This window comes from Streptomyces sp. YKOK-I1, from assembly GCF_054660435.1.
Map to the genome: position 1 here is coordinate 5649230 of NZ_BAAGDR010000001.1, position 112829 is coordinate 5762058.

Consider the following 112829-nt stretch of genomic DNA (forward strand, 5'->3'; position numbering starts at 1 on the left):
CGGGTCCAGGACCTCTACGACGAGTCGATCCTCACCCAGAAGGTGGAGGCTGCGCTCGACGCCAAGAACCAGCTCCTCACCAAGCTGTACAACCGCCGCGCGATCGCCGTCGACCAGGTCGTCGAGGAACTGCTGGGCTACGCGGAGAAGCTCGCCCCGTACGTCACCGACACGGTCCTGGTGCTGAACCAGGCCCTGGAGGAGAACAAGGTCGTCCTGTTCGAGGGCGGCCAGGGCACCCTCCTCGACATCGACCACGGCACGTACCCCTTCGTCACCTCCTCCAACCCGACCGCGGGCGGCGCCTGCACCGGCTCCGGCGTGGGCCCGACGAAGATCAGCCGGGTCATCGGCATCCTCAAGGCGTACACGACCCGCGTCGGCTCGGGCCCGTTCCCGACCGAGCTGTTCGACGAGGACGGCGAGGCGCTGCGCCGGATCGGCGGCGAGCGGGGCGTCACCACCGGCCGTGACCGGCGCTGCGGCTGGTTCGACGCGGTCATCGCCCGCTACGCGACCCGCGTGAACGGCCTGACCGACTTCTTCCTCACCAAGCTCGACGTCCTGACCGGCTGGGAGCAGATCCCGGTCTGCGTGGCGTACGAGATCGACGGCAGGCGCGTCGAGGAACTCCCGTACTCCCAGACGGACTTCCACCACGCGAAGCCCGTCTACGAGAGCCTCCCCGGCTGGTCCGAGGACATCACCAAGGCGAAGTCGTTCTCCGACCTCCCGAAGAACGCGCAGAACTACGTGAAGGCCCTGGAGGAGATGTCCGGCGCCCCGATCTCCGCGATCGGCGTGGGCCCGGGCCGCGACGAGACGATCGAGATCAACTCGTTCCTGTAAGTCGCCCCACCGCACGGTGACTTGGGCCGGTCTTGGACATCCTTGACCGGCCCGTGGGCTGTTCGGAGTTACGCCCGTAACTGGCGGAAGGCAAGCATCTACGCGGGTAGTTGTCTCTGCTTCCTCCCCCGTTCCAGGAGCCCCGAATGCCCGTCAGCCCCGTATCTCCCATGAACCGCCGTGAGTTCGTCCAGAAGTCGGCCGTGACCGGTGCGGCGGTGGCCGTCGCGGGAACGGCCGGCACCGACACCGCCGAGGCCGCCGAGCGCAGGCGTCCGAAGCCGCCGAAGGCCCCCCGCACCTGGACCTTCTCCATCCTCGGCACGACCGACCTGCACAGTCACGTCTTCGACTGGGACTACTACAAGGACGCCGCCTACAGCGACGGCAAGGGCAACTCCGTCGGTGTCGCCCGGGTCGCCACGCTCGTCAAGCAGCAGCGGGAGGCGAAGGGCGAGGACCATGTCCTCCTCGTCGACGCCGGCGACATCATCCAGGGCACGTCACTGGCGTACTACTTCGCGCGCGTCGACCCCATCACGGACGGCGCCAGGCACCCCATGGCCGTCGCCATGAACCATATGCGCTACGACGCCGCCGCCCTCGGCAACCACGAGTTCAACTACGGCATCGACGTGCTGCGCAAGTTCGAGAAGCAGTGCCGCTTCCCGCTGCTCGGCGCGAACGCGCTGGACGCGAAGACCCTGCGGCCGGCGTTCCCGCCGTACACCGTCAAGAAGATCCGTGTCCCGGGCGCGCCCGACATCAAGGTCGGCATCCTCGGCCTCACCAACCCCGGCATCGCGATCTGGGACAAGGACAACGTCAGCGGCAGGATGGTCTTCCCCGGGCTGGTCGAGCAGGCGAAGAAGTACGTGCCGAGACTGCGGGCGCTGGGCTGTGACGTGGTCTTCCTGACCGACCACTCCGGCCTGGACGGCTCCTCGTCGTACGGCGACGCGCTCCCGTACGTGGAGAACGCCTCCAACCTCGTCGCCGAACAGGTCCCCGGCATCGACGCGATCCTCGTCGGCCACACCCATGTCGAGGTCCCCTCGTACACCGTGAAGAACGCGGAGACGGGGGAGGAGGTGCTGCTGTCCGAGCCGTACTGCTGGGGCTACCGGCTCAGCGTCTTCGACTTCGAGGTCGAGCTGGAGCACGGCCGCTGGAAGGTCGTCAGCAAGACCGCGCAGACCCTCAACCCGAACACCGTCGACGAGGACCCGGAGATCAGGAAGCTCCTGGAGGCCGACCACGAGCTGGTCGTGAAGTACGTCAACACCGCCGTCGGCACCTGCACCGCCGACCTCTCGGCGGCGGAGTCCTGCTGGAAGGACGTCCCGATCATGGACTTCATCCACGAGGTGCAGATGCAGACGGTGAAGGCGGGTCTGTCGACGGCGGACGCGGCGCTGCCGCTCATCTCGGTCGCCGCGCCCTTCTCCCGCACGGCGGACATCCCGGCCGGGGACGTCACCATCAAGGACATCGCCGGGCTCTACATCTACGACAACACGCTCTACGGCAAGAAGCTCACCGGCGCCCAGCTCAGGGACTACCTGGAGTACGCGGCGAAGTACTACCACCAGGTCCCGGCGGGCACCGCCGTGGACACCGCCACCCTCACCAACGCGAACAACTTCTGGGACTACATGTACGACACCGCGGCGGGCGTCGACTACGAGATCGACATCGCCGCGGCCGAGGGCTCCCGGATCAGGAACCTGACCTATGCCGGCGCCGCGGTCACGGACGACCAGGTCTTCGTCGTCGCGGTCAACAACTACCGGGCCAACGGCGGCTCCGGCTACCCGCACATCGCCTCCGCCGCCATCGCCTACAGCTCGACCAACGAGATCCGCCAGCTGATGATCGACTACGTCACGGCCAAGGGCACCCTGGACCCGGCGGACTTCGCCGTCACCAACTGGAGGCTGACCCAGGGCGGCACACCGGTGTTCTAGCCGGCGGTCACGGGGCGGGTCCGGGTGAGTCCCTGGTACGCGGCGCCGAGCAGGGCCGCCTGGACCACCGCCCCGACCGGCACCCCGATCAGCGCGAACTGGCTGGGCACCACCAGGAACAGCAGCGAGGTCGGGGCCGTGGCGAAGAACAGCCACACCCCGGCGAAACTGGCGTCCGCGTGCGAGAGGAACAGCGTGTCCACCGCGATCCACGCCGCGAGCGCACCCACGAGGAGCAGATAGCCGAGGGCGGCCGGGGTGCGCAGGGCGGAGAGGAGCGAGCGGTAGCCCTTCATGGGGGTGCCTCCTGGAGATCGGGTGCCTCTGTGTGATCTCCAGATTGCCGCTCACCGGTCAACGACCGCCTGAGTAGCGCTACTTATCTCAGGGTCGCGTATACCTACGCGTTGCCCCATTGTTGTCGACAGATTGTCGATCATTGCTGCAACCAGCCGGTCAACTCCACCGTATTAGAGGGCAGCCCGTCATGTTGACGGGGTTAAGTGTCGACAGTGCAGCACGGAGGAACCACGCATGACGGACATGAGACGGCGGCATCGCCGACGGGCGGGACTGCTGGGGCTGGTCCTGTCCCTGGGGCTCGCGACGGGGTGCGCGAACCTCGGGGGGAGCCCCGGCGCGGACCCCTCGCCCGTGGACGAGGGGGCCAAGGAGTCCCTCTCCTCGGCCGTCACCGCCGCCTCGGTGGCCGGTCTCGAGTACGTCGCGATGGGCAGCTCCTTCGCCGCCGGTCCGAGCATCCCGACGGTGAAGGAGGGCAGTGTCGCCGCCGCGTGCATGCGGTCGAACAACAACTACGCGAGCATCGTGGCCCGTGACACGGGCGCCAAGCTGACCGACGTCACCTGCTCCGGCGCCACCACCGCCAACATCCTCGCCGCCAGCCAGGCCGGACAGCCGCCCCAGATCAACGCCGTGAAGAGCACGACCCGGCTGGTCACGGTCACCATCGGCGGCAACGACGTCAACTACCTGGGCAGCGTGGTCTCGTACTCCTGCCAGAACAAGGGCGAGGCCAACTGCGGGACCGTCAGCACGTCGGCGATCGACACGGCCCTCGGCGCGGTGAGCGGGCGGATCCAGAACGTCGTGAAGGCCGTCCACAAGATCTCCCCGCAGGCGCGGGTGCTCCTCGTCAACTACCTGTCCGTCCTGCCCGACGGCGCCGCCTGCACCGGCGTCCCGCTCACCGCGAGCCAGCTCGCCTACGAGCGCACCGTCGCCTCCCGGCTGGCCGACGCGACCGCCGCCGCGGCGACCGTCACCGGGGCGACCCTGGTCAATGTCGCCGCCGCGAGCAAGGGCCATGACGCGTGCGGGTCCACCCCGTGGGTGGAGAAGTACAAGCCCGCCTCCGGCCGGGCCACGTACCACCCCAACGAGGCCGGCATGAAGGCGGTGGCGTCCCTGGTGAAGTACATGATCGGCACCTCCGCGCCGCTCCCCGCCGGCTGGACGCGGTGCGCCAGCGAGGGCGGCACCTGCTCCTTCACCGGCACCCGCGCGGTCGCCTTCGGCTCCGGGGCGTACGCCTACAAGACGGCGACCGGCAGCACCCCCTGCACCAGCGCCTCCTTCGGCGGCGACCCGGCCGCCGACACCATCAAGACCTGCTACGTCGCCCTCGCGGGCGGCCCCTACGGGTACACCAAGTGCGCGGCCGAGGGCGGCACCTGCAAGGTCCCCGGCTACAACCGTGACGTCGTCTTCGGCACCAACGGCAACTTCAAGCACCTCGTCACCAGCGGCAGCGTCGCCTGCACCAGCGCCAAGTTCGGCGGCGACCCGGCGGCCAATGTCGTCAAGTCCTGCTACATCGCGCCCAACGGCGCCCCGGCCGGCTGGACCAAGTGCGCGGCCGAGGGCGGCACCTGCGCGGCCGTCGCCGGCCAGCCGGTGATGTACGGCGCGTACGGCGCCTTCAACACCGCGGTCGCCGCAGGCAACACCGCCTGCACGACCGCCTCCTTCGGCGGCGACCCGCTCAGCAACGAGACCAAGTCCTGCTACACGGCCCCCGCCGCCCCGGCCGGCTACAAGGCGACCGCCTGCGCCACCCAGGGCGGCACCTGCGCCTTCACCGGCAAGCGGACCGTCGCCTACGGCGCGCGGGGCCGGTACGTCTACAAGACCCTCTCCGGCGGCACCACCTGCAAGGCGGCGGTGTTCGGCGTCGACCCGCTCTACGGCGTGGTCAAGAGCTGTTACCTCACTTACTGAGCGCGGTACTCGTCCACGAAGGCGGCCCAGGACTCGGCGGAGACGCGGAGGACCGGGCCGCCGGGGTTCTTGGAGTCACGGATGTGGGTGACTTCGGGGGAGGGGGCGACTTCGAGGCACTGACCGCCGCTGTCGTTGCTGTAGCTCGACTTGAACCATCGCAAGGTGCTGGTCATGTCTGCTCTTCTCCCGCCAACTTCCGGATGAGGCTCAGTGAGTCGTCCGGGCTCAAAGCCTGTGATCGGATCTTCGCATACCGGTGTGTGAGGCCAGCGACCTTTACGGGATCGCTGACCAGCACACTCTCGTCCTCGATCTCCATGTAGACCACGTGGTGGTGCTCCTTGGTCACCACCAGGACCATGTCGCCCCGGGTGCCCGCGTGGCTTCCCCGCAGCCCTCGATCCAGCGGCATCACCTGGAGGCTCACGTTGTCCCGTTCGGCGTCCTCGGCGAGCGACCGCAGTTGGCCGCGCAGTACGTCCCAGCCCCCGATAGGCCGTTGCAGCGCCGACTCGTCCAGGATCAGTTCGATCATCGGCTGCGGGTCCGCACGGTCGAAGAGCGTCCGGCGAGCGATTCGGGCCTCGACCAGCTCCTCCACCTTCGACTCGGGCAGTTTGGGGAAGCCTCCGCCGATCAACGCCCGTGCGTACTCGGGCGTCTGGAACAGACCATCCACCACGAAGGTCTGGTACGACGACAACGTCACCGCCTCCGCCTCCATCAGCGCGAAGTTCTTGAACTGCGACGGGTACTTGTCCAGCAGGACGTACTTGCGGGCCTTCTCGAAGACCCCGAGTCCGCCCCCGATCGTCTCTTCCAGCTTGACGAGCATCTTGTCGCTCGCGGGCTGCGCGCAAGTCTCCATCGCGCTGATCGCCGAACCGGTGTATCCGATCCGGTTCCCCAACTCCTCCTGACTCAGCTCCTGTTGCTCGCGCAGAGCCTTCGCCAGCGCAGCGACAAGCTGTGCCGTGCCGCCCGCTTCCATCTTGTTCTCTGCCCGCGCCATTGCGGTCACCCCCGAACTCAACCGAACTCAACCGGTCATCACGCCTCAGCCTCGACTCCCAACCGTTGTGCATGGTCGACTCTGAGTTATGGAAGACGGTAGGTCGGACTCCGGAAACTGGCCCCGTGAATACGCAAAGTGACCTGGACTGGCTGCCCGAAACCGGCGTTCAAGTGCGCAAGGCGGGTGTGCGGTTCGACGCCGTACGGCTGGACGGCGAGTGGGGCCGGGAGGTGGCCGACCGGCTGGCGCGGATGACCGGGGGTGACCCGGGACCGGTGATCGAGACGGCGAGCGGGCGCCGGTGCGTGTACTTCCTGGTCCCGCCGGGCAGCACGGCCCACCTGGCCTGGCCCCCGGACGTCACCCGTCTGACCAGCGGCCCGGACAAGGAGTGGTTCATCCCGGTCCCGGCCCTGGACGACATGACTTGGCCGTTCTCCTGGCGCTACCGCCCCACGGCCCCGGACCGCTTCGTCCACACGCTGCTGCTCCGCACCGCACTTCACTCCGGCGAGTGAAAAGCGAGAACTCCCGCCCAGGAAAACCCACTTCCGGCTTGCGTTCGTCGCTCTGCGTGCCCATAGAGTCACGCCAACAGAAACACCCCCGCGGTGCGCCAACACCCGGGGGCTCGACAACAGGAGCGCCAGCTCCAACAGGAAAAGCGGAGCTCCCAATGCGCATTCATCGTACGACGCCCACCCGCGCCTTTTCCGTCTTCTCGAACGCTCTCCTCCGCGACCGGAGCCTCTCCTGGTGCGCGGTAGGCGTACTGACGTACCTCCTCAGCCTCCCGAACGGCGCCCGCGCCACGATCCGAACCCTCGCCGAGCAGCGCAAGGAGGGACGGGCGCGGATCGCATCCGCCCTGCATGAGCTGGAGGAATCCCGGTATCTGCGACGGGTGGTGCGACAGGATCCGCAGACGCGTCAGTTCTCCACGGTGTACGAGGTTTTCGATACTCCGTACGAGGACGAACCCCCGGCGGGTGAACCCGAAATGGTCCAGGACCGGGCCTCCGGCGAGTCGGGAGGCGCGACCGAGGGCGCTACCCCTTACGGGGAAATCACGGTGGAACAAGAACCTCCCTCCCCGCCGTCCGAGCCGGATCCGGAGCGGGAGGGGTCGGAGGGGCCGGAGCCGAGCGAGCGCACCGTGGCCGCCGCTCGTTTCCTCGGCTCCCTCGGCCGGACGCACCCCGGGCTCACCCTCGGTGCCGCCGAGGCGCTTCGGCTCGCGCCGCTCGTGGAGGCGTGGTGGGACGCGGGGGCGAACAGCGCCCAGGTGCGAGCCGCGTTGACCGATGGGCTCCCCACCCCGGTCCACTCCCCGCGGGCCCTCATCGAGGACCGCCTGCGCCGCAAGCGCCCGGCTCCGCCGTCGCCGACCCCCGCGACGACCGTCGAGATCGCGCTGCGCAAGCCCGGCGCGGAGGCGTTCCGCGACGCGGCTCGCAGGGGTGGGGCGACGGTCCGCGCGCTGCTGCGTGGACAGCCCGCGCTCGCGTAGCCGCACACAGACTCCCGGCCGGCAGTCGCCCGTCGGGTCACTCAACCGAAAGCAACGCGATGACCGCGTTGCTCGAAAGGCCGGAGGCGACGGTATACCGGCGGTATACTTGCGTCATGGCTGACACCACCGTCAAGGTCGACCCCGCTGTCCGTGACCGTCTCATGGTGCTCGCCCGCGAGCGTGGGATGACCATGCGCGATCTGATCGCGGAACTGGCCGGGGCCACGCCCACGCAGGAGGAGCTGCGCAAGCGGTACGAGGAGACCAAGGCGTACTGCGAGACGCACTTCGGCGTGACGCTCACGGACGAGGACCACGACCGGGCCGAGAAGGTCTGGCAGGACCTGGAGGCCGGTCGGCCGGTGGACAGTCTGTGAGCGGGGCAAGGGCCGGATCGACCGGTGTCGTCTTCGACGAGTCGGCCCTGCTGGCGCTCGGCTCGGGGAATTCGCTGGCCTCGCAGTTCGTGGCGAACACCGAGCACGGGCCCACCCGGCACGTCTATGTGCCCGCGCTCTGTCTGGCCGCCGCCGACGGCATGCGCAAGGGACTCGCGGAACACGTCGGCGCGCTGCCCGCCGTCGAGATCGTCGAGCTGGACTTCGCCGGTGCCTCCACCGTGGGCGCGCTGCTGCGTGACGGAGTGGAGTGGCGGCTCGGCCACGCGATCCATCTGTCGCGGCCGACGGTCGACTGGCCGGACGGGCGGCATGTGGTGACCGTGGATCCGGACGCGTACGCGGACATGCCCCTCGTGCGGACGATCAGGTTGCCGCACCAGAGGTGAACCGAGGGGCGTCCCCAGCCAGGGGCGCCCCCCTCCGCCCGGGCATATCCTGAAATGGCCACCCGCGCGCGTCCACCCCGGAACCAGAAGAAGGTGACCGCGATGCGCATGATGCTGAAGGCGTCCATGGACACGGAGAAGGCGAACGAGCTGATCCGGAACGGGACCCTCGGGAAGTTGATCGAGGAGTCCATGGAGCAGATCAAGCCGGAGGCGGCCTACTTCACCGCGGACGGCGGCCGACGTACCGCCTATCTGTTCTTCGACCTGGCGGACCCCTCCGACCTGCCCAGGATCAGCGAGCCGTTCTTCCTGGAACTCGGTGCGGAACTCACCTATACCCCCGCGATGAACAAGGACGACGTCCGGACAGGGCTCGCGAAGCTGGGTCACTGACCGTCAGCTGAACACGATCATCGACCCCTGCGCCAGACTCCGGGTCGCCGCCGCGTGCAGCCCCAGCCAGACGTGCCGCTCGCGGGCGAAGGGGCTGGGATCGTACGGCGCGGGCACTGCCGGTTCCTCCAACTCGGTGGGCGCGGTGGGTGCCTGGGGCGGTGACGGCGGGTTCCCCGGGTCGATGCCGATCGACGGGGCGACGAACTCCAGCTCCCGGAGAAGGGACTGGGCGGACCCCAGGGGGCCGCCTCCGGCGAGGAGGTCGTCGTTCGACAGCGGGTGCGGGAAGTCGACCGGGACGTACGCGCCCGCGTGGTCGTAGTGCCAGACCAGATGGGACTGCTGGGCGGTGGACTCGAACATCTCCAGGAGCTGTTCGTAGTCGCCGCCCAGTTCGTCGACCGGGGTCACCGGCAGCCCGCACACCTGGAGCAGATAGGCGCGGCGCAGGAAGTGCAGCGCGTCGTAGTCGAAGCCGGCCACCGGGGCGACCTCCCCGGACAGCCCCGGCATGTACTGGAACACCGGCACCGGCGGCAGCCCCGCCTCCGCCAGCACCTTGTTGTACTGCGCGAGTTCGTCGGCGAACGGGTTGTCGGGGGTGTGGCACAACACGTCGACGAGCGGTACCAGCCACAGGTCACAGGCCAAAGAAGGCTCCTCCAGTCGTCAGTCGTGCAGATCCCATACCCACACTCCGTCCACCCGCCTACCGGGTCGGCCCAACAACTTGTCCACGGTCTCACGCAGGACGCCCGCATGGTGCTGCGGGGCCAGCACGAGTGCGCCCGCCCGCCAGTACGCCAGGTCCTGCGCCGCCGCCTCCCGGGCCGCCGTGTCGATCACCGGGACGATCCCCGTGAACTGGGCCTCCTGGAGCAGACTCGCCGTGAAGCGGAGCGGGACGCCGTACACACCGGTGCGGTCGCCGTCGCCGTACGGCCCGTTGAAGTAGCCGCCCGGCATCCGGAAACCGAGCCCGGTGGCGGTCTGCCAGTGCAGGGCCTCGGCGGCGCCGGGCTCGGCGAGCGGCACGGGGACGAGCGTCTCGCCGTCGCGGACGTACGACTTCCAGGTCCCGTCCGTGAAGAAGGCCGGTACCTCGGCGCGCGGCTCCGAGCGCAGCGGGGCGGGGACGAGGGGGAGCAGGGCCAGGGCCACGGCGGCCAGTCCGGCCCCGCGCAGCACCGGCCGGGTTCCCTTCAGCTCCGTGATCGCGAGCGCGATCAGCATGCCCAGCGCCGGGCCGCAGATCATCGCCACCCGGCTCTCGATCACCGACTCGAAGAGGGGGAGCCCGTCGAGGAGGGCCCAGGGTCCCGGCGGGCCCATCGACAGGACGGCCGCCCCCAGGACCGTCGCCGCCAGGGCCCGGACGACCGGGCGCCGCCGCCACAGCAGCACGGTGATCGCCAGGGCCAGCAGGGCGAGCGGCCAGCCGTAGAAGGCGTTCTGCTCAGTGGCGTTGAGGGAGAGCGCCTTCGCGGTCCCGGCGTCGCCCGCGAGCAGGGAGCGTTCGGCGAAGGTCAGCAGGGCGCGCAGGGAGTTGGCGGTGCCGGGGGCCGTGCCGTGGTCGATGCCGTCGTAGGACTGCGGGCCGGAGAACTGCCAGGCCAGCGGGTAGACGAGGAGGGGGAGTGCGACGGCGGCGGCGATCGCCAGGCCGCGCAGCAGGGGGCGTACGGCCGCCGCCGCCTCCTTCGGGCGTACGGCCGGGTAGCCGAGCGCGAACAGGAACATGCCGATCGCCGCGAGCAGCAGCGCCTCCTCGCCCAGGAGGCACTGGTACGCCGCCATCAGACCGAGGGTCACGGCGTCCCGGCCGACCCGGGTGCCCGTGCACAGCCGCAGGGCGCGCTCGACGATCAGCGGGATCATGAAGAGGACGACGAAGTTGGGGTGTGCGTTGGCGTGGCTGACGAAGGGCGGCGCGAACGCGGCCAGGGCGGCTCCGGCGAAGGCGGCGCCCCGGTGCGGGGTGAGGCGCCGCGCGATCAGCCGGTACCAGGCGGCGGCGGTCGCGGCCAGGCCCAGCGTCATCACCAGGCTGAGGGTGACCGCCGGGCCGAGCAGGAGCGTCACGGGGGTCAGCGGCACGGAGAGACCCGGCATGGCGGTGTTGGCCATCAGGTTGACCCCGTCGGGGTAGCCCTGGAGGTCGCTGAAGAGCGGGTTGCGCAGATGGCTGACGTTGTCCGCCGTCACCGCGAAGAACCACTCCCACTGGTTCTGGTCCTGGAGCGAGTCCGTGAGATAGCGGTGCGCCGGGTCGAGGACGCGGCCCGAGTAGAGCGTGAGGGAGAAGGCGAGGAAGAGCAGGACCGCCAGGAGGTCGGCCCGGCGCAGGCGGGCCAGGTCGCGCAGGAAGCGGAGGTAGTCCGGCGGGCGGACCTTCGAGCCGGGCCGGTGCGACCAGTGCACCGGCACCTCGGCGACCGGCCAGTCGGAGCGCTGGAAGTGCCGCAGCACCTCCACGTCGATCGCCCAGCCGTCCACCCGTGAGGCGGCGAACGCGGCGCGTGCCTTGTCGCCGTCGAACAGCTTGAACCCGCACTGGGTGTCCCGGATGCCGCGCACGGCGGTGGCCCGTATGAGCCGGTTGCCGGCCTTGCCGAGAAGTTCGCGGGCCCGGTGCTGGCGGTCGCCCAGGGTGGCGCCCGGCACGGCGCGGGAGCCCACGGCGGCCGCATGGCCCTCGGTGAGCGCCTGCTCCAGCCGCGCCAGCTCGGCCACGGGGGTGGCGAGATCGGCGTCCGTGACGAGGACCCGGCGGCCCCGGCTGGCGGCCACCCCGAGCCGCAGCGCGTGCCCCTTGCCCCGGCCCTCACCGGTGACGGCCCGCACCCGCGGATCCCGGCGGGCGGCGACCAGGTCGCCGGTGGCGTCCGTGGACCCGTCGTCGACGACGACGATCTCCCAGGCGCCCGGCGACTGTTCGAGATGGTCCACCAGGGCGTCGAGGGTGGGCCCGAGCCGCCGCTCCTCGTCCCGGGCCGGGACGACCACGGACAGCGCGACGGTCGCTACGGTCTCCCGGTCGGTGGCGGTCGCCGTCATCCCTCGACCGGCCCCTCGACCGGCCCCTCGGCCAGCCGCTCGACCAGGGCGACGGAGTCGGCGTTGTACTCGGCGAGCATCCGGCGGGCCGTGGCGGTGTCGCGCCGGTACAGGGCGTCGACGAGATCTGTATGGCCTGACCACAGATGCCCGCGCAGATCGGTCATCCGCCGCAGGTGCTGGACCGCGCACACCCAGCTCTGCACCCGCAGCCGGTGCAGGAAGTCGGCGAGGTAGGGGTTGCCGAAGAAGTCGCTGAGCTCACGCCAGAAGCGCAGGTCGTAGCCGATGAGGACGGTGAGGTCACCAGCGGCGGCGGCCCGCTGGGCCTCCTCGCCGCGCCGGCGCACCCCGTTGATCGCGGCGGCGACCCGTTCCGGCGAGCCCGACTCACGGACGGACTGCCGGCCCTCCTCCAGCCGCAGGAACATGCCCTCGATGATCAGCGAGCGCGCCTCGATCATGCCCCGGTAGTCCTCCACGGAGTACTCGTGGACCCGGAACCCCCGGTGCTGGTCGGCCTCCAGCAGCCCCTGCGCGGAGAGATCCACCAGCGCCTCGCGGACCGGGGTCGCCGAGACGCCGTACTGCTCGGCGATCTCCTTGACCGTGAACTCCTGCCCGGCCGGCAGCCGCCCCGCCAGCACCTCGTCGCGGAGCGCGTCGGCGATCTGCTGCCGCAGGGTGCTGCGCGTCACGGCGCCGTTGCCGCTGCTGCCGGGCATCTTCGGGGCGTCTCCCTCGGGGCGTAGGGACGGAAAGGGGCGTGCTCGTCGATATGTACGAGCACGCCACCTTACGCGTTCGAAGATTTCAAGCCCCTACACGCGTAGCGTGCGTCCGCTGTCCCCGTCCTGTGCCTACCCGGTGTACTCGTCGGCGACCGAAAGGGCCTGGTCAAGGGCCGCGAGGCCCTCCTTCAGCTCGGATTCGGAGGCATTCAGCGGGGGCACGAAATGCGTCCGGTTCATGTTCACGAAAGGCCACACCCCGGCCTGCTTCGCGGCCGCGCCGAAGGCCGCCATCGCCGCGTTCGCCTCCCCGGCGGCGTTGTAGGGGACGAGCGGTTCCCGGGTCTCGCGGTCCTTCACCAGCTCCAGGGCCCAGAACATGCCCACCCCCCGTACCTCGCCGACACTGGGGTGCCGCTCGGCGAGCGCCCGCAGCCCCGGCCCGACGACGGACGCGCCCAGGTCGCGCGCGTTCTCCACGATCCCCTCCTCCGCCATCACCTCGAGGGTGGCGACGGCGGCGGCACAGGCCAGCGGGTGCCCGGAGTACGTCAGCCCGCCCGGGTACGCCCGCCGGGCGAACGTCTCCGCGATCGCGCCGGAGATCGCGACCCCGCCGAGCGGCACATAGCCGCTGTTCACGCCCTTGGCGAAGGTCATCAGGTCGGGGACGACCCCGAACAGGTCGGCGGCGAACCACTCACCGGTGCGTCCGAACCCGGCCATGACCTCGTCCAGGACGAGGACGATCCCGTACGTGTCGCAGATCTCCCGGACCCCGGCGAGATAGCCCGGCGGCGGCACCATGATCCCGGCGGTGCCGGGGACGGTCTCCAGGATGATCGCGGCGATGGTCGCGGGCCCCTCGAAGGCGATCGTCGTCTCCAGGTGCTCCAGCGCCCGCGCGCACTCCTGCTCCTCGGTCTCGGCGTAGAAGCGGGAGCGGTAGAGGAAGGGCGCCCAGAAGTGCACCACTCCGGCGGAGGCGCTGTCGGAGGCCCAGCGGCGCGGGTCGCCGGTGACGTTGATCGCCTGCTGGGTGCCGCCGTGGTAGGAGCGGTAGGCGGAGAGGACCTTCGGGCGGCCGGTGTGCAGCCGGGCCATGCGCAGGGCGTGCTCGACGGCGTCCGCGCCGCCGTTGGTGAAGAAGATCTTGTCCAGGTCGCCGGGGGTGCGCTCGGCGATCAGCCGGGCGGCCTCGGAACGGGCCTCGACGGCGAAGGCGGGCGCGAAGGTGGTCATCCGCGCGGCCTGCTCCTGGATCGCGGCGACGACCTTCGGGTGCTGGTAGCCGATGTTGGCGTAGACGAGCCCGCTGGTGAGGTCGAGGTACCGCTTGCCGTCGTAGTCCCAGAAGTACGACCCCTCCGCGCCGGCCACGGCGAGCGGGTCGATGAGCTCCTGCGCTGACCAGGAGTGGAAGACATGCGCACGGTCCACGGCCTTCACGGCGGCGCCCGCCCGGGGGTCGGTCTGAGGGGTCATGGCCGGTGAGCGTAGGAGGGGGGTGCCGCGTGGCGGTACCGGCGTTTTGTTCCGTCGGCGGGGGGATTCCGCGACAGGTTGTCGGGAGTCGGGGAGGCATCTCCCCCTGTTTGACAGCTTGCTGTCCAAATGACAGCCTGTTGTCATGACTCTTCTGCCCGTCCATCTCGCCGTGTACGACACGCTCGCCGACTGGGAGACCGGGTTCGCCACCGCCCACCTCGCCCGGGGCGGGTATCCGGTCCGCACCGTCGGCGCGACCGGCGCCGATCCGGTGGTCAGCATCGGGGGGCTGCGCGTCCTGCCCGACCTCGCCCTGGACGCCGTACGGCCCGAGGACAGCAGTCTGCTGATCCTGCCGGGCGCCGACCTCTGGGACACGTCCGACGACCTCGCGCCCTTCGCCCGCAAGGCCCGCGAGTTCCTCGCCGCCGGTACGCCCGTCGCCGCCATCTGCGGGGCCACCGCCGGACTCGCCCGCGAGGGCCTGCTCGACGACCGCGACCACACGAGCGCGGTCTCCTTCTATCTGGCCGCGACGGGCTACGGCGGAGGCGAGCGGTACGTCGACGCCGACGCCGTGACCGACGGCGCCCTGATCACCGCCGGACCGACCGAGCCCGTCGCCTTCGCCCGGGAGATCCTCCGTCTCCTCGGGGTGTACGAGGGGGAGGTGCTGGACGCCTGGTACCGGCTGTTCCACGACTCCGACGCCGCGGCCTACGCCGTGCTGGAGAAGGCGACGGCCAGGCGGTGAGCCGGCCGCGCCAGGAGCTGCTCAGCCGCAGCGCCCTCGGGGTGTTCCGGCTGAACGGGCAGTTCCTCGCGGTCGCCGAGGAACTCGCCCGGCCCGCCGGGATCAGCGCCGCCTGGTGGCAGGTGCTGGGGGCGGTACTGGGGGAGCCGCTGCCGGTGTCGGGCATCGCGCGGGTCATGGGCATCACGCGGCAGAGCGTGCAGCGCATCGCCGATCTGCTGGTCGGCAAGGGGCTGGCCGAGTACCGGCCCAATCCGGCGCACCGCCGCGCCAAGCTGCTCGCCCCCACCCCTGAGGGGCGCGCGGCGATCGCCCGTATCGACCCCGGGCACGCGGCCTTCGCCGACCGGCTGGTGGCGGCCTACGGGGAGACGGAGCTGGCGGAGGCGGTCGCGGTGCTGGAACGGCTGAGCGAGGTGCTGGACAGCCTGGAACCCCCCGTTACGGAACCGTAGACATCGCGCCACGCGACTCCCCGAACGGCCGGTTTATTCTCGGCTCGACCACACATGGGGAGGAAAGGCGGCGCTGCGATGGAGAAGCTGGGCCCCGAGGACCCGCAGCGTATCGGCGGCTACCGGCTGCTCGCACGGCTGGGCGCGGGCGGCATGGGGCAGGTCTACCTGGCCCGTTCCGACCGCGGGCGGACCGTCGCGGTGAAGCTGGTCAAGCCGGAGCTCGCCGCCCGCGAGGAGTTCCGGGCCCGGTTCCGGCAGGAGGTGCGCAACGCGCAGCGGGTCGGCGGCTTCTGGACCGCGCCCGTCCTCGACGCCGACACCGAGGCCGCCGTGCCCTGGGTCGCCACCGGCTATGTCGCCGGCCCCACCCTCCAGCAGGTCGTCGGCCACGACCACGGCCCGCTCCCCGAGCGCTCGGTGCGCATCCTCGCCGCCGGTCTCGCCCACGCGCTCACCAACATCCACGCCGCCGGGATCGTCCACCGCGACCTCAAGCCGTCCAACGTCATGGTCACCATCGAGGGCCCCCGCGTGATCGACTTCGGTGTCGCACGGGCCCTGGAGTCGGTGAGCGACAGCGGTCTCACCCGCACCGGCGCGGTCGTCGGCTCACCCGGTTTCATGGCCCCCGAGCAGGTGCGCGGCGAGCCGATCACCCCCGCCAGCGACGTCTTCTGCCTCGGCTCCGTCCTCGCCTACGCGGCCACCGGCGTCCTCCCCTTCGGCGGCGCCGAGGGCGGGGCGCACGCCCTGATGTTCCGCATCGCCGAGGAGGAACCCGACCTCGATGGCGTCCCCGAGGGCGTCGCCGACCTGGTCCGCGCCTGTCTGCGCAAGGACCCCGCCGCCCGCCCCTCGCTGCCCTGGATCCTGGAGCGCACCGGCACCGGGCACACCCTCGTCGACGGCCACTCCCGCGACCCCTGGCTGCCGAGCGCGCTGGTCGCCCAGCTCGGGCAGCACGCCGTACGGCTGCTGGAGACGGAGGACCCGGAGGGCGCCCCGGAGCACAGCGGCCGACAGGGCTACGCCGACGGGTCCGCGACGCCGGGCGCCCTGCCGCAAACCAGGGGCGCGGGCGGCGGCACCCCGGCGCCCCCCGCCCCGGCCGCCGTACCGCACCCGGCGTACGGCCACACCCAGCAGCACCCGCAGTCCGGTTACGGCCCCGCCGGGCAGGCGCCGCAGAACCCGTACACGGGTCAGGCCCCGGGCTACGGGAACACCGGCTACGGGAACACCGGCTACGGGAACACCGGGTACGGGAACACCGGCTATGGGAACGCCGACTACGGCAACACCGGTTACGGCACCTCGCCGTACGGGGGGCCGACCCCGCCTTCCTCCTATGGGCCGTCCCACGGCCCCGCCCACGAGCCCGCCCACGACGACGAGCCGGAGCCCTCGCGGCGCAAGGGACGCACGACCGTGCTGCTGGTGGCGGTCGCGCTGGTCGTCGCGCTCGCGGCCGGCGGGTCGGTGTACGGGCTGCTGGGCGGTGACGACTCCGCGGACGGGAAGGCGGGCCCGTCGCCGAGCCGTACGGCGGCCACCGGGTCGTCCGACCCCACCCCCTCGGGGAGCGCGTCCTCGTCCTCCCCGTCGCCGTCCGTCTCCGCGACGGGCGGCGGAGCGGTCCCGGCCGGTTACCTCGGCACCTGGACCACCACGATCGACAACGAGACCGGCAAGAACACCCGGCAGCTCACCATCAAGCAGGGCAAGGTCGGCGACGCCGTGCTCTCGCTCGTCGCCGACGGGGACGCCTACCACTGCGAGTTCACCGCCGAGCTGACCGAACGTCCCACCGGGAAGGGCCCGTTGGAGATCGGCCCGTCCACCGTCACCTCGGGGAAGCCCCGTTCCTCCTGCACCGCGGGCGCCGCCACCGAGGTCACCCTGCTCGCCGACGGCAGGCTGCAACGCGTCAACGCCGACACCGGGGAGAAGCTGACGTACAGCCGTCGGTGAACGTCCGGCGAACGTCCGCCGACCTGACCGGAATCCGCCCTCGGGCAGCCGTACGGTGAACTCACGAGCGACTGGCGGGAGTTGCGGGGGCACCCACAGTGGACTGGCTGAACGCGGAGAACGTCGTCGCCATCGGGACGGCGGTGCTCGGCATCGTCGCGTCCGGCGTCATGGTCTGGTACGAGCGCCGGGTACCGCGCCGCAAGAGGATCGGCTACCGGGTGCAGATGGACAACCCGATCGGCGACGACGTCCGATCCGGCCGCGCCAACCGCCGCCTCGGGCTGTTCGACGAGACCCCCGACATGGCCGACGCCACCCTCGTCCTGCTCCGCATCGAGAACGACGGCTCCCAGGGCATCGCCCGGGACGACTACACCGGGCCCGAACGCCACGGCCTCACCGCCGTCTTCACCGGCCGCACCATCCGCGGGGTGTCGGTCACCCAGCCGACCGACACCGACCACCTCATGGACCACTTCACCGCGGACCGCGGCTTCGGCTACGACGGCAACACCCTGCGCATCCCGCGCGTCCCGCTCAACCGCGGCGACCACTTCAAGCTGCTCGTGCTGCTCTCGGGCGGCGACGTCGGCCACGGCATCCGGCTCTACGGCGGGCTGCGCGACGGCGAGGTGCACCCCAACCGCAGCGCCACCCCGGACGACACCCCGCCGCTGTTCAGCCGCGCCGCCCGGCTGATTTCCCTCATGCTCACGCTGTCCGTGGTGACCCTCGCGACGATCGTCGTCGTCCGCGACGACAGCCCGCCCCCGATCGGCTGCGAGCGCGGCACGCTCACCGTGACCGGCTCGACCGCGTTCGCCCCCGTGGTCCGGGAGGTGGCCCGCGCCTACGCGGAGGACTGCGAGGGCGCCGCCGTCACGGTCGACGCGCACGGCTCCACGGCGGGCATCCGGGAGCTGACGGCCGAGGGCGCCGGGGCGAAGAAGGGCTCCCCGCCGCTGATCGCCCTCTCCGACGGCCCCAAACCGGCCGGCCTGGAGGAACTGCGCGAGAACCGGGTCGCCGTGTCGGTCTTCGCCCTCGTCGTCCACGACGGCATCCGGCTGAAGAACCTCTCCACGACCGCCGTACGCCGCCTCTACCGGGGCGAGATCACCAACTGGACGCAGCTCGGCGGCCCCGACCTCCCGGTCGTCCTCGTCAGCCGGGACGCCAACTCCGGGACCCGGCAGGTGTTCCAGCGGCGGGTGCTGGGGCGGGGCGAGATCGAGAACTCCTCCGCCGACTGCGCGCACAAGGACTATCCGTCGTCCCCCGTCGTGCGCTGCGAACTCGACTCCACCGAGCAGGTGCTGAGCACGGTGGCCGCCACGCCGGGCGCCGTCGGCTACAGCGAGCTCAACCTCGCCGACCGCGCGAAGGGGCTGCACCCCCTCGACCTCGACGGGGAGCCGCCCTCCGTGGACGCGATCGAACACGGCAGCAGCGACTACCCGTACCGCGAGATCGAATACGCCTACACCTACGGCCGCCCCCCGGCCGACTCCCTCGCCTCCAGCTTCCTCACCTATCTGACCCGGGGAAACGGCCAGGACGTCATCCGCACCCACGGCCACCTGCCGTGCTGGTCCCCGGAGGGCCTGAAGCTCTGTGCCGGCCAGGGGTAGCCGCAGGCCGTCACCGCGGCTCCGGCGGGCGCTGGCGAGGCATGTTCGGACGGGAGTTCGCCCCCGGGGGCATCGGAAAACGCGGTGTCCCCGAGTCCTGCCGCCCCCCGGACACCGCCGCCGACTGGATCCCCAGCGGCGCGGACCCGGTACGGAACTCCACCATCCAGTCCGCCGTCTCCGCCCGCACCAGCTCCATCACGTCCTCGGAGAACCGCCGCAGCACCGCCAGACACCGCTCCGCGGCCTCGCTCGCCGTCCCCTCCGCGGGACCCAGCACCTCCCGCACACTCTCGCTCGCCCAGTCGAACTGGAGCAGCTGAAGGCGCCGCTGCACCGCCTGCGCCGTCGCCACATCCCTTATCCACCCGGACGTCACCCCGAAGAACCGGTCCACCGCCACACAGGACACCGCGAGCAGCAGGGCCAGATAGCCCCACGGCGCCACCCCGCCGATCACCCCGGTGAGATCGAGCAGCGGCAGCCCCGCCCCGGCGACCGCCCCCGTCGCCGCCCCGCCGCGCAGCACCCGCGCCCCCCGCCGCTTCCACACCCGGTCCGTGAGGTACCAGGCCGCCGTCTGGAGCGCCCCCCGCTCCACCCACCGGTACAGCTCCTCCAGCCGCTCCGCCGGTTCGCCCCAGTCCCCGAGCGGAAACGCCCGCCCGGTCAGATCGCCCGGCCGCAGCCCGGCCGCACCCTCGCCCCACCCGTCCTGAGGCGGACCCTCGGGCTGCATCTCCGGCTGACCCACGGCACTCCCTTATGACTCAGTGACTCCGCGTAACGTCTGATGCTGATGTGCCGGACCCTTCCTACCTCCCAATGGGTGGCGAAGGGGACGCTTTGGTCGCTTTTCCGCCCGGAAGTGGGCCTTGATCAGGTATAGGCCGCTCCGCAGACTCACTCGAAAGAGTGGCGGGGCGATGCGCTCATCGAGCACGTAGGCTCGTGCCAGACAGGAAAACGCAGACAGGAGCTGATCGTGATTCCCGGTGGTGGCCAGCCCAATATGCAGCAGCTGCTCCAGCAGGCCCAGAAGATGCAGCAGGACCTGGCCCGTGCGCAGGAGGAGCTCGCGAGCACCGAGGTCGACGGGCAGGCGGGCGGCGGTCTGGTGAGGGCGACGGTGACGGGCTCCGGCGAGCTGCGCGCGCTGAAGATCGATCCCAAGGCCGTGGACCCCGAGACTGCATCCGTTGAAGAGACGTGCGAGACCCTCGCCGATCTGATCGTCGCGGCCGTGCAGGCGGCCAACCAGAACGCGCAGACGCTCCAGCAGCAGAAGCTCGGCCCGCTGGCCCAGGGCCTCGGCGGCGGCAGCGGCATTCCCGGCCTGCCTTTCTAAGACGGGCCCCGGCCAACTACCGTACGTACTGCAAGGAACCCAGGAAGGACGGCAGTCCGTTGTACGAAGGCGTGGTCCAGGACCTCATCGACGAGCTGGGGCGGCTGCCCGGCGTCGGTCCCAAGAGCGCGCAGCGGATCGCCTTCCACATCCTCCAGGCGGAACCGACGGACGTACGGCGCCTCGCGCAGGCCCTGATGGAGGTCAAGGCGAAGGTCCGCTTCTGCGCGACCTGCGGGAACGTGGCGCAGGAGGAACTGTGCGGCATCTGCCGCGATCCTCGCCGCGACGCATCCGTCATCTGTGTCGTGGAGGAACCCAAGGATGTGGTGGCGATCGAGCGGACCCGTGAGTTCCGCGGCCGGTACCACGTCCTGGGCGGAGCGATCAGCCCGATCGAGGGCGTCGGCCCCGACGACCTGCGCATCAGGGAGCTGCTGGCCCGTCTCGCGGACGGCACGGTCACGGAGCTGATCCTCGCGACCGACCCCAACCTGGAGGGCGAGGCCACGGCCACGTACCTCGCCCGCATGATCAAGCCCATGGGCCTGAAGGTCACCCGCCTGGCCAGCGGCCTCCCGGTGGGTGGCGACCTGGAATACGCGGACGAGGTCACCCTCGGCCGCGCCTTCGAGGGGAGACGACTCCTAGATGTCTGACGCCACGCTGCACGCGACCGACCAGAATCCGGACGACTTCGCGGTCCAGATCGCGGACCAGGTGGAGAGCTTCCTGGTGGCCGTCACGGAGGTGGCCAAGGGCGACGAGCCGGGCTCAGCCGTCCCCTTCCTCCTCCTGGAGGTCTCCCAGCTGCTCCTCGCGGGCGGCCGCCTCGGCGCGCACGAGGACATCGTCCCCGACGAGCGCTACGAGCCCGACACGGGCCCGGACGCCGACGTGGACGAACTCCGCGAGAACCTCGCCCGCCTTCTCGACCCGATCGACGTCTACTCCGAGGTCTTCGACCCCTACGAGCCCCGCAAGGCGCCCGTCCCGGCCCGGATCTCCGACGACCTCGCCGATGTCATCACCGATCTGCGCCACGGCATGGCCCACTACCGGGCCGGCCGCACCACCGAGGCCCTGTGGTGGTGGCAGTTCTCCTACTTCTCCAACTGGGGCTCCACCGCGTCGGCCACGCTGCGCGCCCTGCACTCCGTGCTCGCCCACATCCGCCTGGACCAGCCCCTCGAGGAGCTCGACGGCCTGGACACCGACCAGGGCATGGGGGACGACACCCTGGAGTTCGAGGCGGGCAAGGTGATGGAGGTCGAGATCGCCGACCAGCTCGGCGTGAGCCGCCCGGCCGGCTGAGCGAGGTGTAGCCGGCTACACCATCGGTTGGGGAGTGCGCCCCCTGCTTTGCGCAGGTCAGAGGCGGGATCGTTGTTTCTGCAAGCAGAAGCCTGCAAGCAGAAGCCAACGGTCACCGAATCTCCAAGGACTCCTGTCATGAAGTCGCTCCTGTCCTCCCGTCCCGTCCTGTGGTTCCTCTTCCTCTTCAACCTCGCCGTCGCCGCCGTCGCACCCTTCGTGGTGGACGGGTCGCAGGGTGTGCTGACCGCGGTGGGGATGGGGGTCGTGTCGCTGGGGGCCGGTGTCAGCCTGCTGCGCGGCAAGGGGGCCACCGGCTGAGAATTGGGGGCGCCCTGGACGTCCCCTGTACGACCGCTGCACGGGCCCTAACCGGCCGGACGCGAGTCTTGAGTCATCCCAACAGGCACCATCCGCACAGGAGTTGCGATGACTCGCAAGACCCGCATACGCGCCGCCCTCGTCACCGCCACCGCCCTCGTCACCGCCGCCACGGTGACGGCGGGCGTCAGTGCGGCCGGCCCCGAGAAGGCCCACCAGGCCCACAAGCCGAGCAAGAAGCGGATCGCGGCCCTCTTCGACGGCTGGAACGCCGCACTGCAGACGGGCGACCCGGAGAAGGTCGCGGACCGCTACGCCAAGGACGCAGTCCTGCTGCCCACCCTCTCCAACAAGGTCCGCACGGACCGCGCCGGCATCGTCGACTACATGGAGCACTTCCTCCAGAACAAGCCGGTCGGCAAGAAGATCGAGACGCACATCAACGTCCTGGACACCAACTCCGCCCTCGACTCCGGTGTCTACGAGTTCACGCTCACCGACCCGGCGACCGGCAAGAAGCGTGCCGTGGAGGCCCGTTACACCTACGAGTACGAGAAGCGCGGCGGGAAGTGGCTGATCGTCAACCACCACTCCTCCGCGATGCCCGAGGGCTGATCGGTCAGCCCGTCCGCGGTGCGGCCCGCAGCGTGATCCGCACGCACAGGCCCCCGCCCGGCGCGTCCGTCAGGGCCACCGTCCCGCCGTCGTCCGTCACCAGCTGTTTGACGACGGCGAGGCCGAGGCCGGAACCGGAGCGCCCGGTCAGGCCCTGACCGCGCCAGAAGCGGTCGAAGGCGCGGGACTTCTCCGCGTCCGACATGCCCGGTCCCCCGTCCGCGACGGAGAGGACCACCTCCCGCGCACCGGAGCCCGTCTCCAGCCGTACGGTGATCGTCCCGCCGTCCGGCGAGACCTCCAGCGCGTTCGAGAGCACGTTGTCCAGCACCTGGTCCAGATGACCGGGGCTGGCCAGCACAGACGGCCGGTCGTCGACACCACTCCCCCTGAGCGCGATGGTGACTCCGCGCTCGTCGGCGGCCGGTCTCCACACCGTCAGGCGTTCCGCCACGATGTCCGCGAGGGGCAGCGGCTCCGCGGCCGTGACCTTCGCCTCGGCCCGCGCCAGCACCAGCAGGCCGTTCACCAGCCGGCTCATCCGGACCACCTCGGCCGTCGCCTGCTCCACGTCCTCCCGTACGAACTCGTCGTCCACCCCGTCCGCGATGTTGTCCAGCGACAGCCGCAGGGCGGTGAGCGGGGTGCGGAGCTGGTGGGAGGCGTCCGCGACGAAGATGCGCTGCGAGGCGACCAGGGTGTCCAGACGCTCGGCGCCCTGGTTGAGGGTGCGGGCGAGGGTCTGGGTCTCGGGCGGGCCCGTCACGGGGGAGCGCGCGGTGAGGTCGCCGTCGCTGAACTTGCTGGCCATGGTGTTGAGTTCGCGCAGCGGAGCCGTGATGCGGCGGGCCGCGAAGGCGCCGATCGCGGCGGCTGCCGCGATGACCAGTACCGCGAGGGCGGCCCGGAAACCCCAGATGTTCCACAGCCGCTTGGTCATGTTCGCGGTCGAGTACACGATCCGTACGGCGGCGTCCTGGCCCTCGACGGGGACGGTGACCGTCAGCTGCTTGCCCCAGACGAACCTCGAACCCCAGTCGGTCGTCGAGGTGTTGTCCCGCACGGCCCGGGTCAGCGCCGCGTCCTGGGCCGGAGCCTTCAGCCGGGGGTCACAGGCCGCCGTGGGGGTCGCCTGGACGTCGCCGTAGGCCGTGGCCACCTCGTGCAGGGCCTGGCAGGAGCTGCTGGTGCCGTTGCCCAGCAGCAGCGCCATGGTGTTCGCCTCGCGCAGGACGGACTGCTCGGTGTCGTCCCGGAGCTGCTCGGTGAGCGTGAACGCCACCGGCACGGTGAACAGCAGGATCGCGACGGCCACCAACAGGATGTAGCTGCGGATCAGTTGGCGGTTCATGAGGGGGAGATCTCCAGGCGGAAGCCGACCCCCCGCACGGCCTCGATGGTGATCACGCCGGCGAGCTTGCGGCGCAGGGCCGCCACATGCACGTCCAGTGTCTTGGTCGGGCCGAACCAGTTCGCGTCCCAGACCGCTTCCATGATCTGCTCGCGCGACATCAGCGCGCCCGGCTCCTCGGTGAGGAAGGCCAGCAGGTCGTACTCCTTGGGGGCCAGGGCCACCTCCGCGCCGTCCAGGTGGACGCGTGCGGCCTTGCGGTCCACGGTCAGGCGCGTGCCGTAGCGGTCGGGGCCGGCGTCGGCCGGTGTGTGGGGCCGTACCCGCCGCATCACGGCCCGTATCCGCGCGATGACCTCCCGGACCCCGAAGGGTTTGGAGACGTAGTCGTCCGCGCCCAGCTCCAGGCCGACCACCCGGTCCGTCTCGTCGCTGCGGGCGCTGATCACGATGATCGGCACGTTCCCGCGCTCGCGCAGCGCCTTGCAGACGTCGAGGCCGTCGGTGTCGGGCAGCCCCAGGTCCAGCAGGACGACGTCGTAGGGATCGCGGTGGGCCAGGGCGGCGGCGCCCGTGGTGACCCAGTCGACCTCGAAGCCGTAGCGCCTCAGTCCGCGTCGCAGCGACTCGGCGACCGGCTCGTCGTCTTCCACCAGGAGTACGTGCACGCGACGCAGATTAGTCCTTGAAACTTAATTCACAGCCATCACTTGCGTATCAGTGGGCAGGAACCTCCCGAGCGGGTCGCCCGGCCACCGCCGGACATCTCACCATGCGGTACTCCAGAGGTGGATTTCGGGCGCTCGTTAGACTGAGCCGACAAAGACGAACTGAGCGAGGAGCGCACGTGGGCCTTGTCGTGCAGAAGTACGGAGGCTCCTCCGTAGCCGATGCCGAGGGCATCAAGCGCGTCGCCAAGCGGATCGTGGAAGCGAAGAAGAACGGCCACCAGGTGGTCGTCGTCGTTTCCGCGATGGGCGACACGACGGACGAGCTGATCGATCTCGCCGAGCAGGTGTCACCGATGCCTGCCGGGCGTGAGTTCGACATGCTGCTGACCGCCGGAGAGCGGATCTCCATGGCCCTGCTGGCGATGGCGATCAAAAACCTGGGGCACGAGGCCCAGAGCTTCACCGGCAGCCAGGCAGGCGTCATCACCGACTCGGTCCACAACAAAGCCCGGATCATCGACGTCACGCCGGGCCGCATCCGGGAGTCCCTCGACAAGGGCAACATCGCCATCGTCGCCGGGTTCCAGGGTGTCAGCCAGGACAAGAAGGACATCACGACCCTGGGTCGCGGTGGCTCCGACACGACCGCCGTCGCCCTCGCCGCCGCGCTCGACGCCGAGGTCTGCGAGATCTACACCGACGTCGACGGTGTGTTCACCGCGGACCCGCGGGTGGTGAAGAAGGCCCGGAAGATCGACTGGATCGCCTTCGAGGACATGCTGGAGCTCGCGGCCTCCGGCTCCAAGGTGCTGCTCCACCGCTGTGTGGAGTACGCCCGCCGTTACAACATCCCGATCCATGTGCGGTCCAGCTTCAGCGGACTTCAGGGCACCTGGGTCAGCAGTGAGCCGATTGGGGACCGCAAGGTGGAGCAGGCCATCATCTCCGGTGTCGCGCACGACACCTCCGAGGCCAAGATCACGGTCGTCGGTGTGCCGGACAAGCCGGGCGAGGCCGCCGCGATCTTCCGGACGATCTCGAACGCCGAGATCAACATCGACATGATCGTGCAGAACGTGTCCGCCGCCTCCACCGGGCTGACCGACATCTCCTTCACGCTCCCCAAGGCGGAGGGCCGCAAGGCCATCGACGCGCTGGAGCGGAACAAGGAGGGCATCGGCTTCGACTCGCTGCGCTATGACGACCAGATCGGCAAGATCTCGCTGGTCGGCGCGGGCATGAAGACCAACCCCGGGGTCACCGCGGACTTCTTCACCGCCCTGTCCGACGCGGGGGTGAACATCGAGCTCATCTCGACCTCCGAGATCCGGATCTCGGTCGTCACCCGCGCCGACGACGTCAACGAGGCCGTGCGCGCCGTGCACACCGCCTTCGGGCTGGACTCCGACAGCGACGAGGCCGTCGTCTACGGAGGCACCGGGCGCTGATGCCCCCCACCAGCCGGCCGACGCTCGCGGTCGTGGGGGCGACCGGAGCCGTCGGCGCCGTCATGCTCCAGATCCTGTCCCAGCGGGCGGACATCTGGGGCGAGATCCGACTCGTCGCCTCACCGCGCTCGGCCGGCCGCAAGCTGGCCGTGCGCGGCGAGCAGGTCGAGGTCACGGCCCTGTCGGAGGAGGCCTTCGACGGGGTCGACCTCGCCCTGTTCGACGTGCCGGACGAGGTCGCCGCGCGGTGGGCGCCGATCGCCGCGGCCAAGGGCGTGGTCGTCGTGGACAACTCGGGCGCCTTCCGGATGGACCCGGACGTGCCCCTGGTCGTCCCCGAGGTCAATCCGCACGCCGTGCACATCCGGCCGCGCGGGATCGTCGCCAACCCCAACTGCACCACCCTGTCGATGATCGTCGCCCTGGGCGCGCTGCACGCCGCGTACGGTCTGCGCGAGCTGGTGGTCTCCTCGTACCAGGCGGTCAGCGGGGCCGGGCGGGCCGGGGTGGAGACGCTCCGGCAGCAGATCGCGCTGGTCGCCGGGACCGAGCTGGGCACCTGCCCCGGTGACGTACGGCGGGCCGTCGGCGAGAACACCGGGCCGTTCTCGGAGCCGGTCGCCCTGAACGTCGTACCGTGGGCCGGGACGCCGCGCGAGGACGGCTGGTCGTCGGAGGAGATGAAGGTGCGGGACGAGTCCCGCAAGATCCTCGGACTGCCGAGGCTGCCGGTGGCCGTGACCTGTGTCCGGGTGCCGGTCGTCACCACGCACTCCCTCACCGTGCACGCCCGCTTCCAGGACACGGTCACCGTGGACGGCGCCCGCGAGATCATCGCCACCGCGCCCGGGGTCGTCCTGTTCGACAACCCGGAGGCGGGGGAGTACCCCACGCCCGCCGATGTCGTCGGCACCGACCCGACCTGGGTGGGCCGGGTCCGGCGGGCCCTGGACGACCCGACCGCCCTGGAACTGTTCGTCTGCGGGGACAATCTGCGCAAAGGGGCCGCCCTGAACGCCGCGCAGATCGCCGAGCTGGTGGCGGCCGAGCGGAACTGACCCGCCAGTCAGGAACGGGCGGTAAAAGTCCTGGCCAGCGGCATGGCAAAGTGTGAGCCGGTCGATGGTTCAGGCCACTTGTCTCGGACAGCGTTGTCGTCTGAAGATTGCCGGAGACTTCCTCCCCGTTCTGTGCAACCGCGCGCAGGGCGGGGAGCGTCTTTGCGGTCCCGGCGTGGGGACGCCGTGATCCGGGCGTGGGGACGCCCGTTCATATGGGATACAAGGGAAGAGCGGGACACATGAGACGGGTAGGCGTGGCCTCGTCCGACGGAAAAGTGACGCCCGGCACGTACAACCTCCACGGGGGGACGTGTGTCCAACTGGCGTGGCAGAGGTACTCGAACTCCCCCTGGCTCGCGCCGTCCTCCGACCCCGGGTCGCCGGGGCGCCCGGCGGCATGCCGGTGATCGCGCCCATGCCCGCAGCGCGGCCCACCCGCATCCCCAGCCAGCGTGACGGCGCCGAGCAGCCCGCCGCCGCCGAGAACGCCGTGGCCGCCGGTACCACCGTCGACCACCTCACCGAGACCTACCGGGCCCACTACCGCTCGCTGCTCGGTCTCGCCGCCCTCCTCCTCGACGACACCGCCTCCTGCGAGGACGTCGTCCAGGAGGCCTTCATCCGGGTCCACTCCGCGCGCAAACGGGTCCGCGACCCGGAGAAGACCCTCGCCTATCTCCGCCAGACGGTCGTCAACCTCTCCCGTTCCGCCCTGCGCCGCCGCATCCTCGGACTGAAGCTGCTGTCCAAGCCGATGCCGGACATGGCCAGCGCGGAGGAGGGCGCCTACGACCAGCTGGAGCGCGACTCCCTCATCAAGGCCATGAAGGGCCTCCAGCGCCGCCAGCGCGAGGTCCTCGTCCTGCGCTACTTCGCCGACATGACCGAGGCCCAGGTCGCCGAGACCCTCGGCATCTCCCTCGGCTCGGTCAAGGCGTACGGCTCCCGCGGCATAGCCGCCCTGCGCATCGCGATGGAGGCGGCGGCGTGAACGACGAGGCCGAGGGCCGCGACTCGCACGAGCGCCACGAGCCGTACGCATGGCACGAGCCGATGCGGCCGGAGACCGACGAACCGAAGCACTCGCACGCTGGGAACGAAACCGTGAACCACCACCTCGACGACCAGGGCCCGGACGGGCTCGACTCGGACGAGCTGGCACTGCGCCGGATGCTGCACCAGGCGGTCCAGGAGATGGAACCGCGCGACGGGACGCTGAACCACCTGCGCCGCGCCGTTCCCGCCCGCCGGGCCCGCAAGCGGCAGGCGGCCGTGGGCATGGCGGCCGCCGCGCTCTTCGTCGGCACGGCCGTCCCCGCCGTCCTGCACGTCTCCGCCGCGGGCGGTTCCGACGCCAACCCCGCCATCGCCGGGCAGGCCTCCCAGGCCCAGGGCGGCACCAGCCAGGGCAAGGGGCCCGACGGGAGCACCGGCGGCAAGGTCGGCGACTCCGCCGGCAAGACCGACGAACAGGGCAGGAGCGGCAGCACCGGCTCCGGCGAGAGCAAGGGCACGGCCAGTACCGGTGCCTCCAGCGGCAGCGAGGCCTCCGCCTCCACCGCCCAGGCCGCCCCCGCCTGCACCGCCTCCCAGCTCGGCTCCGCCTCCGCGAACGTCGCGGGCGCCGACTCCGCCGGGATCGTCTACGGCACCTTCCGCGTCGCCAACGTCTCCGGTACGGCCTGTACCGTCGCCGGCGCCGTCACCCTCACCCCGGCCGCCCAGGGCGCGGCCGACGCCACGAAGATCACCGTGGTGCAGCACGCCTCCGGCGACGCGGCGGCCGGCCTGCCCGACCCCTCCCTCTACGTCACCCAGTACGCCCTCGCGCCGGGGTCCGCGTACGAGGTGAGGTTCGCCTGGCAGCCGACCGAGACCTGTCCCACCACGAGCACCACCGGCGGCGGCACCGGCGGCGAGTCCTCGCCCTCCCCGACGCCGACCGAGCAGTCCGGCACCACCGGGGACACCTCCACGGGCACCACCACCCAGCTCCTCACCGAGGACGGCACCGCCGACGGCAGTGTGCTCGTGACCTACACCGCGGACGACGGGTCCACGACGGTCTCGGCGACCGTGTCGAACGCCTGTGCGGGCACGATCTACCGGACGGGCGTGCTGGCGTCCTCCTGAGCCGTCGCGCCGGCCGTCGCGACCGCGGTCTCCTCGGGAGCGATCCCGAGGGCCGCGTCCCGCGCGAACTCCACCTCGCGGCGCAGCAGCCGGAACCACATGAACACCACGAACCCGGCGAAGACGAACCACTCGCCGGTGTAGCCCAGGTTCTGGAACGCCTTCAGGTCAAGGCCGGTGTTCGGGGCCGCGCTCACCGGCACCGTCCTCATCCCGCCGTCGGCGGTGTCGAGGGTGACCCAGGCGTCGTAGACGTCGTACGGCACCAGGTTGACCAGGGACGCCGCGCTGATCGCGGCGGTCTGCCCGGACGGCAGGCCGCCCCGGGCACTCACGCCGTTGTCGCCCGGCTGCTCGGAGGCCTGCAGGGAGCCGGTCACGGTGACCTCGCCGGAGGGCGGCGCGGGGGCCTTCGCGGCGTCCGCCGTGCCCGGCAGCCAGCCGCGGACGACGGGCAGGGCCTCGCCGCCGTCGGTGCGCAGCAGCGTCAGCACGTAGTAGCCGCTCTTCCCGTCCAGCTCCCGGCCGGGGACCAGCAGCTGCTTGCCGTACCGGCCGGTGGCGGTGACCTGCTTGCCGACGGTCGCCTTGTCCACGGGCAGCAGCTCGGCGAGCGGCCGGGCGGCCTCCTCGCGGTCGGTCTCGGCCTGCGCCTTCGCCGTCCGGTGGTCGTCGACCCGCGCCTCGAACCGGCTCAGCTGCCAGGACCCCATGAACACGCAGAAGGGGATGGCCAGCAGCACGAAGACGTTGATCCCCCACCAGCGGGGCGTCAGCAGGAACCGGTACACGCCACCACGGTACGTGGCACGGCCCCGGCGCCCGGGCGCGGGGTGGGCCGCACTGGTTGCAGTCACCACCGACACTGGGCTGACCTGCACGGATGTAAAGGTTATCCACAGGCCGTGCTCAGCGGAGGTCGTTTGTCACCGAAGGCGGGCAGTATGGGTCCATGACTGAGAGCTACGGGTCCGCCGCGCCGGGGCGGTACGAGGAGATGCCGGACTGGGAGAAGCGCTTCAGGGCGCCCAGGGTGTCGTTGCCGGACTGGGCGGAGGACACGCCTGACCGTTCCCTGTTCGTCTCCAATGCGACGGGTACGTATGAGCTGTACGCCTGGGACCGGGCCACCGGCGAGCAGCGGCAGGTGACGAAACGGGCGAACGGCACGACGGACGGCGTGCTCTCCCCGGACGGCGCGTGGATCTGGTGGTTCGACGACAAGGACGGCGACGAGTTCGGCGTCTGGCGCCGCCAGCCCTTCGAGGGCGGCGAGGACGAGCTGGCCACGCCGGGCCTCGACCCCTCGTACCCGGCGGGCCTCGCGCTCGGCCGCGACGGGCGGACGGCGGTGGTGGGCCGTTCGACCGACGAGGAGGGGACGACGATCCATGTGGCGCGGGTCGGCGAGGCGCCCTTCGAGCTGTACCGGCACCGGGAGTCGGCGGGCGTCGGGGACCTCTCCCACGACGGCACGCTGATCGCGATCGAGCACACCGAGCACGGCGACGCGATGCACTCCGCGCTGCGGGTGCTGCGCCCCGACGGCACGAGGGTCGCCGAGCTGGACGACACCGACGGCGGCACCCGGGAGCTGGGCCTGGAGGTCCTGGGCTTCGCCCCGGTGGACGGCGACACCCGGCTGCTGATCGGGCACCAGCGGCGCGGTCGCTGGGAGCCGCTGGTCTGGGACGTGGCCACGGGCGGGGAGACCGACCTGGCGCTGGACCTGCCGGGCGACGTCAGCGCCGAGTGGTACCCGGACGGCTCCGGGCTGCTCATCGCCCACAGCTTCGAGGCGCGCAGCGAGCTGTTCCGGTACGACCTGGCGGGCGGCGCGCTGGAGCGGGTGCCGACCCCGCGCGGCACGGTCTCCGGGGCGACGGCCCGGCCGGACGGCAGCGTGGAGTACCTGTGGTCCTCGGCCGCCGAGCCGCCGGTGGTCCGCTCGACGTCCGGACAGGTCGTCCTGGACCCGCCCGGGATGAAGTCCCCGGGTTCGGTCGCCGTGGAGGACGTGTGGGTGGAGGGCCCCGGCGGCCGGATCCACGCACTGGTCCAGAAGCCGGCCGGGGCCACCGGACCGCTGCCGACCGTCTTCGACATCCACGGCGGTCCGACCTGGCACGACAGCGACGCCTTCGCGGCGGCCCCGGCGGCCTGGGTGGACCACGGGTACGCGGTGATCCGCGTCAACTACCGCGGTTCGACGGGGTACGGGCGGGAGTGGACGGACGCGCTGAAGGTGCGGGTCGGTCTGATCGAGCTGGAGGACATCGAGGCGGTACGGCAGTGGGCGGTGGGCTCGGGACTCGCCGACCCCGCCCGGCTGGTCCTCACCGGCGGCTCCTGGGGCGGCTACCTCACCCTCCTCGGCCTCGGCGTCCAGCCGCAGGCGTGGACGGTCGGGATCGCCGCGGTGCCGGTCGCGGACTACGTCACGGCGTACCACGACGAGATGGAAGCGCTGAAGGCGATGGACCGCACGCTGCTCGGGGGCACCCCGGAGGAGGTCCCCGACCGTTTCGAGGCCTCGTCCCCCTTGACGTACGTCGACGACGTCAAGGCACCGGTGTACATCTCTGCGGGGGTCAACGACCCGCGCTGCCCGATCCGCCAGATCGACAACTACGTGAAGCGGCTGGAGGCCCGCGGGGCGGTGCACGAGGTGTACCGGTACGACGCCGGGCATGGATCGCTGGTCGTGGACGAGCGGATCAAGCAGGTTCGGCTGGAACTGGAGTTCGCGGAGAGGTACGTGAAGTAGGGGCCGCCGGTGGTCGGGTGCGGGGTGCGTGGGGGCTGGTCGTGCCCGCACGGCGGAGCCGTATGGTGTTACAGCCCCGCGCCCCTTCAAACCCGTTGGGCTACAGCCCTGTTGTCCGGCGCCGCCGCCCCAGCAGCTCCGCCAACCCCCTTCGCGTCGCCGCCAGGACCACACGGTCCTCGTTCCGCAGGACATAGGTGTCGGGCAGGTCCCAGACCAGCCCGTCTCCGCCCTCGCCCGTGTCCAGCGCCAGGACGCGCCACATGCCCGCCCGGAAGGCCTCCCCGACCGTGCGGCCCGCCAGCTGGGCGCACTCGCCGACTCCCAGCGCGGCGAACAGCAGCACCCGGCGCTCCACGGGGATCGCCCCCAGGATCTGGCGTCCCATCATCGCCCCGGCGAACGACGGCGCCGACAGGTGCGACACGCTCCGGCTCCGGGTCAGCGCCTGGGGATGCGCGGCCCGCAGGGTGCGGTACACGGCGGTCGCGAAGTCGTCGTCGTACAGCCGCAGCACCACCCGCAGATCGGGCCGGAGCGTCCGGGCGTACAGCGCGGCCTCCAGGTTCGTCGTGTCGGAACTGGTCACCGAGAGCAGGGCGTGCGCCCGGTGGATCTTCGCCGCCTCCAGCACCCCCTCCTGGGTGACGTCCCCCAGCACGACCGGCACCCGCAGCCGCCGCGCCACCGCGAGCCCGCGTGCCTCGGGCCCCGCCTCCACGCACACCACGGGGATGTTCAGCTCCCGTAGCCGCACCAGCACCCGGGTGCCGATCTTCCCCAGGCCGAGCAGCACGACATGGCCGCCCATCCCGCGCGGCGGCCGCCGCAGCGACCCGGCGCCCCGGAACGTCCCGAGCGCCTCCAGCACCGCCGCAAGGAGCACCGGCAGCAGCAGCAACCCCACCAGCCCGGACAGCAGTTGCAGCACCTGACGGGCCGTACTCGCCCCGATCGCCGGGTCGTTGATCGCGAACAGGTCCAGCAGGGTCAGATACAGCGCGCCCAGCGGATGGATCCGGGTCACCACCCACAGCGCCACCGCCAGCGCGAACACACACCCCACGAGGCCGGCCAGCGCCAGCCGCAGCCGCCGGGAGAAGAGGATGCCGATCGGGACCATCGCCCCGAGACTCCGGCTCGTCTGGGGGGCGGGGCGGCTCGCGTACGTCACCTGCTCCAGCTCCACCGACCCGCGCCGCCCGGCCGCCTCCCCTACCGCCCGCGCGTCCGGCAGCAGCAGCGGCCCCTGCTCCCCGGTGCTCTCCGAACCGTCCGCGAAGGCGGGGTCGGCGTTCGCGGACAGCAGCGCGAGGGTGGGGCGGCCGCTCGCGGGCTCGCCCGGCGTGCGCTCGACGGCGCGCAGCAGCAGTCCGTCCGTCTGGACGACCTTGGTGGTGCCGGCGACGGCGGACGCGGCCAGCGCGGGCGCGGCGGTGTCGGCGTCGGACAGCACGGTGGTGGAGGCGTCGCTCCCGGCCGCCGGACCGCCACCCGCGGCCAACGCGGCGGCCTGGTCGAGGAGTTCCTCGATGTGCAGGCCGAGCCGGCGGTTGTACAGGCGCAGGACGAGCCGCAGATGGGGGTGGAGACGGCGGGCGGTGAGGGCCGCGCGGATGTTGGTCTCGTCGTCCTCGTACACGAGGGCCAGCGCGGCGGCCCGCTCCACGCCCGCCTCGGCGAGCACCGCCTCGGTGGGCTCGACGGCCTCCAACGTCCGCTGTCCGCCCACGGGTTCACCGGCGGCGGGGGCCGTGCCGTTGCCGGCGGCCCGGCTGACCGCCGCGCTCACCACCCGGTCGAGCAGCGCCGCCGACACCGCGCGGGCCCGCCCGACGACCGGCGGCCGCACCAAGCGTTCGGCGGGCGGTACGACGAGCGTGACCTGCTCCTCGTAGACCTCTCGGAGTTCGGCGGCGAGCCGGTGCGCGAGCCCGTCGTCGCCGCACACCACCATGTGTGCGCCGGTGTCACCCGTCGCCCTGCCCTGATTCGGAACGCTCCCCACGAGGGAGAAGACTGCCTCACCGGGACGGGAGGTTCCATGGGACGGGCCCCCAGTGTGAACACCGGGCACCCCGTTGCCGTAGAAGGTCGTAGAAAAGGGGCGGTAATGCGAGAAACAGGCGGAGGTGCCGGATCCGTGGCCATCACCAAAGCGGCCCCGCAGGACGAGGGAACGCGCCGGGAGACGTCCTCCGCGCCCTCCGAGGAGCCCCGGCGGCTGACCTCCCCCCTCGCGCTGACCCTGCTCCTGCTTCTGCTGGTGCTGCTGCAGAGTCCGATCCGCCGGGCCCTGTCCGCGCCGGTGATGCAGAGCTGGACGACGGTGTTCGTGGCGGTCGTGATCCAGGCCCTGCCGTTCCTGGTGCTGGGGGTGCTGCTGTCGGCGGCGATCGCGGTGTACGTCCCGCCGTCGTTCTTCGCCCGTGCGCTGCCCTCCCGTCCCGCGCTGGCCGTGCCGGTCGCCGGGATGGCGGGGGCCATCCTGCCGGGCTGCGAGTGCGCCTCGGTGCCGGTCGCGGGGGCGCTGGTCCGCCGGGGGGTGACCCCGGCCGCCGCCCTCGCCTTTCTCCTCTCCGCCCCGGCCATCAACCCGATCGTGCTGACCGCGACGGCCGTGGCCTTCCCCCGGAACCCCGAGATGGTGCTGGCCCGTTTCGCCGCGAGCCTGCTGGTGGCGTGTGCGATGGGCTGGCTGTGGCAGCGGGTGGGCCGCACGGACTGGATGCGGCCCCCGGCGCACGCGCATCACGAGGGGCAGACGAAGGGCGCCGCGTTCTGGGACTCGGTGCGGCACGACGTGATGCACGCGGGCGGCTTCCTGGTGGTGGGCGCGATGGCGGCGGCCACACTGAAGGCGGTCGCGCCGGAGAGCTGGCTGCGGACGGCGGCCGGCAATCCGGTCGTCGCGGTCCTGGCCCTCGCCCTGCTCGCGGTGATCCTGTCCATCTGCTCGGAGGCGGACGCCTTCGTGGCCGCGTCCCTCACCCAGTTCTCCCTGACGGCCCGGCTCGCGTTCCTGGTCGTCGGCCCGATGATCGACCTCAAGCTGTTCGCGATGCAGGCGGGCACCTTCGGCCGTTCCTTCGCCTTCCGCTTCGCCCCCATGACCTTCGTCCTGGCCATCGCCTCGGCCGTACTGACAGGAGCGGTCCTGCTGTGAACCGACAGTCCCAGGCCGCCGTCCTGTTCCTCCTCGGCGCGGCCCTCCTGCACGCCGGCACCACCGATCTCTACCTCCGCTACGTCAAGGCGGGCCTGCAGCCGCTGCTGCTCGCCTCCGGCGCGGTCCTGATCGTCGCGGCGCTGGCGACGGCCTGGTACGAGTGGCGCAGGGGGAAGGTGGAGACGGGGGAGAAGGGGGCGAAGGGGGAGCAGGGGGAGAGCGAGGAACACCATCGGCACGACCCGCACCCCGAACCCCGTATCTCCTGGCTTCTCGTCCTGCCCCTTCTCGCCCTGATCCTGGTCGCGCCGCCGGCCCTGGGCTCCTACAGCGCGACCCGCACCGGTACGGCCCTCCAGGAACCCCTCGCCTACCCGGCCCTCCCGGCCACCGACCCATTGCCCCTCGGCCTCGTCGACTACGCGGGCCGCGCGGTGTACGACCACGGCCGCACCCTCGAAGGCCGCACCGTCCGGCTCACCGGATTCATCGCCCTCGACCACGACGGCACCCCCTACCTGGTCCGCATGGCCCTCAACTGCTGCGCCGCGGACGCCCAGCCCGTCAAGGTCGCCCTGACCGGCGCCATCCCCCCGGTCCTGCAGCCCGACACCTGGCTCACCGTCACCGGCACCTACACCCCCCGCCGGACCCGGGACCCCGTCAACAACGGCCCCATCCCCTACCTGAAGATCACCGCGGCAGCACCGACCCCGGAGCCCCGGGACCCGTACGACGAGTCGTACAACAACTGACGACAACTGACGGAGCGCTTCACGAGGCGCCCATCAGGGCCATGACGGCGGAGACGACCGGAGTGCCCACGGCGCCGAGGACGGCGGCGATCCCGGCGATCCGCTCCAGGACCTTCCGGAACCCCTCGCCGGACGGGTTGGCGCCGATCTCCCGTACGGCCGCGTCGACTTCGGCGCGACGGCCGGCGTCCAGGTGGTGCCGCAGGGCCTGGAGCTCGGTGAGCAGGGTGTCCAGGGCCGCCGCGCGCGCGTCCGGTCCCGCACCCATGTGCTTGCCGCCGGTCACGATGTCCCCGGAGCCGCTGTGGACGACCTTGCCGAGGTTGCCGGAGCCGTACTGCCGGATGTGGTCGCCGCTCATCGCGACCCCACGATGTTCCCGGAACCGCTGTGCTGGTTCTTGCCGACGTTGTTGTCGCCGTACTGGTTGATGATGTCGCCGTGCACGGCGTGCTGCACGTTGTAGGTGATCTGCGCGATGTCCGGGTGGCCGATCGCCTTGGTGATCTCGCCGACCAGGTAGGTGATCTCGCTCCGGTCCGTGGACCACACGGCGTCGCGCTGGGTGCCGGAGGTGTTGAGGACCAGGCCGTACAGGGTCGGCTTGTTGAGGACCTTGACGAGCTGCCAGACCAGGAGACCCTGCACGGCGAGCCAGATGATCAGGCCGTAGGTGCCCGCACCGGCCCCGATGAGTCCGCCGACGAAGAAGCAGATGAGGGAGCGCTGGATGAACCTCTTCCAGGCCGCCCGCCGGTTCACCTCCAGCACCCGTTGGCCGACATGGGAGATGTTGCGCAGGGGGTAGGCCTCTCCCTCCACCCACAGCACGCCTTCGTTGACCCGTACTTGAACCACAGTCGGCCTCCTCTGTTCGGTGATGGCGGCGACTGGATGGACAGTAGGGGCGGAGGCAACCGGGCTACGGTATTTGCCAGTTATTCGCCCGAACTGATTATTTCGGGCGGAAAGCGGGACAGGGCGCGGGACAGAACTGACTCAACCGGCCGAAGGGGAGGCGCCGTTCAGGCCGTTCGCACTGGAGTCCTCGACCGTGCCGCCGAGTTCCTCGCGGAGCTTCTCCATCTCCGAGCGCGGGTCGGCCGAGAGCACCCAGCGGTTGCCGACCAGGTACACACCGCCGTACATCTGCGCCGTGTCGAGCCAGCCGCGCTGGCCCTCGGCGGTGTCGAAGGTCAGCAGGACGAACTCGGCGTCCGCCGACTCGCACGTGCCCTGGCGGAAGTCGAGGGTCTTGCCCGCCTCCTCGGGCGCCGTCGTACAGCCGACGGCCTTGCCCAGCGCCTCCAGGGTCATCGGACGGGCGGTCGGCGCGGCGCTCTTCGAGGCGGCCGTGCGCTCCTCGCCCCCGTCCCCCGAGCCGCCGGCGCACCCGGTGAGCAGCAGCGCCGCGGTGAGCGCGCACACCGGAACACCGAGGAGACGACGGACGTGACGGTGCATCGGGACTCCGTACGCGACTGGGGGATCGGATCGGTCCCTCAGGAGTACGAACACCGCTCTTCGGCCGTTCAGCCGACCTCCCGCTGTTGACCTCTGTCCGTATGAGGAAGCTAAAGTACTAGCCAACTAGCTAAATGGACTAAGTGGATGGAGGAACCGAATGATCGAGTTCCACCTCGACGGCCAGTCCGGTCTCTCGCCCTACCAGCAGCTCGTCCAGCAGGTGCGGCACGCCCTGCGGCTGGGCCTGCTGAAGGAGGGCGACCGGCTGCCGACGGTCAAGGAAGTGGCCCGGCAGATGGCGGTGAACCCCAACACCGTGCTGAAGGCGTACCGGGAGCTGGAGCACGAGGGGCTGGTGGCCGCCCGGCCGGGCGTGGGCACGTTCGTGACCCGCACCCTGGCCGGCGCCTCGCTCGCCGCGCACGGCCCGCTCCGTCAGGAACTGCGCCGCTGGCTGACCAAGGCCCGGCTGGCCGGACTCGACGAGGAGTCCATCGAGGCCCTGTTCATGAGCACGTTCCGTGACAACGCGGGGGAGGGAGTCGCGTGAAGGCCATGGAAGGCGCGGCCGGGGTGGGGCACGGCTCGGGTGCCGACACCGTCCTGCGGGCCCGGGGACTGGGCAGGAGATACCGGCGGCGCTGGGCGCTGCGCGACTGCGACCTGGAGGTGCCGGTCGGACGCGTCGTCGGCCTGGTCGGTCCCAACGGGGCGGGAAAGTCGACCCTGTTGAACCTCGCCACGGGCATGCTGACGCCGACCGAAGGCAGCATCGAGGTGTGCGGCGGCCGCCCCGCCGACGGCCCTGTCCAACTGGCGAAGGTCGGGTTCGTCGCGCAGGACGCCCCGGTGTACGCCGGGCTGAGCGTGGCCGACCACCTGCTCCTCGGGGCCCGCCTCAACCCGGGCTGGGACGAACGGCTCGCCCACGAGCGCATCCAACGGCTCGGCCTCGACCCCGGGCAGAAGGCCGGCCGGCTCTCCGGCGGCCAGCGCGCCCAGCTCGCGCTCACCCTGGGCATCGCCAAGCGGCCCGAACTCCTCGTCCTCGACGAACCGGTCGCCGCCCTCGATCCGCTGGCGCGGCGGGAGTTCATGCAGGACCTGATGGAGGCGGTCGCCGACCAGGGGATGAGCGTCCTGCTCTCCTCGCACCTGGTCTCCGACATCGAGCGGGCCTGCGACCACGTGATCGTCCTGGTCGACTCCCGGGTGCAGGTGGCCGGCGACCTCGACGAACTGCTCGCCGGCCACCGCCGGCTCACCGGCCCGCGCCGCGACCCGGCCACCCTTCCGTCGGACGTCCATGTCATCACCGCCAGCCACACAGAACGCCAGACCACCCTCGTCGTCCGTGCCGACGGACCGCTTCACGACCCTTCGTGGACGGTCTCGCCGCTGGGCTTGGAGGACATCGTCCTCGCCTACATGGCCCGTCCCGGCTCCCCGGTCCGTGACACCCGCCCCACCCTGGAGGTCCTGCGATGATCTGGCTGTCCTGGCGTCAACTGCGGCTGCAGGCAGCGGTCCTGGGTGCCGTGGTGGCCCTGCTCGCCACGGTCCTGCTCTTCACCGCCCCCTATGTCTCCGGTCTGGACGGCACCGAGGGGCTGACCGACCGGACCAACTCCACCGAGCAGACGCTGTACTACGGCGGACTGGTGACCGTGTTCGCCCTCCCCGCCCTCGTCGGCATGTTCTGGGGCGCCCCGCTGATCGCCCGCGAACTGGAGAGCGGCACCCATCGGCTGGCCTGGAACCAGTCCGTGACCCGCGGCCGCTGGCTGCTGACCAGGCTCTCCCTCAGCGCCCTGGTCGCCATGTCCGCCACGGGGGTCGCGTCCCTCGCGGTGAGCTGGTGGTCCGGCCCGATCGACCGGTCAGCGGCGGCGGGCGGCAGCGAGGGGACCGATCCGTTCCTTCCCCGGCTGCACCCCCTGGTCTTCGCCGCCCGCGGGATCGTCCCGGTCGGCTGTGCCCTCTTCGCGTTCGTCCTCGGCGCCGCCCTCGGTGTGATGATCCGCCGCACCCTGCCGGCCATGGCCGCCGCCCTCGGGGTGTACGTGGGCGTCCAGCTCGCCGTGCCCTTCTGGATCCGCCCGCACCTGGCCCCCGCCGAGCGGGCGACCGTGCCGATCGACGGACGGATGCAGGACCTGATGTCCCTCGGTGACGACGGTCTGTCCTTCGCCCTGGACCGGCCGGGCGCCTGGATCACCGGCCAGGAGACCCTGGACGCGGCCGGGCACCCGGTGACCACCCTGCCGTCGTCCGTCACCTCGTGCCGCCCGCCGACTTCTCTGCAGGACTGCCTCGGCACCATGCTCGATCTGCACTACCGGCAGAGCATCACCTACCAGCCCGCCGGCCACTTCTGGCGCCTGCAGTGGGCCGAGACCGGGCTCTACCTCGCCCTGGCCCTCGCGCTGGCGGCGCTGTGCGTCCACTGGGTGCGGCGCAGACCGAGGTGAGCCCCCGCGCCGGGACGCTACGTCGCGGTTACGTCTCCCTCAAAGCCTGGTGTCCGTGCGGTGAGCGCCCCATGATGGGCGCATGACGACGGCCTGGCATGCCCTGGCACAGCTGGCGAGTTGGCCGGACCTCTCGGAGGTCCGGTCCAGTTGCGGTACCGGCCGGGCACTCGGCTCGGCCGACGGCGAGATCGCCCACTTCCACACCGAGCGCAGCGTCGATCTGCACCTCACGGCCCGGGCGATCCGCCACTACGAGCGTGATCTGCGGCGGTCGACCGCGATCCGGCTGGTCCCGGGCTCGCACTGGGTGACCGTCCGGCTGGAGTGCGAGGCGGACGTGAGCCTGCTGATGACCCTGATGAGCGCCGCCCTGCGGGCCCATCAGGAACGGCCGGACACCCTCGCCGCCTCCGCCGCCCGCTGCAACGACCGGCTGGAGACGGCACTGGCCCACCGCGAGTGCCTGTAGAGGAGTGCCGGCAGGGGATCAGTCCTCTTCCTCGTCGCCCTCGAAGAAGTCCCCGACCTCGTCGACGACCTCGGCCGCCACCAGACCGCCGACCACACCGACGGCGAGCCCCGCCGCGCCCGCCGCGACGGCGGTCCCGACACCGGGGCCGGAGGAGCGGTGCCCGTCGCCCTGCCCGTCGTGCCCGTGCCCGCCGTAGGGGTGCGGGTCGTGGGAGGGGGCGTACGAGGTGCCGTACGAGCCGTACGACGCCCGGTGCTCGGCCAACTGCCGGATCCAGCCGTCGACTTCGGTGTTCCAGTCCCGCATGTCGTGATGTCCGACGGTGAACCGGGTGAGCACGTCCCGGCCCTCGGAGAGGAACCCGCCCCGCTTGTCGGCCTCCAGGACGATCTCCAGGCCGCCGGGGTGCGCGAGGAAGGTCAGCTCGATCTCGTCGAACTGCTGGGCGTACTGCGGGGCCGGGGTCAGCTCGATCTCCTGGTAGAACGGGAGCTGCTGGCCGGTGCCGCCGATCCGGCCGTACTCCAGATCCGCCGACCTGAAGCCGAAGCCGAGCTGCCCGAGCGCCTCCAGGATGTGCTCCTGAGCCGCCAGGGGAGCGACGGTGAGCCGGTCGAGGTCGCCCTTGTCCCTGGCGCCGGCCACCGACAGCTCGGTGCGCACCCCGAGGACGATGCCGAGCGCCTGCCCGTACAGCTCGGTGATGGGCGTCTCCCACGGCAGGGTCAGCCCGAACGGCACACTGCGGTGCTCGCCCTCGCCGAGCCGGAAGCCGCCGCCGACCGTGACCCGCTCGAAGACGACGGTCCCCTCGCTCTCGCCGTCCGCGTGCTCGGCCTCGACCCGGGCCACCAGCTCCAGGGTGATGTGCTCGATGTCGTGGTCGGCGTTGCCGCCCCGGAGGTGGACCTGCCCGGTGAGCGTCCCGCCGGGCCGGACCGGAGCGGGATCGAGGACTGTGTCGACCGTGGGGCCACCCACGCCGAGCGAGCCGAGCAGTCGTTTGAACACCATCGTGGCGTCCACTCCTTCACGTACCGTGTGCTTCTACAGCAGAGTAGAAGCAGCATAGGCCGGGCGGCGGCGGTGGGGGCGGCGGTGGTCACCCGTCCGGCGGGATCGACCGAAAATCGCCGCCGCCGCGCCGCGCCACCGGGGCCTCACGCCCGCCCGTGGGTCTCCGCCGAGCGGCGGGTCAGGGCGTCGAGCATCACCGCCGTGTAGAGCACCCCACCCGTGATCATGAACTGGACCGGTGAGCCGACCCCCAGCAGTGCCATGCCCGAGGCGATCGACTGGATGATCAGCACCCCCAGCAGCGCGGACCAGGTCGACCCCCGTCCGCCGAACAGGCTCGTGCCCCCGATGACGGCGGCGGCGATGGCGTTGATCAGCAGCATCCCGGAGCCCGGCACCTGGCTCGCCGAGGTCAGCCGCGAGGCGATGAACAGGCCGCCGAGCGCCGCCAGGGTCCCCGACACCATGAACACCGCGATCCGCACCCGTGTCGCGTCCACCCCGGCCCGGCGCGCCGCCTCCACCCCGCCGCCGAGCGCCATGATCTGCCGGCCGTACGGGGTGCGGCGCAGGAAGAGGTCCGAGACCACGACCACCGCGAGGAAGACCAGCAGCGCCAGCGGCAGGCCCTCGAACCGGTTCAGCACATGGACGGAGGTGAAGGTCACCGCCGCGAGCAGGACCGTACGGATCCAGATGTCGGCCGCCGGGCGGTACGGCATCCCGGCGGCGCCCCGGCGTCTGCGGTCGCGCAGGCAGGAGGCGAGGTACCCGGCCGTGGCGAGCGCCGCCAGGCCGTAGCCGACGGCGGCGGCGCTGAAGTAGCGGCTGGTCAGCTGGGCCACCAGCCCCTCGTCGCTGAAGCTGATGGAGGTCTCCGTGCCCAGCAGGTAGAGCATCAGGCCGTTCCAGGCCAGCAGGCCCGCGAGGGTGACGACGAACGCCGGTACGCCGATCCGGGCGAAGGAGACCCCCTGAAGCCCTCCGGCCGCCGCGCCGCAGGCCAGCGCGATGAGCACGGCGAGCCACTCCGGCATGCCGAGGTTCACGTTGAGCGCCGCGAACACGGCCCCGGCCAGGCCCGCGAGCGAGCCCACCGACAGATCGATCTCGCCGATCAGCAGCACGAAGACGATGCCGACGGCGACCATGCCGGTGCCGACGATGTCCACGCTGAGGATGGACAGATTGCGCGGCGAGAGGAAGTTGTGGTTGAGCGACTGGAAGACGGCCCAGGTCACGGCGAGGGCGAGCAGGACGGGCACAGGGCCGAGATCGCGTTCGCGCAGCCGGTGGCGTACGGAGTGCGCGTACGACGTGAGATGGGCGCCGTACCGGCCGTAGCGGCCGCGTCGCCGGACCGGGACGTCCGGGCCGTCCGGGCCGCCGTCGGGGGCGCCGCCGTTCGGTGGGCTGCCGTCGCCTCCCGGGGTGGGCTCCCTCACGGCCAGGCCTCCTCGGGGCGGGTCGGGCGGTGCGCGGAGGCGTTGTCGGCCGCGCCGGTGATGGAGGAGATGATCTGCTCCTGGGAGGCGGTGTCCACGTCGAAGAAGCCGTTGTTGCGGCCGAGGCGCAGGACGGCGACCCGGTCCGCGACGGCCTTGATGTCCCCCAGGTTGTGGCTGATCAGCAGGACCCCGAGGCCGCGGTCGCGCAGTTCCTCTATGAGGTCGAGGAGCTGGCCGGTCTGCTCCATGCCCAGGGAGGCGGTGGGCTCGTCGAGCAGCAGCAGCCTGGGCGTGCCGAGGAGCGAGCGGGTGATCGCGACGACCTGCCGCTGGCCGCCCGACAGCGCGGCGACCGGTACCCGTACGTCGGGGATGCGGATGGACAGGGTGCGCAGCAGGTCGCGGGTGCGGCGCTCCATCTCCACCTCGTCCAGGACGCCTAGCCGGTGGATCTCGCGGCCGAGGAAGAGATTGGCCACGACATCGAGGTTGTCGCACATCGCGAGGTCCTGGTACACGGTCGCGATGCCGAGGAGCCGGGCGTCCTGGGGACGTCTGATCGCGATGGCGCTGCCCTGCCACTCGATCACGCCCCGGTCGGCGGGACCGGCCCCCGAGATCACCTTGACCAGGGTGGACTTCCCGGCGGCGTTGTCGCCCATCAGAGCGACCACCTCCCCGGCCCCGATCTCCAGCTCGACGTCCACCAGCGCCTGGACGGCGGCGAACCGCTTCGAGACACCGCGCAACGCCAGCAGCGGCTGAACCGGCACTGCCCACCTCCTTCCCCGGGCTCATCCGGTGAGCCCCGCCTTGGCGCAGGCGGCCCGGAGCTCAGGGGTACAGATCTGATCGACGGTGTACAAACCATCCTTTATCAGAGTGTCCTTGATGGTGCCGACGGTCACCGACACGGACGGCAGCAGGACCGCGGGGACGTTCTTCGTGGTGGCGTTGTCCACGGTGGAGGTGGCGATGGACCCGACCGGCTCGCCGCGCCCCAGGGCCACGGCCATCCGTGCGGCGGCGTCGGCCGCGGTCCTGTACGGCTTGTACACGGTCATGTACTGGTCGCCCTTGACGATGCGCCGTACGGCCACGAGGTCGGCGTCCTGCCCGGTGACCGGCGGCAGCGGTCGGACCTCGGTGGCGTTGAGGGCGGAGATCACGGCGCCGGCGAGACTGTCGTTGGCGGCCAGGACGCCGTCGATGCGGTCGGCGCCCAGGGCGGCGATGGCGCCGCGCATGTTGACGAAGGCGTTCTCCGGGCGCCAGCCGACGGTGTCGTACGACTTCCCGATCTTCACCTTGCCCTTGAGGACCGAGAGGGCGCCCTGCTTGAACCACGCGGCGTTCGGGTCGGTCGTGGCGCCGTTCATCATGACGATCTGCCCGCCGTCCGCCTTCGCGCCCATCGCCTTCAGCAGCCCCTCGCCCTGGAGCCTGCCGACCTCGGCGCCGTCGAAGGTGACGTAACCGGAGATCGGTCCCTGCGCGAGCCGGTCGTAGGCGACCACCGGGATGCCGGCCCGCTCCGCTGCCACGACCGACGGCCGCAGCAGCTCGGGGTCGACGGCGGCCACGATCAGCACGTCCACCCCCCGGGTGATCATGGCCTCGAGCTGCTCCCGCTGGACCGCCGGGTCGGGCGTGGCGGCGACCTGGACCGCCGGGCAGGACGGACACAGCTCCTTGACCCCCTTCTCGATCAGGGGCCGGTCGAACTGGCCGAAGCGGGAGGCCCCGCCGCCCGGGAGCAGCAGGCCGATGGTGGGGTCGCCGTCCTTGCCGTCCCCGCCACCGCCTCCGCCGCAGGCCCCGACGAGGGCCAGGGTGGCCGCGACGGCGACAGCCAGGGAGGCGCGCCCCATCAGCCGCCACCCCGGCTTCCTCGAGCGCTGCCCGAATTCCTGTGGATTGCCCTTAATGGGTGCATGCTGCCCAGCGTAGCCAAGCTGCCGGTTTCGCGTTCAACAGCGCGGGCGGACCCGGAGGCCCCCGACTCGATCCGTGGACAGAGTCCGTGGACGGAATCCGTGGACGAATCCGTGGCCAGAGTCCGTGGACAGAATCCGTGGACAGATCGAATTCATGGCGCGGATGTGTTCGCACTCTCGCGCGGGAGCGTTCCTGCTGTAAGGCTCGGACGCGTGACGTACGTAGTGACCGTGGAGACCTGCATCCCGGAGGGCACTCCGGAGATGGACCCGCTTCAGCGCGCCGGCGCGGTGGCGCTCATCGAGGACGGATTCGACTCCGTACGGGCCGTCGAAGGGCCCGACGGACTGGAGGTGGACATCCTCGACACCATCGTGGCCGTCCACCCCGGCGGAGCCCTGCTGAAGGTCGTCGTGGACGCCCCGGCCCTGGAGTTCGCCGAGGACTCGGTACGGGTGCTCGTCGACGAACTCCTGGAGCGCACCGAGCTGCTGGCCGACTGGGAGATCGAGCGCTGCGAGGTCGAGCTCCACCAGGACCTCGCCCTGGCCAGCCTCGAAGCCGCCGACGGCCCCGACGCACCGCCCGACGACCCCGTCGCCCGCAAGGCCCGCCACGCCGAGGCCCCGGCGGACCGCGCCGGCGGCACGGCCCTCGACGCCGCGCGCAGATCCGCGACCATGCGCCACCGGATGCTGGAGCTGGCCGACGAACTGCGCTCCCTGCCCCCCGCCAGGTTCGGCGTCCTGGACGACGAGGAGGGGCTCGCCGTCCCGCCGGAGAGCGCCAGGCTCGCCGCCGGCGCCCTCGTCCACGCCACCGACGTCCTGGTGGACGAACTCTTCGAGGACGTCCAGGTCCTGACCCAGGAGGACGCCACCGTCGCGGAGTGCGAGGGCCCCCTGTGGCACCTCGAACGGCTCCCCGACCGCTACGCACTCCAGTACGACGCCCCGTTCGCCCGTCGCTTCCTGGTCACCGTCATCGCCCTGACCACCCGCTTCACCGACGGCAGCTTCCAGCGCCTCGGCTGTGTCGCCGAGGAACTCGCCCTGCGTCTGCTGCTGAGCCAGACGACCATGCTCCTGGAGCTGCACGACCTCCTCGACGAGGACGTCTCGGCCGCCCTCGACGCGCTCACCGACCATCTCTACGAGGACATGGACCACGAGTACCTGTACGACGACGACCAGGACGAACCTGGCGAACAGGGTGCCTCGGATGCCCCGCTCGGTGCCGCCCCCGTGCCCTTCGACGCGTGGTTCACCCCGTTCCACCGCGGCAGGTACATCCACCCCTCGGCGGCCGACGAACCCGACGCGGCCGCCCGCTGAGAAGAAGGCCGAGGACTCCGACGGGTGAACCCTCCGACCGCGCCGGCACAGCTGTGCGAGCCCTGTAAGGACGTCCCCGACCGGCGTGGCGCGGAGGATCGGAGCCGCTCCTGGTGAAGCGGCGGACGCTCACCGGACTCCTTCCGCTCCCGGCCGTTCCCCCGTCTTGGCTACGATCTGCGCGATGAGCGAGTGCGGGGAGGGCCCCCGGGGCGCGGTGGGACACGCGGCCCCGGTTCTCGTGCTGCGCTGGGCGATGCTGCTCGCCGTACTGCTGTGGGCGCTTCCCGTGTGCGCCCACGGCGCCCCGGAGCCGTTCGCCGCTCCGGTGGCGGCGGCCGTGTCGGCGGGGGCCGTGGACGAGGGCGCGCGGCCGGCCGCCGCGCCCGTGTGTCCCGACGAGGAGCACCGGCCGGGCGGCACGCACTGCCGTCCCGTGAGCGGGGCGGTCGCGGGCACCGCAGGACCGGTGGCGGTGCCGTTCCGCCCGGTGGGCGAGGCGATCGCCCCGCTCAGGGCCCCGCACTCCCCGTCCTCCCGCGGAGCCCCGGGCCCGCCCGCCCGCGCCCCCGACATCCATCAGCTGCAGGTGCAGCGGACCTAGGAACAGCACCCGCACGGCCGGTGATCCGCCGTGCCGCCGTTCCTTCCTGCCCCGCGCTCGCGGCGCAGGTCCGCACCCACCGCAGAAGGACATGTCATGGGGTCTTCCCGAGCCAAGGAAGAGCGCGCCGCCCGCCGCGCGAAGATAGAGGAGATGCGCAGGGCCGAGGCGGCCCGCGAGCGCCGTAACCGGATCATCACCTGGACCCTCAGCGGCGTCGTCCTGGCCGCGGCCGCCGGCGGCGGCTGGTACCTCGTCCAGGACGCCCGCGAGAAGCGGGACGCCAAGGCCGCCGCGGTCGCCGCGCCCGTGAAGGGCGTCAAGACCTTGAAGGACCTGACCCAGAACCACGTCAGCACCCCGGTCGACTACAAGACGTCCCCCGGCGTCGGCGGTGACCACAACCCGGTCTGGATGAACTGCGACGGCGACGTCTACACCGAGGAGATCGACGAGACCAACGCCGTCCACTCCCTCGAACACGGCGCGGTCTGGATCACGTACAACGACCAGGCGGCCGACGCCGACGTCAGCACCCTCCAGGACCGGGTGGAGCGGACGCCGTACACGCTGATGAGCCCCTACGCCGACCAGACCTCCCCGATCACCCTGTCCGCCTGGGGCAGCCAGCTGGGCGTCGAGACGGCCTCGGACCCACGGGTGCGGCAGTTCCTCGACAAGTACGTCCAGGGCGAGCAGACCCCGGAGCCGGGCGCCGCCTGTACGGGCGGCAAGTCCGCGTGAGCCACGGCCCCGCCCGCCACCGCGCCCCGGTGCCGGCGGGCGGGGCACACGGGATACCCCGACGGCGACTTCGTGCACACGTACGGTCGAAGGCCGTCAAGGTCGCCCGCGCCCACGCCGCGAAGCACCCCCATCCCGCCCGGCCTGTCCTCGACCCTGATCACCGACGAGGGCCGGCAGCGGACCGACCTCCAAACGACGCTGCGCGAGGCACTGCGGCCGCGCCGACGCACGGGAGGGGGAGGCCGCTTACCGCGGCCTCCCTCTGCCCCACTCACAAGAGGGCTCGCCCACAGCCTCGGCTAGGCCGCCGTGGTCCCCAGGGCGCGCACCCGCACACCACCCGAGGCAGGCCCTTCCACCTCCTCGGTCAGGAAGGACTCGTCTTCCCCGAAGTCCGGGGCCTGGAAGGGGTTCGTCGCGGGAGGCGGCGATGCCGCAGCGCTCGAGCGGGGTTGCCCTTCCAGGGCGGAGAACAGCGACGTCGAATCGATGAGAGGACTCCCTTGCGTGACAGGTCCCTGACGAGACCTGGCGTGCCATGAACCGGGCACAGCGGTTTTGCGGGTACTACGGGTACTGCGGGTACTACGGGTACTAGGAGTGCCGCAGGCTCTGCGGTTTCTCCGCTTCTACAGCTTGGTCATCTTGGCGTACGGGCTCAAGATCCGCATTTGCGCCGAGCCGAAATCCACGAGCGCTGCGATTCCTTCCTCTATGCCGATCACTCGGCCGAGGCCGTACATGTCGTGTGTGACCTGGTCGCCCACGGCGAAGTGCTTGGGAGCGGGCGCGACCGGGGCCTTGAAGGGACTGGTGGGCAGGTGACGCTTCGATGCAGCAGGCTTTGTCATTGCCCCCAGTATGCGCCTGCCCCGCCCCCGCAGACCGTGGCCGTCTACACCCACTCCGCCCACCAGATCTCCGCCCACCAGGGACCACCCGGCACCACTACCGGACGACACCGCCACTGACCTGCGCTTTGCCTTCCCGCATCGAGGACGGAGAGCCTTCCGGGAGCGGCACACCGATCGCCCCGGACTTTCTGCAACATTCCCTACCGCCACCAGGCCCAGCACACCGAGCCGACACCCGTGGGAGAGTCCGCCCATGGACGACTACGAGCAGGCCGTGCCACAGATCAAGGAACACCTGGCGGTGTACGAGCGGGTCCTGGAGCGCGTCAGGGCACGCCACGCCGGGGACGCAGCGGCGCAGGTCCGGAAGGCGCTGGTGGCGGCCTTCGAACAGGAGGGCTTGACGGTCTGGCCGGAGGTGGTGGACGACGCGGCCCTGCGGATCAGCGGACGGGACCGCTGCTGACGCCGCCTCGCAGTCCCCACTCGTCAAGACCGGAGTAGATCAACACGGTACGAGCCGCGGGAAAGGACAGGCACTCGGCCTCCCCCGAGTAGACCGCCACCAACGAGTCGGTCCCCCGCCACCAGCCGTCCGCCATCCCCTCGACCTCTCGCACCGGCTCGTAGGTGTCCAGCGCGATGCCGTCGACATCGTTCCCGGTGACCCTGGTGATCTGCTTCGCCCACAGGGACGCGTGGTGGGCCAGAGCGACCGACTCCACCCATCCTTCGACGGTCGCATGAAGAGGTGTCCACCGATCGGAGTGGATGCCGAACTCGCCGTTCGGCCCGATCGTGAACGAGTAGGGGACGGCGGTCCGTTGATCTCCCGCCTCGAACGACCACCCCTCGGAGGGTGAGCCCTCAGGGGCATCGGGGTGAAAGTACCTGGGACCTCCGCCGTACTGCGGTGCGGGCGGCAAGGCCAGGCCGCCCCAGCGCCGCTGGTAGGCGGACATCCGGTCGATCACGGCCGCCGGTATGTCCCGCTCGAGCCACCACTGCCTGTGCTCCTCGATCGACTTGGTGTCGATCTTGACGCCGTGGGCGCTGACAAAGGATCGGGCTCTTCGCGTCAGCCCGTCGGGAACATCGACATCGGGGTACGGTCTCACCGACCGGACGGTACCCGGCACGACCGTGCCGGACACCGGGAAACCCACAACCGGTTCTCCGGCCAGGGGACGGCGGGGTGCTCACCTGCTGCGACAGTCCGCGGACGTGCGCCGTTGTCCGCCGTCGTACGTCGGGGCCGGCGCTCTTGCCGAGGGTGTCGGCGTCGGCCTTGACCACGTAGACCTCCCACGGCTCCTTGCCGGGGCCGTGGACCCACACCTTGTCCTGGAGGGCGTAGCAGCAGGAGGTGTCGTTCTCCTCGAAGGTGGTCGGCTCGCTCAGTTTCCGGCGTGCTGTTCTCGCGCTTTGCGACGCTTCGGACGGGGGCGGACGCGATCGAGGGCCGTGCCGACAAGCGTCATCCCGGCGATGATCAACATCACGAGGGAGAGGACGCGGTACATGCCGGTTCCATGGAGCGACTCCCCGGCGGCCCAGAGCAGACTGATACAGAACATGGTCAGTCCAGCGATTCTCCGAATACGTGGAGTCATCACGTTTGCCCCCGGATCCGATGCGCTGTCAGTAGGCGTTTCAGGAGTGTGCCATGACGGAGCGGACCGGGCTGCGAGCCGCTCGACGCGCACCATGGCACGGTGGTCGCTGTACTCCCCTGCCATACAGCGACCCCGGCTCCGTCGTCAGCGGCTGCTCGTGGTGCCGATGTCGGAGATGCGGTTGTACCGCTCCACCAGCACGAAGAGCTTGACCTTCCGCGTCGTCCCTCCGCTGCCGAAGGTCAGGGTGACGATGACCTCATGGGCGTGACCCATGGCTCCGTTGTCGGTCAGCGTCCACTTCGCCGGGACGTTCTGGGCACGCAGGACGCCGTCCGCCCCGTTCCTCCTCTCCCAGGCCGCCAGCCGCACGGCGAAGTCGGGCGTCAGGTAGTGCTTGCGGAGCGCCGTGGCCAGCGTGGCGTCCGGGTCCGTGTAGTCGCCCTTCGCGTCGATGTACGCGCCGTAGAAGTCGGCGACCCTGGTCACCGCCTGGCCGTGCGTGCCGCTGACCGACTGCGATGCGGCGTTGGACGCCTTTGCGGCGGCATGGACGGACGCCTGTGCCGGCACCTGTGTCGAGACCCCGAGCCCGACAGCCAGAACGAGGCCGGCGGCTACGGCCGCGCGGCGGCCCGGACGACGGTGTGTGGGGTACTTCCTGTTCATGTGCGTCTTCCTTTTCTGGTCCATACGTGGTTGCTCTCGGCCCGGTGTCTTCGCCCCGGGACCGTCGTGTGGCTGTCGCCTTCTCCGGACGGCGTCCGCCTCCCCGGAGTCATGAACATCTGCTGCTGGAACCCGTGAACAAGGCCACGCGGAGGCCATTTCGGCCGCGCCGGGATGCCGAAGGCACTCACCCGCACGGAACAACTCCCCTCGCCCTGCTGCGGCTCGGGGCGCGATCGATGACACCAAGTCCTGCTGAATCGCGCCGAATGACCCTGTCGGTCGTCGGTCGGCCGCCCTCCCCACCCCCGTGACGGAGGGCGGCCCGGTCGTGCGGTCGGTGGAGCCTGTTCGCGGCTGTGACGGCCGTCTTCCTGAAGGCCTTCACCGGCGCATCCCCGAAGCCGCCCGACGGGTGTCAAGGACGCCCCGGGCGATCACCGTGCGCAGGCCGCCGCCGAGAGGAAGCCGGCGCCCTGGCCGCGACGTCCGCCGGTGTGGCGGGCGTCGCGCCGAGGGCGCGCCCCTGACGGCGAGTGCGAGGCGCGGGCCTGCTCGGATGCGTTCGGGCATGGGTGTCCCCCGTGGATGAGTGCATGGGTGTCATGTGTCGCCCGTCGCCGACTGGTCGGTCCGGCCCTGGTCGGTGCGACACCAAGAGCATCAGCCGCCATGGCGGCCCAGCGCAACGCCGGACGCTCGTCCGGCGAGGGTGGAACCATCCCACCCCACCTGACGTGCAGGTACATGGACCGCCTGAGATACGGGGACACGGGGGAGGACGGGGAACGGTGTCGACCGAGGACGACGTCGAGCAGTTCGCGGCGCTGCTGCGCCGGCTGAAGAACCGCACGGACAGGAGCTACGGCTCCCTGGCCCGCCGTCTCAACATGAACACCTCCACGCTGCACCGCTACTGCGCGGGCGAGGCGGTCCCGCAGGACTACGCCCCGGTGGAGCGTTTGGCCGCCTTCTGCGGGGCGACACCGGAGGAACGCCTCGCACTGCACCGCCTGTGGCTGCTCGCGGTGACGGCACGACAGCGGCCGAGGGCGGGTGCGGGGGCGGCGGAGCCGACCAAGGCCGAGGGAGCGCCGGAGCCGACAGGGGCCGAGCGGGCTTCGGATCCGGACAGCCGGACGGCGGGGCGCGCGGGTGGCGGCACGCGCGGTGCGGGGAGCGGCACGGACGGCATCGGCGGTGACGGGAGCGGCACGAACGGTTCACCACCGCGACCCGACACGGACGCACCCGACACGGACACACCCGACGCCGGGCCGCCCGCTCCCGACGCTCCCGGACCGGGCAGTCCCGAGTCGTCGGCTCCGTGGGATGCGGCCCCCTCGACCGGACGGCCCTGGTACCGCCGTCGCCGCACCGTCGCCGCCGCGGCGACCGCGCTGCTGGTGACGCTGGGCAGTGTGTCGGCGCTGTCGGCCGACCGGTCTCACGACAACTCCGCCAAGGCCCACGGTCAGTCCCGTACGACAGGAACCGGTACCTCACACCACCCCTCGGCCACTGCGAACAGCACCTCCCCCAGCCGTTCGTCGGCCTCGCCCTCCGCGGGAGTACGCGCTCCGGGGAGCCGCGAGTCGAAGGGCGGACCGTCGGCGGACGCGCAGGGCGACGCCCCCGTGCCGACCGGTGTGCCGCTCGCCTGGACCGCCGACTCGCAGATCTGGGACGGCGGTTGCGGCCACGACTACGTCATCGGGAAGAAGCCGACCCAGGTGCCCCCGCCGCCGGTACAGCAGGACGCCGAGGTGTGGGCGGCGACGCAGCAGGCGGTGCCCGGGCGGCAGACGATGGTGCAGATCTCGGTGCAGGGCAAGTCGTCCACGGCCGTGGTCCTGGAGGCCCTCCGGGTCCGCGTCGTCAGCCGCGGCGCCCCGGTCACCGGCAACGCGTACGCCATGGGCCAGGGCTGCGGCAGCGACCTGCCGCCCCGTAACTTCTCCGTGAACCTGGACGTCAACCGCCCGATCGCCCACGCGCGCCCCGGCAACGACAGCGGGAAGCCCTTCCCCGCGGTGCAGTTCCCCTACCGCGTCTCCGCCGAGGACCCGGAGGTGCTGCAGGTCACCGCGACGACCGAGGCCTACGACTGCAGCTGGTACCTGGAACTCGACTGGTCCTCCCAGGGCCGCACCGGCACGGTCCGTATCGACGACCACGGCCGCCCGTTCCGTACCAGCGGCATCAAGGGCCTGCCCCACTACTGGTACGGCACGAACGCCGACAACGTCCGTCAGTGGGTACTCGCCGACTCTTGAGGGAACGTCGGGGCCGCTCGCGCCACGTTCGTGATGCGACCGCTCCCCGTCGCCCAGGCCCAACAGGATTCGCCTGTCCCAGGACGGCGTCTCAGGCAGTGCCTGTTCGCGCAGCTCAGGGTGGGTGGGATGGTTGCGTCGTCGCGGGTTGGGCGGTGCTGGTTGCGGTGGGTCCTCGGTGTCTTCGAAGCTGTGGGTGTCGCACCGGCCAGGGGGATTTGAGGCCCCGGTAGCAGCCTGGTGACGACTCCCGCCCTGTGCCTGCGTACCGGGCATCCGTGTGCCCGGGCGCCCGACGCGCGGCGTTCGGCCGTCGTCGGGATCCTGCGGCGCCGACCGCCCCGCGACCTCGGGCGCGGGGAGCCGGCGCGGGCCGGGAGCGACGTCCTACGGACCACTTACCAAGAAGGAAGACACGACATGAGCAGGAACACCCACGCACGTCGTCGTCCCGGCCGCCGTGCGGCCGTCGCCGCCGGTCTCGTCCTGGCCCTCGGGCTCGGTGCGTCGACGCAGATGGCGGCACAGGCCGCCGTCCCCGGCACGGCATCCGCGAAGGCGTCCGCAGCGGTGCGGTCGGTCAGTGGCTTCAACGGTGACCCGGTGACGCAGGTCGCCGACTTCTACGGCGCGTACGTCGACGCGAAGGACGACGCCACGGGCCCGGACACCGCGCTGGTCAAGGCGCTGCGCGCGCACTACCTGACGCCCGCTTTCGCCAAGCGGCTGGCGGCCTGGGAGAAGAAGAACAAGGCGGACGGTGTCCTGCGTGCCCGGAACGTCCCGGTGCAGTGGACGGTGAGCGAAGGCGGCAACGGTCTCGAGGTCGTCGTCACCCTGACCTTCGGCGGCGGGGAGTCGCCGACGGTGAGGACCCACCTCGTCGTGGAGCTGGAGCCGGTGTTCGGCGACGTCACCGACATCCGCACCACGGGCACCTCCCCTGCCAGGGCATCCGCGAAGGCGTCCGCAGCGGTGCGGTCGGTCAGTGGCTTCAACGGTGACCCGGTGACGCAGGTCGCCGACTTCTACGGCGCGTACGTCGACGCGAAGGACGACGCCACGGGCCCGGACACCGCGCTGGTCAAGGCGCTGCGCGCGCACTACCTGACGCCCGCTCTCGCCAAGCGGCTGGCGGCCTGGGAGAAGAAGAACAAGGCGGACGGTGTCCTGCGTGCCCAGAACGTCCCGGTGGACTGGACGGTGAGCGAAGGCGGCAACAGCCGTGAGATCGTCGTCACCCACGCCTACGGCGGCGGGGAGTCGCCGACGGTGAGGACCCACCTCGTCGTGGAGCTGGAGCCGGTGTTCGGCGACGTCACCGACATCCGCACCACGAGCGCCCGCTGACCATGCGGCCGCTCCGCCTGCTCCGCTTCCGGCTTCAGCCGGGGGCGGGACCGGCAGTCGGCCGGATACCGGCGAGGCCACCGCCGACAGCGCCGGATCGGCACGGACGGCGGACAACGGTGATGTCTGCGCGGGGGATTTGAAGCCGTTGCTTCGTCAGTCGCCGGTTTCCGCCATGTTGGCGGCGGGGACCCGGACCCAGCGGCCGGGGTGGTAGGAGACGCGGTCGTACCGGTAGCTCGCCAGTCCTTTGGTGCTGGTGGTGCGGAAGGGGCGGCCGTGGTCGTCGATGCGGACCGTGCCGGTGCGGCCTTGCGAGGACCAGTCGAGGTCGAGGTACCAGTCGCAGGTGCAGGACTCGTTGAGCGTGGAGACCACCAGGACTTCGGGCTCCTGCAGGGACACCCGGTAGGGGAAGTTGATCGCGGGGATCGGCGTGCCCACCCCGTTGTCGCCGGGAACCGAACGGGCCAGGGGCTGGTCCTCGTCGAGGTTCACGGAGAAGAAGCGGGGGATGACGGCGGCGCCGCAGCCGGGGCTCAAGGAGTAGACCATGCCCCGGCCTGCGGCGGGGGTGACGCGGTTGACCACGCGCACGTGCAGGGCCTCCAGGACGACGGCGGCGGAGCCGCGTCCCTGCACCGTGATCTGCACGTCGGTGGGGCCCCCGTGCACCGCCTGCTGGGAGGCGGCCCACGCTGCGATGTCCTCCGGGTGGGGTGGCGGCGGGACCTGCCGCGGTGGCTTGGCGACGACGTACTCTTCGCCGCAACCGTTGAGTCCGAGTGTGTGGGAGTTGGCGGTCCAGGTGAGAGGGGCCACCGGTGGGGCCGTACCGGCGCTTGCCTGGTTCGGTTCGGGGCTGCCGTTGTGTGTGGCCGAGCCGGAGGGGGGTGCAGCGGCGGAAGAGGTGAGGCCGAGGAGCGCGACGACGAGCGAGGCGGACAGCGCCATCGACCGTACGGGGCGTCGTCTGGGGCGCCCGCTGTGGAGCCGCGGCCGGGGCGGTGAGGTGGGCTCGGGGCGCTGGTTGGCTGATGAGACGGGCCTGGGCGCCTCGACGACCGGGCTGCTGCCGCTCGCGGGGGCGATCGGTGTGCTCGTGGAGGTGTGGGACGCCGGTGCCCGCCGGGCATCGGACGGGCGTGGTCGTTGCCGCGCGGCGGCGGCCACGATCCACCGGCGGTGCAGCTCCGTGCGTTCCTCGGGGGAGGCACCGCAGAGTGCGGCGAACCGCTCGACTCCAGCGAAGTCCTGCGGGACTGCTTCTCCGGAGCAGTAGCGGTGCAGGGTGGAGGCGTGCACGTTCAGTTGACGGGCCAGTGCCGCGTAACTGCGGTCGGTGCGCTCCTTCAGACGCCTCAGCAGTAACGCGAACTCCGCTATATCGTCGTGGGTCGAATCCATGTGGTCCGTACTCGTATCCGTTTGTCGGCTCGTGCGGGCCTGCCCCGATGGGGCACGGTATCCCAGGCGCGCCCCGGCAGGCTCGCGCCTGCGAGGTCCTCGGACTCGCCCGGAAGCCGACGGACTTCGAGACGGGTGAACCGTGTTTGCCTGGTCCTCACCACCAGGTACGGGACACCCACCGAGCCGGGGAACCTCACCCGCACGTTCGCCCTGCGCGCCCGCTGCGCCGGCCTTCCCCGGATCTCCCCGGGGCTTCGCACCTGCAACGTCCTGGCCACGCACCAACGCCAGAGGGCCCTTACCTACCCGGTAAGGGCCCTCTGATCTGCTACTCAGCTGTCGGGGTGGCGGGATGTGAACCCACGACCTCTTCGTCCCGAACTCTCGGCTGGGGGGTCATTGAGGTCTGGTGGGCTGGTCAGTCGGCCATCGATGGATGTTGGCGGTCAGCTGAGGCCACGGTGGTTGCTGTACTTCGCTGCTGTACTGCAGTGCTCACAGCAGCCGCTCCGCCTGGTCGTACTCGGATGCTCGGAAGGTGGGCCAGTAGGTGATGTGAGGCTGGGCCCGGTCGATCATCGCCCGCAGCACCTCCCCGTGCAGGATGCGCACGCCTACCTCCGCACCTTCGAGGCCGGCAAGGTTGTCGATCACATAGACGTAGTAGTGCTCGGGGTCTGCCTTGGCAGCCTCGACCTGCCGGTGTTCCAGCGGCAGCGCTTCACTACGCGCCGAGCGACTGAATGCCTTCACCTCGATCATGCGAGGCAGACTCTCGACGTCGTACGGGAGGCCTGATGTGCGAACGTCCTTGGGATTGCGGCCGGCGGCCTGCTCCAAGGCCATCACACGCGTGATCGCGGCCTGTTCCGTCTCCTTGTTCCCCACGACATCCCCCTCGTTCGTTGACCAACGGTGCCGTGAAGAGCCGCAGCCTGGGAAGCTGCGATCATTTGCGGCTGGTTTGCAGGCTGACCTGGGCGAACGGCCGGATTGCAGCTTGCCGGGGCTGGTCTGCATTCACCGTGATTCCCCGCTGTGCCCCGCCTGCACTGGTGCGGTTGTGGTGCGCCGGTATCCCAGCACAATGGACCAGGGGTCGCCCGGACGCTTAGCCGATGAGCTGGCGGATCGCCGCCACGACGTTGAACACCGCTGGCAGGACGAAGATGCCCCCGACGCCGATCCACACGCACCCGGCGGTTCGGTGGCCGCGGCTTGGCGGCGGCGGTTGGATCAGTCGATCGCCTGCTCTCATCGTCTCGTTGGGAGCGACCAGGCTGCGCCCGGTGCGGCGTTGCCTCCGCCCCAGCCATATGAAGACGACCGCTGCCATCGCCGTGAAGGCAGCCAGCTGGAGGTGCTCACTCGGTGAATCGGCGCCAGCAAGCGTCACGGCTATGTACAACACAAGACTTCTCCCCCCAGAGGATCACAGTGGGTGGATCACCTCATGACGGTTCAACCATGTCAAGCAGGTTGGGTGCTGGTACGTCGCCCTCCACACGCCTTCCAACTGTGGTGGTGGCCCTGGGGGCCTCGGACGGGGCTGTTCACCTGCGTTCACAGGCGGTCGGTCGTCTGGGCTGCTACCGCCTCCGGTCCCGTCTGAACGGCCGCGTACGCCGCTGAATGAGACGGAAATTGAGACGGACGGCGGGGCCGGGCTCGCTAGCATCTTCGCTGTTGAAGGGGGAGCCATGGCGTTGGTCCGCAAGCGATCACGGCTGATCGTCGTTGACGGCACGGCCTACCGCTGGCGACTGCGAGGCAGACCGACCTACTTCCAGGGCTTGGCCTGGTCGCCGTGCACGTTCGCGGTCGAGCATGCGGATACCCCGGGCACGACGCTCGTGGTCACCACTGACCAGCCGCATCCGAGCAACTGGATCGGTCGCGATGCCGACGGCTCCGGGGGCCGCGTTCCACCTCGACCAGTCCGCTGGCTTCAAGCCGTCGCACTGAACAGCCGGGGAATCGTCGGTGTTTTCCCCCGATCGACGAGGGTCGGCCACGGTTGGCGGGTGCGCCGAGTGACGCAAAACAACTGTGCTGCTCGCGGGCGCGGGTGAGCGTACCGTCGTTTTGATATCACGGGGGAGGTGGCTGGTGTTGTACGCACACGAAGTCGTCCTGAACGAACTTGCGCAGGGGCTCAGACCGATGGCCGAGGGTGTCGCGTGGTTTGAGGGCCTCTCGGAGGATGACCAACGCAAGGTCCTGCATGCACTGGTGCTGTTCTGCGGGCAAGCCCGCGCCTGCGAGGACGACGTGCCGGAGAGCATTGCGCGTTCTGGCATTCGTCCCACTCACACGCCGGCGGTGATGCTCACGAAGTGGCGCTTCGGGATGGAAGCACTCCCGGTCTATGAACTCGCCAAGTCCTTCCGCCTGCTCGTCGCTCTCTTCAGCATTGCGGATACCCGCAGGCGGATGCTGCATTGCGCAGATGGGTGCGGTCATGAGTGGCACAACCTGTCGGATCCGCGGCGGGATGCAACCTAGGTGTCTTCTTGCCCCGGGTCTTGCAGAGGATCTTGTTGACCTGCGTTTCCCCTGCTCAGGGGCGGCGGGCTCGTGCGCCTAGTGATCGTCGGTGGTCGTCATTGGCCACTGTTGAGCGGCCTTGGACGGCCCAGAGACGGCCCAGTGCGGAGGCGGCCCGCGGCTGCGCGGTGATGCACCCCTCTTCCATGTCCCACCACTCCTTGGCTATGCCGTGGTTGAGCAACGGGTTCGTCTGCGCCTCAGCCGACGACAGTCAGCCACGATGGCGGGCACGCTGACCGACCCCGCACTTGCGTGCCCCACCGGTCCCGGCAATGTAGCGGCTACATCGTCGACCAGAGCAAGCTATGGCGACTGGTGTTAACCCAGCCTTTGGCGCCCAGAACGGTAACGCGACCACGCACATTTCACTGGACGAGTTGCAGCGGATCATGGCGATCGGTGATCCGTACCTGCTCCTGCGTGAGGTCACGGCCCGGTTGGCCGACGCGCAGCAGGAGGTGACCGAACTCGCCCGGCTCCGCCGTCGCGTGGTCCAGGACCTGCACGCGCAAGGGTTGTCGTACGCGCAGATCACTGAAAAGGCCGGCCTGAGCCGCGGGCGGATTCATCAGATCCGCCACACTGGCCCAGCTCCCGAGGGAGCCTTCCTCGGGTCGGGCGAGAAGAAACGCCCGGTCGTCGCCATGGCCGACATGAACTCCGGGAAGCGGCTCGAGGAGCTGGCCAAGTCGTACGGGCTCGACGTCAGCTCCGGTCGCGGGCCGGGGATGTCTCAGGACATGAGCGACCTCTACGCCCAGGATCCGGTACTGAGCTGGGAGCATCCGGAAGGCGAACCCTGGGCGCTGGTGGACGGGCGTACCGGTGCGGCGCATCGCGCGGGGCGGGACACCGATCCGTCTCGCTGGTACGACGTCGGGTACCTCGGCCGGCTCCCCCGGCCGGACGGAAACGGCTCTGTGCTCGCCATCGCCGGAATCCACACTGAAGGTTCCCTGGGCGTGGTCCACCTGCTCACCTCCGACCTCAACACGATCTGGGGCCAGGTGGGGGAGCGTCGTTTCTCCACGCTCGTGGGTGTCGAGTTCGACCCGGAGACTGACGAACCTGCGACCGGTGCGGCCGTTCCGCTGGACGGTGCCGGCGTGGCCGGGGCGGAGACCGGGTGCGTGCACGGCATCGCTTGGCTCTCGGCCACGCTGGGCGGGTTGCTGCTGGGCAGCATCACGGCGCAACCCGCACGGCCGCTCGTCGACTGCCTGGCCGACTCGATCCGCGGAGTCCGGTCGTTGCACGAGGACACGTGCGACCTGACCCGTCGGGCCAGTCCGACCAGTACGGTCGTCGCCGTGCGCGCTGCTGCCGGGGTGCTGGAGTACCGCGCCCTCGGAGATTCGACGCTCCTCCTCGCCGATACGGAGGGGAAGGCGTCCGTCGTCACGGACCAGCGCTTGGACGACGTCGGCCAGCGGCTGCGCGGGCCGGTCGACGCGCTTCCCACCGGCTCACCTGAACATGCTGCTGCCCTCGCCGAGTACCGAGACGCCCTGACAGGGCTGCGCAACCGGCCGGGCGGCTTCTGAGCCCGGTGCTGGCGGTGCCCCCTGCACGTTGACGGCGAGACGGTGTACGTCGACGAGCAGGACGGCGACGACGTCAAGTTGCTCGGCGTCTACTCCACGCCTGGCAAGGCGGAGGAACGTATGCGCAGGGCACGGCTCCTGTCCGGCTTTTCCGATGAGCCGGACTGCCTTGTCGTAGAGGAACACGCAATTGATGAGGACCAATGGGCTGAAGGGTTCGTGCGCGTCCGACCGGAGTCATAGCCATACCGCACCTACGCCGGCGGTTGAGTCGGCGATCAGCACTTGTCGTCGACGAGCTCGTCAAAGGCGTTCCGGTTCATAGCCCGCTCGTGGGCCCAGACTTGGCCGGGGCCCAGCGAGGCGAGATCGTCCGCGGTGAAATAGACGTGACCGTCGTAGGGGTCCCAGCCGCGGGGTCCTGTGAACGTCAGGGCGTAGGTGCGGCCGGGCAGCAGTGCCTGCGGCCCTGTGGTTTCCACCTGCCAGGTGGGCGGTGGGGAGAAGAGCGGGAACGATGTGCTGCCGCGAACAGGCACCCGCGCCATCCAGCCGCTGTCCTCGACGCCGCTTCCCATCGTGCTGGAAGGGGTGGCGGAGGGCTCGTCATCTCCGATGCCGGCATCGTCGTACTCGTGCTCGCCCCAACTGTGAAGCGTCACGTCCGAGGCCTGGTCTCCCGCGCACAGCCGCACCTCTGCGACCGGTTTTCCGTCCGTGCCCGTCCATACCGCGACGAGTGGCAGATCCGCCGGACTGCAACCACTCAGCAGCCCGAGCCCCACCACCATGCACATCGCGCCGACCGCATGTCTCATCCCACACCCCCGGGTCGTGCAGTGTAGAGCCCGACGGGTCTGTTGTAGATAGTCATATCTGGCCGACGCGGCCGCTGTTCACCGTGTTCTGTACACCGCGACCAGTCTTCACGGGGCAACCCGTAGCGGGGCGAGGCTGCGCCCCAGTTGGCACTGGCGAGAGCTCCAGCAGGCGCGCCCGAGTCACCCGTATGCCCCCTAGACGGTTAAGGCGGGCGACCTCCGCCGCATCCTCCCGACCTGGGTGGACGACTACGTGAACCGCTGCGCCGACGAATCCGAGAGGTGGTCCGCGTGAGCGGCAAGCGAGGCAACGGCGAAGGCTCCATCTACCCGTACCGCAACGGCTATGCGGCCTACGTGTGGGTCACGACTCCGGAAGGCAACCGCAAGCGGAAGTACGTCTACGGGCAGACGCGTACAGAGGTCCACGAGAAGTGGCTCAAGCTCCACAGCGAAGCCAAGAAGGGGCCGGTCGCCACCAACACCTCGGTCCTGGCACAGTACTTGGCCTACTGGCTCAAGGAAGTCGTGGAACCCAACCTCCGGCCGCTGACCGCTGCCACCTACGAGACGACGGTTCGGCTCCACATCGTGCCCTTCCTCGGCTCCAAGCGGCTGGACCGGCTGACCGTTCAGGACATGCGAGGCTGGCTCAACAAGCTCGCCGGCGCCTGCCAGTGCTGCGCCCAGGGCAAGGACGCCAAGCGTCCCGAGGAACGTCAGCGTTGCTGCGCCAAGGGAAAGTGGTGCCGACGGACGCTCTCGAAGCGCTCGGTCAATGACGCCCGGACCACACCTTCCTGGAGAACGCTCAGATCTGGCGGGACAACCTCTACGGCGCGTACGTCCTCATCCTCGTCCTGGGCCTGCGCAAGGGAGAGGTGCTCGGCCTCACCTGGTCGGACGTGAACCTGGACACGGGGGAGCTGCACATCCGCCTCCGACAGAAGGAGCAGCAAGCCGCGAAGGAGCGGGCCAAGGATCTCTGGACGGAATCGGACCTGGTCTTCACCACTCGTTACGGCACCCCGGTCGAGCCGAGGAACTTCAACCGCGAGTTCAACCGGCGCAGCGACCGGGCCGACGTCCGCCGCATCCGCGTCCATGACACCCGCCACACCTGCGCGTCGCTCCTGGCCGCCCTCGACGTCCACCCCCGGATCGCGATGCAGATCCTTCGCCACTCGGAGATCGCGGTGACCATGGAGGTCTACACACACGTGCCCTCCGCCGAGACCCGCAGGGCGCTCCGCAAGCTCGGCAAAGCGCTGGGCGGCGGCAGCAAGCAGAAGAAGGAAAAGAAGGGGAAGCGCAAGCAGCAAAAGGGAGCGGAAGAGCTGTCGGGCAAAGGCGGCCAGCAAGAGTCATAGCGGTTGCTGTACTCCGCTGCCGTACGCACGACAGAGGCCCATTCACGATCACGTGAATGGGCCTCTGACCTGTGTCGGGGTGGCGGGATTTGAACCCACGACCTCTTCGTCCCGAACGAAGCGCGCTGCCAAGCTGCGCTACACCCCGATGTCGCTGCTTGTCCTGCTTGTCGCGGCGACGTCGTTTACTTTAGCCCACTGGTGGCTGGAGACGAAATCCGGTTTTGGCGCGGTGGCGGATCGGGTTGGGGCGGACGTGGTCGAGGGCTACGAGGAGGACGGCGAGGGCGTAGAAGGAGAGGCCGAGGAGGAGGGCGTTGGCCAGGGTGTGCTTGAAACCGCGGGCCTCGGCGTCGAGGAACGGGTAGAGGTGGCGGCCCGGGGTGGTGGGGGTGATCAGTTGGGCGCGGAGGAGGAGGAAGAGCAGGTAGGCCGTGGGGTAGAGCATCCAGGTCGCCGCCCGGCGCAGGCGCATGCGGCCCGGTGGGGTCAGGAGCAGCCAGTCGAGGAGGGCGGCCACGGGGGTGACCGTGTGGAGGAGGTGGCCGGTCAGTGCGGCCCAGACGGTCGGGGTGGTCGCGGGGTCCGTCGCCAGGAAATGGGGGGCCGGATCCGGCAGGAGCAGGTGGTACACCAGGCCCGTGATCGTGATGTAGAGCAGCGTGGCGCCGGTCAGGGCGGAGGGGAGAGGGGCCCGGGCCGACCAGGCGCGGCGGGCCGAGAGGAGGGTGACCAGGGCCAGCAGCGCGTTGCTCTGGAGGGAGAAGTGGCTCAGGGTGCGCAGGGGGGCGTCCGTGATCAGGAGCGCGAGGGTCACGCCGGCGGCTGCCGTGCCGGCCAGCAGCAGGCGCAGTACGGCGGCCAGGGGGCGGTGTACGGGGGGCACCACCGCGGAGGCGGGGACGAAGGAGGGCAGGAGCGCGTGGGTCCGTGGAATCGCGGGCAGCTCCGGGATGTCCCGGGGTATCGGCGCGGTCATGCCCCCAAATTAGGCAAATGGGGGAAAAGGGGCGATGCGGGTGGGCCGGACGGGGGATGTCAACGTTCGGATTTCCCGGCCCGCTCCAGCTCTCACATCCCCGGCCCCCTCCCCGGCCTTTCTTCAGTCCTTTGCCACCAGCGTCAGCAGCGTCACTTCCGGCGGGCAGGCGAACCGCACCGGTGTGTAGCGGCTCGTGCCGCAGCCCGCCGAGACGTGCAGGTAGGACGTACGGCCCTCCGCCGTGTGCGTCGACAGGCCCTTCACCCGGTCCGTGTCGAGATCACAGTTGGTGACGAGGGCGCCGTAGAAGGGGATGCAGACCTGGCCGCCGTGCGTGTGGCCGGCCAGGACCAGGGGGTAGTCGTCCGCCGTGTACGCGTCGAGGACGCGGAGATACGGCGCGTGCACCACGCCCATCGAGAAGTCCGCGGAGGCCGAGGGGCCGCCGGACACCTGGGCGTACCGGTCCCGCTTGATGTGCGGGTCGTCCACGCCGGTCAGCTCGATCGACATGCCGTCGATCTTCAGGACGCCCCGCGTGTTCGTCAGGTTGAGCCAGCCCGCCCCGTCGAAACCGTCCCGCAGGTCCTCCCACGGGTTGTGGACGACGCCGACGGCGGGCGGATTGCCGTTCAGGCCGTGGCGGCCCTGGACCTTCTCCAGGAGGTAGCGGGCCGGGTTGCGCAGGGTGGGGCCGTAGTAGTCGTTCGAGCCGAAGACGTACGCACCCGGGAAATCCATCAGGGGGCCGAGGGCGTCCAGCGTCTCCGGCACGCCCTCCGGGTCGGAGAGGTTGTCGCCCGTGTTGATCACGAAGTCGGGGCGCAGACCGGCCAGCGAGCGCAGCCAGCGCTGCTTCTTGCGCTGGCCGCCGACCATGTGGATGTCGGAGACCTGCAGTACGCGCAGGGGGCGCATTCCGGCAGGGAGGACGGGGACCGTCACCCGTCGGAGGCGGAAGGAGCGGGCTTCGAAACCCGCCGAGTACACCAGACCGGCGGCGCCAGCCGCCGCGATGGACAGAGGTACTGCGTATCGCGCGCGCATGCCTCCATCGTGTCAGACCCGTTGGGCCCGGCTGACACCCCGTCTGCCCTCACCCCTGAAATGAGCGGGCGTCGGGGCTGCCGCACCTGCGACAATCACACCCATGACCACGCTCAAGTCGAAGCTGCAGGAAGACCTCAACGCCGCGATCAAGGAGCGCGACGAGCTGCGCTCCTCGACGCTCCGGCTGACGCTCGCCGCGATCACCAAGGAGGAGGTCGCGGGCAAGGAGAAGCGCGAGCTCTCCGACGACGAGGTGCAGAAGGTGATCACCCGGGAGGCGAAGAAGCGCCGGGAGGCCGCCGACGCCTTCGCGCAGGGTGGTCGCCCCGAGTCCGCCGAGCGGGAGAAGGCGGAGGGCGTGGTGCTCGCCGCGTACCTGCCGAAGCAGCTCAGCGACGAGGAGCTGAACGACATCGTCGTCCAGGCCGTCGAGGAGGCGAAGGCGGCGGGCGCCGAGGGGCCGCGGGCCATGGGTGCCGTCATGAAGATCGTGAACCCGAAGGTGGCGGGACTGGCGGAGGGCGGGCGCGTCGCCGCGGCGGTCAAGAAGCTGCTCGCCGGCTGAACCCGGCCCCGCCCCCCAAGAAAAAGCCGGCCTCGGGGCGCCGTACACGCGAAACGGCCCCTGCTTCTCGTACCGCACGCACTGCTCCGTGCGCTGTACGAGGAGCAGGGGCCGTCCCTTTGCCGCCTACTGCCTGCCGCCTGTCGCCTACCGCCTGTCCGCGTCGGCGTGCTGCTCAGCCCCGTCCGCCCCCGTTGCCGTTCCCGTTGCCATTGCCCTGGAACAGGTTGCCGAAGTCGGTCGAGGTGTCGCCGGTCGAGGACGAGCCGCCGTCGGTCGAGGTGCTGCCGTCGGACGTGCCGCCGTCGAAGAGGCCGCCGATGAAGCCGTTGTCGCCGCCGTTGTTCCCGTTGTTGTTGTCATCGTCGTTGTCGTCGTCTCCCTTGTCCTGGTTGTTGCGCGGGATGGAGACGAGGTTGAAGTCCGGGGCGTCCTTGCCCTCCAGCGCGCCGTTCATGGCGTCGCGCCAGATCGGGCCGGGGGTGTCGCCGCCGTAGACCTGGGAGTGGTAGACACCGCCGATGTAGATGTTGGTCATCTGCACCTTCTGGGTGGCGCTGCCGACCCAGACGGCGCCCGAGAGGTTCGGGGTGTAGCCGACGAACCAGGCGTTCTTGCGGGAGTCCGTGGTACCGGTCTTACCGGCGTTGGCGCGGCCGGAGAGGCCGGCCTGCTGGCCCGTACCGGAGTCGATCACACCGCTGAGCAGGGTGTTGATGGTGTCCGCGGTCTTCTCGCTCATCGCCCGCGAGCAGGTCGACTTCGGGACCTCCAGCGACTTCTTCTTGCCGCCCGAGGTCTGGGTGATCGACTCGATGGCGATCGGGGTGCAGTACATGCCCCGGCTGGCGAAGGCCGCGTACGCGCTCGCCATGGTGAGCGGGGAGAGACCGGTCGAACCGAGGGTCATCGAGGAGGGCACCTCGGGGACCTTGTCGCCGTTGCCCTGGACCACGCCGAGCGCGTCGGTCATCTTCACCACGGGGCACATGCCGATGTCGGCGAGCATCTGCACGAAGTAGGTGTTGACCGACTTCGCCATGGCGGTCTGCAGGTCGTACGGGCCCTTCTCGGACTCGCTCTCGTTCTCCAGCTTGTAGTTGCCGTCGTTGCGCCAGGACTTGCCGCTGCACGTCTGGACGGTCTCCGGGTACGACATCTCGTACGGCGCCGAGTACGTCTGGTTGGCCGGGCGGCCCTCCTCGATCGCGGCCGCGGCCACGAACGGCTTGAAGGTCGAACCGGTCGGGAAGCCGAAGTTCGAGCCGCCCATGGAGGCGTTGACCGAGTAGTTGTACTCGGTCTCGTTCTTGCCGTAGCCGTACGGCTTGGACTGGCCCATGCCGAGGATCTTGCCGGTGCCGGGCTCGACGAGCGTGGCGGCGGCGGCGACCTTGTCCGACTTGTAGACGTGCTTCTTCAGGCTGGCCCGGACGGATTCCTGGGCCTGCGGCTGGAGGGTCGTCCGGATGGTCAGACCGCCCTGGTTCCAGAGCTTGGCCCGCGCCTCCTTCGTCTTGCCGAAGACCGGGTCGCTGAGGAAGACCCGCTCGACGTACTTGCAGAAGAAGCTGGCGCCCTGGACGGCGGTGATGCAGCCGTTCTTCGGCTGGGTGACCTTCAGACCCAGCGGGGCCTTCTGCGCCTTCGCGGCCTCGGCCTCCGAGATGTCGCCGACCTCGGCCATGCGCTGGAGCACGGTGTTACGGCGCTTGGTGGCCTCGGTCGCGTCGTTGACCGGGTCGTAGCGGCTCGGGGACTGCACGATGCCGGCCAGCAGGGCCGCCTGCGGGAGGGTGAGGTTCTTGGCGTGCGTGGAGAAGTAGCGCTGGGAGGCCGCCTCTACGCCGTACGCCTGCTCACCGAAGAACGTGATGTTCAGGTAGTTCTCGAGGATCTTCTTCTTGCCGAGCTCCTCCTCGACCTGGATCGCGTACTTCAGCTCCTTGATCTTGCGGCCGATGGTCTGCTGGGTGGCCTGCGCGACCTTCGTCGGGTCGTCACCGGCCTCCTCCACGAAGACGTTCTTCACGTACTGCTGGGTGAGCGTCGAGGCGCCCTGCGAGACGCCGCTGCTCTGCACGTTCTTGTTGAGGGCGCGCAGGACGCCCTTCAGGTCGATCGCGCCGTGCTGGTAGAAGCGCGAGTCCTCGATCGCGACGATCGCCTTCTGCATGTACGGCGAGATGTTCTTGAGGTCGACCACCGTGCGGTCACGGGAGTAGACCGTGGCGATCTGACCGCCCTCGGCGTCGAGGATCGTGGTGCGCTGGCTCAGCGGCGGTGTCTTCAGATTGGCCGGGAGTTCGTCGAACGACTCGACCGACCCCTTGGCGGCCAGCCCCAGGGCGCCGAACGCGGGCAGCGCGATGCCCGCCAGCACGGCTCCGGAGAGGACACTGACACCGAGGAACTTGGCGGCCTGCTGCGTGGCGGACAGGCCACCGCCCGAGCGCTTGTTTGGCATGAGGGCAGCCTACGTTCTCATTCGCCGGACACGCGTATAGGCCTTGGCCTAAGCTGCTCCCAACTGTCACAGCAGTAGGGCCACGTATCAATACGTCCGGCGACCCCGAATCGTTCCGGAGGTTCCCCAACTTTTTTGGTGGGGGCGTGCCCGAATCCGCCTTGTGTGTCATCCGGCGTCCGTTGTGACCCAAGTGAACTGTCCCCTTTGCGGGGAAGGTCATGTATGTCGCAGGCTCACTCCCCCGGGTGATCTGCCGCTTACCCATAGTCCGTTCGGGCCATTCAAGATTGGGCCCGAAGGGGGTGTTGCGCTGTCCCCACCTTCCGTAACGTCCTCAACTGGCGGCGGTGAATATGCCGCTGCCGCCGTGGGGGAGCCTCGATTCGGGAGAGGACGGCGCCGGTATGGGCTGGGTTACCGACTGGAGTGCGCAGGCTGCCTGCCGCACTACCGATCCGGATGAACTGTTCGTTCAGGGAGCAGCGCAGAACAGGGCCAAGGCGGTGTGCACCGGATGCCCGGTACGCACCGAATGTCTGGCTGACGCGCTCGACAACCGCGTCGAGTTCGGCGTGTGGGGAGGCATGACGGAGCGCGAGCGCCGCGCTCTGCTGCGCAGGCGGCCGACCGTCACCTCGTGGCGCCGGCTGCTGGAGACGGCGCGCTCGGAGTACGAGCGCGGCTCGGGCATCGTGTCGCTCGACGACGACGAGATGTACGAGAACTACGCGGCGGTGAGCTGAGCGGCGGTGAGCTGAGAAGAGACCTTGCGCTTCCGCACAGGGCATCTTCCTGTTCCGCACAGGGGACCTTCCGGTTCGGCGTCGGCGGTCTCGGGCAGCGTCAGTCGTCGGTGGTCCCGGGAAGCTCCGGCCGATTGGCCGCGAGCCGGCTGCCGATGTCCCGCAGTCCCGCGAGGTCGTGCACGTCACCGGGCAGCGCCGCCACTTCGGCCACCGCCACCTCCGGATGGAGGGCGGTGAAGCGATCACGGGTGCGCTGCTCACGGGAGAGCAGATGCATACGCTCGGCGTGCAGCCTCAGCAGGCCTGCGGTCAGCTGATCGGCGCTGGGGGAGCCGGACCCCGGATCGGTTGCGGGTGGTTCTGAACTGCCGTGCGTGTCGGGAGAGTTACGAAGTCCAGCTTTCCCGCCGTCCTGATCCACAATGCGGGGCTCTTCAAGATTTTCCGCTGCGGGGGAATCGGAAGCAGGAGAATCGGAAGCAGGAGAATCGGACGCGGGGGAATCCGGAGCGGCGGCGGTACGCCCGTCGTCGCTCGTGTCGGCCTCGGCGTTGCTGTCGGCTTCGACGTTCGTGTCGGCGTCGGTGTCGGCCAGATCGAGATTCTCCGCTGCGGCGAGTGCCCGCTCGGCGGACAGCTGCGCCGCACCGCTGCCATGGACCCGGTTGAGCACCAGACCGGCCAGCGGCATGCTCTCGGCGGCCAGCCGCTCCACGAAGTACGCGGCCTCCCGCAGCGCGTCCCGCTCGGGGGCCGCCACCACGAGGAACGCCGTCCCCGGCGCCTGGAGCAGTTTGTAGGTGGCGTCCGCGCGCGTGCGGAACCCGCCGAACATCGAGTCCATCGCCGCCACGAACGTCTGCACGTCCTTCAGCAACTGCCCGCCCAGCAGCTTGCCGAGCGCGCCGGTCATCATCGACATCCCGACGTTCAGGAACTTCATCCCCGCGCGGCCGCCGACCTTCGCGGGCGCGAGCAGGACCCGGATCAGCTTGCCGTCCAGGAACGAACCCAGCCGCTTCGGCGCGTCCAGGAAGTCCAGCGCGGAGCGGGACGGGGGAGTGTCGACCACGATCAGGTCCCACTCGTCCCGGGCGCGCAACTGGCCCAGCTTCTCCATCGCCATGTACTCCTGCGTCCCGGCGAAACCGGCGGAGAGCGACTGGTAGAAGGGGTTCGACAGGATCGCGGACGCCCGCTCCGGATCCGCGTGCGCCTCGACGATCTCGTCGAACGTGCGCTTCATGTCGAGCATCATCGCGTGCAACTCGCCGTCACCCTCGACGCCCTTGACCCGGCGCGGGGTGTTGTCCAGCGAGTCGATGCCCATCGACTGGGCGAGCCGGCGCGCCGGGTCGATGGTGAGCACCACCACCTTCCGGCCCCGCTCGGCCGCCCTGAGGCCCAGCGCCGCCGCCGTCGTCGTCTTGCCGACCCCGCCGGAACCGCAGCACACCACGATCCGGGTCGCCGGATCGTCGAGCAGCGGGTCGAGATCGAGCACACGCGTGGGGGAGAGCCGGTGCTGCGCCTGGCCCTGGTCCCGACTCATACCGTCCCCCTCATACGATCTGCTGCTTGCGCAGCTCGGTGGCGAGGTCGTACAGGCCCGCCAGATCCATTCCCTCGGCGAGCAGCGGCAGTTCGTGCAGCGGCAGGCCCAGCTCGCCCAGGACCGCCCGCTGCTCCTGCTCCAGCGCGTGCCGCTCGGCGTACTCCTCGGCCTGCTGCAGGAGCGGGTCCACCAGCCGCTCGGCGTGCCCGCCGCGCCGCGCCCCGCCCAGCCCGGCCGCGGACAACGACCGCGCAATGGACGAACGTGTCACGGTTCGTACGAGTTCCAGCCCGTCCACGTCCAGCACCTCGGGCCGCACCATGTTGACGATGACCCGGCCCACCGGCAGCTTCGCCGCCCGCAGCTCGGCGATGCCGTCCGCGGTCTCCTGGACCGGCATCTCCTCGAGCAGCGCCACCAGGTGCACGGCCGTCTCCGGCGACTTCAGCACCCTCATCACGGCCTGCGCCTGATTGTGTATCGGGCCGATCTTGGCCAGCCCCGCCACCTCGTCGTTGACGTTCAGGAAGCGGGTGACGCGACCGGTCGGCGGGGCGTCCATGACGACGTAGTCGTACACGAAACGCCCGCTCTTGTCCTTGCGCCGGACCGCCTCGCACGCCTTGCCGGTGAGGAGGACGTCCCTCAGGCCGGGTGCGACGGTGGTGGCGAAGTCGATCGCGCCCAGCTTCTTCAGGGCCCGTCCGGCGCTCCCCAGCTTGTAGAACATCTGGAGGTAGTCCAGAAGGGCCAGTTCGGGATCGATGGCGAGCGCGTACACCTCACCACCGCCCGGCGCGACGGCGATCTTGCGTTCCTCATAGGGCAACGCCTCTGTCTCGAAGAGCTGCGCGATGCCCTGCCGGCCCTCCACCTCGACGAGAAGCGTCCGCTTCCCTGCCGTGGCGAGGGCCAGCGCGAGGGCGGCGGCGACCGTCGTCTTTCCGGTCCCGCCCTTGCCGCTGACGACCTGGAGCCTGCTCACGTCTTCGAGCGTAACCAGTCCATGCCCGAGGCAATCGGGAGGCTGTGGACAACAGGGGGCGGTATCGGCCACATGGCCTGTGGACAACCGGGCCGGAACCGGCCGCCCGGCCTGTACGGGAGCCCCCGCTCGACAGCGGATACAGTCGCCCCATGACCAAGTGGGAATACGCAACCGTGCCGCTGCTCGTCCATGCCACGAAGCAGATTCTGGACACCTGGGGCGAGGACGGCTGGGAGCTCGTCCAGGTCGTGCCCGGGCCGAACAACCCCGAGCAGCTCGTGGCCTACCTGAAGCGGGCCAAGGCGTGAGCGGCGTCGAGGCGAAGCTCGCCGAGCTGGGCCTGACCCTGCCGGCCGTGGTGCCGCCGCTCGCGGCCTACCAGCCCGCCGTGCAGTCCGGGCCGTATGTGTTCACCTCAGGTCAGCTGCCCATGGTGGACGGCAAGCTGCCCGTCACCGGCAAGGTCGGCGCCGAGGTCACCCCCGAGGAGGCCAAGGAGCTGGCCCGTACCTGCGCCCTGAACGCCCTGGCCGCCGTGAAGTCGGTCGCCGGTGATCTGGACCGCGTCGCGCGCGTGGTGAAGGTCGTCGGCTTCGTCGCCTCGGCCTCGGACTTCACCGGCCAGCCCGCCGTCGTCAACGGCGCGAGCGAGCTGCTCGGCGCGGTCCTCGGCGACAAGGGCGTGCACGCGCGCAGCGCGGTCGGCGTCGCGGTGCTCCCGCTGGACGCCCCCGTCGAGGTCGAGATCCAGGTCGAGCTGGTCCCGTAAGGGGCGCCGCGGGGGTGCCCTGACCTCGGGCACCTCTCGAACATTCGCTCACCAGGGGATAGCCTCGCGCCCATGGCGAATGGGCAGTGGTTCCCCTCGGACTGGCCGGAACGCATCCGCGCTCTCGCGGACGGGACACTCACGCCCGTCACGCCCCGGCGCGCGGCCACCGTCATGCTCGTGAAGGACGGGCCGGCCGGGACGTTCGTCCACATGCTGCGCAGACGCGCCTCCATGGCCTTCGCCGGAGGCGCGTACGCGTATCCGGGCGGCGGAGTCGACCCGCGCGACGACGAGCGCCTGGTGCGCTGGGCGGGCCCCACGCGCGCGTGGTGGGCGCAGCGGCTCGGCGTCGAGGAGGCGGTGGCCCAGGCGATCGTCTGCGCGGCCGTACGGGAGACGTACGAGGAGGCGGGCGTCCTGCTCGCGGGCCCGGACCCCGACGCGGTCGTCGGTGACACGACCGGCCCCGACTGGGAGGCGGACCGCGCGGCCGTGGCCGCCCGTGAGCTGTCCTTCGCCGAGTTCCTCGACCGCCGCGGGCTGGTCCTGCGCTCCGACCTGCTCGGCGCCTGGACGCGCTGGATCACCCCCGAGTTCGAGTCCCGCCGCTATGACACCTGGTTCTTCGTGGCCGCGCTCCCCGAGGGGCAGCGCACCCGCAACGCCTCCACGGAGGCGGACCGCACGGTGTGGATCCGCCCGCAGGAGGCGGCGGACGGCTACGACAAGGGCGAGCTGACGATGATGCCGCCCACGATCGCGACCCTGCGCCAGCTGACCCCGTACGCCACCGCCGCCGAGGCCCTCGCCGCGGCCCCCGGCCGCGATCTGACCGCCGTCCTGGCCGAGGCCCGGCTCACCGACGACGAGATCGTCCTGACCTGGCCGGGCCACGGCGAGTTCACCAAGCACATCCCGATCCCCGCCGGTGGAGGCCCCGCATGACCGACGCAGCAGCCCTCCCCGGCCAGCCCCGCGGCGGCGTCCTGACCGGACCGGCCACCGCGCGCGCGGTCAACGTCCTCGCGCCGAACGCCTCCGCGATGACCCTGGACGGCACCAACACCTGGATCGTCTCCGAGCCCGGTTCCGAGCTGGCGGTCGTGATCGACCCGGGCCCGCTGGACGACGGCCATCTGCGGGCGGTCGTCGACACCGCCGAGCGGGCCGGCAAGAGGGTCGCCCTGACCCTGCTGACCCACGGCCACCCCGACCACGCCGAGGGCGCCGTCCGCTTCGCCGAACTGACCGGTACGCGCGTGCGTGCCCTGGACCCGGCGCTGCGGCTGGGCGACGAGGGACTGGCCGCCGGTGACGTGATCACGCTGGGCGGCCTGGAGCTGCGGGTCGTGCCGACGCCCGGCCACACCGCCGACTCGCTGTGCTTCCACCTCCCGGCCGACGGGGCCGTCCTGACCGGCGACACCATCCTGGGGCGCGGCACCACCGTCGTGGCGCACCCGGACGGGCGGCTGGGCGACTATCTGGACTCCCTGCGGCGCCTGAGGTCCCTCACGGTCGACGACGGCGTCCACACGGTCCTCCCGGGCCACGGCCCCGTCCTGGAGGACGCCCAGGGCGCCGTGGAGTTCTATCTCGCCCACCGCGCCCACCGCCTCGCCCAGGTCGAGACGGCCGTCGAGGACGGCTTGCGCGCCGCCTCCGAGGTCGTCGCCCATGTGTACGCCGACGTCGACCGCTCCTTGTGGCCGGCGGCGGAACTCTCCGTACGGGCGCAGATCGAGTACCTGGAGGACCACGGGCTGATCTAGGCGCCGTCGGTCTGGGCGCCGTCCTCCGGCCGGGGAGCCTTGATGCCGTGCACGCGCGCGTACTCGTCCGCGAGCCAGGGCCCGAGGTCGTCCACGAACGATGTGAGAACGGCCGCGTCGCCCGTCGGCTCGTAGCCCAGTACCGCCGCCCTACGCACCTGGTCGGCCCGCTCGGGGTAGTAGTCCGCGAACGCCTCGGCCATCTCGTGCAGATCGCTGGTCCAGCCGTTCCAGCGGGGCATGACCAGGGTGAACGCGGTGCGCACGAGGTGGCGGGACATGTACCGGACGTGGGGTCTGAGGGCCTCCTCCGTACCGGCCGTCTCCGCGATGCGGGTCCGCCAGCGCGGCAGCAGCAGGGCGAGCTCGCCGTTCGTCTCGCGCGCGAGGAGCGAGTCGGGGCGGTAGCGGGGCAGCTCCTCGGCGAGGTCCTCGCCGAGGAGCGGGGTGCACAGACAGGCGACGAAGAACCCCAGGTCGTACCGCTCCAGGTCGCTCAGCACGCGCGTGCGGCTCGACAGCAGCACTCCGCCGCCGTCGATCTGCGGGAACCCCCGGTCGAGGGCGTCGAGCAGGGCCCGAGCGTCGGCCCGGTCCGCCTCGGTCGGCTCGTCGTGCAGGACGGCCAGCAGGTCCAGATCGCTGCGCCCCACGCGCGCGGTGCCGCGCGGGATCGACCCGTAGAGGTACGCGCTGTGCAGCCGGGCCCCGTACAGCTCCAGGATCCCGTCCCGGGCGGCCGCGACGACGGGCCGGAAGGCGCCCGGCACGCGCGCGAGGGAGCCTTCGCGGACGAGGTGGCCCTGGGCGTCCAGCCCTCGCGGGGGAACCGTTTCAGCCATGGGGCCACTGTGCCAGGGGTGCGGGGGCGGCAGCCCCGGTGGCCCTGGTGCCGTCGTTACCGCGACCGCTTGGCGAGCCGCTCCACGTCCAGCAGGATGACCGCCCGCGCCTCCAGGCGCAGCCACCCGCGCTGGGCGAAGTCGGCGAGCGCCTTGTTGACCGTCTCGCGCGAGGCGCCGACGAGCTGGGCCAGCTCCTCCTGCGTGAGGTCGTGGACGACGTGGATGCCCTCCTCGGACTGCACGCCGAAGCGGCGGGAGAGGTCCAGCAGTGCCCGCGCCACGCGGCCGGGGACGTCCGAGAAGACCAGGTCGGACATGGCGTCGTTGGTCTTGCGCAGGCGCCGGGCGACGGCGCGCAGGAGTGCGGCGGCCACCTCGGGGCGGGCGTTCAGCCAGGGCTGGAGGTCGCCGTGGCCGAGGCCGAGCAGCTTGACCTCGGTGAGGGCCGTCGCCGTCGCCGTACGCGGGCCCGGGTCGAAGAGTGACAGCTCGCCGATCAGCTCGCCGGGGCCCACCACGGCCAGCATGTTCTCGCGGCCGTCGGGGGACGTGCGGTGGAGCTTGACCTTGCCCTCGGTGACGACGTAGAGCCGGTCGCCCGGGTCGCCCTCGTGGAACAGGGAGTCGCCACGGGCGAGGGTCACCTCACTCATGGAGGCGCGCAGCTCCGCGGCCTGCTCGTCGTCGAGTGCCGCGAAGAGCGGGTTGCGCCGCAGAACGTCGTCCACGAGTTCTCTCCTTGTCGCCTGCTCAGGGGATCTTGTCCCCCGCTTACCAGGGGACCTGGTTCCCCATTTTGCCGGACGGTCCAAACAGTGTGATCTGTCACAAGGATGCCGCACACATGTCCCGAGGTAAGCGGCAGGGGTCCAATTGGGGGCCGATCTTCGGGGTCCGGGGCGGATGTCGGTGCCGGGCTTTAGGCTGGCCGGGTGTCCAAATCGCCGGTGAGAGCACAGGCCAAGGGGGCTGGGCGGGTGGTTGTACGTCGGGATTCCGCTGTGGGCGAACAAGAGTCCGGTGAGGGTAAGAAAACGGAAAAAGTGACGACAAAAGCCACTGCTGGCAAATCGGCGGGAAAGCCCGAGTCACGGACCGCGCTCGTCCGCCGGGCCCGCCGTATCAACCGCGAACTCGCCGAGGTCTACCCCTACGCCCACCCCGAGCTGGACTTCGAGAACCCCTTCCAGCTGCTGGTCGCCACGGTCCTGTCCGCCCAGACAACCGATCTCAGGGTCAACCAGACGACTCCCGGCCTCTTCGCCAAGTACCCCACCCCCGAGGACCTGGCCGCGGCCAACCCGGAGGAGGTCGAGGAGATCCTCCGCCCCTGCGGGTTCTTCCGGGCCAAGACCCGGTCGGTCATAGGGCTCTCCAAGGGCCTGGTGGAGCGGTTCGACGGCGAGGTCCCCGGCCGTCTGGAGGACCTGGTCACCCTGCCCGGCGTCGGCCGCAAGACCGCCTTCGTGGTCCTCGGCAACGCCTTCGGGCGCCCCGGCATCACCGTGGACACCCATTTCCAGCGGCTCGTACGGCGCTGGCGGTGGACCGAGGAGACCGACCCCGACAAGATCGAGGCGGCGATCGGCGCGCTCTTCCCCAAGGGCGACTGGACGGACCTCTCCCATCACGTCATCTGGCACGGCCGCCGCATCTGTCACGCGCGCAAGCCGGCCTGCGGGGCCTGCCCCATCGCCCCGCTCTGCCCGGCGTACGGCGAGGGCGAGACGGACCCCGAGAAGGCGAAGAAGCTCCTGAAGTACGAGAAGGGCGGCTTCCCCGGCCAGCGGCTGAACCCGCCGCAGGCCTATCTCGACGCGGGCGGGCGGCCGGCCCCGCCGCTGGGGGCCGGATGACCGGGACGACGACGGAGGCAGGACCGGCGGCCGACGGGGCGCGGCCGACGGAACGATCTACGGGTCCTCACGCGTTGGACCCGGCGGAACGGGGGGTGGTGCGGCGATGACACGGGTGAGCGACACGGGGACCGCCGACGAGACGGCGAACGACGCGACAGGGGACACACCGGACGCAGCGGGTGCGGTGGACGCCGGGGCCGGGGGTGCGGCGGGTCCCGGGGCCGGAGATGTGGCGAGGGCCGGGTCCGGTGGTCCGGCGGGTGCCGGGGCCGAGCGTGCGGCGGGTGCAGCGTCCGGGGGCGCGGCGAGGGTCTGGTCCGGTGGTCCGGCGGGCGGCGGGTCCGAGGGTGTGGCGGGTGCCGGCGCCAGGGGTGCGGCGGGTGCAGCGTCCGGGGGTGCGGCGAGGGCCGGGTCCGGTGGTCCGGCGGGTGCCGGGTCTGAGGGTGTGGCGAGGGTCTGGTCCGGTGGTCCGGCGGGCGGCGGATCTGAGGGTGTGGCGGGTGCCGGCGCCAGGGGTGCGGCGGGTGCCGGGTCTGAGGGTGTGGCGAGGGTCCGGTCCGGTGGTCCGGCGGGTGGTGTCCGGCCCGGAGGCGCGGCGGGGGCCGGAGAGGGCGGTCCGGGTGGCGTCCGGGGTGGCGCGGTGCCGGTCCGCAAGCACGGTCTGCCCGGCTGGCTCGACCCGGTCGTGCGGGTCGTGGAGACGGTCCGGCCGCGCCAGCTCAGCCGCTTCCTGCCGCCGCAGGACGGCGCGGGACGCCAGTCCGCGGTCCTCGTGCTGTTCGGAGAGGGTGAGCAGGGCCCCGAGCTGCTGCTGATGGAGCGGGCCGGCTCCCTGCGCTCGCACGCGGGACAGCCCTCCTTCCCCGGCGGCGCCCTCGATCCGGAGGACGGCGATCCGCAGGGCGACGGACCCCTGCGGGCCGCGTTGCGCGAGGCCGAGGAGGAGACCGGACTCGACCCCTCCGGCGTCCAGCTCTTCGGCGTCCTGCCCAAGCTGTACATCCCGGTCAGCAGTTTCGTCGTGACGCCCGTCCTGGGCTGGTGGCGCGAGCCGAGCCCGGTGGGAGTCGTCGACCCGGCGGAGACGGCCCGCGTCTTCACGGTCCCCGTGGCCGATCTCACGGATCCGGCCAACCGGGCCACCACCGTCCATCCCAGCGGCCACCGAGGTCCGGCATTCCTGGTCGAATCGGCCCTCGTCTGGGGCTTCACGGCCGGCATCATCGACCGCCTGCTGCACTTCGCGGGCTGGGAGCGCCCCTGGGACCGGGACAAGCAGGTCCCGCTCGACTGGCGGTCATGACAGGGTGAACCCCGTGAACGTGCTGGACATCTTGTTGCTGGTCGCGGCCGTCTGGTTCGCGGTGGTCGGCTTCCGCCAGGGCTTCGTCGTCGGCATCCTGTCGGTGATCGGCTTCCTGGGCGGCGGCCTGGTCGCCGTCTACCTGCTGCCGCTCATCTGGGACTGGCTCACCGACAACGCCGAGGTCAGCACCACGGCCGCCGTCGTCGCCGTGGTCGTCGTGATCGTCTGCGCCTCGGTCGGACAGGCCCTGACCACCCATCTCGGCAACAAACTGCGCCGGTACATCACCTGGTCCCCGGCCCGCGCCCTGGACGCCACCGGCGGCGCCCTGGTGAACGTCGTCGCCATGCTGCTGGTGGCCTGGCTGATCGGCTCCGCCCTGGCCGGCACCACCCTGCCGACCCTCGGCAAGGAGGTCCGCAACTCCACCGTGCTCCAGGGGGTGTCCCGGGCGTTGCCCGACCAGGCGGACACCTGGTTCGCCGACTTCTCCTCCGTCCTCGCGCAGAACGGCTTCCCCCAGGTCTTCAGCCCGTTCGCCAACGAGCCGATCACCGACGTCCAGCCGCCCGACCCGGCCCTCGCCGGCAGCCCCGTCGCCACGCGCGCGCAGCGCTCCATCGTCAAGGTGATGGGCACCGCCGAGAGTTGCGGCAAGGTCCTGGAGGGCACCGGCTTCGTCTTCGGCGAGCGCCGCGTCATGACCAACGCGCATGTCGTGGGCGGCGTCGACGAACCGACCGTGCAGATCGGCGGCGAGGGCCGCAAGTACGACGCGACGGTCGTCCTGTACGACTGGAAGCGCGACATCGCCGTGCTCGACGTACCGGACCTCGACGCGCCCGTGCTGAAGTTCACCACCGGCGTCGCGTCCACCGGTGCCGACGCGATCGTCGCCGGGTTCCCGGAGAACGGGTCGTACGACGTCCGTGCCGCGCGCGTGCGCGGGCGCATCACGGCCAACGGCCCGGACATCTACCACCGCGGCACCGTGCGCCGTGATGTGTACTCGCTCTACACGACCGTCCGTCAGGGCAACTCCGGCGGCCCGCTGCTCACCCCCGACGGGCGGGTGTACGGCGTGGTGTTCGCGAAGTCGCTCGACGACGCCTCCACCGGGTACGCGCTCACCGCGGAAGAGATCCAGCAGGACATCACCGACGGACGTACCGCGGGACAGCAGGTGGACAGCGACCGCTGCGCCCTCTAGGAGCGGGGCGCGGCGGTCGGCCGGTCGAGACGGTCGGGGGGCGTCAGCCTCGAGGGTGACGCAGGCGTACCGAGACCCAGCGGGCCCGGCGGCGCAGGATGCGCGGAATGCCCACCCGGAGGTCGGAGCCCGTCAGTTGCGGGTCGGCACCTCGTTGGTGGGAGCTCAGGCCAGCGGCCGAGCGGCGGTTGCGTGCTGCGTCACTGTAGTCGTGCGTCCAGCCCATACCCCGACGTCTGCCCCCGCCCCAAGGTCGATAACCGCCCCGAGGCCCGCCAATTGGCCTATGCGCCGGGCAATTGGCCGCTTGTCGTACAGGTGTTTTCCCGCGGGCGTCCCGCGGGCGTCCCGCGGGCGTCCCGCAGGCATCCTGCGGGCATCCCACGGCGGACACCGGGCGCGACAGCTCGGTCACCGATCCGGTTCGGGATCCTTCAGCCAATTGACCAGTTCTGTGGAGAAAGCGACCGGATCCTCCTCGTGGGGGAAGTGGCCCAGCCCGTCGAAGAGCCGCCAGCGGTAGGGCGCCTCCACGTACTCGCCGGAGCCGGCCGCGCTGCGCGTGCGCATCACTGGGTCGAGCGACCCGTGCAAGTGGAGCGTGGGGACGCGCACGGGCCGCTTCATGCGCCGGTAGAACTGGACGCCGTCCGGTCGCGCCATCGAGCGCACCAGCCACCGGTACGGCTCGACCGAGCAGTGCGCGGTGGAGGGGATGCACATCGCGCGCCGGTACGTCTCCAGCACCGCGTCCTCCGGCGGCCGCGGCCCGGACCACTCCCGGATCAGCCGGGCCACCAGTTCCCCGTCGTCGGCGGTGAGCTGCCGCTCGGGGATCCACGGCCGCTGGAACCCCCAGATGTGGGAGCTCGCGGCGGACTGCCGGACGTCGGCCAGCATTGCCGAGCGCCAGCGCCGTGGGTGCGGCATCGAGGCCACCGCGAGCCGCCGGACCAGCTTGGGGCGCATCACGGCGGCCGTCCACGCCAGATAGCCGCCCAGGTCGTGGCCGACGAGCGCGGCGTCCGGCTCGCCGAGTGAGCGGATCACGCCGGTGATGTCGAGGGCGAGGTTGGCCGGGTCGTAGCCCCGGGGCGTACGGTCGCTGCCGCCCACGCCCCGCAGATCCATGGCGACGGCCCGGAAGCCGGCGTCGGCGAGCGCGCCGAGCTGATGCCGCCAGGTCCACCAGAACTGCGGGAAACCGTGGACCAGCATGACCAGCGGTCCGTCACCGGCCTCCGCGATGTGGAAGCGGGCGCCGTTCGCGGCCACCTCACGATGGGTCACCTTGGTGCCGTCGGCGTATTCCGGCCGTACGACCGAGGTGGGCTGCGCCGAAGGGGTGGCGGGGTCCGTCATGACGTCGAGCGTGCCACAGCCTCGATGGCCACCGGACCCCGGTCCTCGGGCAGCTCCGGCCTCGGGTGCGGTTTGGCGTTCTGCAGGACGCCCGCGCTCTCCTTCATCGACGCGGCCACCTTCTGCGGGCCCTGGCTCTTCTTGGCCTTCTTCGCGAACACCACGCCGATCAGCACCAGGACGAGCGCGACGAGCACGTTCGCCGCGAAGGACAGCAGGAAGCAGATCGCGAGGTTCCAGTCGCTCCAGGTCCGGATGCCGTACGCCAGCGCGAAGTTCAGCATCGGCAGGGAGAACACCAGGACCGCGCCGGCCACGGTGAACGCCCCGCCGCTCGCCGCGCCGCGCTTCACGTCGTGCCTCAGCTGCGCCTTCGCCAGCGCGATCTCGTCGTGCACCAGCGCCGACATCTCGGTCGTCGCCGAGGCGAACAGCTGGCCGATGCTGGCTTCGGCGCCGACCGGGCTGCCGTCGGGTGCGCTCATCGCGGTCTCCCTCTTCTGCTGCTCTGTGCTGCTGGTCCGTCTGACTTCTTTTGTACCGTCCCGTCAGATCATGCCGGACCGCCGCCGTCCTCGCCCGCCCCGCCCGGTACTTCGGCCGCCATCCGGTGCGCGGGATCCGTCCCCGCGTCCGTTTCCAGGGCTGTTCCCGAGCCCGTCCCCGCGTCCGTCCCGGCGTCTGTTTCCGCGGCTGTCCCGGCGGCCCCCGTGCGGGCGATCTCCGCGGCGATACGGCGGTGCTCGGCGGCCTTGCGCTCATGGATCCCGGCCATCCGCAGGTGGTACGCCGGGTCGTCCTGCTCGTAGACGTCCGGGATGCCGTCGCTGTCCTCGTCGCGCTCCTCGGTCTCCTGGATCCGGCGGTAGCGGGCGTTGCGCAGCTTCAGCAGGACGGTCGCGCAGGTCGCCGCGATGAGTGAGCCCATCAGGACGGCGGCCTTGACCTCGTCGGTGAGGGTCGGGTCGCCCGCGAAGGCCAGTTCGCCGATGAGCAGCGAGACGGTGAAGCCGATGCCGGCGAGCGAGGCGACGGCGAGGACGTCCGCCCAGGCCAGGTCCTCGCTGAGGGAGGCCCGGGTGAAGCGGGCGGTCAGCCAGGTGCCGCCGAAGATGCCGACCGTCTTGCCGACGACGAGTCCGAGGACGACCCCGAGGGTCTCCGGCCGGGTGAACACCTCGCCGAGCGCCCCGCCCGAGATCGTCACACCCGCGCTGAACAGCGCGAACAGTGGCACGGCGAGACCCGCGGAGAGCGGACGCACCAGGTGCTCGATGTGCTCGCCGGGGGAGTGCTCCTCGCCCTCGCGGGTGCTGCAGCGCAGCATCAGGCCCATGGCGACACCGGCGATGGTCGCGTGGACGCCGCTGTTGTACATCAGCGCCCAGATCACCAGCGCGAGCGGCACGTACACGTACCAGCCGCGTACGCCCCTGCGCAGCAGCACCCAGAACACGGCGAGGCCGGCGACGGCGCCGCCCAGCGCGGCGAAGTGGATCGTGTCGGTGAAGAAGACCGCGATGATCAGGATCGCGAACAGGTCGTCGACGACGGCGAGGGTGAGCAGGAAGGCGCGCAGCGCGCTCGGCAGCGATGTCCCGATGACGGCGAGCACGGCGAGCGCGAAGGCGATGTCGGTGGCGGTGGGCACCGCCCAGCCGCCCGTGTCGCCGCCTCCGGTGAGGTTGGTGAGGGTGTAGACGAGCGCCGGTACGGCCATGCCGCACAGCGCGGCCGCGACGGGCAGCGCGGCGGCCCGGGGATCCCTCAGCTCCCCGGCCACCAGCTCGCGCTTGAGTTCGATGCCGGCGACGAAGAAGAAGACCGCGAGGAGGCCGTCGGCGGCCCAGTGCTCGACCGACAGGTGCAGTCCGAGGGCTTCGGGGCCGAGGTGGTAGTGGCTGACGGTCTCGTAGCTGTTGTGCAGCGCGGGGACGTTCGCCCAGAGCAGTGCGGTCACCGCGGCGAGGAGCAGCAGGACACCGCCGACGGTCTCGGTCCGCAGCGCGTCCGTGACGTACGTCCGCTCGGGGAGGGAGAGCCGTCCGAAGAGTCGGCGGGCGGTGCTGCGGGGCGCGGACACGGTGGGGACCTCCGGTCGGTGGGCATGGCGGAACGCATGCCGACCAGACTTCCCGGCGCACCTTTTTGATTATTTTACCCAAGGTGCGCCCGGTGCGGTCGGGGCCTGTGGTCAGGTGATCCCCACGATAGGTGCGAAACGGGCACCCGGCGCGGTCCTTCGCGTCGCCGGATGCCCGTCCCGGGGTGCTCGGCCCGGGGCTGTGCCCGGGCCGTGCTCAGTCCTCGCTCGGCGCCGCCGGGAGCTTCGCCTGGATGAGGTCCATGACCGTGGAGTCGGTCAGGGTGGTCACGTCGCCGAGTTCCCGCTTCTCGGCGATGTCCCGCAGCAGCCGGCGCATGATCTTGCCGGAGCGGGTCTTGGGCAGCTCGGTCACCGGGTGGATCTGCTTGGGCTTGGCGATCGGGCCGAGCGTCGCGCCGACGTGGTTGCGCAGCTCGGCGACCAGGTCCTCGGACTCGGCGGCGGTGCCGCGCAGGATGACGAACGCGACGATCGCCTGTCCGGTCGTCTCGTCGGCCGCGCCGACCACGGCCGCCTCGGCGACCGACGGGTGCGACACGAGCGCCGACTCGACCTCGGTGGTCGAGATGTTGTGCCCGGAGACGAGCATGACGTCGTCCACCCGGCCCAGCAGCCAGATGTCCCCGTCGTCGTCCTTCTTGGCGCCGTCGCCCGCGAAGTACTTGCCCTCGAACCGCGACCAGTACGTGTCGAGGAAGCGCTGGTCGTCGCCCCAGATGGTGCGGAGCATCGACGGCCACGGCTCGGTCAGGACCAGATAGCCACCGCCGCCGTTCGGCACCTCGTTCGCCTCGTCGTCGACGACGGTCGCACCGATGCCGGGCAGCGGGCGCTGGGCGGAGCCCGGCTTGGTCTCGGTGACGCCCGGCAGCGGCGAGATCATCATCGCGCCGGTCTCGGTCTGCCACCAGGTGTCCACGACGGGGGTCAGGTCGGCGCCGATGTGCTTGCGGTACCAGACCCAGGCCTCGGGGTTGATGGGCTCACCGACCGAACCGAGGACACGGAGCGAGGACAGGTCGAACTTCGCGGGGATGTCGTCGCCCCACTTCATGAACGTACGGATCGCCGTCGGGGCGGTGTACAGGATCGTCACCCCGTACTTCTGCACGATCTCCCAGAAGCGCCCCTGGTGCGGGGTGTCCGGCGTGCCCTCGTACATCACCTGCGTCGCGCCGTTCGCCAGTGGCCCGTAGACGATGTACGAGTGCCCGGTGACCCAGCCGACGTCGGCGGTGCACCAGTACACATCGGTCTCCGGCTTGAGGTCGAAGACCGCGTGGTGCGTGTAAGCAGCCTGCGTGAGGTAGCCGCCGGAGGTGTGCAGGATGCCCTTCGGCTTACCCGTCGTGCCGGACGTGTAGAGGATGAACAGCGGCTGCTCGGCGCCGAAGGCCTCGGGGGTGTGCTCGGCGGACTGGCGCTCGACGATCTCGTCCCACCACACGTCCCGGCTGTCGTCCCAGGCGACCTCCTGGCCGGTACGGCGCACCACCAGCACATGCTCGACGTTGCCGGCCTTGCGGATCGCGTCGTCGACGGCCGGCTTGAGCGCGGACGGCTTGCCGCGCCGGTACCCGCCGTCGGCCGTGATGACGACCTTGGCGTCGGCGTCCTGGATCCGGGTCGCCAGCGCGTCCGCGCTGAAGCCGCCGAAGACGACGGAGTGCGCGGCGCCGATCCGGGCGCAGGCCAGCATCGCGACCGCCGTCTCCGGGATCATCGGCATGTAGACCGCGACCCGGTCGCCCTTCTGGACGCCCAGCTCCAGCAGCGCGTTGGCCGCCTTCGACACCTCGTCCTTGAGCTCGGCGTAGGTGAGCGCCCGGCTGTCGCCCGGCTCCCCCTCGAAGTGGATCGCGACCCGGTCGCCGTGCCCGGCCTCCACATGGCGGTCGACGCAGTTGTACGCGACGTTGAGTTCGCCGTCCTCGAACCACTTCGCGAACGGCGGGTTCGACCAGTCCAGCGTCTTCGTCGGCTCCTTGGCCCAGGTCAGCCGACGGGCCTGCTCGGCCCAGAAGCCGAGCCTGTCAGCCTTGGCCTGTTCGTACGCCTCCGCCGTGACGTTGGCGTTCGCGGCCAGGTCGGCGGGCGGCGCGAACCTGCGCTCTTCCTTGAGCAGGTTGGCCAGGCTTTCGTTGCTCACGACATCTCCCTCTCGAAGGGTGTCCGTTGTGTCCCAGGCCACAGCTCATCAGAACCCGGGCCCCGGTGACAAGGGCCGACGGAAAATTGGTTTAGACCTATCCTGATGAGGTCGTGGCCTGGTCCTGGGCCCTGGGGCCTGGTCCTGGTGCGGGCCGGGTCATCCGTACCCACGGACGGGGGCCGGACGAGGTTCAGCCGGTGTAACGCCTTTCACACTCGATGGCCCACATGATCGAACAGCTCGCTGCCGTCGTTCCCGGTGAGCAGATACGTCTGTGCCTCGCCCACGTGGAAGTACAGCCCGTGCAGCTCTAGCGCCCCGGCCCGCAGGGCGCGTGCCACCGACTCGTGGGCCCGCAGATGATCCAGCTGCTGGACCACGTTCGTCAGACAGAGCTGCTCGACCGCGTCCGCCGGTGACCGCCCGGCCAGCCGGGCCCAGGGCCGGCCGTCGTCGGCCATCCGCTCCAGACTCGGCAGCCCGTGCCGCAGCCACCGCTTCAACGGCGTCTGCTCCCCGCCGGGTTCGGAGCCGAGCAGCGCCTGCATGGCCCCGCATCCGGAGTGCCCGCACACCGTGATGGAACGGACCTTCAGCACGTCCACCGCGTACTCGATGGCGGCCCCCACCGAGTCGTCCCCGCTCTCCTCATCCGGCGGTGGCACCAGGTTGCCCACGTTGCGCACCACGAACAGGTCGCCCGGACCACTGGAGGTGATCATCGAGGTGACCAGCCGCGAGTCCGCACACGTGAGGAACAGCTGCGTCGGCTGCTGCCCCTCCCGGGCCAGCCGCGCCAACTCCCCGCGCACCAGGGGAGCGGTGTTCCGCTGGAAGGCGCTGATACCGCGGACCAGGGGGTGACTGCCGTCGGCCCCTGCTCCTGTGAGTCCGGCGGTGTCGCTCGCTTTGTTCGGCTTGTTCGGCTTGTTCGGCTTGTTCGGCTTGTTCGGCTTGTTCGGTCTATTCGGCTGGTTCGGCGCATGCGGCTCGTGGGGATTGTCCGGCGTGGTCGGCGCTCCGGGTTTGCTCGGCTGGTTCGGGGACTCGTAACCGGAACCCGTGGCGTGTGCGGAGCGCGGGAGTTCGCACTGGTGATTGCGCCAAGGGGTCCAGGGCCGGCAGCGGCAGTCGGCCCCGGCGCCGGTGGGGGCCGCGGCCGTGGTCGCCGTGCCGAGTCTGCGGCCGGTCAGCTCCACGGTGCCGCCCTGGGCGGTGTGGGTCTTCTGCCAGTCCTGGAGGGCCTCGTACGCCGCGTGGTCCATGAAGGAGCCGTCCAACTCGACCACGACGGGCGTGCCGTGGGGTACGAGGTGCAGGGCCCGGCTCAGCCGTGGCACCGCGAGGAACGTCAACTGGCCGCGCACATGGACGTGATGGACTCCCTCCTGCTCGTGGTGGGTGATGCGGGTGTGGGCGAGGCGGTTGAGGGCGACGGCGACGGCGACCGCGATCCCCAGCGTCACGCCCTGGAGGACGCCGAGGAACACCACGCCGAGGGTGGTGACGGCGTACACCAGCACCTCCCGGTGGCGGGTCACCGTACGAATGTGGTGCAGGGACACCATCTGGATGCCGACGGCCATCACCAGGGCGGCGAGCGAGGCGAGCGGGATGAGCTCCAGGACCGGGACCATCAGCAGTGCGGCGATCACTACGAGAACGCCGTGCAGCATCGTGGAGTTCCGGCTCACGGCACCTGATTGGACATTCGCCGAACTGCGCACGGCCACCCCCGCGACGGGCAGTCCGCCGAGCGCGCCGGAGACGATGTTGGCGGCTCCCTGACCGAGCAGCTCACGGTCGAGGTCGGAGCGCCCGACACGCGGGGCGCGGCCCATGGGCGAGGAGATGAGGTCGGCGCGGGAGGAGATGAGCTTGTCGACGGCGACCGCGCCGAGCAGCGACTGCACGCTGCACACCAGGGTGATGGTGAGGACGGCCGCCGCGACGCCGAGCGCCGGACCTTCGGGGAGCCCGGCCAGGGCATGGCTGCGCCAGGAGGGGAGGTCGACCTTGGGCAGGGTGAGGCCGGCGAGGGACGCCGCGGCGGTGGCCCCGGCGACGGCGACGAGTGCGGCGGGCACCTTGTGCAGCAGCCGGCCCGCCCGGCCGGGGATTCGTGGCCAGAGCAGCAGCAGGCTGAGGGTCAGGGTGCTCACGGCGACCGCTGCGGGCTGGAGCCCGGCCAGCTGGGCGGGCAGGGCACGGAGGTTGGCGAGGACGGAGCTCTGCGGGGTGCCGCCGAGGACGATGTGCAGCTGGGCGACGGCGATGGTGACGCCGATGCCGGCGAGCATGCCGTGCACGATGGCGGGGCTGACGGCGAGCGCGGTGCGTGCCACGCGCAGACAGCCGAGGCCCAGTTGGGTGAGTCCGGCGAGGACGGTGACGGCACAGGTCGTCCGCCAGCCGTAGCGCTGGATGAGGTCGGCCGTGACCACGGTGAGCCCGGCGGCGGGGCCGCTGACCTGGAGCGGGGAGCCGCCGACGCAGCCGGCGACGATCCCGCCGACGGCGGCGGCGACGAGGCCGGCCTGGAGGGGCGCTCCGGTGGCCAGGGCGATGCCCAGGGACAGGGGAAGGGCGATCAGGAAGACCGCGATCGAGGCGGACACGTCGGCGCCCGCGAGCCGGAAGCGGCGGCGCGGGCCCGACGGGGGGCTGTGGGGCGGATGGGCGCGCCGGGCGCGCGTCGAGTCGGACGTACGAGTGGGGACGCAGGCGGACATGTTCCCGTCTCCTCCGGGGCAGCGCGGTCGCGGAACTGGTGGTCCCCCGCCGATGGCGGGGTGGTCGCGGCCGTGGGTCACGGCGTACTGCGGCGGGATGAAAAATCAACGCTCGGTAAAACGATCGTAATGCAGAGTAAAGGTCAGGCATGGATTTATGTGGCAAATAGGGCAATGAATCACTCTCTTGGATGAAGTGAGCATTTCATCGGCTTGTCGTATTAATTCCTTCTCGGCCCCGTGCGACCTTGACCGCGCTGCCGGCTCGCCCCGGTACGCACCGACAGAACGCCCTCGTCGGCGTGGGCCGAGAGAAGGAAGAAGGTGGGCGGAACATGACCGCCACCCAGAGAATCGCCGCGGCCGTCGTGGTCGCCGCGACGGCCGCCGCATCACTCGCCGGTTGTGCGACGGGAACCGACGCCTCCAAGACGGGAACGCAGACCCCGCGCAAGGGTGCCCCGGCGCCCAAGCACGTCGTCCGGCTGATCGGCGACGGCTCCACCGCGTACACCGGACCGCAGCCGCACCTGCCCCGACCGCAACGTCTGAAGCCCGGTCAGAAGCCCCCGCAGTTCGTGGTGTTCTCCTGGGACGGGGCCGGAGAGGACAGCCAGAAGCTGTTCTCTCACTTCCGCAAGGTGTCCAAGGCCAACCACGCGACCATGACGTACTTCCTCAGCGGCGTGTACATGCTGCCGGAGGAGAAGGCCGACCTGTACCGGCCCCCGCAGCACTCGCCGGGCCGCTCCGACATCGGCTTCAACGACGAGCAGGGCATCGCCGACACCGTGCGGCAGCTCCGGCTGGCGTGGCTGGAGGGCAACGAGATCGGCACCCACTTCAACGGCCACTTCTGCGGCAGGAACGGCGGGGTCGGCGAGTGGTCCCCGGCCGAGTGGCGCGACGAGATCGTCCAGGCCAAGCAGTTCGTGAAGACCTGGAAGACCAACACCGGCATGACGAAGGCCGCCCCGCTGCCCTTCGACTACGACAAGGAGCTGATCGGCGCTCGCACCCCCTGCCTGGAGGGGCAGAAGAACTTCGTGCGGGCGGCGAGCCGGATGGGTTTCCGCTATGACACCAGCGGCGTCAACCAGCAGGTCTGGCCTCGCAAACGGATGGGTCTGTGGGACCTGTCGATGCAGCTCGTGCCGTTCCCGGGACACACCTACGAGCAGCTCACCATGGACTACAACTTCATGGTCAACCAGTCCGGCACCAAGACCCAGGGCGACCCTGCCAAGCGCGCGTTCTGGGGCGAGCAGATGCGGGACGGCCTGCTCCGGGGCTTCCACCGCGCCTACAACGGCAACCGCGCTCCGCTGATCATCGGCAACCACTTCGAGTCCTGGAACGGCGGAACGTACATGCGCGCCGTCGACGAGGTCGTCGAGACCGTCTGCAACCAGGCCGACGTGCGCTGTGTGTCCTTCCGGCAGCTGGCCGACTGGCTGGACGCCCAGGACCCGGAGACCCTGAGCAAGCTGCGCTCGCTGGACGTCGGCGAGCCCCCGAAGGAGGGCTGGGCGTCCTTCCTGTCCGACGGGCCCGCTCCGGCCCCCAAGGGCGTACCGGGCGCTCCGACGGCCCGGCGGTAGCCGCCGTCCGGGTGTTCTAGACGGCGGCGGCCACGCCCTCGCCGAGGACGAAGTCGGGGTCGACCTGGGCGGCCAGGTCGGCCCCGGTGCGTTCGTTGCCCCAGGACTGGGCGTTCTTCAGGTGGAAGTGCACCATCTGGCGTGTGTAGCGGTCCTGGTCGCGCCGCTCGTGGGCGGTGTCGACGGTCGTCCGCAGCAGACGCAGGGCGTCGCGGTCGGTCGCGTCCAGGAGGTCGAACCGGGGCGGCCGGCCCTTCTCCATGGCGCGCACCCAGTCCGAGTGCCCGACCGTGACGAGCAGGTCGTCACCGACTTCGGCGCGGAGGAAGTCGAGGTCGTCCTGCCCTTGCACCTTGTTGCCGACGACCTTCAGCTCGACGCCGAAGTCGCGGGCGTACTCCTTGTACTGACGGTAGACGGAGACCCCCTTCCGGGTCGGCTCGGCGACGAGGAACGTGACGTCGAAGCGGGTGAACAGGCCGGAGGCGAAGGAGTCCGAGCCCGCCGTCATGTCGACCACGACGTATTCGTCGCGGCCGTCCACCAGGTGGTTCAGACACAGCTCCACCGCTCCCGTCTTGGAGTGGTAGCAGGCGACCCCCAGGTCGGCGTCCGTGAAGGGGCCGGTGACCATCAAACGGACGGCGCCGCCGTCGAGTTCCACCGGCCGGGCGCAGGCGTCGTAGACCGGGTTGTCCTCGCGCACCCGCAGCAGCCGGGAGCCCCGGCCGGGCGGGGTCGTCTTGATCATCGACTCTGCGGAGGCGATGCGCGGATTGGAGCCGCGCAGATAATCCTTGATCAACGGCAGGTGCTCGCCCAGTGCGGGCAGGGCGGCGGCCTCGCTCTCGTCGAGGCCGAGGGCGGGTCCCAGATGCTGGTTGATGTCCGCGTCCATGGCGAGCACGGGAGCGCCGAGGGTGGCGAGATGGCGGATGAACAGGGACGACAGTGTGGTCTTGCCGCTGCCGCCCTTCCCGACGAAAGCAATTTTCATGTTCACCAAGAGTAGTGCGACGATAGCTGTGCGTGGCAGCGGTGCGTGAAGAAGACCACTCCTTCGAGGGGTGTGGCCCCGGGGTGCGTAATGTCGTACTCATGAGTACGACAGGCGCGTCCGCCGATCCGCTCGCGGCCCTGGGCTCGTTGCCCGGTGTGGCCGAGTCCGTGGAGTCCGTGCGCAAGGCCGTGGACCGGGTCTACGGACACCGGGTCATGCGGCGCCGCAGCAACGCGATCACCTCCGAGGCCGCCCTGCGCGGCGCCCGCGGCTCGGCGGCGCTCTCCGGCGCGGACTGGGCCCTGGAGGAGGTGCGCCGGCGCAGCGACTTCGGCGTCGACGACGAGGCACGGGTGATGGGTGCCGCCCTGCGGCTGACCGCCGAGGCGGGGCAGCTGCTGTCCATCTGGCGGCAGTCGCCGCTGCGCGTCCTCGCGCGGCTGCATCTGGTGGCCGCGGCGGGCGGCGGCGACGAGATCGGACGGCCGCGGCAGGCCGGGGAGCCGGTCGACGAGCCGCTCGTCGAACTGCCGCTGCCCGGAGCCGGTGAAGTGGCCGGCCGACTGGACGGGCTCTCCGAGCTGATCATCGCGGGGAGTTCGGCGCCCGCCCTGGTGACGGCGGCCGTGGTGCACGGCGAGCTGCTCGCCCTGCGCCCCTTCACCTCGCGCAACGGCCTGGTCGCGCGCGCCGCCGAGCGCATCGTGCTGATCGGCAGCGGTCTCGACCCCAAGTCGGTCTGTCCGGCCGAGGTGGGCCATGCGGAACTGGGCCGCGCGGCCTATCTGGCGGCGCTGGACGGCTATGTGTCCGGCACTCCGGAGGGCATGGCGGCCTGGATCACGCACTGCGGCAGGGCGGTGGAGCTGGGCGCCCGTGAGTCGACGGCGGTGTGCGAGGCGTTGCAGCGCGGCGCGGCGTAGAGGCCGGGGAAAGTCCCGGGGAAAGGGTTGCGGCGGTACGAGAATTCGTACCGCCGCTGGCATGTTCACCGGGTTACCAAGCGTCCTCGATATGGTGCCCATCAGGCCGGGATCTTTGCCCGTGACCTGGTGCGGCTGGCCCGTAATCGACGGGTCGACGTCGCGTGGGTGCTCGGTGTTCATGCATCGGTCCGTGGGGCCAAATGCGTTATTAAGGTGATCCTTTCGGATGTCCTTGGTCTCGCGGGCCGTTGAGTCCTTTCTACTCCAGGACCAGGGCAAGCGGAACCCCCGCCGCCAGTTCTTTACTTTTGCGGCCAAACAGGTTTGAAACGGTCTTCGCAGCTCAGGCGGTCGCCGCCCGGCGCCGGCTCGCGTACCAGACCAGGCCCGCCGTCGCCGCCGCCGCGCCTATGGCGGCCGCCGCCACGAGTGCCGGGCGCGGCGGCACGGAGAACGACGGGATCCGCTGCTTGAGCCGTACGGGCCGGTGGAAGTCGAGAATCGGCCACCCGCGCGCGACGGCCTCGCGCCGCAGGGCCCGGTCCGGGTTCACGGCGTGCGGGCGGCCCACCGCCTGCAGCATCGGCAGATCGGTCACCGAGTCGCTGTACGCGAAACAGCGCTCCAGGTCGTACCCCTCCGACACGGCCAGCTCCTTGATCGCCTCCGCCTTCGTCGGGCCGTAGGCGTAGTACTCCACCTCGCCGGTGTAGCACCCGTCCTCGCCGACCACCATCCGGGTGGCCACCACACGGTCCGCGCCCAGCAGTTCGCCGATCGGCTCGACGACCTCCGCACCCGACGTGGACACGATCACGACATCGCGGCCGGCCGTGTGGTGTTCCTCGATCAGGGAGGCCGCCTCGTCGTAGATGAGCGGGTCGATCAGGTCGTGCAGGGTCTCGGCGACGATCTCCTTCACCTGCTGCACGTTCCAGCCGCGCACCATCCCGGACAGGTACTTCCGGGTCCGCTCCATCTGGTCGTGGTCCATACCGCCCACGAGGAAGACGAACTGGGCATATGCGGTGCGCAAGGCGGCCCTGCGGTTGATCAGACCGCCTTGGTAGAAGGACTTGCTGAAGGTGAGCGTGCTCGACTTCGCAATGACCGTCTTGTCCAGGTCAAAGAAGGCCGCTGTGCGGGGCAAGGAGTGGTTTTCCACAACCAAGAGCATAGGGGCAGCCCATTCGGCGTAAGGTGGGCGCGTGGGTTTGCCTGAGAGGGCTCTCGGGTACACCATGGAAGTCACGGATCGTTCGCGACCGTGCTAACGCGGTCCGGCTCCTCCCCCCCCCGAGTCGGCCGTGGAGACGACCCCCGCTCTCCCCCCCGGCGGGGGTCGTCGCATGTCCGGGTGCGTTTTTCCCTTCTTCGCGCGGTGCGGCCGCGTCTGCGAGGCGGCTCAGGCCGCCTCATCGGCGTGTCCGTGATCCGTCACGTTGGGTAGCGATCGGACTGCTCTGCGGGAGTCGCACAGGGGGCGGGTGGCCATCACCGGTATGGGTGACGGCGATATTCACAACCGGCCACTCGTCCACAGATTTTCACCAAGATCCACAAGATTTCTGGGTTCGTCGCACCGTGATTCCGACGCGTCCGCTCGGGCCGGGAGTTCATGGCCGGTTCCGTTTGCCGGGTGCGTGCGGCCGGTTTTCCGTCGGCCGTTCTCGCGGAGGCCGGTTGTCCGGTTCTTCGCACGCTGGGGAATCGCGAGGCCGCAGGGACTGCGCGACCTACGACAAAGGGGGACGAAATCATGGCCGGAGCCGTCACGCACGACCCGCCGCCCGCCGCTTCCCACCGGCAGGGCAAACCGCTGATCGTCACGGAGGACGCCGACCTCCTCGACGACCTGCTGCGCCTGTGCGCCGCCGCCGGAGCCACCCCCGAGGTGCATCCCTCGGTGCCGGAGCGCCGCGGCAGCTGGGAGACCGCACCGCTCGTCCTCGTCGGCGACGACGCCGCCCGCCGGGCGCGCGGAGCCACTCGCCGACGCGGAGTGGTCCTCGTCGGACGCGATCAGGACGACTCCGGCGTCTGGCAGCGCGCCGTGGAGATCGGCGCCGACCACGTCCTGATGCTCCCCGACGGCGAACAGTGGCTGGTGGACCGCATCGCCGACGTCGCCGAGGGCGTCGGACGGCCCGCGCTCACCGTCGGCGTCATCGGCGGCCGCGGAGGCGCCGGAGCGTCCACGCTCGCGTGCGCCCTCGCCGTCACCTCCGCGCGCGAAGGCCTGCGCACCCTCCTCGTGGACGCGGATCCGCTCGGCGGCGGACTCGACGTACTGCTCGGCGGGGAGACGACCCAAGGACTGCGCTGGCCCGCCTTCGCCGCCTCACGCGGGCGGGTCGGCGGCGGCGCCCTGGAGGAGTCCCTGCCCGAACTGCACGCGCTGCGCGTGCTCAGCTGGGACCGCGGCGACTGTGTCGCCGTCCCGCCGCAGGCCGTCCGCGCGGTCCTCGCCGCCGCCCGCCGCCGGGGCGGCACGGTCGTCGTGGACCTGCCGCGCCGCATCGACGACGGGGTCGCCGAGGCCCTCGCCCAGGTCGACATCGGACTCCTCGTGGTCCCCGCCGAACTGCGCGCCGTCGCGGCCGCCGGCCGGGTGGCCGCCGCGGCCGGGATGGTCCTGCGCGACCTCAGGGTGGCGGTACGGGGCCCGTACGCACCCGGCCTCGACGACCGCGAGGTGGCCACGCTGCTCCGGCTGCCCCTGGTCGGCGAGGTGCCCGTGGAGCACGCGCTGCTCCGCCCCGACGGAGGCAAGGCGCCGCCGGGCGCCGCCGCGCGCGGGCCCCTCGCCCGCTTCTGCAAGCAGTTCTGGGAGCGGGCGCTCATCGAGGCGGGTGGCGCGTGAGCACGGCACGGGTGACCACGGCACGCATGAGCATGGGACCGGCGCTGGAAGGCGGGCTCCTGGACGGCGTACGGCAGTGGCTCGCCGCGAGCGGGGCCGAGCCGACGCCCGCGCGCGTGGCCCAGGCTCTGCGGGAACAGGGGCGGGTGCTCGGGGACGCCGAGGTGCTCGGGGCCGCCGAGCAACTGCGCTCCGAGCTGATCGGCAGCGGGCCCCTGGAGCCGCTGCTCGCCGACCCCTCGGTGACCGACGTCCTGGTGTCGGCCCCGGACCGGGTCTGGGTCGACCGCGGTGGCGGCCTGGAGCTGACCGCCGTCTCCTTCCCCGACGCCGCGGCCGTACGACGCCTTGCGCAGCGCCTGGCCGCAGTGGCCGGACGGCGCCTGGACGACGCCCGCCCCTGGGCCGACGCCCGCCTGCCCGACGGGACCCGGCTGCACGCCGTGCTGCCCCCGGTGGCCGTCGGCTGCGCCTGTCTGTCGCTGCGCGTGGTACGGCCGCGGGCGTTCACGCTCGATGAACTCGTGGCCGCGGGCACCGTGCCGCCGGGCGGCGACCGGGTGCTGCGGGCCCTGCTCGGAGCACGGCTGTCCTTCCTGGTCAGCGGCGGCACCGGCAGCGGCAAGACGACCCTGCTGAGCGCACTGCTCGGCCTGGTCGGACCCGGGGAGCGGATCGTGCTCGCCGAGGACTCCGCGGAGCTGCGACCGGACCATCCCCACGTGGTCCGCCTGGAGACCAGACCCGCCAACCAGGAGGGCGCCGGGCTCGTCACGCTCGAGGACCTGGTGCGGCAGGCCCTGCGGATGCGTCCGGACCGGCTGGTCGTGGGTGAGGTGCGCGGACCGGAGGTGGTCCATCTGCTGGCCGCGCTCAACACCGGCCACGAGGGCGGCTGCGGGACCGTCCACGCCAACGCCGCGGCGGACGTCCCCGCCCGGCTGGAGGCGCTCGGCACGGCGGCCGGACTCGACCGGGCGGCACTGCACAGCCAGGTGGCGGCCGCGCTCTCGGTGGTCCTGCACCTCGTCCGTGACCCGGCCGGACGGCGCCGGATCGCGGAGGTGCACGTGCTGGAGCGGGACCCGACGGGGCTGGTGCGGACGGTGCCGGCACTGCGCTGGCAGCCGGACGCGTTCGCGTACGAGCGGGGGTGGGGGCGGCTGAGGGAGCTGCTGAGCGGCGAGGAGAGCGGGCGCGGCGACGGAAGCGGCGCGGGTGAGAACGGTGGGGCGGGCGGTGGAAGCCGGGCGGGTGGCCTGGTGGATGACCTGGTGGGTGAAGGGAGTGGGGTGAGCGATGTACGTGATGGGTGAGGTGTCGACTGCGGCGGCCGTCGCCTGTGCCGGGGCTGCGGCGTGGCTGCTGGGCGGTCCGTACTCCGGGGGCCGGCGGGCGCAGTTGCTGCTCGCCGGAGGCGGTGTGGTCGGCAGCGGACCACCGGCCTGGCGGGACCTGACCCGCGGTCTGAGCGGACTGCGCGGGCTGCGCGCGCGATGGCGGCCCGAGGGGTGGGCGCCGGTCGTCGGGGCGGTCCTGGCGGTGCTGGGAGCCTCGCCGCTTCCGGTCGTCGTAGGGGCCGCGCTGGTCCCCTTGCTGCGCCGGGCGCGGCGCGCCGCAGAGGCCCGCCGGGCCGGGGAGCACAGGGCGGACGCCGTGATCGCGCTCTGCGCGGCGCTCACCGGGGAGGTGCGGGCCGGGCGGCAGCCAGGGGAGGCGTTGCAGCGGGCCGCGCGGGACTCCGGCGGGCTGGGCGAGGCGCGGGCGGCGGTGCTGGCGGCGGCGCGGTTCGGCGGCGATGTGCCCCGGGCGCTCGCGGTCGCCGCACGGCGGCCCGGGGCCGGCGGACTGCTGGGGCTGGCGGCGTGCTGGCGGGTGGCCGTGGACCAGGGAGCGGGCCTCGCGGCCGGACTCGACCGCCTGGAGGGGGCGTTGCGCGCCGAGCGCGACCAACGGGCAGACCTGCGGGCGCAGTTGTCGGGACCACGCGCCACCGCTGTGATGCTGGCCTGCCTGCCCGCCCTGGGGCTCCTCCTGGGCGCGGCGCTCGGCGCCGACCCGTTGCGGGTGCTGTTCCACAGCCTGGCCGGGCTGGGCTGCCTGCTCGCCGGGGGACTGCTGGAGGGCGCGGGGGTGTGGTGGGTGCGGTGGATCGTGCGGAACGCGGAGAGGGCGTGAAGGGGCGTGCGGGCGAACGAGTGGCGGATGACGAGGAGGGAGGCGCCATGAGCGCGGAAGTTGTCCACAGGCTGGGGGTGGCCGTGGGGATCGTGACGGCCCTCGGGTGGCCGGTGTGCTGGCTGCAGCGGGTGCGGCGCGCCCGCGGGGCCCGGGGGAGGGCGGCGGAGCTGCTGGGGCGGGAGCGGGCACCGGACGTCCCGCGGGCGGGGATGCGGGACGCCGTGGGGGCCTGGCTGCCGGTGATGGCGGTGGCGGCCGCCGGATGGGTGCTGATCGGCGGCGTCGTGGGGGCCGTGGCCGGGGTGGCCGGCGCGGCCGGGCTGTGGCGGTGGCGCGGTCGGCAGCGGGCGTCGGGAGCCGCTGGCGAGGCCGACACGCGGATCGCCGCCGGGCAACTCCCCCTCGCCGCCGATCTGCTGGCCGCCTGCATCGCGGCGGGCGCCGCCCCGGTGATCGCCGCGCAGGCCGTGGGCGAGGCCCTCGGCGGGCCGGTGGGGGAAGCGCTGGCGCGCGGTGCCGCCGAGGTACGGCTGGGCGGTGCACCGGCCACCGCATGGCGGCGGTTGGCCGGTGCACCGGGTGCGGCGGCCCTGGCGCGGCTGTTGGAACGGGCCGACGTGACGGGGATTCCGGCAGCGGGCCCCGTGGCCCGGCTCGCCGGGGACGCCCGGGCCGAGTGGACCCGGGCCGCGACGGGCAGGGCCCGACGCGCCGGCGTCCTGGTCGCCGCGCCGGTGGGGCTCTGCTTCCTGCCCGCCTTCGTCGCGGTCGGTGTCGTACCGGTCGTGATCGGGCTCGCGGGCGGGGTGATGGGAGGAGGCGGCGGATGACGAGGTGCTGAACCGGCGCCGAGGGCGCCGAGCGGGACACGACGGATCGAACGGTCGATCGACCATGCAGAGGCCGACTGGGCCGAACCTTACGGGGGTTGAGATGTACAAGGCGGTACGGGCGCGACTGCGTGCCCTGGTGTGCGGGATGCGGGGCGCCCGCAAGGACGCCGGAATGGTGACGTCGGAGTACGCGATGGGGATCGTGGCGGCGGTGGGCTTCGCCGTGCTCCTCTACCAGGTGGTGACGAGTGACACCGTCGGCGCGCTGCTCCAGGACATCGTGAGGCGGGCGCTCAGTGGGGGCATGTGAGCGGCGGCGGCTCGGTGGGGACCGGGGTTTCGTGACGGCGGAGTCGGCCGTGGTGCTGCCGGTGCTGGTGGTGTTCGCGATGGCGCTGGTGTGGGGGTTGCTCGTGATGGCGGCCCGGATCCAGTGCGTGGACGCGGCCAGGACCGGCGCCCGCGCGGCGGCCCGGCAGGACCCCACCGGGACGGTCGTCGAACTGGCCCGTGCGGCGGCACCGCGCGGGGCGCGGGTGACGGTCGGCAGAGAGGGCGACCAGGTGCGCGTGGTGGTCGTGGCGAGTCCGCCGCTGCTGAGGGGGCTGCCCTTCGAGGTACGGGAGGAGGCGGTGGCGGCGTCCGAGGAGAGCGTGGGAGCCGGGCCGGACGGCGGGGCCGGGCTGGACGGTGGAGCCGGGCCGGATGGTGGGGGTGGGCCGTGAAGGTGGCTGGTGCCGTCGGGGCGTGGCTGCGGGGGCGGGGCGACCGGGGGTCGGCCACCGTCTGGAGTCTCGGGGCGATCGCGGTGCTGTGCGTGGTCTTCGGTGCCGTGCTGGCCCTGGGGCAGGCCGTCGTGGTCCGCCACCGGGCCGCCGGGGGCGCGGACCTCGCGGCGCTCGCGGCGGCGGACCACTGGACGGACGGCGAGGAGCGGGCCTGCGTCCGGGCGGGCCGGGTCGCGGAGGCACAAGGCGTACGGCTGGTGCGCTGCACCGTCGCCGGGGAGATCTCGGACGTGACCGCGGCGGCGGGCCGGGGACCCTTCACGGCCGAGGTCAGGGCACGTGCGGGCCCTCCGGGGCCGGTATCGCCCCTCCCGGGCCCGCATCCGGCACCCGAGACGCAGGGTCCTGAGGGTCGGGTCCCTGAGGCCCGGGCTCCTGAGGGGCGGATCCCCGTGGCGCAGGCTTCTGGGGCGCGGGTCCCCGAGGCGCGGGTTCCCGAAGCGTGGGGGTCGGCTCCTCGTGGTCCTCGGGGGCCTCGTGGGCCGGTCCCGGGGTCGTCTCCTCCGGTGCCTCTCGGAGCAGTTCCGTGAGGAGCCGTACCGCCCCCCTCTTGTGCAGCGGCTCGTTGCCGTTGCCGCACTTGGGGGACTGGATGCAGGACGGGCAGCCGGCGTCGCACTCGCAGGAGGCGATGGCCTCCCGGGTGGCGGTGAGCCATGCGCGGGCGGTGTGGAAGGCGCGCTCCGCGAAGCCCGCGCCGCCGGGATGGCCGTCGTAGACGAAGACCGTCGGCAGGAGCGTGTCGGGGTGCAGCGGCACCGACACGCCGCCGATGTCCCAGCGGTCGCAGGTCGCGAAGAGCGGGAGGAGGCCGATGGAGGCGTGTTCGGCGGCGTGCAGGGCGCCGCCGAGGATCTCGGGGTTGATGCGGGCGGCGTCGAGCTGGTCCTCGGTGACCGTCCACCACACCGCGCGGGTGCGCAGCGTACGAGGAGGGAGGTCGAGCTTCGACTCGCCCAGGACTTCACCGGTGATGACCCGTCGGCGCAGGAAGGAGACGACCTGGTTGGTGACTTCGACGGAGCCGTAGCACAACCGGCCCTGGCCCCAGGGGATTTCGGTGTCGGTCTCCAGGACGGCGATGGCGGTGGTGTCGCGGGCGACGGTCGTGTAGGGCGGCGCGGCCTCCTCGACCAGGGCGACCGAGTCGTCCAGGTCCAGGGAGCGGACGAGGTACGTACGGCCCTGGTGGAGGTGGACGGCGCCCTCGTGGACGGTGGTGTGGGCGGCGCCCGCGTCGACCGTGCCGAGCAGCCGGCCCGTGCCCTCCTCGACGATCTGCACCGGCCGGCCGCCCTCCCCGCGGATGTCGGTGAGGTCGGCGGCGCGCTCCCGGCGCGTCCAGTGCCAGGCCCTCGTGCGGCGGCGCAGCAGCTTGGCGGCCTCCAGCTGGGGCAGCAGGGTCTCGGTCTCCGGGCCGAACAGCGTCAGGTCCTCCTCCGTCAGCGGGAGTTCCGCGGCGGCGGCGCACAGGTGCGGGGCGAGGACGTAGGGGTTGTCGGGGTCGAGGACCGTCGATTCCACCGGACGGTCGAACAGGGCCTCCGGGTGGTGGACGAGGAAGGTGTCCAGCGGGTCGTCACGGGCGACCAGCACCGCCAGCGCGCCCTGCCCGGACCGCCCGGCGCGGCCCGCCTGCTGCCACAGGGAGGCGCGGGTGCCCGGATAGCCGGCGATCAGGACGGCGTCGAGGCCGGAGACGTCGATGCCGAGTTCGAGGGCCGTGGTGGCGGCGAGGCCGAGGAGCTCGCCGGAGTGCAGGGCCTGTTCGAGGGCGCGGCGCTCCTCGGGCAGATAGCCGCCCCGGTACGCCGCGACACGCCGGGCCAGCGAGCGGTCGACCTCGGCGAGCCGTTCCTGGGCGATCACCGAGATCAGCTCGGCGCCGCGCCGGGAGCGGACGAAGGCGACCGTGCGCACGCCCTGGACGGCGAGGTCGGTGAGGAGGTCGGCGGTCTCGGCGGTGGCGGTACGCCGGACGGGTGCGCCCTTCTCGCCCTGGAGCTCGGTGAGCGGCGGCTCCCAGAGGGCGAACACCAGTTCACCTCGGGGTGAGGCGTCGTCGGCGACCTCCACCACCGGCAGGCCGGTGAGACGGCCGGCGGCGACCGCGGGCTCGGCGGCGGTCGCGGAGGCCAGCAGGAAGACCGGGGAGGAGCCGTAGCGGGCGCACAGGCGGCGCAGGCGGCGCAGCACCTGGGCGACATGGGAGCCGAAGACGCCGCGGTAGGTGTGGCACTCGTCGACGACGACGTACTTCAGCGACTTCAGGAAGGAGGACCAGCGGGGGTGGGACGGGAGGATCCCGCGGTGCAGCATGTCGGGGTTGGTGAGGACGTAGTTGGCGTACTGGCGCACCCATTCGCGTTCCTCGAACGGCGTGTCGCCGTCGTACACGGCCGGACGCACCGCGTTGCCGAGCGGGTGTGAGAGTTCTTTCACAGAGCGGCGCTGGTCGGCGGCGAGGGCCTTGGTGGGGGCGAGGTACAGGGCGGTCGCGCCGCGTCCGTTCGGAGCCTCGGAACCGTCCAGAAGAGTGGACAGCACGGGCACGAGATAGGCCAGGGACTTGCCGGAGGCGGTGCCCGTGGCGACGACCACCGAGTCGCCGTCCAGGGCGTGCTCGGCGGCGCGTGCCTGGTGGGCCCAGGGGTGATCGATTCCGCAGGTCTGGACCGCCGCGATCACTTCCGGGCGAATCCGGTCAGGCCAGACGGCATGGCGGCCCTCGCGCGGGGGCAAGTGCTCCGTATGAGTGATGCGCGAAGCCCGGCTCGGGCCCGGGGCGAGCCGGTCCAGGAGCGCGCCCGGCGACAGGCGGGGCGCGGTCTGTGCCGAGGATCGATCGGATCGGTGATTCTTGGCCATCGGCACCGAGTGTGTCACTGGCGTGACGGACAATGGAGCCAAGGCGTCGTGCACGCCTGCCGGTAAGTGATTGAATGCCATCGCGGCTGGCGAACCGTCCAGGGGGCTCTGCCGAGGTGTCCCGAGGGGCGACCGCTCGATAGCAAGGTGCTGGAGGATCCGTGGACCTGTCCCTGTCGACCGAGACCGTCGGCGATCGCACGATCGTCAAGGTCGGTGGCGAAATCGACGTATATACCGCGCCCAAGCTGCGCGAGCAGTTGGTCGAGCTGGTGAACGACGGGAATTTCCACCTCGTCGTGGACATGGAGGGTGTCGACTTCCTCGACTCCACCGGGCTCGGCGTACTGGTCGGCGGCCTGAAGCGTGTGCGTGCCCACGAGGGCTCGCTGCGCCTGGTCTGCAACCAGGAGCGCATTCTGAAGATCTTCCGCATCACCGGCCTGACCAAGGTGTTCCCGATTCACACCTCGGTCGAGGACGCGGTCCAAGCCACCGACTGACCCCGTCCGTCCGGGTCCGGTGACCCGGACGGCCCAGTTGTACTCCGGGGGACCGGGCTTTCGGCAGCCCGGCCCCCCGACAGCACGCCCGAGTTCCGAGGGGGACGCATGGCCACCGTTGAACTCCGCTTCAGCGCGCTGCCCGAGCACGTCAGGACCGCCCGACTGGTGGCGGCAGCGGTGGCGCGCAGGGCCGGAGTGGACGAGGCCGTCCTCGACGAGGTGAGACTCGCCGTCGGCGAGGCCTGCACCCGCGCCGTCGGCCTTCACCAGAGTGGCGGTATCACCGCCCCCGTGAGGGTGGCGTTGATCGAGGAGGAGAAGCAGTTCTCCATCGAGGTCGGCGACGAGGCGCCGCGCGCCGCCCCCGGAGACCGGATTCCCGGCTCCGCCGCGGACGACGCGGACGCCGAGGAGGACGAGATGGGCCTCGCGGTCATCAGCGGCCTCGTCGACGACGTGGAGGTCACCGCCGGTGAGAACGGCGGCCTGATCCGTATGACCTGGCCGAGGACACCGGCCGCGGCGACCGTCGGCTGAGCCGCTCCCGCCGTATTCGTACCCGAAGGGCCCCACTCCGGTGGGGCCCTTCGGCATGCGCCCACCCGGGTCCTCGTGCTTACAGTTGTCCCAGCCGTTCCGGGAAGTGAATCTTGAGCCGAGGAATCACTTCCTGGATTTCGTGAATCAAATCACGATCAATGGCTCCGTTCGATGATCTTTCAACGATCTTTCAGTGATCGGAGAATGCGCCGAAGGCATTACTGGACGTGTAGGCGAATTCTGTTTACCGCACACTGTTTTGATCAGGTTCCGGTACCTACAATCCGTCCACAATCTTGAGCTCAGCCCAAGCGTCAAGGAGGACGAATGGCGGGGCTTTCTACCCCTCATCGGTTGGACCATCCGACAACCTTCGCGGCCGCAGTGCTGACCGACGGCAACCGTCTCCTCGTCGTGGTCATCGGGCTCGTCGCCCTGGCCGCGCTCGTGGTCGCGGGTGTCCTGCTGCGCCAGGTGCTCGCGGCCGGCGAGGGCACCGACAGCATGAAGAAGATCGCGGCAGCGGTCCAGGAAGGCGCCAACGCGTATCTGGCCCGACAGTTGCGCACCCTCGGCGTATTCGCCGTCGTGGTGTTCTTCCTGTTGATGTTGCTGCCCGCGGACGACTGGAATCAGCGCGCCGGGCGATCATTGTTCTTCTTGATCGGCGCCGCCTTCTCGGCGGCCACCGGTTATATCGGCATGTGGCTCGCGGTGCGCAGCAATGTGCGGGTCGCCGCGGCGGCCCGGGAAGCCACCCCGGGGCCCGGTGAACCGGAAAAGGATCTCACCGCCGTCTCCCACAAGGCGATGAAGATCGCATTTCGCACGGGCGGCGTCGTCGGCATGTTCACGGTGGGGCTCGGGCTGTTCGGCGCCTCCTGCGTGGTGCTGGTCTACGCGGCCGACGCGCCCAAGGTGCTGGAGGGCTTCGGCCTCGGCGCGGCGCTCATCGCGATGTTCATGAGGGTCGGCGGCGGCATCTTCACCAAGGCCGCCGACGTCGGCGCCGACCTGGTCGGCAAGGTCGAACAGGGCATTCCGGAGGACGATCCGCGCAATGCCGCGACCATCGCCGACAACGTGGGCGACAACGTCGGCGACTGCGCGGGCATGGCCGCCGACCTGTTCGAGTCGTACGCCGTGACGCTGGTCGCCGCGCTGATCCTCGGCAAGGCGGCCTTCGGCGACTTCGGGCTGGCGTTCCCGCTGCTCGTGCCCGCGATCGGTGTGCTCACGGCCATGGTCGGCATCTTCGCCGTCGCCCCGCGCCGCACCGACCGCAGCGGTATGTCCGCGATCAACCGGGGCTTCTTCGTCTCCGCGGTGATCTCGCTCGTGCTGGTGGCCGTCGCCGTGTACGTCTATCTGCCCGGCACGTACGCCGACCTCGACGGGGTCACCGACCAGGCGATCATCGGCAAGGACGGTGACCCGCGCGTCCTCGCCCTCGTCGCGGTGGCGATCGGCATCCTCCTGGCCGCCGTCATCCAGCAACTGACCGGCTACTTCACCGAGACCACCCGCCGCCCGGTCCGGGACATCGGCAAGACGTCCCTGACGGGCCCCGCCACGGTCGTCCTCGCCGGCATCTCCGTCGGTCTGGAATCGGCCGTCTACACCGCCCTGCTGATCGGCCTCGGCGTGTACGGGGCGTTCCTGCTCGGCGGTACGTCGATCATGCTGGCGCTGTTCGCGGTCGCGCTGGCCGGCACCGGCCTGCTCACCACGGTCGGCGTGATCGTGGCCATGGACACCTTCGGGCCGGTCTCCGACAACGCCCAGGGCATCGCCGAGATGTCGGGCGACGTCGAGGGCGCCGGCGCGCAGGTGCTCACCAACCTCGACGCGGTCGGCAACACCACCAAGGCCATCACCAAGGGCATCGCCATCGCCACCGCCGTCCTCGCGGCGTCGGCGCTCTTCGGGTCGTACCGTGACGCGATCACGACCGGCGCGAACGACGTCGGGGAGAAACTCTCCGGGCCCGGCGCGCCGATGAACCTGATGATGGACATCTCGCAGCCCAACAACCTGGTCGGCCTCATCGCGGGCGCGGCGGTCGTCTTCCTCTTCTCGGGGCTGGCGATCAACGCGGTCTCGCGATCGGCGGGGTCGGTGGTGTTCGAGGTGCGGCGGCAGTTCCGCGAGCACCCCGGGATCATGGACCACACCGAGACACCGGAGTACGGCAAGGTCGTCGACATCTGCACCCGGGACGCCCTGCGCGAGCTGGCCACGCCCGGACTGCTCGCCGTGCTGGCACCGATCTTCATCGGGTTCACGCTCGGCGTGGGCGCGCTCGGCGCGTACCTCGCGGGCGCGATCGGCGCGGGCACCCTGATGGCGGTCTTCCTCGCCAACTCCGGCGGCGCGTGGGACAACGCCAAGAAGCTCGTCGAGGACGGCCATCACGGCGGCAAGGGCAGCGAGGCCCATGCGGCCACGGTGATCGGCGACACCGTCGGCGACCCCTTCAAGGACACCGCCGGGCCCGCGATCAACCCGCTGCTCAAGGTCATGAACCTGGTCGCCCTGCTGATCGCGCCGGCCGTGATCAAGTTCAGCTACGGCGACGACAAGAACATCGGCGTACGGATCATGATCGCGGTCCTCGCGCTCGCGGTGATCGTCGGCGCGGTGTACGTCTCCAAGCGGCGCGGCATCGCCGTGGGGGACGAGGAGAACGCCGACCGGTCGTCCAAGTCGGCCGATCCCGCGGTGGTTTCGTAGACCGGCCGTCGGGGTCCTGTTCAAGGAGCGGGCGGGCAGCGCGTGTTGACGCGCCGCCCGCCCGCTGTGCTGTGCGTGTGCCGGGGCCGTGAGCCTTCTCTCTCCTGGTGCAAATGGCTTCAAAACACCATGGAGTGGATATTCGACCTGGGGTAGTCGACCGGTGGGCGTGTATGTTCCGGGGCCGAGGGCCATGGAAGGGACCAAACCGGTGAACAAGAAGCTCGCGGCCGCACTGTCCGGCGGTGCGGTACTGGTACTGGCGCTGTCCGGATGCAGCAGCGACGAAGGCAACAAGGAGCTCGACGCCTGGGCCAAGAGCGTCTGCGACGCGCTGCCGGCGCAGGACGCCAAGGTCGACGCCGCCAACGCCGCGATCAAGCAGGCCGCCACGGACAACAACGCCCCGGCGAACGTCCAGAAGACCGACTCGCAGGCGTTCCAGGACATGTCCGACGCGTACGCGGCGCTCGCCCAGGCCGTCCAGAAGGCCGGCACTCCGCCCGGGGTCGAGGGGGGCGCGAAGAAGCAGAAGGACGCCGTCGCGGCGCTCAACACGCTCTCCACCTCCTACGCCGACCTGAAGAAGTCGGTCGACGCGCTGGACACCAAGGACCAGGCCAAGTTCGCCGACGGCCTCGCGGACATCGCCACCCAGCTCGGCACCCTCAGCCAGACCGGCAACACCGCGCTGAAGAACCTGGAACAGGGCGACGTCAAGGACGCCATGGCCAAGCAGGACAGCTGCAAGAAGGTCGCGGCATCCGCGTCGGCCCGCGCGGCGACGAGCTGAGGCTCGCGCGGGACGAGCTGAGGCGCGCGCGACGACGAGCTGATCCGCGCGCGACGACGAGCTGATCCGCGCAGAGGGACGACTCAGGCGCACGCCGTGCCGGCCGAGGCGCCCGGAGGCGAGTCCGTGCTCGCGCCGTGACGGGCTGACGGGCGTCGCGGGGATGTCCGAGGCTCGCGGGACGATCGATCCGGGCTTGCGTGGCGACGGCCGAGGCTCGTGCGACGACACGTCCAGGTTCGCGCGGTGATTCCGGGGGCCGGTGGCTGAACCGGACGGGGACAACGAGTGGGGGAGCGGGGACAATGGGGGCGTGAGTGACGCCACCCTGTCCCCCCTGCCCTCCGCCGACCGTCCCGACGTGGCCGCACGACTGCGGGAGGCCCTGCTCGCGGCCTCCTTCACCGCCGACGGCCTGCTCGATCTGCTCGGCGCCCCCGCGTACGCCGCCCTGGCGCGCAGCGAGACCGTGCCCGCCCTCCGGGCCACCCGCGGGGACACGCCACTGGAGACGCTCGTCCGTCTCTTCCTGCTCCAGCAGCCCGTGCCGCACGCACGCGTGGAGGAATTCCTCCCGGTGCACGCGTGCGTGGAGAGCGGCTGGCTGACCCGGGTCGGCGCCGACGAGGTCGCCGCGACCGTGGACGTGCGCCCGTACGGCGGCCCGGACGGCGAGGACTGGTTCATCGTCTCCGACCTGGGCTGCGCGGTCGGCGGCGCCGGCGGCATCGGCAGCCGCGACGAGGGAGTCGTCCTCGGTGTCGGCGGCGCCTCGACGACCCTCGCCGGCATCACCGTCCGTACGCCCGTGTCGTCGGCCCTCGACCTCGGCACCGGCTCCGGCATCCAGGCGCTGCACGCCGCCCGGCACGCCACGCGCGTGACGGCGACCGACCTCAACCCGCGCGCCCTGCACATCACCGCGCTCACCCTGGCCCTGTCCGGCGCTCCGGCCGCCGATCTGCGCGAGGGCTCCCTCTTCGAGCCGCTCCGCCACGACGAGCGGTACGACCTCGTCGTGTCCAACCCCCCGTTCGTGATCTCGCCGGGCGCCCGGCTGACGTACCGGGACGGCGGGATGGGCGGGGACGATCTGTGCCGCTCGCTCGTTCAGGGAGCGGGGGAACGGCTGACCGAGGGCGGGTTCGCGCAGTTCCTCGCCAACTGGCAGCACGTGGAGGGGGAGGACTGGCAGGACCGGCTCAGGTCGTGGGTGCCGCGCGGGTGCGACGCCTGGATCGTCCAGCGCGAGGTCCAGGACGTCACGCAGTACGCCGAGCTGTGGCTCAGGGACGCCGGCGAGCACCGGGGTGACCCGGCCGAGTACCAGGCGCGGTACGACGCCTGGCTGGACGAGTTCGAGGCGCGCAAGGTGAAGGCCGTCGGCTTCGGCTGGATCACCCTGCGCAGGACCGCGGCGGCGGAGCCCGTCATCACCGTCGAGGAGTGGCCGCACCCGGTCGAACAGCCGCTCGGCGACACGGTCCGCGCGCACTTCGAACGGCTCGACTACCTGCGGGCGCACGACGACGCGGCCCTGCTCGCCGGGCACTTCAGGCTGGTCGGCGAGATCGTCCAGGAGCAGGTCGGCATGCCCGGCGCCGAGGACCCGGAGCACGTCGTGCTGCGCCAGCACCGCGGGATGCGCCGCGCCACGAAGGTGGACACGGTCGGCGCGGGCTTCGCGGGCGTGTGCGACGGCTCGCTGAGCGCGGGCCGCATCCTGGACGCCATCGCCCAACTGGTCGGCGAGGACCCGGTGTCCCTGCGCGACCGCACCCCCGCCCAGATCCGCCTACTGGTGGAACAGGGCTTCCTGGAACCGGCACGGTGAACCCACCCGCCACCTGCCCAGCACCGGGACCCGCCGCCCACCCCCCCACCGGGCCCCGCACCGGCACCCGCCTAGCACCGCCGCCCGCCGACCGCCTCGCACCGGCACCCCGCCTAGCGCCGGCACCCCGCCGACCGCCCAGCACCACCGCCCGTCGACCGCCCCGCCCCAGGACCCGTCGCTCGCCCCGCCCCAGGAGGGGAAACCGGCCAACATCCTCGGTGGCGGGCGTCGGCCGGGCAGTCGTGCTCGGCAAAAAGAGTGACAAGAACATGCCCGTGCCGGTTCCGGTGTGAGGCCCGTCGCAGTCCGGGGCGCCTTCCCCGGGGCGGGGGAGAGACAGTCGGGACGGCTGGCCGGGTGCCCGGCGGCGGCCCGTCGCCCCCGTCCGGAGGTCTGTCGTTCACCTCGGGTTCGTCCCGGCGCCGCCCGCGCGTGTCAGTCTCCCCAGGGCGATGCACGCGCGGGTGGGAGAAAAGGGGCGGGGCGATCATGGAGAGCGGGCCGGCGATCTTCGCGGGGATGGTGTTCGCCCTGTTCGGAGGCGCACTGTTGGTGTGGACCGCGGTCCGGGTACGGCATCGCGAGCCCGTGGCCCAGGGTGTGAGCCCCGTCGCATCGGCGACCCTCGCGACCCTCGCCGCGCTCGTCGCGCTGGCCGTCGGAACGTGGTGCTTCACCCGCCTCTGATTCCCGCTCCCTCCCTCACCGGAACCGACGCCGAGAATCCTGCCCCGACCCCCGTTTGACCCGCGTGAGCAGGGTCACGCAGGTAAAGGAGAGGACGGGTTCCGCTCCGGCGGAAAAGGACCGGTCGGCACTCCGGGCGGCAGGAATGGCGGTAGTCGGGTTACCGTTCGAGTGGCCGTTGTGGGCTTTTCCCGTTTGACACGGGGGCGGGATGTACCGTCACACTCCGCAGCGTCACCATGACCCGACCCCGGGAGCAAGGCCTGGGGAGGCCCCAAACCCGTCGACCGGAGAGAAGAGCGAAGTTGTCCCCGACCAGCGAGACCGCGAAGGGCGGCCGCCGACTCGTCATCGTCGAGTCGCCTGCCAAGGCGAAGACGATCAAGGGTTACCTCGGCCCCGGTTACATCGTCGAGGCCAGCGTCGGGCACATCCGCGACCTTCCGAACGGCGCCGCGGAGGTGCCGGAGTCGTACACCGGTGAGGTCCGCCGCCTCGGCGTGGACGTCGAGCACGACTTCCAGCCCATCTATGTGGTCAACGCCGACAAGCGGGCCCAGGTCAAGAAGCTCAAGGACCTGCTCAAGGAGTCCGACGAGCTCTTCCTCGCCACCGATGAGGACCGGGAGGGCGAGGCGATCGCCTGGCACCTCCAGGAGGTCCTCAAGCCGAAGATCCCCGTCAAGCGGATGGTCTTCCACGAGATCACCAAGGACGCGATCCGGGCCGCCGTCGCCAACCCGCGCCAGCTCAACCAGAAGCTCGTCGACGCCCAGGAGACCCGCCGCATCCTCGACCGCCTCTACGGCTACGAGGTCTCGCCGGTCCTGTGGAAGAAGGTCATGCCGCGGCTGTCGGCCGGCCGGGTCCAGTCCGTCGCGACCCGGCTCGTCGTGCAGCGGGAGCGCGAGCGCATCGCGTTCCGCTCCGCCGAGTACTGGGACCTGACGGGCACCTTCGGCACCGGCCGCGCGGGGGACCCGTCCGACCCGTCGTCGCTGGTCGCCCGGCTGCAGACCGTCGACGGCCGGCGTGTCGCGCAGGGCCGTGACTTCGACTCCCTCGGCCGGATCAAGGGCGAGAACACCCTCCACCTCGACGAGGCGAACGCCCGCGCGCTCGCCGCCGCCCTGGAGAACACCCGGTTCTCGGTCCGGTCCGTCGAGTCCAAGCCGTACCGCCGCTCGCCGTACGCCCCGTTCCGTACGACGACGCTCCAGCAGGAGGCCAGCCGCAAGCTCGGCTTCGGCGCCAAGGCCACCATGCAGGTCGCGCAGAAGCTGTACGAGAACGGCTACATCACGTACATGCGTACGGACTCCACGACGCTGAGCGACACCGCCGTGGCGGCCGCCCGCGCCCAGGTCACGCAGCTGTACGGCGCCGACTACCTGCCGGCCCAGCCGCGCACGTACGCCGGGAAGGTCAAGAACGCCCAGGAGGCGCACGAGGCGATCCGCCCCTCGGGTGATCGTTTCCGCACCCCCGCCGAGACCGGTCTGACCGGCGACCAGTTCAAGCTCTACGAGCTGATCTGGAAGCGGACCGTCGCCTCCCAGATGAAGGACGCGACCGGCAACAGCGTGACGGTGCGGATCGGCGGCACCGCCGCCGACGGCCGGGACGTCGAGTTCAGCGCCTCCGGCAAGACGATCACGTTCCACGGCTTCCTGAAGGCCTACGTCGAGGGCGCCGACGACCCGAACGCCGAGCTGGACGACCGTGAGCGCCGCCTGCCGCAGGTGAACGAGGGCGACCCGCTCGGCGCCGAGGAGATCACGGTCGACGGGCACGCCACCAAGCCCCCGGCCCGCTACACCGAGGCCAGCCTGGTCAAGGAGCTCGAAGAGCGCGAGATCGGCCGTCCGTCGACGTACGCCTCGATCATCGGCACGATCCTCGACCGCGGCTATGTGTTCAAGAAGGGCACGGCGCTCGTGCCGTCCTTCCTGTCCTTCGCCGTGGTCAACCTCCTGGAGAAGCACTTCGGGCGGCTCGTCGACTACGACTTCACCGCCAAGATGGAGGACGACCTCGACCGCATCGCGCGCGGTGAGGCGCAGTCCGTGCCGTGGCTGAAGCGGTTCTACTTCGGCGAGGGCACCGCGGACGGCGGCGCCGCCGACGCGGGCAACGGCGACGGGGACCACCTCGGCGGCCTCAAGGAGCTGGTGACCGACCTGGGCGCGATCGACGCGCGCGAGGTGTCGTCGTTCCCGGTGGGCAACGGCATCGTGCTGCGGGTCGGCCGCTTCGGGCCGTACATCGAGCGCGGCGAGAAGGACAGCGAGGGCCACCAGCGCGCCGACATCCCCGAGGACCTCGCGCCCGACGAGCTCTCCGTCGAGCTGGCCGAGGAACTGCTCGCCAAGCCGAGCGGCGACTTCGAGCTGGGCACCGACCCCGCCACCGGCCACGAGATCGTCGCCAAGGCAGGCCGCTACGGCCCGTACGTCACCGAGGTGCTCCCCGAGGGCACCCCGAAGACCGGCAAGAACGCCGTCAAGCCGCGTACGGCCTCGCTGTTCAAGACGATGTCCCTGGACACGGTCACCCTCGAGGACGCCCTCAAGCTGATGTCCCTGCCCCGGGTCGTCGGCGCGGACGCCGAGGGCCAGGAGATCACCGCGCAGAACGGCCGCTACGGGCCGTACCTGAAGAAGGGCACGGACTCGCGGTCGCTGCAGACCGAGGACCAGCTCTTCACGATCACCCTCGAAGAGGCGCTGGCGATCTACGCCCAGCCCAAGCAGCGCGGCCGGGCCGCCGCCAAGCCGCCGCTGAAGGAGCTCGGCGAGGACCCGGTCAGCAAGAAGCCCGTCGTCATCAAGGACGGCCGCTTCGGGGCGTACGTCACCGACGGGGAGACCAACGCGACCCTGCGCTCCGGCGACAGCGTCGAGGAGATCACCCCGGAGCGCGGCTTCGAGCTGCTCGCCGAGAAGAGGGCGAAGGCGCCCGCCAAGAAGACGGCGAAGAAGGCGCCCGCGAAGAAGACCACGACCGCGGCCAAGAAGGCGGCTCCGGCGAAGAAGACGGCCGCGTCGGCCGCCAAGAAGACCGCAGCGAAGAAGACCACGACGACGGCCGCCGCGAAGAAGACGGCTGCGAAGAGGACGACGGCCACGCGGACGACGACGGAGGACTGAACCGGCTGACGGGCCGTCCGCTCCAGCAGGTCCGGTTCGGCCACGGTTTCCGCACAGTGGCTTCACGAAGTGAACGCCCCGGCATCACTTTGGTGTCGGGGCGGTCGTACACCAGGCCGGACGCCCCTGGCTGTCAGTCGCTGCCGATAGGCTGAAAGCATGACGCGAGCCGAGCAGCCAACGGCCCTCCCCCCGGCACCGGACGACGCCCTGGTGGCGGACTCCCGCGAGCGCGCCGTGCGCGCCCTGTTGCGCGAGCCCCAGCTGAAGCGGCTGTGGAGCGCGCAGTTGGTGGGCGGTGTCGCCGACGCGCTCGCACTCCTGGTGTTCGTCCTCCTCGTCCTCCAGGCGGCCATCGCCGAGGGCTCGTTCGGGGGCGGCTACCGGGGTGTGGCGTTCGCGGTGGCGACCGTGTTCGCGGTGCGCATTCTGGCCACCCTGCTCTTCGGCGCCGTCCTGCTGGGCCCGCTGACCTCGCTCACCTCACCCGAGGGCCCGCTCGACCGCCGCTGGACCATGGTCGGCGCGGACGGGCTGCGCGCCGTGCTGCTGCTCGTCGCGCCGCTGTGGATCGACTGGACGCCGGACGACGCGCTGGCCTTCCTGCTCGTCAGCGCCTTCGTCACCGGTGTCGCCGAGCGCTTCTGGACGGTCGCCCGGGAGAGCGCGGCCCCCGCCCTGCTGCCCGCCCCGCCGCTCGAGGGCGCGACGGTACGGCCGCTGCCGGACCACCTGGACGCCCTGCGCCGGCTGTCGCTGCGCACGGGCTTCCTGGCGATCCCGCTGGGCGCCGCCACCCTGGTCGTGGCCGCATTGTTCAACAATCTTCTGGGCGTCGGGATCGAGTGGTTCGCCCAGCACCAGGCGGCCCTCGCCTCCTATGTCGCCGGGGGGCTCTTCGCCGGGTCCCTGTCGGTCGTGGTCTTCCTGGAACTGCCCGCGGTGCGCACCCCCCGCGCGCGGTCCCCGCTGGAGGGGCTGCGTCGGCCGAAGACGGCGGCGGGCGTCGACAAGGGCCGCACGGGCGCGATCCCGCTGCTGGTCCTCGCCTGCGCGGCCGTCGCCGGTGCCGTCGCCGCCGCCGCGGCCGTCGCGGTGCTGCACGCCAAGGACCTGGGCGGCGGCCCCGTGCTCTACGGCCTGCTGGTGCTCGCCCTCACCGGCGGAGTCGCGCTCGGCATCCGTACGGCGCCCAAGGTGCTGGTGGCGCTGTCGCGGCGCCGGCTGCTCGCGCTGGCGATCGCCGTCACCGGCGTGGCCCTGCTGGCCGCCGGGCTCGTCCCCGACGTCACCAGTGTGCTGCTGATCACCGGGCTGGCCGGAGTCTCCGCGGGCGTCGCGGCGAACACCGGGCACGCGCTGCTCGACCAGGAGACCGAGGACAGCCGCCGTACCCGCACGACGGAGCATCTGCACGCGGTGGTGCGGGTCTGCGTGGCCCTCGCCGCCGTGGGCGCCCCGCTGCTCGCGGCGCTGATCGGACCGCACCGGCTGGAGAACGGCCGGTTCGTGTTCGCGCACGGCGGCGCCGCGTTCACCCTGATGCTGGTCGGCGCCCTGCTGCTGCCCATCGCCGTACTGGTGCTGGCCAAGGTCGACGACCGTTCCGGCGTCCCGCTCCGCCTCGACCTGCGGGACGCGCTGCTCGGCGGCGACGACCCGGCCGAGGCCCCCGCCGCGAACGGCTTCTTCATCGCCCTGGAGGGCGGCGACGGCGCAGGCAAGTCCACCCAGGCCGAGGCGCTCGCCGACTGGATCAGGGCCAAGGGCCACGAGGTCGTCCTCACCCGCGAGCCGGGCGCCACGCCCGTCGGCAAGCGGCTGCGCTCGATCCTCCTCGACGTGTCCAGCGCCGGCCTGTCGCACCGCGCGGAGGCCCTGCTGTACGCGGCGGACCGCGCGGAGCACGTCGACACCGTCGTGCGGCCCGCGCTGGAGCGCGGCGCCGTCGTGATCAGCGACCGGTACATCGACTCGTCCGTCGCCTACCAGGGCGCCGGCCGCGATCTGTCCCCGACCGAGATCGCCCGTATCTCACGCTGGGCGACCAACGGCCTGGTGCCGCATCTGACGGTGCTGCTGGACGTCTCCCCGGAGGCCGCCCGCGAGCGCTTCACGGAGGCACCGGACCGGCTGGAGTCGGAGCCCGCCGAGTTCCACACGCGCGTGCGCTCCGGCTTCCTCACCCTGGCCGCCGCCGACCCCGGCCGCTACCTGGTGGTCGACGCGGGCCAGGAGCCCGAGGCCGTCACCACCGTCGTACGCCACCGGCTCGACCGGATGCTGCCGCTGTCCGAGGCCGAGATCAAGGCCCAGGAGGAGGCGCGGAAGAAGGCCGAGGAGGAGGCCCGCCGCAAGGCCGAGGAGGAGGCCGCCCGCAAGGCCGAGGAGGAGCGCCTGGAGCGGGAGCGCCAAGAGCAGCTCGCCAAGCTGCGCGCCGAGGAGGAGGAGCGCAAGCGGCGCGAGCTGGAGGAGGCGCAGCGCCGTGAGGCCGAGCGTCAGGCCGAGGAGGCCCGGCTGCGCGCCGAGGAGGCACAAAGGCGTGCGGAGGAGGAGCGGCAGCGTCTCCTCGCCGAGGAGAAGGCCCGCGCCGAGGCCGAGGCCCGCCGCAAGGTGGAGGAGGAGCGGCGCAGGGCCGAGGAGGAGCGGCAGCGCAAGCTGGCCGAGGAGGAGGCCCGGCGACGCGCCGAGGCCGAGGCGGTCCGCCAGGAGGAGCAGCGCAAGGCCGAGGCGGCGCGGCTGGAGAAGCAGCGCAAGGCGGAGGAGGCGCTGCTGCGGGCCGAGGAGGCGCGGCGCGCGGCGGAGCAGGCCGCGGCGGCGGCCCAGGTCGGCCCCCGTTCCAAGCCGCCGACCGCCCCGTCGGCCGTCCCGGAGGCGGTGACCGTGCCCACGCCGGTGGTCACGCCGAACGCCTCGGGCGGGCCGGTGGAGGAGACGAAGGTCCCGCCCCGGGTGCCGATGGGCAAGAAGGCGGACATGAGCAAGCGGCCCGACATGAGCAAGCGGCCGGACATGAGCAAGCGGCCGGACATGAGCAAGCGGCCGGTCGCGGACAAGAGGCCGATGGAGGACACCACTCCGCTGCCCCGGATCCGCATGGACAAGGACCCGGAGCCCGCGCGGCCGGCCGGGACCCCCTCCGACGCCGAGGTGACGGCCGAGCTGCCCCAACCGACGGCGCCGGCCGCCGGCGCGGCCGACGAGACGGCCGTACTGCCTCCCGTACGACAGGACGCTCCCGGTGCCGCGGACGAGACCGCGGTGCTGCCG

General features: G+C 71.2%; 104 protein-coding genes, 1 tRNA gene and 5 pseudogenes (2 of these 110 running past the window's edge). 67 read left to right on the forward strand and 43 right to left on the reverse strand.

The window, feature by feature from the left end; all coding sequences use genetic code 11:
* Both ACYQ8Q_RS25180 and ACYQ8Q_RS25185 read left to right on the forward strand, forming a co-directional pair.
* Positions 1–849, forward strand: the 3' portion of a protein-coding gene (locus tag ACYQ8Q_RS25180; protein ID WP_460068015.1) for an adenylosuccinate synthase. Its footprint begins 435 nt before the window's first position; 849 of the gene's 1284 nt are visible here — the last part of the coding sequence; its start codon lies beyond the left edge, outside the window; the stop codon is at positions 847–849.
* A 170-nt stretch (positions 850–1019) separates the two neighbouring features.
* Positions 1020–2816, forward strand: coding sequence for a bifunctional metallophosphatase/5'-nucleotidase (locus ACYQ8Q_RS25185; RefSeq protein ID WP_460068016.1), 1797 nt, complete (start codon positions 1020–1022; stop codon positions 2814–2816).
* On the opposite strand, the gene ACYQ8Q_RS25190 is transcribed toward ACYQ8Q_RS25185, so the two are convergent.
* Entirely contained in the window at positions 2813–3112 is a 300-nt protein-coding gene (locus ACYQ8Q_RS25190) for an SCO4225 family membrane protein (protein WP_460068017.1), read from the reverse strand. The genes ACYQ8Q_RS25185 and ACYQ8Q_RS25190 overlap by 4 nt on opposite strands.
* A gap of 238 nt (positions 3113–3350) precedes the next feature.
* On the opposite strand from ACYQ8Q_RS25190, the gene ACYQ8Q_RS25195 reads away from it, so the two are divergent.
* On the forward strand, positions 3351–5057 hold the full coding sequence (locus tag ACYQ8Q_RS25195; protein WP_460068019.1) for an SGNH/GDSL hydrolase family protein: 1707 nt from the start codon (positions 3351–3353) through the stop codon (positions 5055–5057).
* Here ACYQ8Q_RS25195 and ACYQ8Q_RS25200 read toward each other — a convergent pair.
* Together ACYQ8Q_RS25200 and ACYQ8Q_RS25205 are read right to left on the reverse strand one after the other, a co-directional pair.
* On the reverse strand, positions 5051–5233 hold the full coding sequence (locus tag ACYQ8Q_RS25200; protein ID WP_460068021.1) for a DUF397 domain-containing protein: 183 nt from the start codon (positions 5231–5233) through the stop codon (positions 5051–5053). The two genes, ACYQ8Q_RS25195 and ACYQ8Q_RS25200, sit on opposite strands and share 7 nt — an antisense overlap.
* Complete coding sequence (locus ACYQ8Q_RS25205) at positions 5230–6081, reverse strand: helix-turn-helix domain-containing protein (RefSeq protein WP_460068022.1); 852 nt, start codon at positions 6079–6081, stop codon at positions 5230–5232. Before ACYQ8Q_RS25205 ends, ACYQ8Q_RS25200 begins: the two co-directional genes overlap by 4 nt.
* 116 nt (positions 6082–6197) lie before the next feature.
* Between ACYQ8Q_RS25205 and ACYQ8Q_RS25210 the strand changes: the two genes are divergently transcribed.
* The 5 genes from ACYQ8Q_RS25210 to ACYQ8Q_RS25230 all read left to right on the forward strand — a co-directional run bounded on the left by ACYQ8Q_RS25210 (position 6198) and on the right by ACYQ8Q_RS25230 (position 8771).
* Positions 6198–6593, forward strand: coding sequence for a hypothetical protein (locus ACYQ8Q_RS25210; RefSeq protein ID WP_460068023.1), 396 nt, complete (start codon positions 6198–6200; stop codon positions 6591–6593).
* A gap of 158 nt (positions 6594–6751) precedes the next feature.
* Positions 6752–7585 carry a hypothetical protein gene (locus tag ACYQ8Q_RS25215; protein ID WP_460068025.1) on the forward strand — a complete coding sequence of 278 codons (834 nt, stop codon included), beginning with the start codon at positions 6752–6754 and terminating at the stop codon, positions 7583–7585.
* A 116-nt stretch (positions 7586–7701) separates the two neighbouring features.
* Positions 7702–7965, forward strand: coding sequence for a hypothetical protein (locus ACYQ8Q_RS25220; RefSeq protein ID WP_359280601.1), 264 nt, complete (start codon positions 7702–7704; stop codon positions 7963–7965).
* The gene (locus ACYQ8Q_RS25225; protein ID WP_460068027.1) at positions 7962–8375 is read left to right on the forward strand and encodes a PIN domain-containing protein; all 414 of its coding nucleotides are present in this window, start codon (positions 7962–7964) and stop codon (positions 8373–8375) included. The genes ACYQ8Q_RS25220 and ACYQ8Q_RS25225 overlap by 4 nt, the downstream gene beginning before the upstream one ends.
* A 102-nt stretch (positions 8376–8477) precedes the next feature.
* The gene (locus ACYQ8Q_RS25230; RefSeq protein ID WP_460068028.1) at positions 8478–8771 is read left to right on the forward strand and encodes a hypothetical protein; all 294 of its coding nucleotides are present in this window, start codon (positions 8478–8480) and stop codon (positions 8769–8771) included.
* Between the two features lie 3 nt (positions 8772–8774).
* Here ACYQ8Q_RS25230 and ACYQ8Q_RS25235 read toward each other — a convergent pair whose 3' ends face one another.
* From ACYQ8Q_RS25235 to ACYQ8Q_RS25250, 4 genes are all read right to left on the reverse strand, one after another.
* Positions 8775–9425, reverse strand: a complete 651-nt coding sequence (locus tag ACYQ8Q_RS25235) for a hypothetical protein (RefSeq protein ID WP_460068029.1) — start codon at positions 9423–9425, stop codon at positions 8775–8777.
* A gap of 18 nt (positions 9426–9443) precedes the next feature.
* Positions 9444–11831: a dolichyl-phosphate beta-glucosyltransferase gene (locus ACYQ8Q_RS25240; RefSeq protein ID WP_460068030.1), complete on the reverse strand. Its 2388-nt coding sequence runs from the start codon at positions 11829–11831 to the stop codon at positions 9444–9446.
* Complete coding sequence (locus tag ACYQ8Q_RS25245) at positions 11828–12556, reverse strand: GntR family transcriptional regulator (protein ID WP_460068031.1); 729 nt, start codon at positions 12554–12556, stop codon at positions 11828–11830. Before ACYQ8Q_RS25245 ends, ACYQ8Q_RS25240 begins: the two co-directional genes overlap by 4 nt.
* A gap of 135 nt (positions 12557–12691) precedes the next feature.
* A complete protein-coding gene (locus tag ACYQ8Q_RS25250; protein ID WP_460068032.1) occupies positions 12692–14047 on the reverse strand; it encodes an aminotransferase class III-fold pyridoxal phosphate-dependent enzyme in 1356 nt (451 codons plus the stop codon).
* Between the two features lie 145 nt (positions 14048–14192).
* On the opposite strand from ACYQ8Q_RS25250, the gene ACYQ8Q_RS25255 reads away from it, so the two are divergent.
* The 4 genes from ACYQ8Q_RS25255 (at position 14193) to ACYQ8Q_RS25270 (ending at position 18867) form a co-directional block, all read left to right on the forward strand.
* Positions 14193–14804 carry a type 1 glutamine amidotransferase family protein gene (locus tag ACYQ8Q_RS25255; RefSeq protein ID WP_460068033.1) on the forward strand — a complete coding sequence of 204 codons (612 nt, stop codon included), beginning with the start codon at positions 14193–14195 and terminating at the stop codon, positions 14802–14804.
* Complete coding sequence (locus ACYQ8Q_RS25260; RefSeq protein WP_460068034.1) at positions 14801–15259, forward strand: MarR family winged helix-turn-helix transcriptional regulator; 459 nt, start codon at positions 14801–14803, stop codon at positions 15257–15259. Before ACYQ8Q_RS25255 ends, ACYQ8Q_RS25260 begins: the two co-directional genes overlap by 4 nt.
* Positions 15260–15337: 78 nt before the next feature.
* The gene (locus ACYQ8Q_RS25265; protein ID WP_460068035.1) at positions 15338–17233 is read left to right on the forward strand and encodes a serine/threonine-protein kinase; all 1896 of its coding nucleotides are present in this window, start codon (positions 15338–15340) and stop codon (positions 17231–17233) included.
* 98 nt (positions 17234–17331) lie between these two features.
* Positions 17332–18867, forward strand: coding sequence for a substrate-binding domain-containing protein (locus tag ACYQ8Q_RS25270; protein ID WP_460068036.1), 1536 nt, complete (start codon positions 17332–17334; stop codon positions 18865–18867).
* Between the two features lie 10 nt (positions 18868–18877).
* On the opposite strand, the gene ACYQ8Q_RS25275 is transcribed toward ACYQ8Q_RS25270, so the two are convergent.
* Positions 18878–19621 (reverse strand): SLATT domain-containing protein, encoded by a 744-nt coding sequence (locus ACYQ8Q_RS25275; protein WP_460068037.1) that lies wholly within the window; start codon positions 19619–19621, stop codon positions 18878–18880.
* Between the two features lie 231 nt (positions 19622–19852).
* Here ACYQ8Q_RS25275 and ACYQ8Q_RS25280 point away from each other — a divergent pair, with 231 nt between their 5' ends.
* From ACYQ8Q_RS25280 to ACYQ8Q_RS25300, 5 genes are all read left to right on the forward strand, one after another.
* On the forward strand, positions 19853–20215 hold the full coding sequence (locus ACYQ8Q_RS25280; protein WP_460068039.1) for a YbaB/EbfC family nucleoid-associated protein: 363 nt from the start codon (positions 19853–19855) through the stop codon (positions 20213–20215).
* A gap of 59 nt (positions 20216–20274) precedes the next feature.
* The gene (recR, locus tag ACYQ8Q_RS25285) at positions 20275–20874 is read left to right on the forward strand and encodes a recombination mediator RecR (protein WP_067240942.1); all 600 of its coding nucleotides are present in this window, start codon (positions 20275–20277) and stop codon (positions 20872–20874) included.
* A complete protein-coding gene (locus ACYQ8Q_RS25290; RefSeq protein WP_460068040.1) occupies positions 20867–21529 on the forward strand; it encodes a DUF5063 domain-containing protein in 663 nt (220 codons plus the stop codon). Before recR ends, ACYQ8Q_RS25290 begins: the two co-directional genes overlap by 8 nt.
* A 138-nt stretch (positions 21530–21667) precedes the next feature.
* The gene (locus ACYQ8Q_RS25295) at positions 21668–21850 is read left to right on the forward strand and encodes a hypothetical protein (protein WP_460068041.1); all 183 of its coding nucleotides are present in this window, start codon (positions 21668–21670) and stop codon (positions 21848–21850) included.
* A 108-nt stretch (positions 21851–21958) separates the two neighbouring features.
* Positions 21959–22465, forward strand: a complete 507-nt coding sequence (locus tag ACYQ8Q_RS25300) for an SgcJ/EcaC family oxidoreductase (RefSeq protein ID WP_460068042.1) — start codon at positions 21959–21961, stop codon at positions 22463–22465.
* A gap of 4 nt (positions 22466–22469) precedes the next feature.
* Here the strand turns inward: ACYQ8Q_RS25300 and ACYQ8Q_RS25305 are convergent, their stop codons facing one another.
* Entirely contained in the window at positions 22470–23816 is a 1347-nt protein-coding gene (locus ACYQ8Q_RS25305; RefSeq protein WP_460068043.1) for a sensor histidine kinase, read from the reverse strand.
* Positions 23813–24484: a response regulator transcription factor gene (locus ACYQ8Q_RS25310; protein WP_460068044.1), complete on the reverse strand. Its 672-nt coding sequence runs from the start codon at positions 24482–24484 to the stop codon at positions 23813–23815. Before ACYQ8Q_RS25310 ends, ACYQ8Q_RS25305 begins: the two co-directional genes overlap by 4 nt.
* 179 nt (positions 24485–24663) lie before the next feature.
* Here ACYQ8Q_RS25310 and ACYQ8Q_RS25315 point away from each other — a divergent pair, with 179 nt between their 5' ends.
* The 4 genes from ACYQ8Q_RS25315 to ACYQ8Q_RS25330 all read left to right on the forward strand — a co-directional run bounded on the left by ACYQ8Q_RS25315 (position 24664) and on the right by ACYQ8Q_RS25330 (position 29129).
* Complete coding sequence (locus tag ACYQ8Q_RS25315; RefSeq protein ID WP_067256580.1) at positions 24664–25935, forward strand: aspartate kinase; 1272 nt, start codon at positions 24664–24666, stop codon at positions 25933–25935.
* On the forward strand, positions 25935–26993 hold the full coding sequence (locus ACYQ8Q_RS25320) for an aspartate-semialdehyde dehydrogenase (RefSeq protein WP_460068045.1): 1059 nt from the start codon (positions 25935–25937) through the stop codon (positions 26991–26993). Before ACYQ8Q_RS25315 ends, ACYQ8Q_RS25320 begins: the two co-directional genes overlap by 1 nt.
* Before the next feature lie 400 nt (positions 26994–27393).
* Positions 27394–27987 carry a SigE family RNA polymerase sigma factor gene (locus ACYQ8Q_RS25325; protein WP_460073478.1) on the forward strand — a complete coding sequence of 198 codons (594 nt, stop codon included), beginning with the start codon at positions 27394–27396 and terminating at the stop codon, positions 27985–27987.
* A gap of 113 nt (positions 27988–28100) precedes the next feature.
* On the forward strand, positions 28101–29129 hold the full coding sequence (locus ACYQ8Q_RS25330) for a hypothetical protein (RefSeq protein ID WP_460073480.1): 1029 nt from the start codon (positions 28101–28103) through the stop codon (positions 29127–29129).
* On the opposite strand, the gene ACYQ8Q_RS25335 is transcribed toward ACYQ8Q_RS25330, so the two are convergent.
* Positions 29099–29920 (reverse strand): SURF1 family protein, encoded by an 822-nt coding sequence (locus tag ACYQ8Q_RS25335; RefSeq protein WP_460068046.1) that lies wholly within the window; start codon positions 29918–29920, stop codon positions 29099–29101. The two genes, ACYQ8Q_RS25330 and ACYQ8Q_RS25335, sit on opposite strands and share 31 nt — an antisense overlap.
* A gap of 161 nt (positions 29921–30081) precedes the next feature.
* Between ACYQ8Q_RS25335 and ACYQ8Q_RS25340 the strand changes: the two genes are divergently transcribed.
* Complete coding sequence (locus ACYQ8Q_RS25340) at positions 30082–31896, forward strand: S9 family peptidase (RefSeq protein WP_460068047.1); 1815 nt, start codon at positions 30082–30084, stop codon at positions 31894–31896.
* 100 nt (positions 31897–31996) lie between these two features.
* Here ACYQ8Q_RS25340 and ACYQ8Q_RS25345 read toward each other — a convergent pair whose 3' ends face one another.
* Complete coding sequence (locus ACYQ8Q_RS25345; protein ID WP_460073482.1) at positions 31997–33853, reverse strand: NAD-binding protein; 1857 nt, start codon at positions 33851–33853, stop codon at positions 31997–31999.
* A gap of 186 nt (positions 33854–34039) precedes the next feature.
* Here ACYQ8Q_RS25345 and ACYQ8Q_RS25350 point away from each other — a divergent pair, with 186 nt between their 5' ends.
* Positions 34040–35062 carry a permease gene (locus ACYQ8Q_RS25350; protein WP_460068048.1) on the forward strand — a complete coding sequence of 341 codons (1023 nt, stop codon included), beginning with the start codon at positions 34040–34042 and terminating at the stop codon, positions 35060–35062.
* Positions 35059–35820 carry a TIGR03943 family putative permease subunit gene (locus ACYQ8Q_RS25355; protein WP_460068049.1) on the forward strand — a complete coding sequence of 254 codons (762 nt, stop codon included), beginning with the start codon at positions 35059–35061 and terminating at the stop codon, positions 35818–35820. Before ACYQ8Q_RS25350 ends, ACYQ8Q_RS25355 begins: the two co-directional genes overlap by 4 nt.
* Positions 35821–35839: 19 nt before the next feature.
* Here ACYQ8Q_RS25355 and ACYQ8Q_RS25360 read toward each other — a convergent pair whose 3' ends face one another.
* From ACYQ8Q_RS25360 to ACYQ8Q_RS25370, 3 genes are all read right to left on the reverse strand, one after another.
* Positions 35840–36181, reverse strand: coding sequence for a hypothetical protein (locus tag ACYQ8Q_RS25360; protein ID WP_460068050.1), 342 nt, complete (start codon positions 36179–36181; stop codon positions 35840–35842).
* Positions 36178–36678 (reverse strand): DUF6232 family protein, encoded by a 501-nt coding sequence (locus ACYQ8Q_RS25365; protein WP_460068051.1) that lies wholly within the window; start codon positions 36676–36678, stop codon positions 36178–36180. Before ACYQ8Q_RS25365 ends, ACYQ8Q_RS25360 begins: the two co-directional genes overlap by 4 nt.
* A 141-nt stretch (positions 36679–36819) precedes the next feature.
* Positions 36820–37284 carry a hypothetical protein gene (locus ACYQ8Q_RS25370; protein ID WP_460068052.1) on the reverse strand — a complete coding sequence of 155 codons (465 nt, stop codon included), beginning with the start codon at positions 37282–37284 and terminating at the stop codon, positions 36820–36822.
* A gap of 160 nt (positions 37285–37444) precedes the next feature.
* On the opposite strand from ACYQ8Q_RS25370, the gene ACYQ8Q_RS25375 reads away from it, so the two are divergent.
* From ACYQ8Q_RS25375 to ACYQ8Q_RS25390, 4 genes are all read left to right on the forward strand, one after another.
* Positions 37445–37837 (forward strand): GntR family transcriptional regulator, encoded by a 393-nt coding sequence (locus tag ACYQ8Q_RS25375; protein ID WP_460068053.1) that lies wholly within the window; start codon positions 37445–37447, stop codon positions 37835–37837.
* Between the two features lie 5 nt (positions 37838–37842).
* Entirely contained in the window at positions 37843–38775 is a 933-nt protein-coding gene (locus ACYQ8Q_RS25380) for an ABC transporter ATP-binding protein (protein ID WP_460073483.1), read from the forward strand.
* Positions 38772–39758: an ABC transporter permease subunit gene (locus ACYQ8Q_RS25385; protein WP_460068054.1), complete on the forward strand. Its 987-nt coding sequence runs from the start codon at positions 38772–38774 to the stop codon at positions 39756–39758. Before ACYQ8Q_RS25380 ends, ACYQ8Q_RS25385 begins: the two co-directional genes overlap by 4 nt.
* A gap of 82 nt (positions 39759–39840) precedes the next feature.
* Positions 39841–40230: a luciferase domain-containing protein gene (locus tag ACYQ8Q_RS25390; protein WP_460068055.1), complete on the forward strand. Its 390-nt coding sequence runs from the start codon at positions 39841–39843 to the stop codon at positions 40228–40230.
* An 18-nt stretch (positions 40231–40248) separates the two neighbouring features.
* On the opposite strand, the gene ACYQ8Q_RS25395 is transcribed toward ACYQ8Q_RS25390, so the two are convergent.
* The 4 genes from ACYQ8Q_RS25395 to ACYQ8Q_RS25410 all read right to left on the reverse strand — a co-directional run bounded on the left by ACYQ8Q_RS25395 (position 40249) and on the right by ACYQ8Q_RS25410 (position 44569).
* Positions 40249–41247 (reverse strand): sporulation protein, encoded by a 999-nt coding sequence (locus ACYQ8Q_RS25395; RefSeq protein ID WP_460068057.1) that lies wholly within the window; start codon positions 41245–41247, stop codon positions 40249–40251.
* A gap of 146 nt (positions 41248–41393) precedes the next feature.
* Positions 41394–42701 (reverse strand): sugar ABC transporter permease, encoded by a 1308-nt coding sequence (locus ACYQ8Q_RS25400; RefSeq protein WP_460073485.1) that lies wholly within the window; start codon positions 42699–42701, stop codon positions 41394–41396.
* On the reverse strand, positions 42692–43471 hold the full coding sequence (locus ACYQ8Q_RS25405) for an ATP-binding cassette domain-containing protein (protein WP_460068058.1): 780 nt from the start codon (positions 43469–43471) through the stop codon (positions 42692–42694). The genes ACYQ8Q_RS25400 and ACYQ8Q_RS25405 overlap by 10 nt, the downstream gene beginning before the upstream one ends.
* 21 nt (positions 43472–43492) lie before the next feature.
* On the reverse strand, positions 43493–44569 hold the full coding sequence (locus tag ACYQ8Q_RS25410; protein ID WP_460068060.1) for a sugar ABC transporter substrate-binding protein: 1077 nt from the start codon (positions 44567–44569) through the stop codon (positions 43493–43495).
* A gap of 279 nt (positions 44570–44848) precedes the next feature.
* Between ACYQ8Q_RS25410 and ACYQ8Q_RS25415 the strand changes: the two genes are divergently transcribed.
* The 3 genes from ACYQ8Q_RS25415 to ACYQ8Q_RS25425 all read left to right on the forward strand — a co-directional run bounded on the left by ACYQ8Q_RS25415 (position 44849) and on the right by ACYQ8Q_RS25425 (position 47318).
* Complete coding sequence (locus ACYQ8Q_RS25415; RefSeq protein ID WP_460068062.1) at positions 44849–45970, forward strand: hypothetical protein; 1122 nt, start codon at positions 44849–44851, stop codon at positions 45968–45970.
* A gap of 184 nt (positions 45971–46154) precedes the next feature.
* Positions 46155–46574: a hypothetical protein gene (locus tag ACYQ8Q_RS25420; protein WP_460068063.1), complete on the forward strand. Its 420-nt coding sequence runs from the start codon at positions 46155–46157 to the stop codon at positions 46572–46574.
* 96 nt (positions 46575–46670) lie between these two features.
* On the forward strand, positions 46671–47318 hold the full coding sequence (locus ACYQ8Q_RS25425; protein ID WP_460068065.1) for a DUF3105 domain-containing protein: 648 nt from the start codon (positions 46671–46673) through the stop codon (positions 47316–47318).
* A gap of 632 nt (positions 47319–47950) precedes the next feature.
* On the opposite strand, the gene ACYQ8Q_RS25430 is transcribed toward ACYQ8Q_RS25425, so the two are convergent.
* On the reverse strand, positions 47951–48172 hold the full coding sequence (locus ACYQ8Q_RS25430) for a hypothetical protein (RefSeq protein WP_055634515.1): 222 nt from the start codon (positions 48170–48172) through the stop codon (positions 47951–47953).
* Positions 48173–48428: 256 nt separating this feature from the next.
* On the opposite strand from ACYQ8Q_RS25430, the gene ACYQ8Q_RS25435 reads away from it, so the two are divergent.
* The gene (locus tag ACYQ8Q_RS25435; RefSeq protein WP_460068066.1) at positions 48429–48641 is read left to right on the forward strand and encodes a hypothetical protein; all 213 of its coding nucleotides are present in this window, start codon (positions 48429–48431) and stop codon (positions 48639–48641) included.
* Here ACYQ8Q_RS25435 and ACYQ8Q_RS25440 read toward each other — a convergent pair.
* The 3 genes and pseudogenes from ACYQ8Q_RS25440 to ACYQ8Q_RS25450 all read right to left on the reverse strand — a co-directional run bounded on the left by ACYQ8Q_RS25440 (position 48619) and on the right by ACYQ8Q_RS25450 (position 50460).
* Positions 48619–49293 (reverse strand): hypothetical protein, encoded by a 675-nt coding sequence (locus tag ACYQ8Q_RS25440; protein ID WP_460068067.1) that lies wholly within the window; start codon positions 49291–49293, stop codon positions 48619–48621. The genes ACYQ8Q_RS25435 and ACYQ8Q_RS25440 overlap by 23 nt on opposite strands.
* Positions 49294–49423: 130 nt before the next feature.
* Positions 49424–49564 (reverse strand): annotated as a pseudogene (locus ACYQ8Q_RS25445) (ArsI/CadI family heavy metal resistance metalloenzyme); the annotation flags it as partial.
* Positions 49565–49935: 371 nt separating this feature from the next.
* The gene (locus ACYQ8Q_RS25450) at positions 49936–50460 is read right to left on the reverse strand and encodes a hypothetical protein (RefSeq protein WP_460068068.1); all 525 of its coding nucleotides are present in this window, start codon (positions 50458–50460) and stop codon (positions 49936–49938) included.
* 791 nt (positions 50461–51251) lie between these two features.
* Between ACYQ8Q_RS25450 and ACYQ8Q_RS25455 the strand changes: the two genes are divergently transcribed.
* Positions 51252–52736 (forward strand): helix-turn-helix domain-containing protein, encoded by a 1485-nt coding sequence (locus ACYQ8Q_RS25455; protein WP_460068070.1) that lies wholly within the window; start codon positions 51252–51254, stop codon positions 52734–52736.
* A gap of 420 nt (positions 52737–53156) precedes the next feature.
* Positions 53157–54086: a hypothetical protein gene (locus ACYQ8Q_RS25460; protein ID WP_460068071.1), complete on the forward strand. Its 930-nt coding sequence runs from the start codon at positions 53157–53159 to the stop codon at positions 54084–54086.
* Positions 54087–54242: 156 nt separating this feature from the next.
* Here ACYQ8Q_RS25460 and ACYQ8Q_RS25465 read toward each other — a convergent pair whose 3' ends face one another.
* Together ACYQ8Q_RS25465 and ACYQ8Q_RS25470 are read right to left on the reverse strand one after the other, a co-directional pair.
* On the reverse strand, positions 54243–55493 hold the full coding sequence (locus ACYQ8Q_RS25465; protein WP_460068073.1) for a helix-turn-helix domain-containing protein: 1251 nt from the start codon (positions 55491–55493) through the stop codon (positions 54243–54245).
* 498 nt (positions 55494–55991) lie between these two features.
* Positions 55992–56384: a protein NO VEIN domain-containing protein gene (locus ACYQ8Q_RS25470; RefSeq protein ID WP_460068074.1), complete on the reverse strand. Its 393-nt coding sequence runs from the start codon at positions 56382–56384 to the stop codon at positions 55992–55994.
* Between the two features lie 812 nt (positions 56385–57196).
* Between ACYQ8Q_RS25470 and ACYQ8Q_RS25475 the strand changes: the two are divergent.
* The 5 genes and pseudogenes from ACYQ8Q_RS25475 to ACYQ8Q_RS25495 all read left to right on the forward strand — a co-directional run bounded on the left by ACYQ8Q_RS25475 (position 57197) and on the right by ACYQ8Q_RS25495 (position 59833).
* Positions 57197–57461: pseudogene (locus ACYQ8Q_RS25475) on the forward strand (hypothetical protein).
* A gap of 144 nt (positions 57462–57605) precedes the next feature.
* Positions 57606–58001: a DUF5958 family protein gene (locus ACYQ8Q_RS25480; RefSeq protein ID WP_460068077.1), complete on the forward strand. Its 396-nt coding sequence runs from the start codon at positions 57606–57608 to the stop codon at positions 57999–58001.
* Between the two features lie 434 nt (positions 58002–58435).
* Positions 58436–59116: pseudogene (locus ACYQ8Q_RS25485) on the forward strand (sigma-70 family RNA polymerase sigma factor); the annotation flags it as partial.
* Between the two features lie 21 nt (positions 59117–59137).
* Positions 59138–59587, forward strand: a pseudogene (locus ACYQ8Q_RS25490) (integrase); the annotation flags it as partial.
* Positions 59588–59632: 45 nt separating this feature from the next.
* Complete coding sequence (locus ACYQ8Q_RS25495) at positions 59633–59833, forward strand: DUF7336 domain-containing protein (protein WP_460068078.1); 201 nt, start codon at positions 59633–59635, stop codon at positions 59831–59833.
* A 35-nt stretch (positions 59834–59868) separates the two neighbouring features.
* On the opposite strand, the gene ACYQ8Q_RS25500 is transcribed toward ACYQ8Q_RS25495, so the two are convergent.
* Positions 59869–60408, reverse strand: a complete 540-nt coding sequence (locus ACYQ8Q_RS25500; RefSeq protein WP_460068079.1) for a hypothetical protein — start codon at positions 60406–60408, stop codon at positions 59869–59871.
* A 294-nt stretch (positions 60409–60702) separates the two neighbouring features.
* On the opposite strand from ACYQ8Q_RS25500, the gene ACYQ8Q_RS25505 reads away from it, so the two are divergent.
* Positions 60703–61320: an N-terminal phage integrase SAM-like domain-containing protein gene (locus tag ACYQ8Q_RS25505; protein ID WP_460068081.1), complete on the forward strand. Its 618-nt coding sequence runs from the start codon at positions 60703–60705 to the stop codon at positions 61318–61320.
* Complete coding sequence (locus ACYQ8Q_RS25510; protein ID WP_460068082.1) at positions 61293–61781, forward strand: site-specific integrase; 489 nt, start codon at positions 61293–61295, stop codon at positions 61779–61781. Before ACYQ8Q_RS25505 ends, ACYQ8Q_RS25510 begins: the two co-directional genes overlap by 28 nt.
* 74 nt (positions 61782–61855) lie before the next feature.
* Here ACYQ8Q_RS25510 and ACYQ8Q_RS25515 read toward each other — a convergent pair.
* The 3 genes from ACYQ8Q_RS25515 to ACYQ8Q_RS25525 all read right to left on the reverse strand — a co-directional run bounded on the left by ACYQ8Q_RS25515 (position 61856) and on the right by ACYQ8Q_RS25525 (position 63810).
* Positions 61856–61929 (reverse strand) — tRNA-Pro (locus ACYQ8Q_RS25515).
* 42 nt (positions 61930–61971) lie between these two features.
* Entirely contained in the window at positions 61972–62760 is a 789-nt protein-coding gene (locus tag ACYQ8Q_RS25520; RefSeq protein WP_460068085.1) for a Pr6Pr family membrane protein, read from the reverse strand.
* 123 nt (positions 62761–62883) lie between these two features.
* Positions 62884–63810, reverse strand: coding sequence for a metallophosphoesterase (locus tag ACYQ8Q_RS25525; protein ID WP_460068088.1), 927 nt, complete (start codon positions 63808–63810; stop codon positions 62884–62886).
* Positions 63811–63913: 103 nt separating this feature from the next.
* Between ACYQ8Q_RS25525 and ACYQ8Q_RS25530 the strand changes: the two genes are divergently transcribed.
* Positions 63914–64378, forward strand: coding sequence for a GatB/YqeY domain-containing protein (locus ACYQ8Q_RS25530; protein ID WP_460068091.1), 465 nt, complete (start codon positions 63914–63916; stop codon positions 64376–64378).
* A 175-nt stretch (positions 64379–64553) separates the two neighbouring features.
* On the opposite strand, the gene ACYQ8Q_RS25535 is transcribed toward ACYQ8Q_RS25530, so the two are convergent.
* On the reverse strand, positions 64554–66845 hold the full coding sequence (locus ACYQ8Q_RS25535; RefSeq protein WP_460068093.1) for a transglycosylase domain-containing protein: 2292 nt from the start codon (positions 66843–66845) through the stop codon (positions 64554–64556).
* A gap of 407 nt (positions 66846–67252) precedes the next feature.
* Here ACYQ8Q_RS25535 and wblA point away from each other — a divergent pair, with 407 nt between their 5' ends.
* Positions 67253–67591, forward strand: coding sequence for a transcriptional regulator WblA (gene wblA / locus ACYQ8Q_RS25540; RefSeq protein WP_055634507.1), 339 nt, complete (start codon positions 67253–67255; stop codon positions 67589–67591).
* Positions 67592–67691: 100 nt separating this feature from the next.
* Here wblA and ACYQ8Q_RS25545 read toward each other — a convergent pair whose 3' ends face one another.
* Positions 67692–69146: an ArsA family ATPase gene (locus ACYQ8Q_RS25545; protein ID WP_460068095.1), complete on the reverse strand. Its 1455-nt coding sequence runs from the start codon at positions 69144–69146 to the stop codon at positions 67692–67694.
* 10 nt (positions 69147–69156) lie between these two features.
* Positions 69157–70134 carry an ArsA-related P-loop ATPase gene (locus ACYQ8Q_RS25550; protein ID WP_460068097.1) on the reverse strand — a complete coding sequence of 326 codons (978 nt, stop codon included), beginning with the start codon at positions 70132–70134 and terminating at the stop codon, positions 69157–69159.
* Positions 70135–70286: 152 nt separating this feature from the next.
* Here ACYQ8Q_RS25550 and ACYQ8Q_RS25555 point away from each other — a divergent pair, with 152 nt between their 5' ends.
* The 4 genes from ACYQ8Q_RS25555 (at position 70287) to ACYQ8Q_RS25570 (ending at position 72681) form a co-directional block, all read left to right on the forward strand.
* Positions 70287–70445 (forward strand): DUF4177 domain-containing protein, encoded by a 159-nt coding sequence (locus tag ACYQ8Q_RS25555; RefSeq protein WP_020129281.1) that lies wholly within the window; start codon positions 70287–70289, stop codon positions 70443–70445.
* Entirely contained in the window at positions 70442–70906 is a 465-nt protein-coding gene (locus tag ACYQ8Q_RS25560) for a RidA family protein (protein WP_055634504.1), read from the forward strand. The genes ACYQ8Q_RS25555 and ACYQ8Q_RS25560 overlap by 4 nt, the downstream gene beginning before the upstream one ends.
* Positions 70907–70978: 72 nt before the next feature.
* Positions 70979–71854, forward strand: a complete 876-nt coding sequence (locus tag ACYQ8Q_RS25565) for an NUDIX hydrolase (protein ID WP_460068102.1) — start codon at positions 70979–70981, stop codon at positions 71852–71854.
* On the forward strand, positions 71851–72681 hold the full coding sequence (locus ACYQ8Q_RS25570) for an MBL fold metallo-hydrolase (RefSeq protein WP_460068105.1): 831 nt from the start codon (positions 71851–71853) through the stop codon (positions 72679–72681). The genes ACYQ8Q_RS25565 and ACYQ8Q_RS25570 overlap by 4 nt, the downstream gene beginning before the upstream one ends.
* Here the strand turns inward: ACYQ8Q_RS25570 and ACYQ8Q_RS25575 are convergent.
* Positions 72678–73523 carry a nucleotidyltransferase domain-containing protein gene (locus ACYQ8Q_RS25575; protein WP_460068108.1) on the reverse strand — a complete coding sequence of 282 codons (846 nt, stop codon included), beginning with the start codon at positions 73521–73523 and terminating at the stop codon, positions 72678–72680. The genes ACYQ8Q_RS25570 and ACYQ8Q_RS25575 overlap by 4 nt on opposite strands.
* A 56-nt stretch (positions 73524–73579) precedes the next feature.
* Positions 73580–74254 carry a Crp/Fnr family transcriptional regulator gene (locus ACYQ8Q_RS25580; RefSeq protein ID WP_029382547.1) on the reverse strand — a complete coding sequence of 225 codons (675 nt, stop codon included), beginning with the start codon at positions 74252–74254 and terminating at the stop codon, positions 73580–73582.
* A 315-nt stretch (positions 74255–74569) separates the two neighbouring features.
* Here ACYQ8Q_RS25580 and nth point away from each other — a divergent pair, with 315 nt between their 5' ends.
* The 3 genes from nth to ACYQ8Q_RS25595 all read left to right on the forward strand — a co-directional run bounded on the left by nth (position 74570) and on the right by ACYQ8Q_RS25595 (position 77901).
* A complete protein-coding gene (gene nth / locus ACYQ8Q_RS25585) occupies positions 74570–75382 on the forward strand; it encodes an endonuclease III (RefSeq protein WP_460068112.1) in 813 nt (270 codons plus the stop codon).
* Positions 75383–76025: 643 nt separating this feature from the next.
* Complete coding sequence (locus tag ACYQ8Q_RS25590) at positions 76026–76688, forward strand: NUDIX hydrolase (RefSeq protein WP_460068114.1); 663 nt, start codon at positions 76026–76028, stop codon at positions 76686–76688.
* Positions 76689–76701: 13 nt separating this feature from the next.
* On the forward strand, positions 76702–77901 hold the full coding sequence (locus ACYQ8Q_RS25595; RefSeq protein ID WP_460068115.1) for a MarP family serine protease: 1200 nt from the start codon (positions 76702–76704) through the stop codon (positions 77899–77901).
* A gap of 43 nt (positions 77902–77944) precedes the next feature.
* On the opposite strand, the gene ACYQ8Q_RS25600 is transcribed toward ACYQ8Q_RS25595, so the two are convergent.
* The 6 genes from ACYQ8Q_RS25600 to ACYQ8Q_RS25625 all read right to left on the reverse strand — a co-directional run bounded on the left by ACYQ8Q_RS25600 (position 77945) and on the right by ACYQ8Q_RS25625 (position 86254).
* Positions 77945–78127 (reverse strand): hypothetical protein, encoded by a 183-nt coding sequence (locus ACYQ8Q_RS25600; RefSeq protein WP_359001433.1) that lies wholly within the window; start codon positions 78125–78127, stop codon positions 77945–77947.
* Positions 78128–78312: 185 nt separating this feature from the next.
* Positions 78313–79263 (reverse strand): alpha/beta fold hydrolase, encoded by a 951-nt coding sequence (locus ACYQ8Q_RS25605; RefSeq protein ID WP_460068116.1) that lies wholly within the window; start codon positions 79261–79263, stop codon positions 78313–78315.
* Complete coding sequence (locus tag ACYQ8Q_RS25610; protein ID WP_460068117.1) at positions 79260–79748, reverse strand: phage holin family protein; 489 nt, start codon at positions 79746–79748, stop codon at positions 79260–79262. Before ACYQ8Q_RS25610 ends, ACYQ8Q_RS25605 begins: the two co-directional genes overlap by 4 nt.
* A gap of 68 nt (positions 79749–79816) precedes the next feature.
* Positions 79817–81346, reverse strand: coding sequence for a Na+/H+ antiporter NhaA (nhaA, locus tag ACYQ8Q_RS25615; RefSeq protein WP_460068119.1), 1530 nt, complete (start codon positions 81344–81346; stop codon positions 79817–79819).
* A gap of 217 nt (positions 81347–81563) precedes the next feature.
* On the reverse strand, positions 81564–83519 hold the full coding sequence (gene acs / locus ACYQ8Q_RS25620; RefSeq protein WP_460068120.1) for an acetate--CoA ligase: 1956 nt from the start codon (positions 83517–83519) through the stop codon (positions 81564–81566).
* Positions 83520–83731: 212 nt separating this feature from the next.
* Positions 83732–86254, reverse strand: a complete 2523-nt coding sequence (locus ACYQ8Q_RS25625) for a bifunctional SulP family inorganic anion transporter/carbonic anhydrase (RefSeq protein ID WP_460068121.1) — start codon at positions 86252–86254, stop codon at positions 83732–83734.
* 335 nt (positions 86255–86589) lie between these two features.
* Here ACYQ8Q_RS25625 and ACYQ8Q_RS25630 point away from each other — a divergent pair, with 335 nt between their 5' ends.
* Positions 86590–87855 carry a polysaccharide deacetylase family protein gene (locus tag ACYQ8Q_RS25630; RefSeq protein ID WP_460068122.1) on the forward strand — a complete coding sequence of 422 codons (1266 nt, stop codon included), beginning with the start codon at positions 86590–86592 and terminating at the stop codon, positions 87853–87855.
* Positions 87856–87871: 16 nt separating this feature from the next.
* Here the strand turns inward: ACYQ8Q_RS25630 and ACYQ8Q_RS25635 are convergent, their stop codons facing one another.
* The gene (locus ACYQ8Q_RS25635) at positions 87872–88852 is read right to left on the reverse strand and encodes an ATP-binding protein (protein ID WP_460068123.1); all 981 of its coding nucleotides are present in this window, start codon (positions 88850–88852) and stop codon (positions 87872–87874) included.
* A gap of 101 nt (positions 88853–88953) precedes the next feature.
* On the opposite strand from ACYQ8Q_RS25635, the gene ACYQ8Q_RS25640 reads away from it, so the two are divergent.
* The gene (locus tag ACYQ8Q_RS25640) at positions 88954–89778 is read left to right on the forward strand and encodes a Fic family protein (protein ID WP_460068125.1); all 825 of its coding nucleotides are present in this window, start codon (positions 88954–88956) and stop codon (positions 89776–89778) included.
* Between the two features lie 346 nt (positions 89779–90124).
* On the opposite strand, the gene ACYQ8Q_RS25645 is transcribed toward ACYQ8Q_RS25640, so the two are convergent.
* The gene (locus tag ACYQ8Q_RS25645) at positions 90125–90958 is read right to left on the reverse strand and encodes an HAD family hydrolase (RefSeq protein WP_460068126.1); all 834 of its coding nucleotides are present in this window, start codon (positions 90956–90958) and stop codon (positions 90125–90127) included.
* A 582-nt stretch (positions 90959–91540) separates the two neighbouring features.
* Here ACYQ8Q_RS25645 and ssd point away from each other — a divergent pair.
* The 7 genes and pseudogenes from ssd to ACYQ8Q_RS25680 all read left to right on the forward strand — a co-directional run.
* Positions 91541–92644, forward strand: a complete 1104-nt coding sequence (gene ssd / locus ACYQ8Q_RS25650; protein WP_460068127.1) for a septum site-determining protein Ssd — start codon at positions 91541–91543, stop codon at positions 92642–92644.
* Between the two features lie 26 nt (positions 92645–92670).
* On the forward strand, positions 92671–93960 hold the full coding sequence (locus ACYQ8Q_RS25655; protein ID WP_460068129.1) for a TadA family conjugal transfer-associated ATPase: 1290 nt from the start codon (positions 92671–92673) through the stop codon (positions 93958–93960).
* Positions 93953–94822 carry a type II secretion system F family protein gene (locus tag ACYQ8Q_RS25660; RefSeq protein WP_460073487.1) on the forward strand — a complete coding sequence of 290 codons (870 nt, stop codon included), beginning with the start codon at positions 93953–93955 and terminating at the stop codon, positions 94820–94822. The genes ACYQ8Q_RS25655 and ACYQ8Q_RS25660 overlap by 8 nt, the downstream gene beginning before the upstream one ends.
* A gap of 47 nt (positions 94823–94869) precedes the next feature.
* A complete protein-coding gene (locus ACYQ8Q_RS25665) occupies positions 94870–95655 on the forward strand; it encodes a type II secretion system F family protein (RefSeq protein WP_460068130.1) in 786 nt (261 codons plus the stop codon).
* 103 nt (positions 95656–95758) lie between these two features.
* Positions 95759–95968, forward strand: a complete 210-nt coding sequence (locus ACYQ8Q_RS25670; protein ID WP_460068132.1) for a DUF4244 domain-containing protein — start codon at positions 95759–95761, stop codon at positions 95966–95968.
* Positions 95955–96383 carry a TadE family type IV pilus minor pilin gene (locus tag ACYQ8Q_RS25675; protein WP_460068133.1) on the forward strand — a complete coding sequence of 143 codons (429 nt, stop codon included), beginning with the start codon at positions 95955–95957 and terminating at the stop codon, positions 96381–96383. The genes ACYQ8Q_RS25670 and ACYQ8Q_RS25675 overlap by 14 nt, the downstream gene beginning before the upstream one ends.
* Before the next feature lie 2 nt (positions 96384–96385).
* Positions 96386–96676 (forward strand): annotated as a pseudogene (locus tag ACYQ8Q_RS25680) (Rv3654c family TadE-like protein); the annotation flags it as partial.
* A 40-nt stretch (positions 96677–96716) separates the two neighbouring features.
* On the opposite strand, the gene ACYQ8Q_RS25685 reads toward ACYQ8Q_RS25680, so the two are convergent.
* The gene (locus ACYQ8Q_RS25685; RefSeq protein ID WP_460068134.1) at positions 96717–99395 is read right to left on the reverse strand and encodes a DEAD/DEAH box helicase; all 2679 of its coding nucleotides are present in this window, start codon (positions 99393–99395) and stop codon (positions 96717–96719) included.
* A gap of 80 nt (positions 99396–99475) precedes the next feature.
* On the opposite strand from ACYQ8Q_RS25685, the gene bldG reads away from it, so the two are divergent.
* From bldG to tmk, 8 genes are all read left to right on the forward strand, one after another.
* Positions 99476–99817, forward strand: coding sequence for an anti-sigma factor antagonist BldG (gene bldG, locus ACYQ8Q_RS25690; protein WP_055636390.1), 342 nt, complete (start codon positions 99476–99478; stop codon positions 99815–99817).
* A gap of 108 nt (positions 99818–99925) precedes the next feature.
* A complete protein-coding gene (locus tag ACYQ8Q_RS25695; RefSeq protein WP_460068135.1) occupies positions 99926–100357 on the forward strand; it encodes an ATP-binding protein in 432 nt (143 codons plus the stop codon).
* Positions 100358–100687: 330 nt separating this feature from the next.
* On the forward strand, positions 100688–103093 hold the full coding sequence (locus tag ACYQ8Q_RS25700) for a sodium-translocating pyrophosphatase (protein ID WP_460068136.1): 2406 nt from the start codon (positions 100688–100690) through the stop codon (positions 103091–103093).
* A gap of 193 nt (positions 103094–103286) precedes the next feature.
* Positions 103287–103886 carry a small secreted protein gene (locus tag ACYQ8Q_RS25705; RefSeq protein WP_460068137.1) on the forward strand — a complete coding sequence of 200 codons (600 nt, stop codon included), beginning with the start codon at positions 103287–103289 and terminating at the stop codon, positions 103884–103886.
* A 313-nt stretch (positions 103887–104199) separates the two neighbouring features.
* Positions 104200–105720: a DUF7059 domain-containing protein gene (locus ACYQ8Q_RS25710; protein ID WP_460068140.1), complete on the forward strand. Its 1521-nt coding sequence runs from the start codon at positions 104200–104202 to the stop codon at positions 105718–105720.
* Positions 105721–106212: 492 nt separating this feature from the next.
* Positions 106213–106410, forward strand: coding sequence for a hypothetical protein (locus tag ACYQ8Q_RS25715; RefSeq protein ID WP_358988753.1), 198 nt, complete (start codon positions 106213–106215; stop codon positions 106408–106410).
* A 305-nt stretch (positions 106411–106715) separates the two neighbouring features.
* On the forward strand, positions 106716–109559 hold the full coding sequence (gene topA, locus ACYQ8Q_RS25720) for a type I DNA topoisomerase (protein ID WP_460068142.1): 2844 nt from the start codon (positions 106716–106718) through the stop codon (positions 109557–109559).
* A gap of 159 nt (positions 109560–109718) precedes the next feature.
* Positions 109719–112829, forward strand: partial view of a dTMP kinase gene (tmk, locus tag ACYQ8Q_RS25725; protein WP_460068143.1) — the 5' portion only. It continues 327 nt past the right edge of the window; the window shows 3111 of its 3438 coding nt (coding positions 1–3111); the start codon lies at positions 109719–109721; the stop codon falls past the right edge of the window.

Coding starts and splice junctions, on each gene's coding strand:
- ACYQ8Q_RS25185 (WP_460068016.1), top strand. CDS start 1,020: ATGAACCGCCGTGAGTTCGTCCAGAAGTCGGCCGTGACCGGTGCGGCG.
- ACYQ8Q_RS25190 (WP_460068017.1), bottom strand. CDS start 3,112: ATGAAGGGCTACCGCTCGCTCCTCTCCGCCCTGCGCACCCCGGCCGCC.
- ACYQ8Q_RS25195 (WP_460068019.1), top strand. CDS start 3,351: ATGACGGACATGAGACGGCGGCATCGCCGACGGGCGGGACTGCTGGGG.
- ACYQ8Q_RS25200 (WP_460068021.1), bottom strand. CDS start 5,233: ATGACCAGCACCTTGCGATGGTTCAAGTCGAGCTACAGCAACGACAGC.
- ACYQ8Q_RS25215 (WP_460068025.1), top strand. CDS start 6,752: ATGCGCATTCATCGTACGACGCCCACCCGCGCCTTTTCCGTCTTCTCG.
- ACYQ8Q_RS25220 (WP_359280601.1), top strand. CDS start 7,702: ATGGCTGACACCACCGTCAAGGTCGACCCCGCTGTCCGTGACCGTCTC.
- ACYQ8Q_RS25230 (WP_460068028.1), top strand. CDS start 8,478: ATGCGCATGATGCTGAAGGCGTCCATGGACACGGAGAAGGCGAACGAG.
- ACYQ8Q_RS25240 (WP_460068030.1), bottom strand. CDS start 11,831: ATGACGGCGACCGCCACCGACCGGGAGACCGTAGCGACCGTCGCGCTG.
- ACYQ8Q_RS25245 (WP_460068031.1), bottom strand. CDS start 12,556: ATGCCCGGCAGCAGCGGCAACGGCGCCGTGACGCGCAGCACCCTGCGG.
- ACYQ8Q_RS25250 (WP_460068032.1), bottom strand. CDS start 14,047: ATGACCCCTCAGACCGACCCCCGGGCGGGCGCCGCCGTGAAGGCCGTG.
- ACYQ8Q_RS25255 (WP_460068033.1), top strand. CDS start 14,193: ATGACTCTTCTGCCCGTCCATCTCGCCGTGTACGACACGCTCGCCGAC.
- ACYQ8Q_RS25265 (WP_460068035.1), top strand. CDS start 15,338: ATGGAGAAGCTGGGCCCCGAGGACCCGCAGCGTATCGGCGGCTACCGG.
- ACYQ8Q_RS25290 (WP_460068040.1), top strand. CDS start 20,867: ATGTCTGACGCCACGCTGCACGCGACCGACCAGAATCCGGACGACTTC.
- ACYQ8Q_RS25295 (WP_460068041.1), top strand. CDS start 21,668: ATGAAGTCGCTCCTGTCCTCCCGTCCCGTCCTGTGGTTCCTCTTCCTC.
- ACYQ8Q_RS25300 (WP_460068042.1), top strand. CDS start 21,959: ATGACTCGCAAGACCCGCATACGCGCCGCCCTCGTCACCGCCACCGCC.
- ACYQ8Q_RS25305 (WP_460068043.1), bottom strand. CDS start 23,816: ATGAACCGCCAACTGATCCGCAGCTACATCCTGTTGGTGGCCGTCGCG.
- ACYQ8Q_RS25320 (WP_460068045.1), top strand. CDS start 25,935: ATGCCCCCCACCAGCCGGCCGACGCTCGCGGTCGTGGGGGCGACCGGA.
- ACYQ8Q_RS25325 (WP_460073478.1), top strand. CDS start 27,394: ATGCCGGTGATCGCGCCCATGCCCGCAGCGCGGCCCACCCGCATCCCC.
- ACYQ8Q_RS25340 (WP_460068047.1), top strand. CDS start 30,082: ATGACTGAGAGCTACGGGTCCGCCGCGCCGGGGCGGTACGAGGAGATG.
- ACYQ8Q_RS25345 (WP_460073482.1), bottom strand. CDS start 33,853: ATGGTGGTGTGCGGCGACGACGGGCTCGCGCACCGGCTCGCCGCCGAA.
- ACYQ8Q_RS25360 (WP_460068050.1), bottom strand. CDS start 36,181: ATGAGCGGCGACCACATCCGGCAGTACGGCTCCGGCAACCTCGGCAAG.
- ACYQ8Q_RS25370 (WP_460068052.1), bottom strand. CDS start 37,284: ATGCACCGTCACGTCCGTCGTCTCCTCGGTGTTCCGGTGTGCGCGCTC.
- ACYQ8Q_RS25375 (WP_460068053.1), top strand. CDS start 37,445: ATGATCGAGTTCCACCTCGACGGCCAGTCCGGTCTCTCGCCCTACCAG.
- ACYQ8Q_RS25380 (WP_460073483.1), top strand. CDS start 37,843: ATGGAAGGCGCGGCCGGGGTGGGGCACGGCTCGGGTGCCGACACCGTC.
- ACYQ8Q_RS25385 (WP_460068054.1), top strand. CDS start 38,772: ATGATCTGGCTGTCCTGGCGTCAACTGCGGCTGCAGGCAGCGGTCCTG.
- ACYQ8Q_RS25390 (WP_460068055.1), top strand. CDS start 39,841: ATGACGACGGCCTGGCATGCCCTGGCACAGCTGGCGAGTTGGCCGGAC.
- ACYQ8Q_RS25395 (WP_460068057.1), bottom strand. CDS start 41,247: ATGGTGTTCAAACGACTGCTCGGCTCGCTCGGCGTGGGTGGCCCCACG.
- ACYQ8Q_RS25410 (WP_460068060.1), bottom strand. CDS start 44,569: ATGGGGCGCGCCTCCCTGGCTGTCGCCGTCGCGGCCACCCTGGCCCTC.
- ACYQ8Q_RS25420 (WP_460068063.1), top strand. CDS start 46,155: ATGAGCGAGTGCGGGGAGGGCCCCCGGGGCGCGGTGGGACACGCGGCC.
- ACYQ8Q_RS25425 (WP_460068065.1), top strand. CDS start 46,671: ATGGGGTCTTCCCGAGCCAAGGAAGAGCGCGCCGCCCGCCGCGCGAAG.
- ACYQ8Q_RS25430 (WP_055634515.1), bottom strand. CDS start 48,172: ATGACAAAGCCTGCTGCATCGAAGCGTCACCTGCCCACCAGTCCCTTC.
- ACYQ8Q_RS25435 (WP_460068066.1), top strand. CDS start 48,429: ATGGACGACTACGAGCAGGCCGTGCCACAGATCAAGGAACACCTGGCG.
- ACYQ8Q_RS25450 (WP_460068068.1), bottom strand. CDS start 50,460: ATGAACAGGAAGTACCCCACACACCGTCGTCCGGGCCGCCGCGCGGCC.
- ACYQ8Q_RS25460 (WP_460068071.1), top strand. CDS start 53,157: ATGAGCAGGAACACCCACGCACGTCGTCGTCCCGGCCGCCGTGCGGCC.
- ACYQ8Q_RS25465 (WP_460068073.1), bottom strand. CDS start 55,493: ATGGATTCGACCCACGACGATATAGCGGAGTTCGCGTTACTGCTGAGG.
- ACYQ8Q_RS25500 (WP_460068079.1), bottom strand. CDS start 60,408: ATGAGACATGCGGTCGGCGCGATGTGCATGGTGGTGGGGCTCGGGCTG.
- ACYQ8Q_RS25520 (WP_460068085.1), bottom strand. CDS start 62,760: ATGACCGCGCCGATACCCCGGGACATCCCGGAGCTGCCCGCGATTCCA.
- ACYQ8Q_RS25525 (WP_460068088.1), bottom strand. CDS start 63,810: ATGCGCGCGCGATACGCAGTACCTCTGTCCATCGCGGCGGCTGGCGCC.
- ACYQ8Q_RS25530 (WP_460068091.1), top strand. CDS start 63,914: ATGACCACGCTCAAGTCGAAGCTGCAGGAAGACCTCAACGCCGCGATC.
- ACYQ8Q_RS25535 (WP_460068093.1), bottom strand. CDS start 66,845: ATGCCAAACAAGCGCTCGGGCGGTGGCCTGTCCGCCACGCAGCAGGCC.
- wblA (WP_055634507.1), top strand. CDS start 67,253: ATGGGCTGGGTTACCGACTGGAGTGCGCAGGCTGCCTGCCGCACTACC.
- ACYQ8Q_RS25545 (WP_460068095.1), bottom strand. CDS start 69,146: ATGAGTCGGGACCAGGGCCAGGCGCAGCACCGGCTCTCCCCCACGCGT.
- ACYQ8Q_RS25555 (WP_020129281.1), top strand. CDS start 70,287: ATGACCAAGTGGGAATACGCAACCGTGCCGCTGCTCGTCCATGCCACG.
- ACYQ8Q_RS25565 (WP_460068102.1), top strand. CDS start 70,979: ATGGCGAATGGGCAGTGGTTCCCCTCGGACTGGCCGGAACGCATCCGC.
- ACYQ8Q_RS25570 (WP_460068105.1), top strand. CDS start 71,851: ATGACCGACGCAGCAGCCCTCCCCGGCCAGCCCCGCGGCGGCGTCCTG.
- ACYQ8Q_RS25575 (WP_460068108.1), bottom strand. CDS start 73,523: ATGGCTGAAACGGTTCCCCCGCGAGGGCTGGACGCCCAGGGCCACCTC.
- ACYQ8Q_RS25600 (WP_359001433.1), bottom strand. CDS start 78,127: ATGGGCTGGACGCACGACTACAGTGACGCAGCACGCAACCGCCGCTCG.
- ACYQ8Q_RS25605 (WP_460068116.1), bottom strand. CDS start 79,263: ATGACGGACCCCGCCACCCCTTCGGCGCAGCCCACCTCGGTCGTACGG.
- ACYQ8Q_RS25610 (WP_460068117.1), bottom strand. CDS start 79,748: ATGAGCGCACCCGACGGCAGCCCGGTCGGCGCCGAAGCCAGCATCGGC.
- ACYQ8Q_RS25625 (WP_460068121.1), bottom strand. CDS start 86,254: ATGTCCGCCTGCGTCCCCACTCGTACGTCCGACTCGACGCGCGCCCGG.
- ACYQ8Q_RS25630 (WP_460068122.1), top strand. CDS start 86,590: ATGACCGCCACCCAGAGAATCGCCGCGGCCGTCGTGGTCGCCGCGACG.
- ACYQ8Q_RS25635 (WP_460068123.1), bottom strand. CDS start 88,852: ATGAAAATTGCTTTCGTCGGGAAGGGCGGCAGCGGCAAGACCACACTG.
- ACYQ8Q_RS25640 (WP_460068125.1), top strand. CDS start 88,954: ATGAGTACGACAGGCGCGTCCGCCGATCCGCTCGCGGCCCTGGGCTCG.
- ACYQ8Q_RS25645 (WP_460068126.1), bottom strand. CDS start 90,958: ATGCTCTTGGTTGTGGAAAACCACTCCTTGCCCCGCACAGCGGCCTTC.
- ssd (WP_460068127.1), top strand. CDS start 91,541: ATGGCCGGAGCCGTCACGCACGACCCGCCGCCCGCCGCTTCCCACCGG.
- ACYQ8Q_RS25655 (WP_460068129.1), top strand. CDS start 92,671: ATGAGCATGGGACCGGCGCTGGAAGGCGGGCTCCTGGACGGCGTACGG.
- ACYQ8Q_RS25660 (WP_460073487.1), top strand. CDS start 93,953: ATGGGTGAGGTGTCGACTGCGGCGGCCGTCGCCTGTGCCGGGGCTGCG.
- ACYQ8Q_RS25665 (WP_460068130.1), top strand. CDS start 94,870: ATGAGCGCGGAAGTTGTCCACAGGCTGGGGGTGGCCGTGGGGATCGTG.
- ACYQ8Q_RS25670 (WP_460068132.1), top strand. CDS start 95,759: ATGTACAAGGCGGTACGGGCGCGACTGCGTGCCCTGGTGTGCGGGATG.
- ACYQ8Q_RS25685 (WP_460068134.1), bottom strand. CDS start 99,395: ATGGCATTCAATCACTTACCGGCAGGCGTGCACGACGCCTTGGCTCCA.
- ACYQ8Q_RS25695 (WP_460068135.1), top strand. CDS start 99,926: ATGGCCACCGTTGAACTCCGCTTCAGCGCGCTGCCCGAGCACGTCAGG.
- ACYQ8Q_RS25700 (WP_460068136.1), top strand. CDS start 100,688: ATGGCGGGGCTTTCTACCCCTCATCGGTTGGACCATCCGACAACCTTC.
- ACYQ8Q_RS25705 (WP_460068137.1), top strand. CDS start 103,287: ATGGAAGGGACCAAACCGGTGAACAAGAAGCTCGCGGCCGCACTGTCC.
- ACYQ8Q_RS25715 (WP_358988753.1), top strand. CDS start 106,213: ATGGAGAGCGGGCCGGCGATCTTCGCGGGGATGGTGTTCGCCCTGTTC.